Source organism: Brevibacillus laterosporus DSM 25, assembly GCF_002706795.1.
GTDB classification, from domain to species: domain Bacteria; phylum Bacillota; class Bacilli; order Brevibacillales; family Brevibacillaceae; genus Brevibacillus_B; species Brevibacillus_B laterosporus.
Genome location: NZ_CP017705.1, coordinates 1 through 115343, shown reverse-complemented (window position 1 = coordinate 115343; position 115343 = coordinate 1). Strand labels below are relative to the sequence as shown.

Below are 115343 nucleotides of genomic sequence, written 5' to 3'. Positions count from 1 at the left end.
TCATGAAGCACAAAGACAAGCAGGAGTTGAACCGGAGAGCATCAGTTATGTTGAGGCACACGGGACCGGAACTGCACTGGGTGATCCAATCGAATTTGAAGCATTACGACTCGCTTTTCAAACAAATCAAAAAAGATACTGCGCAATCGGTTCAGTAAAAACCAACATTGGTCATCTCGATGCTGCTGCTGGTGTAGCTGGATTTATTAAAACAGTGCTTTCTCTTCAACATGAACTGCTTCCCCCGAGTCTACACTTCCAAGAAGTAAATCCAAAGATCGATTTTGCAAGCAGTCCATTTTTTGTTAATAATCAGCTCATGGCTTGGCCAAGAGGAAAAAAACCGCGACGAGCAGGGGTCAGCTCATTTGGCATGGGAGGAACCAATGCTCATGTAATCCTTGAAGAAGCACCAATGGCTGTCAATTCCCCTGAGAAACGCGAATGGAAGCTGCTAATGCTTTCAGCTAAAACAGAAACCGCCTTGAAAAAAGCGGCAGAAAATTTACAAAGATATCTAACTGCTCAGCCTGAAGTAAACCTCTCGGATGTCGCCTATACGTTACAGGTTGGGAGGAAAACATTTCCCTATCGGAAAGCGATTGTGGCTAAAAATGTGCAAGAGGCAACCGTGTTGCTGGGTCTTCCAGATACGGATAAGGTGATGACCAAACAGATTATCAAACCTAATCGTCCCATTACATTCATGTTTCCTGGACAAGGTTCACAGTACATCAATATGGGCCTTGAATTATATCAAGGGGAAGAATGTTTCCGCACTACCGTGGATACGTGCTCTGAATTACTTACACCTATAATTGGGTACGATGTACGGGAAATCATCTATCCAATAGAGCACAAAAAGGAATGGGCGTCTGAAATGCTGTTGCAGACGGAAGTGACACAGATTGTTCTCTTTACGATAGAGTATGCTTTGGCACAAACCTTAATGGAGTGGGGGATACAGCCACAGGCGATGATCGGTCATAGTGTTGGTGAATATGCTGCAGCTTGCATTGCCGGTGTATTTTCTCTAAAGGATGCAGTAAGACTAGTAGCAATACGAGGCAAACTGATGCAGGCTATGCCAACAGGGGCGATGCTCAGTGTGCGACTCCCCGAATCGGCTCTTCTTTCGCTACTCCCTACAGATGTGTCTTTAGCCGCCGTTAATAGCTCAGCGCTGTGTGTAGTTTCAGGAACTCATGAAGCGATTGAGAAATGTAAGTCTCTGTTAACAGAAAAAGGAGTAGAGCACAGCCAGTTGCATACCTCTCATGCGTTCCATTCAGCGATGATGGAGGGAATATTGACTGAATTCGAATCGGTGGTGCGCACAATAGAACTTCGCGAGCCACAACTTCCCTTTCTATCTAACGTAACAGGCACTTGGATTTCCATAGAAGATGCTACTGACCCTATGTATTGGGTAAAACATGTACGCGGAACGGTTCAGTTTGCTGCTGGAGTCAAGGAACTGCTGAATAGCGAACAATCTGCTTTTATTGAAGTAGGACCAGGTCGCGTGCTCAGTACGTTTGTTCTTCGACACACCGACAAAAGAACGGATCACTTTGTTACTAACTTGCTTCCTCATCCACAGGAACAAACGACGGAAGATTTGTTTTTTTATCGAAAAATCGCTCAGTTATGGCTAGAGGGTGTACAGATAGATTGGCATGCATTCTACGAAAAGGAACAGCGGAGAAGAATTCCGCTTCCATCCTATCCGTTTGAGCGGAAACGCTTTTGGTCGTGGACCCAATCTATTCCAACCCCTAGTAAAGCTCAGAATCTGTTACAAGAAACGGCGAGTGCTAAAAAAACAAATATAGCAGATTGGTTCTATGAACCTTCATGGGAAAGAGATAATTTGTCTAGTGCTCACGAAGACCGTCTTGCAATGCAGTCTGTGCTGATTTTTGCTGACGACACTTTATTAAGCAAATGTTTACTAGAGAAGCTTCAACAGACCAACTCGAATATTGCTGTTGTTTATAAAGGTTCTACGTATCGAAAGGTAAATGATCGTAGCTTTGTAATCCATCCATGTGAGACAAGTCATTATGACGAATTACTTCGTGAGATGAGAGAGCTGGGATTTACACCAACTAAGGTACTACACCTGTGGAGTGTGAATGAGGAAGAGCATTATGGGCTTGATATAAAACGTGTAGAACAAGCGATCGACTCCGGATTTTACAGTCTTGTTTCTTTTGTACAGGCACTTGGAAGACAGATGATTACTGATCCCCTTGATATACTCGTCGTTACAAACAACACGCAAGAGGTAACGGGTGAGGAAGAGTTACAGCCTGAAAAGGCGACAGTGCTTGGATTTGTAAAAATTGCACCTTTAGAGTACACCAATCTGAAATGCCGCAATATTGATATTCTGTCTACCTCCAATCCTCGTAAGCAAGAAAAAATAGTTCAGCAACTGCTAGTGGAGCTTGAGAACATATCTGAGGATAAAGTTGTCGCCTATCGTAACAACTATCGATGGATACAAATCATGAAAAAATCATCTAGGGAAACTCTTACGACAACCCCAAGGCTTAAACAGTATGGCGTTTATCTGATAACGGGTGGCTTGGGTGGCGTAGGTTTTGCTATAGCAAAGGATTTTGCCAAGAGCTATCAGGCAAAGCTAATTCTGATTGGACGTTCGGAGTTTCCGTCACGAATGGCATGGGATGATTGGTTGAACAATCATCCAGAAGATAACAGCATCAGTCAAAAAATTAGAGAAATTCTCCTGTTGGAAAGCTATGGAGCAGAAGTAATGGTTGCCAGAGCGGATGTATCTAATCAGATTCAGATGGCAGAGGTTATTCAGGATGCGAATGAGCGTTTCGGTGGAATAAACGGTGTGATTCATGCTGCTGGAATTGCCGATTACGCAGGGTTAATTCAAAATCGTACGCGTGAAACGGTGGAGACAATTCTTGCTCCAAAGATACACGGAACACTCACGCTTGATTATTTGTTAAGTGAACAAAAGCTCGATTTTTTCGTGCTTTGCTCATCCATAGGCAACGTTTCCTATCACCGTAAAATCGGACAAGTCGCCTATAACGTGGCGAATGAATTTCTTGATGCCTATGCCTTTTATAAAATGGCACGGGATGGCGTTCATACTGTGTCAATCAACTGGCCTGATTGGCAAGAGGTAGGAATGTCTATTGAATCAGCCAAATACTGGGCGAAAGCACTCAATACAAATGTAGAGACTATTCTCCAAGACGGGTTACATCAATCTGAGGGAGTGGAGGTTCTCAAGCGTGCCTTGCACAATTCTTCACCACAGGTGGTGGTTTCGGCTGAGGATTTGATTAAAAAAATCGCTGAGGGATCAGCCCATTTCCAAGCTGTCTTGGAACAGGGTCAGTTTTCACGTGAACGAAGTCAGCGCCCAGAACTTTCTACCAACTATGTTGCTCCAAAGGGTGAAATCGAAGGAAAGCTTGCGAATATTTGGCAAAAAATGTTCGGTATTGAGAGAGTAGGTATACATGATAACTTCTTTGATCTAGGAGCAAGCTCGCTTGACTTGATTCAGGTTAATAGAAAGGTCAAAGAGATGCTCAATCTTGATATTTCGGTTGTGACGATGTATGAATACCCGACAATTGCCTCGCTTGCAGCTTATTTGAGTCAGGAGATGTCAGTGGATAAACAGGAAATGCGGGAGCAAACAAAATCGGATGAGTTGAACAAGTCTAAACAACTCATGAAGAGCACAATCTTGAAAATGGGGCGGTCCACAAAATGACGAAAAAAGAAGAACAAACTCATCGTACTGGCTTGGAAATCGCTGTCATTGGAATCGCAGGTAAATTTCCAGGAGCTGATAACCTAGAACAGTATTGGAAAAATCTGAAAAATAGTGTAGAGACCATTTCTGTTTTTACTGATGAAGAATTGCGCCAGGTGGGAATTGATCCCGTTCTCCTGCAAAAACCAAACTATGTTAAAGCAAAAGGTTACATTGAAGGCATTGAAGAGTTTGATCCTGGTTTCTTTGGCTATTCTCCACGGGAAGCGGAGATTATGGACCCGCAGATTCGTCTCCTTCAGGAATGTAGCTGGCAAGCATTGGAGGATGCTGGCTATGATCCAAAATCCTATGAAGGGTTGATCGGATTATATGTTGGAGCTGCCTCCAACTACGAGTGGGTAGCACAATCTCCGCTTATGAAAAATGATGGCGGAGCCGCATTACATGAAGCAGGGACTCTTTGCTACAAAGATGCGATTAGTACCCTTACTTCTTATAAACTAGGATTAAAAGGACCAAGCTTTACGATGTACACGGCTTGCTCTACCTCTCTGTTGAGCATCCACTTAGCTTGTCGTGCTCTTCTTACTGGGGAATGTACTATTGCTTTAGCAGGGGGAGTACGTGTTTCCTATCCTAACAAAAAAGGCTATCTCTACGAGCCGGGGCTTACTTCGTCGCCAGATGGGCATGTTCGAGCATTCGACGCTGATGCAAAAGGAGCAGTCTTTAGCGATGGAGTTGGGATGGTTGTTCTGAAAAGACTTGAGGATGCAATTGCTGACAATGATAATATAGCGGCTGTAATAAAAGGAACTGCCGCAAACAATGATGGTGCACGTAAAGTAGGATATACGGCGCCAAGTGTAGAGGGACAGGCAGAGGTCATCATGGCTGCTCAGCATCTTGCGGAGGTAGAGTCGGAAAGTATCAGTTATATCGAAACTCACGGTACGGCCACTAATCTGGGGGATACCATTGAATTTGAAGCTCTTAAACGAGCCTTTCCAACCGAACAAAAAAGCTTCTGCGGAATTGGTTCAGTTAAATCCAATATTGGGCATCTGGACACAGCGGCAGGAGTAGCTGGTTTCTTAAAAACAGTCCTAGCTTTAAAGCATAAGCAACTTCCGCCAACGCTTCATTTTAATCGTCCTAATCCTAGGATTAATCTTGTAAACAGTCCTTTCTATGTTGTTAAGGATCTACAGACTTGGGAGCATGAAGGTTATCCACTGCGTGCCGGTGTTAGTGCTTTTGGGTATGGAGGAACCAATGTTCATGTGATTTTGGAAGAAGCACCTACCACCGAAAGCGAACCTAGTCAAAGCAATCAGTATATTTTTCCGCTGTCTGCGCGTTCATTGACTGCATTGGATAACGCTACAAATCAATTGGTGGAGTATCTTTGCAATCAACAAAAAGCAGAGGTAGCTGATGTCGCATACACGTTGCAGATTGGACGCCGAGAATTTCCGTATCGTAGAGCCATTGTGGCAACCAATTGTGAAGAAGCCATTGCACAGCTTTTAGCAAGCAAAGGGAATGCTGCATTGGCTAAGGATCATCAATGTGAAGTGATTTTTTTGTTTCACAGACATGGTTTTTCAGATGGGAACCTTTTGTTGGAGCTGTATTCATCAGAGCCAATGTTCAAAAATGCCTTAGATCGCTGCTTCAATCAGGTACAGTTCATTACAGGCTATGACTTGCGAAACGTATTGTATCCACAATATACGCTTGATGATATTGCACGCGTTTTGAAACAGCCAGAAATTTCAGAGCTGCTTTCATTCGTCTTGCAATACGGACTTGCTTCCTTATTTATCGCTCGGGGAGTGAAGCCTACGGGGATGAGCGGGTTTGGCATAGGAGAATACGTGAGTGCAGTAGTAGGGGAAGTCATGACTCTGGAGGAAGCGTTGTCCCTAGTAATTGCTCGTGGAAAGGTTCTTTATTCTCAAACAGCGACCGTAGAGGACTTCCAGCGATTAACTCAAACGATCTCCCTACAATCTCCAAGGCTACCTTTTATCTCGAGCGTGACAGGTACTTGGATTACCAATCAACAAGCATCTGATTTTGGCTATTGGGTACAGCACCTTTATGAGCAGGTAGAAGAGGCTGTAGGTTTAGAAGAGGTTGCAAAAACTGCCGATGTGTTATTCCTGCAATTGTTCGCTTCGGATGAGCAACGCACTTGCTTGGCAAAATGTATCGATGACAAAGTAGAACGAATCGTCACTGTCATGAATCAGGAGGAAGAGAACAGCGCGGTTTCTCAGTTCTTACAATCGCTTGGTACACTTTGGACACTTGGAAAAACACCGGAGTGGAAGAGTTTTTATGACAAAGAAAAAAGACGCCGTGTATCTCTTCCAACCTATCCCTTTGAAAAACAACGCTACTGGCCTGATTCTCCTACTCCTCAAACTGTCCTGCAAAAAACAGAAAAAATACAAAAAAACAAAAACATTGCGGAGTGGTTTTATCTACCTACATGGGAATCAGCACCTTTTTCTATGCAACAGGAGAAGAAAGAAATGAAAAAGTACCTGATTTTTGTTGACGAGGAGAATGTCGGAAGCAAGCTAGCTAACCGTTTGAGTAAAGCGGGACATCAGGTATCAACAGTTGGTAGTGGGACAGCTTTCAGCAAAAAATCAGAAGGGGAATATGTCATACAAGCGAGTGAGGAAAACGATTATAAACAGTTGTTCCAAGAACTACGCACTAATGACAACCTCCCCGATGAGATCATCCATATGTGGAATGTCAATAAGGATGATATAGGCATTACTTCTATGGAGCTTGGCTATTACTCACTTATTCACCTAGTAAAGGCGATTTCTGAACAAAATATGATCGACCCAATCCAAATCTCTGTTATAACAAATCACATGCAAAAAGTGGGAGATACTGATCGTGTTCAACCTGAAAAGGCGATGTTGCTTGCTCCCGTCAAAGTAATACCTCAGGAGTTTCAAAATATCAGGTGCCGTAGCATTGATATCGCGGGGACGGATGAGCAAAGCTTGAGTGAGGTCATTGAACCATTGTTTATGGAATTGACCAGCAAGGTTGTAGACACAGTTATTGCTTATCGCAATCAAGAGCGATATGTTCGTACCTTTGATCAGGTTCCCGTTGAACAATTAGAAGCCATACTTTCTGTAAGCAATGAGGAAACAGTACCGCAATTACGTAAAAAAGGCGTCTATTTGATTACAGGCGGGCTTGGTGGTATCGGAACCAAGGTGGCAGAATATCTAGCAAAAACAGTTCAAGCTAAACTGATACTCCTAGGACGTTCCCAATTGCCACAGCGTGCAGAGTGGGAAACATGGCTTGCAAACCATGAAGAAAACGACGACATGAGCATAAAAATTAGGCACATTCAACAGATGGAGGAGTATGGGGCGGAAGTACTCATTATCCGTGCTAATGTTGCGGATGAAAATCAGATGCGTGATGTCATTGCTCAAGCGGAGGAGAAATTCGGATCGATTCATGGTGTTATCCATGCAGCAGGAATTTTGCGAGTGAAGTCAGCTCAATGCATGATGGAAAAAATCACTAAAAAGGAATGTGAGGAACAATTCCAGCCGAAATTATATGGAACATTGACGCTGGAAAAAGTTCTACGCGATAAGCCGCTTGATTTCTGCCTGCTTGTGTCATCCTTATCGCCAATCCTTGGGGGACTAGGATTCGTAGCGTATGCGGCAGCGAATCTTTATCTGGATGCTTTTGCCGAAAAGCAAAGTGTCCTAAATCCAAACCGTTGGATCAGTGTGAACTGGGGCGATTGGCAATACACTGGCAAAGAGTACAATAAAACCTTCGTAAGTGAAAGCATCGAAATCCTAGAGATGACTCCTAAAGAAGGCATCAAAACGTTTCAATGCGTGTTAGGCCTGGGAGGAATTCATCAGGTTATTATCTCTTCCGGAAATCTATACAGTCGTATTAACCAATGGATTAAGCTGGAAGCCCTTCAGGAGGAAAGGGCAAGTGAGAGTGTAAAGGATAAAGCCTCCAAACAGCAGAAACGCAGCCAATACATGAAAAATAGAACGAGAATAACTGAGATAGAGCAATTGATTTCTGAAATTTGGATGGATTTCTATCGAGTCGATAGCGTTAATCCAGCAGAAAATTTCTTTCAATTGGGAGCTACCTCATTAGATATCATTCAAATTCACAATAAGATCGTAAAAAGCCTGGAGAAACATATCCCCATAGAAGTCATGTTTGAATTTCCAACCATTCACTTACTGGCGAAGCATTTGAGCGGTGGCGAAGCAGCGGAGGCAGTGGAGGAAATTTTGACAGGCAGTAAAAATAGAACACGAAAAATGAGTGGCGATATCGCTGTAATCGGAATGGCAGGACGTTTCCCGGGCGCAAAGGATATTGATACATTCTGGGGGAATTTGAGAAACGGAGTGGAGTCTGTTGTCTTTTTCACAGATGAAGAGCTTAAAGAAGCCGGAGTAGATCCTGCTCAATACAGCCTGCCGAATTATGTAAAAGCTAAAGGCTATCTGGAAGGAACGGAGTATTTTGATTCCGCCTTCTTCGATTACACGCCAAAAGACGCAATGGTAATGGACCCTCAGCTTCGTGTTTTCCATGAGTGTACGTGGGCAGCACTTGAACACGCGGGCTATAACATTGATTCCTATAAGGGCTTAGTCGGAGTCTTTGCAGGAGCGTCTCCAAATTTGTACTGGCAGGTAATGGCTACGTTGGCAGAAGCGAATGAACCGTCGGGACAATTCCTCGCCTCGCTTTTAAACGATAAAGATTCTTTAAGTACGCAAATCTCCTATAAATTGAATTTAAAAGGACCAAGCTCTAATATATTTACGGGCTGCTCTACCTCGCTTGTATCGATTATTACAGCTTGCCAAGCTCTATTAAACGGACAATGTGATATGGCAATAGCGGGAGGAATTACGCTTACACAACCGGATAAGGCTGGTTACATCTATGAAGAAGGAATGCTGTTCGCAGTAGATGGACATTGCCGAAGCTTTGATGAAAAGGCGAGCGGAATGCTGTTTGGCGATGGGGCAGGCGTTGTTGTTCTTAAATCGCTAGAGGATGCAATCACTGATGGAGATTTCATCCATGCTGTTATCAAAGGATCGGCCATTAACAATGATGGTAATCGTAAGGTTGGATATACGGCACCGAGCGTGGAGGGCCAAGTGGATGTAATCCGGGCCGCCCACTCCAGTGCAAATGTCGATCCTGAAAGCATCACTTATATCGAGACCCACGGAACGGCGACCAAATTAGGTGACACAATTGAGATTAGTGCGTTAAAGCAAGCATTCAACTCAGAAAAACGCCAATATTGCGCGATTGGCTCAGTGAAGTCAAATGTAGGTCACCTCAATGCGGCATCAGGCGTGGCGGGTTTTATCAAAGTTGTCATGGCTATGCAAAATCGTCAAATTCCAGCTAGCCTACATTTTAAAACACCGAATAAACAAATTGATTTCGATAATAGTCCGTTTTTCGTTAACACACAATTGCGAGAATGGAAATCCGAGTCAAATCCACTACGCGCAGGAGTTAGTTCGTTTGGTATCGGTGGCACGAACGCGCATATTGTTCTTGAAGAAGCATCGCCTCGATCTATTTCTAACGATTCCCTACGTGACTGGAAAATGCTTGTTCTTTCCGCTAAAACGGTATCGTCATTAGATCGGATGACCCAGAATCTAGGGAATTATTTACGTAAACATCCTGATGTAAATCTGGCTGATGTCTCCTATACGCTACAGCTTGGTAGAAAATCATTTACGTATAGACGAACTCTCCTCTGCAAAAGTGTTGAAGAAGCAAGTGAACTGCTACTGTCCACAGATACAAATAAAATAGACACCATTAAGGCAAAAGGAGAAAATCGCCCTGTCGTATTCATGTTCTCTGGTCAAGGCTCTCAGTATGTCAACATGGGACGAGATTTGTACGAGCAGGAGCCTCAGTTCCGGGCCGAAGTGGACAAATGCTTTACTATTCTTGAACCAATGCTAGGCTTTGACCTAAGAAATGTTTTATTTCCGGAAGCTGACGACGATGAGGCTGGCACAAAGATTAACAAAAACGAGTTTGGACAACCGATACTCTTTACCTTTGAATATGCGCTTGCCCAGTTACTAATGCAATGGGGAATACAACCTTCCGCTGTCATAGGCTATAGCTTTGGTGAGTATGTGGCGGCAACTATCGCAGGAGTATTTTCCCTACACAACGTCTTAAAACTGATTGTAGAACGCGGACGACTAATGAATAAAGTGTCTGGAGCGATGCTTAGTGTGCCGCTAAGTGCTAGAGAAACAAGTGAAAGAATTGCTACGTTTATAACGAAGCATAGAGATACCGACAGTAGCGCGATATCCTTAGCGATTGATAATGGTCCATCTAGCATTGTGTCAGGATCAGAAAATGCCATCAAGGAATTTGAGCTAGAGTTACGGGCTAACCGATTGTTAAGCATGCGAGTGCCAAGTGAACATGCAGCCCACTCCATCGTTCTCGACCCAATCCTTGAAGAATTTGAGCAGGTTATCCGGACTATTCCACTACAAGAGCCAGACATTCCATTTGTTTCAAATGTAACTGGCACTTGGATCACAGCTGAACAAGTACAAGATCCGATGTATTGGGTCACCCATATGCGTGAAACCGTCCGATTTGCGGATGGAATTGAAACACTCAAACAGGATAAGGATAGCGTTTTTGTCGAGATTGGTCCAAGTAGAGACGTAAGCGTACTGCTCAACCGTTTCTTCGAAGATGAGCCGGAACGAGTACTGCATACAATCAAACATCCTAAACAAAAAATCTCTGATGTTTACTTCTTATTAACGAAGCTTGCTCGCTTGTGGGGATTGGGAGCATACGTAGATTGGACCAACTTCTACGGGGATGAACAACGTCAACGTATCCCTTTACCAACCTATTCCTTTGATCCTATTAGTTACAAGATACAAGCGAATCCATTTGAATTAAGTCAGAGATTGACTAAAAAAACGCCGCAGCTTCATAAAAAGGAAAATATTAGCGAATGGTTCTATACACCGCAGTGGTCTTCTGTCCCACTTCGAAAAGAGAAGAGTAACGAATTGCTAGCAGAGCAAAGGTGGCTCGTTTTTGCTGATGAAGGTGGACTAGGTACGAGGGTGGCAACAGGTCTAGAAGCCGTGGTTAAATCGGTTGTGGTTGCTAAGGCAGGCGAAACCTTCGAGAAATTGGCGGAAAACTGCTATCAGTTAAATGTGAGAGAAAAGAGCCACTATTTGAAGCTTGTAAGCGAACTGAGTAAGGAGGATAAGCTTCCAACGCGCATTGCCCACTTTTTAGGAGTTACATCAATGGAGGAAAATGCTGCATTGAGTTTATCAGATTTTCAAGAGCGTGGTTTCTACAGCTTGTTCCATTTCGTTACATCACTTGTTGGCAAGCAAACAAATGAGCAGATGGATATCAAGATAATAAGCAACAATGTTCATGAAATACTAGGTGATGAGACGTTGATTCCGGAGAAGGCTACCGTACTTGCCACAGCGATAGTTGCTCCACAGGAGTATTCGTATATGAATTGCTCTCATGTTGACATCGTTCTCCCGATCATGGGAAGTAAGCAAGAGGGCAAACTTGTCGAACAACTAATTGCTGAGTGTTGCTCCCCTTCTACCGATAAATTTGTTGCTTATCGAGGGAAGAATCGGTGGGTACAAGGCTATGTATCGCAAACTATCGACAATGTAGATGATAACCCGTCCCCACTTCGCCCAAAAGGGGTTTACTTGATCACGGGAGGTTTAGGCGGTATCGGCTTAATCCTAGCGGAATACCTGGTTAAGACGGTACAAGCGAAAGTAATCCTTACAGGGCGCTCAGGCTTACCTGCTCGTGAAGAGTGGAAAAAGTGGATAGGGTCTCATAGTGAAAAAGACCCGATCAGTCAGAAAATCCGTAAAATGCAAGACCTGGAGCAGATGGGTGGAGAAGTTCTGATATTTGCTTGTGATGTCGCAGATAAAGATCAAATGCAAGCTGTTATTGAACAAGCAGAGCAAATTCATGGTCAAATTAATGGGGTTATTCACGCCGCGGGTGTTTTGGGAGGTAATACGTTCAATCTAATGAAGGAGCTCCTGATAACGGACTGCGAAGAACAATTTAAGTCCAAAATGTACGGAATACGTGTACTTTCGGAAGTTCTTAGAGACAAACAGCTAGATTTCTGCTTATTAATGTCTTCGATTGCTTCTGTGTTGGGGGGGCTTGGTTTCACTGCATATTCCGCCGCTAACTTGTATATGGACTACTTTGTTCAAAAATATAACAGGGACGCGCTTGTACCTTGGATAAGCGTGAATTGGAGCGACTGGAAATACTGGGATGAGACTGAAAAGGATACTACTGTTGGAGGAAGCATCTGGGAACTATCGATGCTACCAGAGGAAGGAGTTCAAGTTTTTCAACGTATTTTGGCCTCTGGAGAAACCTGGATTGCCAACTCACCGGGGGATTTACAGGTTCGAATCAATCAGTGGGTTCATCTACAATCGCTACGTCATGAAGAGGAAGATGACAACGAGGTAGCATTGCATGCCAGACCGGTTTTATTGAGCTCATATGTAGAACCCCGCACGAAATTAGAAAAAGAGCTGGTTGAGATTTGGCAGAAAATTTTCCGTGTAAATCAAATAGGTATAGAAGACGATTTCTTTGAACTTGGTGGTGATTCTCTTAAAGGTATCACCCTCGTTTCTCGAATCCATAAGGAGCTACATGTAGAAATACCTGTGGCACAGCTGTTCGATACACCGACCATTGAGACGCTTTGCTCGTATATTCATAACGCTGAGAGAAGCGGGTACCTCTCGATTGAGGCAGCGGCATCAAAAGAAGCGTATGTCCTATCCTCAGCTCAGAAACGCTTCTATGTTTTACACCGGCTTCATCCAGCTAGCACAGCGTACAACGATACGGCTGCCGTATTGCTGGAAGGTGAGCTTGATGGCAAGAGATTAGAGCAAGCTTTTATGAAATTGATTCAGCGTCATGAAGTGTTCCGTACGTCCATTCAAATGATTGATGATGAGCCAAAACAATGTATCCATGACAAAGTAGATTTTGAATTGACCTATATAGAAGCGGAAGAAACGGAAGCTCCGCAGCTTGTACGCGATTTTATCAGAGCATTTGATTTGGATGTTGCACCATTTCTGCGTATTGGGCTCGTGAAGCTACATGAGGCGAAGCATATTCTGATAGTCGATATTCACCACATCATCACGGACGGTGTTTCTTTTGACATCTTCGTAAGGGATCTAATGAAGCTATACTCTGGTGAAGAACTACCAGAGCTGCGTATCCAATACAAAGACTACGCAGAGTGGCAAAACAGTGAGAGAGAGCAGGAAGTGGTCAAAAAGCAGAAGGAGTACTGGATGAAACGGTTTGAAGATCAAATTCCTCTACTTGACCTACCCACAGACTATTCGAGACCAAAAGTTTCAAATTTTGTGGGAGATACGCTGGCATTTGAGATCAATTCAGAATTGACCGACAAAATAAGGAGGCTTGTGAGCCAAGAAGAGTCCACTCTATACATTGTACTAGTAGCAATCTACAATGCTCTATTATATAAATACACGGGACAGGAAGATATAGTAGTCGGCTCCCCAATTGCTGGTAGGCCGCATGCTGATTTGCAGAACATCATGGGGGTGTTCGTCAACATGCTACCGATGCGCAACCAGCCAAAAGGAGAGAGCACATTTAAAGCATTTTTGGCAGAAGTGAAAGAAAACTCGTTGCAAGCCTTTGAAAATCAGAAGTATCAATATGAAGATTTGGTCCTTAGTCTCGGACTACAAGGTAATATTTCTCGCAATCCATTGTTTGATGTTATGTTTGTCCTACAAAACATGGATACGGAGAAACTTGAGTTTAATGGTCTTCATGTATCTCCGTTCGAATTTGGTCACCAACGAGCCCAAGTAGACCTGCTACTTCGTGCGGTCGAGGCTCTGGATAAGTTGGAGATGACTATCGAATATTCTACTGAGCTATTTAGACGGGAGACTATGGAGAAGTTTGTCCAACGCTATATCGAGCTTCTTGAGCAAGTTACTGCGGATGTTCAAATAAAGCTTCAGGATATCTCAGTTTCACATGATTTCAAGGAACTCGTGTTGCAAATCGATCAAGGTGATTTCAATTTTTAAAATAATCGAGAAAAACAAGGAATATCCAGGACAAGCTTGGGGGATGGTGCTTCTTGCACCATCCGGCTATGTCCGACCAGTGAAGAAGGGAAGCAGGAGGGGAACTGATTATGGAATTTTGTTGGGCATTACCGGTTGTCCCGACGGATCAATATCAGGAACTATATCGGGCGTATACGGATCAAGCCTTACGTGCTGAAAAAAATAATTTTGATGGTGTACTTGTTTCTAGCACTCCAACCTCAGTTGATCCCTTTATTGCATCAACTAAGATTGGATTAGAAACCACCAGCATTCGCATATTGCTTGCCCAAAATACCAATCATTGTTTGCCGACTTACACTGCTAAAGCGTTGAATACTCTCAATCAGATGATTAACCATCGAGCGGATGTTAATGTGATTACAGGTAGTTCCAGCATTGCTCTTTCCCGTGAAGCCCATGCTGATCCACATACGACCAGATATCAACGCACGAAAGAGTTTATGGAGATCATTCAGTTACTTCGAAAAGGAACTTCTAGTTACAAAGGGGAGTTTTTTCACATTAGTAACTGTGATATTTACCCAAAGGAGGATGTAGAGAAAAGGGGACGCTATTTCGTTGCGGGTAGCTCTGAGGAAGCGATGAAAATAGCAGCGCATTATGGAGATGCGTATATTCTGTATGCGTGCGAGTTCGAGTTGCTCAATAAACACTACAATAAAGTTAAACAGATGGCGTTAGAAAAGGGAAGGAGCATTTCTTGCGGCGTTTTGGTCGATATTATCGCAAGACAAACAAGAGAAGAAGCGTGGCATGCGGCAAATGAACTATTAGAAAATACGTCACCAATCACAAAGCGTATGACACGTGCCTTTTTAAAAACATCCGATTCTGTAGGACTTGGACGTTACAAAGACCTGACTTCCGAAAATAACTACATGGTAGGAGAGAATCTTTGGGGGGGGCTTAGCCAAGTAAACCCATCAAATTCAATATCAATTGTAGGTAGTTATGAAGAGGTCATTGAAACACTAAAAAAATATCATGATGCAGGCGCCGAATTTTTCCTCTTGACTAGTTTATTACATGATAATGAAATCGAGCGTATCGGACAGAATATTCTCCCTCAACTAAAGAAAACAAGAGTATCAATAAAATAACAGGATGATAACCAATGAAATACCTGTGTTACACTTTCTTAGGAGGGCAATTGGTTATGTTACAATCATCAACAGATAATCCCTATGTGCTTATAAATATCGAACCAGTAAAAAATATCGAAAATAATTGCATTGAAGATGTAATTGCTTCCCTTGCACGTTGGCTTCAGCGTAATCACGAGTGTATGTTTGCAGAAACGTGGAATTTTTCTTTTGAATCTAGTAGAAAACAAACGGACAGAATAGGAGATCAACTAATCATTCCCTCGAATAACTTTTTAGCTCTTCTCGAACAGTATCATGGTATACGAGGAACAGTCAATCAAACACAGATGGAAGAGGAGGTGTATAAGATCATTCAAACCGAGCTGACTTCAGGTTTTCCTGTTGTGGCTACGATGAATTCTTTTTGGGTTCCTTGGGATAAAAACTATCAGAAGGAACACACTGTCCATTCATTTATGATTGTAGGAATAAACTCTGAAACGCGCGACCTTTATTGCACAGATCCTTATTTTATGAAAAAGGAGATGCAGTTGTCGCACGCAAATTTTATCAAGGGCTATAAACATGTAACGACTTTTTCGCTTGTGCAAGATGAGCAGATCGAACCTAAACAGGTCATCCGAGAGTTGGCTAATAGACTTTCCTCTGAATTGCAGTCTGGAAAGGCGTTTGCAGAGATGCAAAGATTCGCAGACGTTTTGCTGAAAGATTTTGATTTGCAAAAAGAGACAGAAGGATATGACAAAAACTTTGATGACATCCCGCTGATAAACAACTTGGCTGATATCGCAAATGGTCGTCTTAAATATGCGCATCTCTTAGCTTTTATCGCTTCACATGATTATCCAAGTTTAGTGCCCTTTGTGGAAGAGATAAAAAGGATAGGGAATAATTGGAATGTTATTCGAGGTATTGTTATCAAGATGCATCTTACAAAAAGATGTAATGATAGTACGTTGCATAAAATTTCTAAAAAAATCAGAGAGGCATCGCAGGATGAAAGGTGCTTCTCGGTACAATTGCTTGAAGAATGTAATCGTCTCTTGTTAGAAAAGAGAGCATAACCTAGAGAGTATGAATACTAGATGGAAAACCCACAAAAGAAAGGAAACATCAGGCATGATCTATGAGCTTTCTGTACAGGAATACAATAGAATTAAAACTATTTTTCGCGAACAAACCAATCACCCCATCATTTTGGGAATCTTGAATGGAAATAATCAAGGAAAAGTATATGTAGATGATCCAAAACAACCAAAAACAGCATTGATATGGGCAAAATTTGAAATCTTTTTACTTGTTGGAGACAAAGAGAATGATTCTTTTAACAAAAATCTCGAATCTTTCATCCGCGAGAGGATTGCACCAGAGAGTTTGCAGATTGGTGACATCGCTTTTCAGTTGGAGTTCCCTCAGTCGAATACGGATGAAGGAACAGTGATTGATAGGCTGAAAAACTATCTGCCAAAAGCTTACGGACGTTGCGCCTTCACTTTTAATGAAGAGAAGTACCGAGGGCTTTCGCAATGGCATGATCAGATTCCTTTCGGCTACTCTGTCGAAAAAATTACTCCTGAATTAATCGATCGGGATAAAGAGGGAGTTATTCGAGAAGAGCTGGATAATTTTTGGGTCTCCCCTGAAGTTTTTTTCGAGAAAGGTATCGGCTATTGCACGATGCAAGGGGATAAGGCAGTTAGCAGTTGCCTTTCTGTGTATGCAAGTGAAGGCGATATTGAGATCGGCATTAACACCTACGATTTAAAACATCGTAACAAGGGATTAGCTACACTGGCTGCTCGAGCTGTGCTGGACGAGTGCCTTCAGCGAGGGGTTACTCCCCATTGGAAGACAGAACATTTCCGCTATGCGTCGATAAAGCTAGCGAATAAACTAGGCTTTGAAAATCGCCGAGATTATAAGGCGTATTATTTCTTCTATCGAGAACTAGATAATCTTGTAGGCAGTGCTTATTATCATTTAAAAGAGTTTGGGGATGTCCTTACAGCTACAGACTATGTAAAAAGGGCAGAAGAACTTGGTGAACTAGAAGACTGGCATTGCTTTCTCATTGCTTGTGGTTTTGCTGTGATAGGAGAAACTACTATTGCTCTTTCCTACCTAGAACAAGCCGTTGACAAGGGCTGGAGAGATACAAGCGATGTGCGATTTGAAAATGATTTGAAAAATTTGCAAGGGTTAAAAGAATGGGAGATTCTTACTAAAAAGCTGTTTTCGGCTGAAGCGGAATAAATGTTACGTGTGATGTAAAAAAGTGATTTGATTGCATAATGATCAGTATCGATTTGGATAAGAAGAAAGGCCAAAATCGTCAACGCAATCTTCAACTTCATGGACATAACAAATGTGGCATGCTAAGCAGGAGAAGGAGAACTTCTTTTTAGGGGAGATGCAATCAATGGGTAGGATAAACGTTTCAGAAGATCGAATGATCGTTGCGAATCAGAAGGCAAAGGAAAGAGATTATTGGCAGATGAAGCTGTCGGAAGAGGTAACGGAGTGCCACTTTCCCTACGACCAAAAAAATCAAGAGAGCCCTAGTGAACAAAGAGATGATGTAAAAAGTGTTGTCGATGGCCCAGCTTTTAGCCAACTGATGAAGCTGTCCAACGGCTCCGATATACGCTTGCACATGATTCTGACGTCCGTTTTGAACGTGCTTTTATACAAATATACGGGCCATTCTGATATCGTCGTGGTCTCTCCAGTCTTAAAACAGGAGACAGAAGCTAATTTTATCAATACTGTCCTTGTTCTTCGCAACCAATTAAGAGAAGAAATGACATGTAAAGAGTTACTCTTATTGACTAGAGAAATGCTGAATGAAGCGACCGAGAATCAAAATTATCCGCTTTTATCTTTATATGAGCAGATTATGGGTCATTCTAGGTCTGATCATTCATCTCTCTTTCATGTTGGAATTCTACTAGAGAACATTCATGATCATAGCTACCTTGTTTCAAATCAACCTGAAGTCCTTTTCTCATTCCTAAAAAGAGATGACAGCCTAGAGCTGAAGATAACATTTTCGACCGACCGATACCACAGAGCTAGCGTGGAAAGAATAGCTGCCCATTACAAAGGACTACTGCAAAATATCATAGATAATCTTGATACGCCTTTATCGGTAATTGATATGCTATCAACGAAGGAGAAGCTTCAAATCCGTGATTTTAACGATACACAGATTGAATTTCCCGCAGAGAAGAATTTATATGAGCTGTTTGCATTGCAAGCTGAAAAAACGCCAGATGTAATTGCTGTAGCGGATGACAATCGCCAGTTAACCTATGCTGAGCTGAAAGAAAGGGCAACTCAAGCGGCGCACCTGTTAAAGAAAAAAGGTATTCAACCAGAAAAAATCGTAGGTGTTATGTTAAAGCGCAATATAGACGTCGTAGTTTCGATTCTAGCCATTTTGCAAGTGGGTGGTGCCTACTTACCAATCAATCCGTCTCTACCAAAAAATCGCATTCTATCTATGCTAGATGACACGAATAGCCCACTTCTCATCACCAATGAAGAGGTCGTCACTGACAGTTCATTAATGGTAGACCTTCCAGACATGGAAGTGCTGAGTGTGACAGAGCTTCTTTCACATAAAACGAGTGAAACGGAAGAGTTTTGCAGGGCGAATCCGTCTCAACTTGCTTATGTGATCTTTACATCTGGTTCAACAGGTAAGCCGAAAGGTACGATGATCGAGCAACGCAGCGTAGTTAATCTTATTTGGGGGCTTAATCGGGAATTATATACCACTTACCCATCCCCGTTGCGAGTAGCCATGGTGTCACCGCTTGAATTTGATGCATCGATACAAAACATGTTTGGTTCTCTGTTAAATGGTCATAGCCTATTGATCGTACCAGAGGATGCACGAGTTGAGGGAGAGAAATTGGTTGCTTTCTATCGTAAGCACCAAATAGAACTCTCAGATGGTACACCGACTCATCTACGGATTTTGGGGGATTACCTAAACAAAGAAGAAACGGCAGATTTAGCTCTCAAGCACTTACTTATTGCAGGCGAAGCGCTAACGGCAAAGGTCGTAGCGAGTTTTGTACGACATTTCTCACACAAACCAAAAATACTCAATGCCTATGGTCCGACGGAAACTTGCGTAGACTCCACATCCTACCATGTAATCTTGGAAGAGATTGATAGCGTGAGCAATATTTCCATAGGGCGACCACTAGCTAATCAACAGGTATTTATTGTGAATGAGAATAATCAGCTTCAGCCAATTGGAATTCCTGGAGAGCTGTGCATTGCGGGTGAAGGATTAGCAAGAGGTTATTTGAATCGTTCTGAGTTAACTGAAATGAAGTTTACGCAAAATCCGTTTATTGATTTATTTCCTCAATCTAGTCAACGTATGTACAGAACAGGAGATTTGGCCAGATGGCTTCCCAATGGAAATATAGAATACCTAGGTCGCTTTGACGAGCAAGTAAAAATACGCGGTATGCGCATCGAAATGGGCGAAATCGAAAGCAGGCTGCTCACTTTTTCAGGCATGAAAGAAGCAGTTGTGATTGGTTTGGATAGCAAAGCGTCGCAAGAAACCTATTTGTGTGCTTATGTCGTGGCAGATCATCCGGTAGTTGCTAGAGAAGTACGTACGTTTCTTTCGAAAGATATACCTATCTACATGGTACCTACCTACATAATCCAAGTGGATACGCTACCCATTACCTCAAATGGAAAGCTAAATAGGAAAATGCTTCCTCATCCCGAGGATGTATTTGAACAAATGTCAAAGGTACAATATGTCGCTGCGCGTAACGAAACGGAAGCGACACTTGTGGAAATCTGGCAGAATATCCTTTCAACAGACCAGATTGGTGTACACGAGAATTTTTTTGAACTAGGTGGTCATTCGTTAAATACGACTACGCTTGTTTCACGGATTATGAAGACCTTCCATGTGGAGGTTCCGTTACAGGTTATTTTCCAACACCCGACGATTGAGGAACTTGCAATCTATATTGATCAGGGAGATAAAAAGCAGTATGAAGCAATTGATCTTGTAGAAAAACGAGATTACTATCCCGTTTCCTCTGCACAACAGCGACTTTTTGTCATGAATAAATTTGAAGGAGTAGGAACTAGCTACAATATTCCAGGAGCACTTGTCGTTGAAGGTGAGCTTGATCGAAAACGATGCGAACAAGCGATTTGGGGATTGGTACAACGTCATGAAAGCCTGCGAACTTCGTTTGTTTTCCTAGATGGAGAGCCAGTGCAAAAAGTGCAGGATCATGCTACGATTGACGTCTGGTTTCAGGAAACAACGGAAGAGCAAATCGAATCGATCATTGACGAGTTCATTCGCCCCTTTGATTTACGCGAAGCCCCTTTACTTCGGGTCGGGTTAGTAAAGCTCAACGAATACCGCCATTTGCTACTTTTTGATATGCACCATGTTATTTCAGATGGAGTTTCAATGATAATCTTGCAGCAAGATTTTATCAAGCTTTACGCCCAAGAGGAGCTTTCTCCCATGTCCATCCAATATAAGGATTACGCGGCATGGCAACGCAAGCGCATGGAAAGTGATGAGGTGGGGAATCAGGAAGCCTTCTGGTTAAAGACTTTTGAAGGCGAAATTCCGATTCTGCAACTGCCTACTGATTTCCCTAGATTAGCAAAACAAAGCTTCGATGGTAACCGTGTTATTCAACGTATTCCCGATTCACTCGCGAAGCAGTTGAGTGATTTTACCGAATCAACAGGGACTACCTTGTATATCGTTTTACTAGCCGCTTATAATGTTCTCCTTCACAAATATACAAAACAAACAGAGATCATTGTTGGTTCGCCTATTGCTGGACGTGTCCACGCAGATACGGAACAAATGGTTGGAATGTTTGTCAATACATTGGCAATGAAAAACAGCCTACACCAAGATAAACCGTTTAGTCTTTTTCTACAGGAAGTAAAAGAAAATGCCCTGCAAGCATATGAGAATCAAGAGTATCCATTTGAAGAACTAATTAAGAAGCTTCAGTTGGAACGTGATAACAGCCGTAATCCTTTATTTGATACGATGCTAATTATGCAGAATATTCCTTCCTACCATACTCAAGCTAACACACTTACCTTTACACCCTTTGACTATAAACACAAAACATCTAAATTTGACATTACATTTGAGTTTTTTCAAGAAAAGGATGGGCTTTTGTTCCACGTAGAATACGTGACGAAATTGTTTAAGCAGGAGACCATTGAGAGAATGGTTAATCACTTTTTGGCGATCATAGCCCAAATCCTTCGCAATCCAAGTATCAACCTTTCTGAAATAGAGCTCCTAACCCAAGCAGAGAAAGACAAGATTCTTTATCAATTCAACAATACTAGAGAAGATTATCCTAAAGATAAACAGGTGCATCAATTATTCGAAGAACAAGCGAAACGCAATCCGAAGCAGACTGCTCTCATCTTTGAAAATCAAACATACACGTATGAGTTTGTGAACGAACGAGCGAACCAATTAGCAAGAAAATTACGTGGCTTAGGGATTGGAAGAGAAGAAGTGGTTGGTTTACGTTTTGACCGTTCGGTAGAAATGATTCTAGGAATTCTGGCAGTGATGAAAGCAGGTGCTGCTTATGTAGCAATCGATCCTGACTACCCAGCGGAGCATGCACACTATATTCTTGCGGATAGCAAAGCGCAGGTTTTAGTAACGGAAACAAAACATATTGATACCATTGCTTTTATGGGACCTATTCTTGATCTTAACAACGAAGCTCTTTATGAGGGAGACACAGCAAATCTTGAGACGATATCTACAGCGGACAGCCTCGCCTATATCCTTTACACATCTGGTTCTACTGGAAGACCAAAGGGAGTCATGATCGAGCATGGCAGCATCGTTAACTATCTATTTGCCATGCAGAAGGATTATCCAATGGCAGTAGACGATGCTTATCTCTTAAAGACGCCGTATACCTTTGACGTATCAGTGCTCGAACTATTTGGCTGGTTCATTTCTGGAGGTTCACTGGTGATTCTTGAACCGGGTGGACACCGAAATCCTAAGAGTATCCTGCGTGTTCTTGAGTCTCATAATGTAGCACTTGTCAACTTTGTTCCCTCCATGTTTAAAGTATTCCTCAACTCGATTCACGAAGAGTCAATAGCGGCTCTTACTAAGTTGAAATACGTACTGGTAGCCGGTGAGGCAATTTCGCACGACGTCGTAGAGCAATTCTACACCCTTACAAAGAATGTTACGCTTGATAATCTCTATGGCCCTACAGAGGCAACAGTCATCGCTACCCGCTTTCCTCTAAAAAAAGCAGGAGAGTATAGTACATTGCCAATCGGCAAACCGATTCAAAACGTGCAGGTTTATGTGATGAATGAGTCTACTCAATTGGAGCCAATCGGGATCGTGGGAGAATTGTTTATTGCTGGGGCAGGCGTGGCGAGAGGATATTTGAATCAGCCTGAATTGAATGAAGAAAAGTTCGTATCTAACCCGTTTGCAGCTAGTGAGAAGATGTACCGGACAGGGGATTTAGCAAGATGGCTACCTGACGGAAATATCGAATTTTTAGGTCGAATTGATCATCAGGTGAAAATCCGCGGATACCGTATTGAATTGGAAGAAATCGAAACAAGACTTCGCTCCTATGAAGGGATAGCTGACGCTGTCGTACTAGATAAAGATGACTCACTTGGAAATAAACAGCTAGTGGCATATATCATTACCGCAAATCCAATCGATATGAGCGAGATAAAGGAACATCTGAGAAAACAGCTTCCGAGCTTTATGATTCCAGCTCATTTCATGACACTGGATAAGCTTCCCTTAACGACCAGTGGAAAAGTAAATCGACGTGCACTTCAGGATGAAGCTTTACTTTTCACTCCAAGGAACCGAGAAGGAGAAGAACCCAACACCGTATTAGAAATGAAGCTCATGGAAATTTGGAAACGTGTCCTGAAAGTTGAACAAGTAGGCACAAACGAGGATTTCTTTGAGCTTGGGGGAAACTCATTACTTGCTGTTACTCTCGACTTAGAGATGGAGGAAGATGGATTAATCTCCGATGATCTGGTTGTCTATGAACACCGAACGATCCAAGCATTAGCAGCCTTTATAGAACAAAAAGAACCAACTAATAGCGAAGCCAAGACGCCTATGAAAAAATAAAACCTGGGGGCACAAACGATTATTACCTGTTTGTGTCCCTTATCTTTTGTAATATGCTCGCAAGCTAATACGTCTTTCTCTGTTTAGCCGATAACATGGAACCAGCAAGAGTGTTCCAGCTATAATCAACCCAAACTTCTACGTTGTTCATTTAATATTTTTTTAGTTTACTAGTTGACAACGTAAAAAAAATAGGGTATTCTTCATTTATCTTAAATTTAAGATATCAAAAAATGAGACATATTGAAATGTATTTTGTAAAAGGTAAGAAATAAAAAGAAAGGAGAAAACAAAATGCTGAACAAACAGGGAAAGCAAATGGACCTGATAACAGATTCAAATAAAAATCAAGAGCAATCCCTTCATTTGTTCGTTGTGTTATCCCGTGCATTTAACTGGACGTCTGCTCACGTTCAGAAAGATATTCGACAATATGGATTAAACCCTACTGAATTTGGTGTTCTAGAATTGTTATTTCATAAAGGCAGACAGCCTCTTCAGCAAATTGGTGACAAGATTTTAATCTCTAGTGGCAATATTACTTATGTGGTGGATAAGCTGGAAAAAAAAGGTTATTTGCTTCGTAAGCCCTGTCCGAATGATCGACGAGTTATCTATGCGGAATTAACACAAGAAGGGGAGCAATTTCTCCAAGAGATTTTTCCGAAACATCAAGAAAAGCTAGCAGAAGCACTTAGTGGGCTTTCTCCTGAAGAAAAAGAGATTACCATTACTTTGTTGAAAAAGCTGGGGAAGTCAGCCCAAATGAATTTTGCAGATAAGTAGTAGCAAAACAGATGTGATAATAAAAAGAAGCATATTATCCATCTTTCTCATATATCTTTAATTGGAGATACTCAAAATAAAACATATTCCTAAGGAGGAAAAGAAAATGGATGCAGGACTTTTACTTATTCGATTAGTTGTGGGGCTTTTATTTATTGGTCATGGTACACAGAAATTATTTGGATGGTTTGGTGGGCATGGCTTAAAGGGAACAGCAGGGTGGTTAGAATCTATCGGTGTGAAACCCGGCTTGTTGATGGCATTTATGGCAGGCGCCAGTGAGATTGTTGGAGGATTGCTCTTTGCGTCTGGTGTGTTTACTTGGGTAGGGGGAGCACTAATCGCTGTAACTATGCTGATCGCTATTTTTACTGTACATGGAAAAAATGGATTGTGGATTACGCAAAACGGTATGGAATACAATCTAGTATTGCTTGCGGTGGCTATCGGGGTTGCATTGATTGGACCAGGTGCATATGCTTTATTCGCATAAGATATGATCTGTAAAAAGTGAGTAGTATCCAGATTCACTTGCTCTATTGTATGATAATGTTGTACATGAAGACAATGCCAAGAGATATAGGTCAGAATAAGGCCTAATCAGGCAAGAATCAAACAGATTAAAGCAAAATAAAATCAAGTAGGCACAAAAAAGACAGGGGAGCGAGTAAGTGTAGTGAAAACACTGTTCTTTCCTCCCCTGTAACCATTACGATACATACAATGAGAAGAGGAAATTACATGAGCGATTTTACAAACCTAGTGAAAAGTCGGCGTTCCGCAAATAATTTCATTGATGGGGTAGAAATTACCCAATCTGATCTTGAAGAGATCTTTACTTTAGTTAAATATGCTCCTTCTGCTTTTAATCTTCAACATACACACTACCTAGTCGTAACTGATCCCGTCTTGAAAGAAAAGATTTATGAATCTTGCAAGCAGTATAAAGTACATACATCTTCAGCAGTCATTTTGGTGTTGGGGAATCGTTACGCTTATCAAGGAGTGGAAAAAATAAATGAAGGAATGCACCATCTCGGAATTTTGAGTAAACAAGAGCTAGATCGTACAATTGAGACAGTTACAGGGGTATATGAGGGCAATGGCGAGTCATTTATGAAGGAAGATGCAATTCGCAATGCGAGTCTTTCTGCCATGTTGTTCATGCTATCGGCAAAAGATAAAGGATGGGATACGTGCCCGATGATTGGGTTTGATCCAAATGCTATTAAAGAAATTTTAGAAATTCCTGATGGATATGAAACAGTAATGATGATTACTATTGGAAAAGAAAAGATATCAAGTCAACGTCCACGTGGCTATCGTAAGCCGAATGGGGAGTTTGTAAGCTACAACGGTATGTAAGTTATAACATTGCTAAAGCTGTTCAATCGGACATGCTTTGGCAATGTTTTTTTAGGAGCTTAATTTGATATAGCATAAACTTGGAATAACGAATATAATTTGTTCTAGGTAAACTTTTTGTCCTAATTTCAAATTAATGGCATAAAGTGAATATTTCCATAAAAACTACATATGGGATTGGAATGGGTGTATTTGTTTCATAGCAAATACTTAAAAGGGAAGCCGGTGTGAATCCGGCACGGTCCCGCCGCTGTAAGGGGAGTCTTATGCAAAAAAGTCACTGGATCATATCTGGGAAGACGCATGGAGATGATGAACCTAAGTCAGAAGACCTGCCTATTCTAAAAATACTGTTAGACCTACGGGGAAATAGGGAGGTGTTAGAATGCTAGAAGACCAAATTGTTCTTAAACAATAGGCATTTCTGACCTTTTTAATCTGGTTGGCAATGTTTTTTTGTGTTTTAACATTTTTGGAATAATTCAATTTATAGATAAAGGTGAGAAAATATGTTTTTAAAACGATCTACATTTATCCCTACTTTTATTGGACTACTAGCGATTCTAACAATCATGATCGCTGGTTGCGGTAATACAACAAAAGATCAAGTAAATATATCAAATCAAGATCATTCAAAAGCTCTTACGTTTTCCTGGTCCGGAGATATTGGCGATTTAAATCCGCATACGTATTTTCCGAATCAATGGTTCTCACAAGCTATGGTATATGAATCTCTTGTTTACTACGGTGAAGGTGGAGAACTTAAGCCCTGGCTGGCCCAAAGCTGGGATGTATCAAAAGATGGAAAAGAATATGTGTTTCACCTAAGGAAAGATGTTACATTTTCTGATGGCTCACTATTTAATGCTACAATCGTCAAGAAGAATTTTGATACCGTTTTAGCTAATGCCCCACAACATGAATGGATGGAATTAATAAACCAAATTAAAAGCACAGAAGTAGTTGACGAATTTACGTTTAAACTGAATTTGAAAAAACCATATTACCCAACTCTTCAAGAGCTTACGTACATCAGACCTTTACGATTTGTAGGAGAAGCTGCCTTTCCTGACAGTCAAAACACATTTAAAGACGGACTCAAGGCTCCGATTGGCACAGGGCCGTGGGTGCTAAGCGAATATACGAAAAATGAAAAGGCTGTCTTTACAAGAAACGAAAAGTATTGGGGAGCTAAACCGAAAGTCGACAAGGTGATTGTTAAAGTCATTCCTGACGGTGAGTCTAGAGTATTAGCTTTTGAGAAAAAGGAAATCGATCTTATTTTTGGTAACGGGGTCATTAGCCAAGATTCGTTCCGATTTCTGAAGGACTCAGGAAAATATGAAACTAAATTATCAGAACCTACAGCTACAAGGGCACTACTTTTTAATACGAACAGAGAAGCGCTCAAAGACCGCAAATTACGGTTAGCTATCCAGCATGCTTTTAATAAGCAGGCTGTGATCGATCATATCTTTTACGGGACGGAAAGAAAAGCTGACACTTTGTTTGCACCTACCATTCCTTACACAAAAATTGATGTGAAACCGTATGAACACGATGAAGAAAAAGCGAAACAGTTATTGGATGAAGCGGGATGGAAACAAGTAAATGGAAAACCATTTCGGGAGAAGGATGGAGAAACATTACAACTGGAATTGATGTTTATTAGTTCAGACAACATTCAGAAGGCAATAGCGGAATATGTTCAAGGTGAGTTTAGCAAATTGGGGATCGATATTAAGTTGACTAGTAAGGAAGAAGAGAATTTTTGGGCTACAGCGAGTGAAGGCAGTTTTGATTTATTATTTACGGCTAGCTGGGGTGTCCCGTTTGATCCGCATTCCTATTTATCTGCTATAACAACACCTTCCGAAGGTGGAAGTCCGGATTACAAAGCTCTATTAGGGCTACCAGATAAGAAAGAATTAGATGGAAAAATCAAGGGAGTATTAGTAAGTACAGACGAAGCACACAGAATGAAGCTATATAAAGATATTTTAACTACATTGCACGAACAGGCTGCTTACTTACCAATTTCTTATCAGTCTAATATAGCGGTTTATCATAAAAATATGAGCGGTGTTAATTTCTTGCCTCAAGAATACGAGGTGCCTTTCACTACCATTGATTTTAAGTGAAGTGGGGATATGTAAAAACGACTGAAGGAGAACTAAATGGGTTGGTTTATTGTTAAACGTCTCACAAGTTTACTGCCAATATTATTTGGAATTTCTCTGATCACTTTTATTCTGCTCCACTTAACCCCTGGGGACCCAGCCGTAGCTTACTTGAGGGCGTCACATATTCCTCCAACAGATGAGGCAGTGGCATCCATCCGAGCAGAGCTAGGGCTGGACAAGCCCCTGTATATCCAGTATGTAAATTGGTTAGAAAAAGTGGTTCAATTGGATTTAGGGATATCTTATGTGTCGAAGAAATCGATATGGGATGAAATCGTGCTCCATTTCTTCCCAACAATACAACTAGCATTTGCATCATGCATCCTAATTATTGTTATTAGTTTACCTATAGGAATGATTTCTGCTCTTTATAAGGGGAAATTGATTGATCAGGTTAGCAGAATAATGGCCTTTGTTAGTGTCTCGATGCCTGCTTTCTGGCTCGGATTCCTATTCATCTATTTTTTATCGGTTAAGTTAGATTTATTTCCTGTATTAGGGAGGGGAACTTTTGCTCATCTAGTGCTTCCTTCCTTGACACTGGCTTTTCCTTATATCGGTACGTATATGCAATTGCTTCGCGCTAGTACGTTAGAAAACTTGAATGAGCCATTTGTAGTGTATGCGAGAGCGAGAGGGCTGAGCGAAAGAGTAATCATTAGCAGACATGTCTTTAAAAAGTCCTTATTACCCGTGTTAACTGGACTAGGCATGAGCCTTGGAAACATGTTAAGCGGAGCCGTTATTGTTGAAACCGTCTTTGCTTGGCCGGGTATGGGCTCTTTATTTGTTACTTCTATTTTACAGCGTGATTATCCGATGATTCAGAGCTGTTTATTGTTTATGGGTGTGATCTTTGTAGTCTGCAATCTCCTTGTGGATATTGCATATGCTTTCCTGGATCCCCGGATAAAATGGGAAGGAGAGCAATAAGCATGTTGAAAAATCTAAAGCAAAAGCTGCTGTCACAAAAGCTCATGATCATTTGCAGCATCATTATCTTCCTCATGATATTATTGGCTCTTTTTGCCCCTTTTTGGTCTCCTAATGATCCGAATCTGGTTGATATCACTCATAAACTGCAAGGCCCTTCCGCTACATTTCCGTTAGGGACCGATCATTTAGGGAGATGTATATGGTCTCGATTAATCTATGGGACACGAACCTCGCTGGGAACAGCTTTCCTTATCATGGGATTAACCATGACAATTAGTATTCCGATCGGTATTTATGCAGGCTTTAGAGGTGGTTGGGTTGATTATTTGTTCATGCGGATTTGTGATATTCTCATGGCATTTCCAAACTTGCTTCTGTCCTTAGCTTTGATTGGAATCTTGGGACCAGGTCTTGGGAATCTGATTTTAGCGATGGTGCTTGTCCAATGGGTTTTTTATGCTCGCATTATTCGGGGAATGGTACTTAGCGTTAAGGAGCAACACTTCATTTTAGCGGCTAAGGTATGCGGAACACCAAAGCTTGTCATTGTGCTAAAACATATCTTACCTACGATTATATCTCAAATAGTTGTATTAGCTTTTATGGACATCGGAGGAATTGTGTTAGCTATTTCTGGACTTTCATTTCTAGGTCTTGGCATACAGCCGCCAGAGGCAGAGTGGGGAATGATGATCAACGACAGTAAACCATTTTTTAGAAATAACCCATCCTTGATGTTGTACCCAGGTATGATGATCTTACTTGTCGTGATCGCTTTCAACTTGTTCGGAGAAGCCCTGAGGGATGCTTTAGACCTAAGAAGAAAATAGAAAGGAGGATGGAAGATGGGACAGCACCCCATTCTAACTGTTAACAATTTGAATATAGTTGTATCAACACCGCATGGGGTGACTCAGACTGTCAATGAGGTAAGCTTTGAAATAGAGGCAGGGAAAGTGTTTGGGCTTGTCGGAGAGAGCGGATCAGGAAAAACGATGACGTGCATGTCTTTATTAAATCTTTTACCCGATAAGGCAAAGGTGGTAGAAGGGAGCATCACGTTTAGAAATAAGGATATGTTAACTTGTTCAGTAGAAGACATAGGAAAAATACGAGGTAGTGAGATCGCTTTTATTATGCAAAATCCTATGACCGCCTTTAATCCTGTGCGGACAATTGGTCGGCATTTTATTGAAACACTGAGAACTCATTTGCCTATCACGAAGCGAGAAGCGCAGAAAATGGCTGTGGAGCATTTGGAAAAAATGGATTTGCCAAATCCAGAGAGTATATTGAAGCAATATCCATTTCAGCTAAGTGGCGGTATGCTCCAGCGTGTGATGATTGCGATCACGATGTCCTTACATCCATCTATCCTTATTGCGGATGAGCCCACGACAGCCCTCGATACGACTAATCAACTCCAAATTTTGAAACAGTTGGATAGGATAAGAAAAGAATGCGATACCGGTATTTTATTAGTATCACACGATCTAGGGGTAATTGCTCAGTTGGCTGACGAAGTGGCTGTAATGTATGGCGGGTATATAGTTGAGAAGGCACCAGTATGGAAGTTATTCAATCACCCGATGCACCCATATACCCGTGTCTTGTTACAAGCCAGACTGGGATTAACGAGAAGGAGGGTAAAGAGTGCAAAACGTGTTAGCGTTTCTCCTCCCACTCCACCGAATAGAGACAATATATGCCCATTTTTAGATCGATGCGAGGATGCAGATCACATTTGTGCAACTAGCAAGCTTGAATGGAAGGAATATGAAAAAGATCATCTAGTACGATGTGTAAAATTACGATAAAGTTGGGTGAAAGAAGAGTGAGTCTGCTTGAGTTGAAAGACATAAAGAAAACATACTTGCTTGGTAACTCCGTTTGGAGGAAGCGTAAAACGGTTGAAGCTGTAAAAGGTGTTTCTCTAACGCTGGAAGAAGGGGTATGTCTAGGGCTTGTTGGCGAAAGCGGGGCAGGAAAGAGTACTCTTGGCAAAATTATTCTGGGGCTTGAAAAGCCTGATCAGGGAGAGGTCTGGTTTCAGGGAAAGGACCTTTATCGTTTAAAAGAAAAAGAATTAAAGGAGGTACGGAGAAATCTGCAGGTTGTCTTTCAGGATTGTTATAGCGCTGTAAACCCACGATTAACGATAAGAGAGATTATTGCTGAACCGTTACGAAATTATGAAAGGCTTACGGCTACTGAAGAGATACAGAAAGTACAGGGCCTTTTGGAGACAGTTGGATTATCTCCGGAAGATATGTATAAATACCCTCACCAGTTTAGTGGAGGGCAATTACAGAGAATAAATATTGCTAGAGCTATTGCATTAAGACCGAAGCTAATCATACTTGATGAGGCCGTAAGTGCTTTAGACGCTCTTGTACAAGTACAAATCTTACATCTTTTAGCAGAATTAAAAGAAGAGTTTCAACTTTCCTATCTCTTTATCTCTCATGATTTACAGGCTATAAATTACATAGCGGACTGTATAGGGGTGATGTATAAGGGTGAGATTGTTGAATGGTTAGATGATATGGAACAGCCTGAAAGCTTACAACATCCTGTTTCTAAAAAAATAATGTCCTCCGTGTTATATCCTGATCCGGGATTATCTGGGGTGTAAAACATAGGTGTGTGACAGGGAGGGATAGAGTTTTTTGAGCGAGCAAGAAATTTAATCTATCTAAGAGAGTTTCAGGTTAGGTAAAAAATAATATGTATTATATTTATTTTTGACAAGCACCTTTTTGAAAGCGGTTCTCATAATGTAAATATCGTCCTTTTAACAAATAAGGTCGAAACTCTCTTTCATCTACCTTACGTACACCTGTTGAATTTGGATTTTTTCCTTCAAGAATTTTCTTTCGAATTACTTTTTGTTGTTTCTGTAACCATACATTCTTTAACTCTTATTTTGTTATTTTGTACTAAGTTTAGGTAATTATTATTTTTTTGTGGATGATAGTCTAATAGTGAAATGTTCGGTTATACTATCGTGAAAATATTTTCAATATTCTGCCTTATTTTGAATTCAAGATAATTAAGGAAAAGGAACGAGGTCTTTTTGTTCGGCAATATTAAAATGCCACCATTCGAAGCAAATAAAATACTAGCTTTTTTTACTAGTGTTTGGTCACAAAGAGGATTAGGCGAAAAGCTTTTCAAGAACGTAATGTTTCGTTATACTGTCTTAGAGTTTGTAAGAAGGACGTGAACAAGATGAGTCAAGCAGATATACAATACCTTGCTTTAGTGGAAGATATTTTAGAAAACGGATATTATGACAACAATCGCACAGGAATCCCCACAAAGAAACTGTTTGGTCAGCTACTAAGCTATGATTTACAGAAAGAATTTCCAATTTTGACAACCAAATTCGTTGCGTTTAAAACAGCTGTCAAAGAATTGCTATGGATTTACAAGCATCAAAGTAATGATGTGAGGCTGTTGCAAGAGATGGGTGTACGTGTATGGGATGAATGGGCTAAAGAGGACGGAACGATCGGTAAAGCATACGGTTATCAAATTGCTAAGCACAAGCAGATAGACAAGCTAATCGATGGCCTCAAAAACGATCCCCAAGGACGCCGACATATTATTAGTTTATGGGACATGAATGATTTAGAAGAAATGGCCTTGCAGCCATGTGCCTTTCAAACCATGTGGGATGTTACGGACGGTTATTTAAACTGTACTCTTGTACAGCGTAGCGGTGATATGGGCTTAGGAATTCCGTTTAATACTACTCAGTATGCTGTGCTTATTCATATGATTGCGCAAGTCACAGGTCTAAAGCCAGGAAAATTCCAGCATTATATTAATAATGCACATATCTACGAAAATCATTTCGAAGGCTTGCGTACCCAATTAACTAGAGAAGCTTATCCTGCTCCTAGCTTTTGGATTAACCCGGAGATCACCGATTTTTATGATTTTACACCAGATGATGTGAAATTAATCGATTATAAGCATCAGCCAAAAATTGCCATGGAGGTGGCTATTTAGTGCTATCAAGCATTTTTGCTATGGGGCAGAACCGTGTTATTGGTCGAGATAACCAGCTACCATGGCGATTACCAGAGGATCTAAAGTATTTTCGCCGTATCACAACTGGTCATGCTATCATCATGGGGCGAAAAACGTATGAATCTATTGGGAAGCCCCTACCTAATCGACGCAATATCGTGCTGACGACGCAAGCAAACTATGAGGCGGATGGCTGTGAAATCGCTCATTCGATTGAAGAAGTTCTTGCGATGATAGATAGTAAAGAAGAAGCTTTTATTATTGGTGGGGCAAAAATTTATAAGTTGCTTTTGCCCTACACTAGTAAAATGTATATTACTCAGATTCAGCAGGAGTTCAAGGGAGATGCCTTTTTTCCTACGTTTGATGAATCTGAATGGACACTAGTTGAAGTGACACCTGGTGTACAAAACGAAGAGAATCCATTTCAGTATGAGTTCCAAATATATGTTCGGAGTGTAACGGATTGTCAATAGTCTGAGGACGAACCTCTAGTAATGTTAACTGCCAAACATCTTTGCTCCCTGTATTTGACTGGGAACAAGGATGTTTTTTTCTGTGTGTTTCTTTTTTTTTGCTTATGTATAAGAAAAAATGCATATTTTACACTTTTTTTGTTTATGCCTGTGACCTTTTTCGGATATGATGCGTCAATTGGAGTAGAAACAAACAGTGTGGAGGAAGAGGGATGGTAATGGCCGTAAAGCAGGACGGTAAGGAAAATCCGTCTGTTGCGATAGAGACTGATTACTATGAAGCGAGAGATTTCCCAGAGCTATATGATGAATATTTTGATCGAGTTAATCGTTATTTACGATGTCGTGTACATAGTTCGTGGGATGCAGATGACTTGACAACCAGCGTATTTTTAAAAGCTCTGGAGAAATTTGATCAATATAGCCGTAGAAGCCCATTTGCATCTTGGATTTTTCGTATCGCTCATAATACGTTTATTGATTTTGTTCGTAAGATACGTGAATACCCGACGGAAACAGAAGAATTATTGTTTATTGAAGCAGATGATGAGTATCAACCGGAATTGCGTGTTTTATCTAAAGAAGAAATGACTTTATTACGGACAAGGTTAAATATGTTATCACAGGATCAGCGTGATGTTTTGACGCTTCGGTTCTTTGCTGATCTAAAAATTTCACAGGTTGCAGAAGTGTTAGCTAAAAGTGAATCGTCCGTTAAGATGATCTCTCACCGCGGAATAAAAGTCTTGCAGAGTTTGTATGAGGAAGGTGATCGCCATGAAGGATGATCTACGTAGTGCATCAGATCAGACAAATGAACATGAACAGACCGTGGTTGAACTCTTGTCACATTTAAGTGATATGCGTAAGGCGGTTCCTGTTAACTATCGATTAAAAGAAGATTTGAAACGTAAATTAATGGAGCAAATGCAAGGGCAAAAACAACCGCATCTTACGATAGTCCGTCAGGAAGAAATAAAGCACAATGATCAAAAGAGGATCAATCGAAAAAGAGGTTGGTATATGCTAGGGGGGGTAGGAACAGTTGCTTTGGCTGCTTTTTTGTACGTAAACGTGGCTCAGGCAGATGTTGATCTTGCCATTTCGAAGTCACCAATCAGCATTCCTAAGCTGTCTACTGATTCGGCAGTGCTATCCTCAGATTTACAGGTTGCCTATTTGCAAGCCGATAATAAGTTGCACATTATAAGTGGATATGACAGTGAAATAGATACTCCTATTGAACTTCCTCAACAAATTGGTACGTATGACTCCATTGCATGGAATTCTACAAATACGAAACTGGCACTGACAGAAAACAGTCAGGATAAAGGGAAATTGTGGGTTTTACAACTTAATCAGAGTAAAGAAAAGAGTTATGCACCGAGACTTTTATTGGAGCAGGAGAACCGTCCAGTAATTGACCCTGCATTTGATCCTAAAGATGAATTTTTAGCTTATACAGTATATAAGCAAGATAAACCTGAGGTTTGGGTGACCAATCTGCGTACCTTTGGAAAAGAGAAGGTAGCAAACGGTTCAAAGGCGGCTTGGTCTCACAATGGTCGTTATCTCTCTTTTGAACAAAATGGAGAGGTGTGTATTTATGATCGACAGACAGGGGAAATCAAGGAAAAAGTGAGAGGAAGCTCACCGTCATGGTTTTCAGCTAAGCAACTTACGATTCTTTCACCAGACGGCGTTATGTTGATGGGTACGATGGATGAAACTATCAAAAACTGGAAAAAAGTAAAACTCCCAGCTGGTATTCAGAAAGAATCGGTAAAGAGGGCTGAATGGACTAGTGATGGAAAGCATCTCTTAATAGTCAACTCTGATCAACAAGGGTTTATGTTTACGCCGCTTGATTTACAAAAATAGGAGGAAAACATATGTGGAAATGGCTGGTAGCGATTACACTCGCTTTCATGGGATTTCAACTTCCTGTTGCGTATGCGGCGGACAGAATTGAAATGAAAACGAAGATTCCATTTGCTGATATAACGAGTCAGGATAATTTGATTCGCGTCCATGCAGATATTACGAATAACGGTGATGCAGTCACAGGTGAGCTACGGTTTTCGATTGAGGAGCTTAATTCAAAGAAAATGGTACTTCCTTACGTAAAAGAGATTACTGTCCAAAAAGGGGAAACAAAACATGTTTTCTTCGATCTACCAAGTGAAGAGATTATAAATAATAGCCGTACATTACAACTGGAGTTTTATCAAGGCAATCAATTGCTTGCTAAGGTGACACCAAACTATCAAGGTAGAGAAAAGCAGTCGGATCAAGTAACGGTTGTTGTCCTTGATCAACACGAAAATAGTATGCAATTCTTAAACCAAGTAAGACAAGAGGGTGCTGGAGACAGTAATAAAGAAGCTGAGTATGCAAATGGGGCTAACTGGAAGAGTATGCTGGTTAGTAATGTGATTCCGGAAGAGCTGCCCACTGAAGCTCATGTACTAAGTAATATCAATATGTTAGTAATTGGAGATATTTCAGCAAATAGCTTACCTTCGGATCAGATAAACAAAATAAAAGAGTGGGTATATGCTGGAGGGAACCTTTTGGTTTCCGCTGCTACTCCTCCAGAAATATTAGACTCTTTTAAAGAGTGGATGCCAGCTTTGACCAAGCAGCCAGGAACCACAAAAGATCTGTCTACCTTCACCGAAATAAGTAAAAAATCAGCTTTGCCTGTTCAACAAATAACAGTGTATAACAAGTCATTACCATTGTTTTCGACCCAAAAAGTGGGCTTAGGCAAGTTGTTTTTTGCTAACTATGATGTCAATGCACAGCCATTGGCTTCGTGGGATTTCAACCGTCAGCTTTGGAGTAAGCTAGTATCTCAATATGAACTAAATAGCCAAGTGAGTTTTCCTTATCTGAATCGAAATCCTAACTATTATAATTTGGCAAATCACATTCCAGGGATTCATGTACCGTCCGCTTCGGTGTTATTTTTCATTTGGATCGGATATGTACTATTAATTGGGCCTATCCTGTATGTGCTGTTAAAACGTAGGGACCGTCGAGACTGGGCATGGGGAATTATTCCTGTTTCAGCCCTAGTAGTTAGTGTTGGAGCACTTTCTTTTGGAAAAAATTTAATAGCTCCAAGTGATAAGCTGTACACTGTAAACCAAATTATCTCGATAAAACCAGATTTAGCGATAATAAAATCGGATGCAACTGTTTTGAAGCGTTCTGGGGGAGCAGTTACCTTGGATACTAAAGATGGGTTAATTGTTCCGGGAAATCTTTTACAATACACGGAAAAAAACAAAAACAAATATGCCTATACCATTCGACAAAACGATCGTGGGCAATTTCAAACAACGATTAAGCAAATCCCATATATGACTCAAAAGTCAATCAATGGGGGAGGTTTGGTTAAAGATGTTGGCCAAATACAAGCTGATTTGATTTTTGAACAAGATCATATCAAGGGAACGATAACGAACAAGAGTATTTTTGATTACCAGGAGTTGTATCTAACAATGGGGAATCGGAGAATGGAGCTGGGCTCTCTTGCTAAAGGGGAGACTAAGCAGATAAATGAAGAGATTAAACCATTTTATAAACAAGATTTCTCTTTAGAAGACATGGCCTATCCTACTCAAAATGAGCGGCAAAAAGCCATGCTGTACGACAATTCACTGCAAGCAATGGGCAGTGTCAACGGAATGAATTTGGTAGGTGTAAGCAATAGCCCATATCAGGTCTTTACTGCATCTGAACAAGGCTTTGTACAAGATTACCTTACCTTTGTTCAACAACCAATCCTGTTAAAAGATGCTCAAACCAATCACATTACGTATCCATATGGAACATTAGGGGTTCAGATTCTTAGTACGGAAGGTAATGTAAGTCGAGAGGATCATGATGAAGTTACTATGTATAATGGAAAAGTAACGTATGGATTACAAGTACCATCCAATGTGGAATTAACGAACGTGATGGCTCCACTAGATAATTTCGCTTATCAATATTTGAAGAAAGCAGTGTATCATGCAGCTTCTCGTGAGTGGAAAGTCCTTGATAGTAATAGCGCATTACAGTTAAAAGACAACCCAAAAGAATATGTCAATACGGAAGGATTTATATTGATCAGATTCATTTATGAAGGAGATTCACCTGTCTCCATTCCACAACCTGTCTTCCAGTTGGAAGGAAAGGAGAAACAATAATGATACAGACGCAGAATCTCTCCAAACAATATGGGAAGTTTGAAGCCCTAAAGAATGTGAATCTATCCATTCAAAAGGGGAGCGTTTATGGGTTTATTGGGCCAAATGGTGCAGGCAAGAGTACGACGATGATGATTCTTGCTACTCTCCTACCAGCTACCAGTGGAAAGGCTTATGTTGGCGGATATGATGTAGAGAAGGAGCCTAGGGAGGTTAAACAGCTCCTAGGCTACATGCCTGACTTTTTTGGTGTTTATGATAATTTAAAAGCTACAGAATACCTTGATTTTTATGCAAGGGCATATAATATTCCAGCCCGAAACCGTTCCAACTTAGTAGCTGATCTGTTAGATTTGGTTAATCTCAGTAATAAAGCTGATGCTTATGTCGATCATTTGTCACGTGGAATGAAACAGCGTCTTGGTTTAGCGCGTTGTTTAGTTCATAGTCCAGAAATTCTTATTTTGGATGAACCTGCTTCAGGATTGGACCCACGGGCACGCATTGAAATGCGAGAAATCTTAAAGAAATTACAAGGAATGGGCAAAACAATTCTAATTAGCTCTCATATCTTGCCTGAACTAGCAGAGCTCTGCGACGAGATTGGCGTCATCGAAAAAGGTCAGCTCATTGCAAATGGAGCCGTTAACGAAGTGAGCACAGAGACACGCGGTATCTCTATTATGCAAGTAAAAACGTTGGGTAACGTAGAGCTTGCAGAACAAATCCTACATGCCTCTCCTTTTGTGAAACGCTTAGATAACAAAAACAGTCATTTCCGTTTTCACTTTACTGGTACACCAGAAGAGAAGGTTATTTTACTACAGCAGTTAATACAGGCGAACATCCCTGTAACACATTTCGCAGACTCACAAGAAAACCTGGAAGATGTGTTCTTAGCTATTACGGAAGGGGTGGGCAACTAATGGGGAATTTTTTTGGTAATCCGCTTATTTCCAAAGAATTGCGAGAGAGATTTCGCTCTAAAAGGTCAATCTGGATTCTGTTTAGCTATCTAATGGTTTTTGGTGCTGTACTGCTGGGGTATTTAACCATTATGGAGAAAACTAACACGTTTTTTTTAGGAGAGGGAGATGATCTATTTTTGGCAATGTCCGCTCTGCATTATGCCTTGATTTGTTTTATTGCGCCGGCATTAGCAGCGGGAACAATTAGTGGTGAAAGGGAAAGGCAGACCCTTAATATCCTATTAACCACTCAATTATCGCCACGACGGATTATTTTAAGCAAGCTGGTTACATCCCTGTCTTTTATGTTTCTCTTAATTATGGCTTCTCTGCCTCTGTACAGCTTTGTATTCTTGTATGGTGGGGTATCGCCATCTCAAATTTTTAGTATCATTCTCTTTTTTGCTATCAACATCCTGTTTTTTGGCTCGTTAGGGATTTTTTGTTCAACATGGGTTAAACGAACCGGTGTAAGTACGATTATTGCATATGGAATTGCCTTTTTCTTTGTGGTAGGTACAGGGTTTCTCTTATACTTTTTGGTAGCGATTTTGCATTACTGGTATCCTGACAGTAATGGAATAGAAAATTTTTTCCTAATAAAGTGGTTAACCTATATTAATCCATGCATAGTCGGTTCACGTATTCTTGGCATGACGCATTTCTCTTCTGTATCGAGCAGTGAAGATTTTTATTGGGGCTATTTCGCAAGCTTTTATCTAGTGCTAAGTGTCAGCTTATTATGCTGGTCTGCATACTTATTAAAGCCAGTGCGCCGTCCCTGGACACGAAAACAAGAGAGCAACGGTGAAAGCGCTAGAGAATAGCCTAGCTTGGTGGATTCATGCTATACTACCCAAAGAATGGCTGAGAGAATGCAGGGGGTAATAACCATGGGACAACAAAATAATCAACAAGATGTACAAGTGTTAGACTATGAAGAGATGCTGCAATTCGTAGAAAGAAAACTTGCTGAAGGCGGCATGAAAGTAGGACGCCAAGAGATTATTGCAATCTTGGAAGCGGAGGAAGCTTTTCTGATTGAAAAAGGAGTCATTGAAGAGATTCCCTACGAGGCTAATTAGTTTACGTTTGTAACAGAGCAAACAGTGGTAGATAGATGGATGAGGCCGTCTCCCCAGAAGGAGACGGTCTTTTATGTTAAAGAACTTCTCATAGACTTTTCCTAAAAAGCAAGGTATGCTAAGAAAGGTGTCGGGGAATACTGGATGGGACTAGCTAAATGAGCTAGTATCTAGCATGTTATGTTACTCCACACTAAACATATGAGTTGCTGTCTGAATGGACGACGATACATAACCTAAGCGAATAAGAGCAGGAGGCATATACACATGGAAAACGAAAAAGATTTGGCTTTAGGTGATATCATCACACTTGACGATGAAAATGGCGAAGAAATGGGCGATTTTGAAGTAATCGCGATGTTTGAATTAAATAACAAACAATTTGTTGCACTTACGGAAGCAACCGAAGAAGACGAGATTGATGAAGAAGGCGAAATCGACATTTATGTGTTTGGTATTGAAGAGGGAGAACTAGTTCCATTGCTAGAAGAAGAGGAAGAAGCTGCTCATGCGAAATTGCATGAGACAATGGAAGGCATTGAACTAATTGACCGTACTCACGAGTAAAAGAACCATGTAAAAATGTGATAAATCAAAACCCGGAGCTACTCTCTACTCCGGGTTTCTTGCTGGTTTGAACACCCTACTGATTATATAGCGTATTCATTTCAATAATATTATCTTTTAAATCATGCACAGCCAAGATGCAGGTTTTATCCGTTTCTTCCAGTTCTCGAACTAGGGCTGAGGCTTCGTCTTTGGTTAGTCCAATATGTTCGAGCTTAGAACGTAATTCCTTCCCACCATTGTCAAAAAAATTGGCTTTGCCGTCGATATGGCCTTTTGCTTTTTCAAAATGAGTACTATATTTGTAAAAATTGTCGCGTTGATTGGAATGATTTTTATCAGGATTCCATTTCAACACATAAATGTCATCTTTAGCATAACCAGATGAATTGAGTGCCTCAATGTCAGCCACCAGATGCTCGTCGTACTTATGCAGCTTTACAAACGGTTTCGTTGCACTTAGCACAGGTTCATCCTCCTCGCAAATAGGTATGGGTTCACTATCTAGCTTACCCTGTAATTATGTCTTTACCCTTGCCATCTTTGTGGCAATCAGACGAGCTAGCCTTGTACGAATCGTTACTTTTTGCTAGAATAAGTTATTATTTCATACCCAAGCAGACATTTCTGGTGAGGAGAGTTTCACATGCCAAAGTTTAAGTTATTTGCAGGAAAAAAAGGTGCAGCCGATCAAAAGAAAAACAATCAATATGTTAAGTTAGCTCGTCAAATTTATGTAGAAGCTAGAAACGGCGGACCTGACCCCAATGCAAACCTGAAACTAAAAGCAATTATTGCCAATGCACGAGCTATTAATATGCCCAATGACAATATTGAGCGTGCGATTAAAAAAGCTACGGACAGTGGCCAAGGGGATAATTACGAAGAAATCCGTTATGAAGGATATGCTCCAGGCGGCGTAGCTGTTATCGTAGAATGCTTGTCTGATAATCGAAATCGTACAGCCGCTGACGTTCGCTCTATTTTTGGTAAACGCGGTGGTAATATGGGTGAAACAGGCTCTGTAAGCTTCATGTTTGACCGTAAAGGTGCGATTGTTATTGACCGTGAACAATTTGAAGTTGATGAAGATACAATGCTGATGCAAGCCCTAGAAGCTGGTGCAGAGGATTTGATCGTGACAGAGGAAGAATACGAAGTCATTACGCATCCTCACGAAATGGAGCAAGTAAAGCAGGCTTTGGAAGCAGAGGGATACAAATTTGCCAATGCTGAAGTACAGTGGATTCCACAAAACACTGTCAAGGTTGCAGGCGAAGATGCTGAAAAAATCCTGAAGATGATGGAAGCATTTGAAGAAAATGACGACGTGCAAAATGTGTATGCGAATTACGACATCGATAAAGAAGAGCTGGAACGTATTCAAGGCTAAGTCTTTCAGCCATCTTGTCCAAACGGCAGGGTGGCTGTATTTATCTATAAGAAACGAACTAATGTTCCTGTCTTTTAGAAAGTTAGATGTACATAAGAGGCTTATTTTTTGAAAGAGCTGGGTTGCAAAAAAAAATACATATGAAAAAGCAGGAAGAACGTTACCTTTGTTAGAAAGGGATAAAGATGGCTATTTTTCTACAAGAATAGAGAAAATCAAGATAAAAGGTGAAATTTTCCTGTATGCAGGTTTGTTACTGTGGAACAACAAGCAAAATACATGTATAGTAGCAACTATGTAAGAGCTTTCATGTAAAAGAGTTTTTTCTTTTCATGAAATGAGATAAAATAGCGATTAGGTATTCGCTTGAGGAACGTTGATTGCGAGTGTGTAAGAGGGGAGAACAGAATGGCTGATAATCGAGCACTATCATATACCGAAGACGATATTCAGGTCCTGGAAGGCTTGATCGCCGTACGTAAAAGACCTGGTATGTATATAGGCTCCACCGGATCACGCGGTTTGCACCACTTAGTGTGGGAGATCGTGGATAATGCTAAAGATGAAGCTTTGGCTGGCGTGAACGATCGTATTATTGTCACTCTTTATCCGGATGGTAGCGTAAGTGTGGAGGACCACGGTCGCGGTATACCAACAGGTATGCATAAATCTGGACGTCCAGTGCCAGAGGTCATTTTTACCACGCTTCACGCAGGTGGTAAATTTGGCGGTGGCGGGTATAAAAAAAGCGGTGGTTTACATGGAGTTGGCTCCAGCGTCGTTGTTGCTTTATCTCGCTGGCTAGAAGTAGAAATCCACCGAGAAGGGAACATTTATAAACAACGCTTTGAATACTTGGTGGACAAGAATGGACAGGAACTTGTAGGTAAAGCGGTAACGGGCCTTGATATTGTAGGAAAGTCTAAGCGTACAGGGACAACCGTAACGTTCCAACCAGATCCGGAGGTATTTACAACCACTAAATTTGATTACGAAACCTTGCGTGACCGCTTCCGTGAAACAGCTTTTCTGTTGAAAGGCTTACGCATGGTGTTAATTGATAAACGTACGTCAGAGACACGTAAAGAAGAATTCTATTATGAAGAAGGCATTAAATCATACGTAGAGTATTTAAACGAGGGAAAAAACGCTCTCCATTCTGTTGTTTACTTTGATGGAGAGAAGGATAATGTGTACGTAGAGTTAGCCTTCCAATACAATGATGGCTATACTGAGACACTAGCTTCGTATGTAAATTCGATCCCTACAAATGATGGTGGAACGCATGTCACTGGCTTTAAAAATGCCACCACAAGGATTTTTAATGACTTTGCCCGCAAGAAAGGGTATATCAAAGAAAAAGATCCTAATTTGACCGGGAATGATTTACGTGAAGGTTTTCTAGGTGTGTTATCCCTGCAAATGTCTGATGTTCAGTTTGAATCACAAACGAAAGACAAATTGGGTAATGAAGAAGCACGTACCATTGTAGAACAGATTATCTCGGAAAAATTGGGCTTTTTCCTAGAAGAAAATCCGGAAATCGCTAAGCTATTAATTGATAAAGCATTAAAATCGATGCAAATTCGTGAGGAGCTTCGCAAACAAAGAGAAGCGTTGCGCGGGGACAAAAAGGGGAAGGGTACTAAGAAGCGTAAATCCATTTCTGAAAAATTTGCACCACCTCAATATAAAAATCCGAGTATTAATGAGCTTTTCCTAGTTGAGGGTGATTCGGCAGGGGGATCTGCTAAGCAAGCTCGTAACTCCGAATATCAAGCGATTTTTGGTTTGAAAGGAAAGCCGTTGAACACGGAGAAGGCTAAATTATCCGATGTTTTATCTAACGAAGAGTTCAGAACGATTTTAGAAGTGCTGGAGACAGATATCGGTGAAGAATTTTCCATAGAAAATTGTGCGTTTGATAAAATTATTATCATGTCAGACGCAGACGTGGATGGTTCGCATATCCAAGCGCTGTTATTAACCTTCTTCTTCCGATATATGCAGCCGCTTATTGCCTCTAATAAGCTTTATATTGCTCAGCCACCTCTTTATCAAGTAGCTAAAGATGGTGGAAAAGGCAAGAAGGGTGCAGAATCCTATTATTGCTGGGATGATGAAGAACTGGACATCGCTCTGAAAAAGTTAGGTAAAGGGGCAAAAATTACGCGTTATAAAGGCTTAGGTGAGATGAACCCAGATCAATTATGGGAGACGACAATGGACCCTGAGAACCGGAAGTTAATCCAAGTGTCTCTTGCAGATCGGGCTCACTGTGAAAAATTAATTACGGTTTTAATGGGCGATAAAGTCCCTCCTCGCCGTGAATGGATCGAAACCCATGTCACATTTGAAGTAGGAGAGGATGAGTAGCATGTTTTCTAATCGTTTAATTGAACAAAGCTTTGCAGAAATCATGGGAAAACGTTTTGGGGATTATGCCAATTTGGTTATCCTCTCACGCGCCATTCCAGATGCTCGCGATGGCTTAAAGCCGGTACAACGCCGGATTTTATATTCGATGTACGAAGAGAATAACACCTTTGATAAACCATACCGTAAAGCAGCAAAAACAGTTGGTTCCGTGATGGGTACCTACCATCCACATGGGGATGCCTCCATTTATGAGACTATGGTACGAATGGCACAATGGTGGAAGATGCGCCATGTGCTAATTCAAGGTCAAGGTAACTTTGGTAGCCTTGATGCCGATCCTCCAGCTGCGATGCGATATACCGAGGCACGCTTATCTGCACTGGCTAATGAATTATTGCGAGATATTGAAAAGGATACGGTACCTTTTATCCCGAACTATGATAATTCTACGGAGCAGCCTGCTGTTTTACCAGCACGGTTCCCTAATTTGCTGGTGAATGGAGCTTCTGGTATAGCTGTAGGTTTTGCTACGGATATCCCTACACATAATCTCGGAGAAGTAATTGATGCTACGATCGCAATGATGCGTAAACCGTCCATTACGACTGATGAGCTTATGGAATACGTCAAAGGCCCAGACTTCTCTAATAGGGGCATTGTCCAAGGCGTATCCGGTATTAAAAAGGCATTTGAGACCGGTAGAGGTCAGTTTATCATTCGTGGACGCGCTGATGTTGAAGAGGCCAAAGGGAACAAGCATAAGCGTATTGTGATTAGTGAGATCCCATATGACGTTGTTAAGTCGAAGCTAGTGGCTCAAATTGATGAGCTAGTTATGGAACGTAAGATTGAAGGTGCACTAGCTGTTCGAGACGAGACTGGGCGTAAAGAAGCTGAGCTAAAGAAGGTACGTGTCGTAATCGATCTGAAGAAAGAAGCTGACGCCCAAGCGATACTACATTATTTATATAAAAATACCGATTTACAGATTTTTTATAACTACAACATGAATGCTATTTATGAGGGCACCATCAAGCAGATGGGCCTCAAGCACCTACTGGATGCCTATATTTCACATCAAAAAGAGATGGTGACACGTCGATCTCAATTTGATCTAGACCGAAAAGAAAATCGTCAGCATATCGTCGAGGGATTAATTCATGCTAAGTCAATCCTTAGACAAATAGTAGATTCTATTATGGATTCGGAAGATCGTGCGGATGCCAAAAAGAATATTATTGATAAGTTTGGTTTTACTGAACTTCAAGCAGACGCTATTTTAAACATTCAACTAGCTTCTCTGACACGAATTGATATTGTAAAGCTTGAGAAAGAGCTACAGACGCTTGCGAAGGAAATAGAGGAGCTAAAAGCTATTCTAAGTAGTGAGAAAAAGCTAATTTCTGTTCTGGTTGCTGAGTTAAGTGAAATTAAGAAAAAATATAGTGAGCCACGTATGACCGAGATTCAGGGTGAAATTGAGGAAATTAAACTCGATTTATCGATGCAAATCCAGGTAGAGGATTGTATTGTGACAGTAACGCATGAAGGGTATGTTAAACGAGTTAGCCCACGTTCCTTTAAATCAATGGGTGGTTCTATTGAAACCTGCGGGGTAAAGGAAGGGGATAAGGTACGGACCTTCTGTGAAACCAATACTTCTCATACAGCACTATTTTTTACTCAGGATGGTAAATATTTCGCTATTCTGGTAAACGATATTCCTGATGCAAAATGGAAAGATATCGGGACAGCGCTGGTGAATGTGCTTTCTCTGGAGAAGGGGCAAAGAATTGTCGCTGTACATATTGTTGATAGCTTTGACAAGCCATTATATGTTTGCCATTCAACAAAAAGCGGCTTACTTAAAAAGACGGCGCTAAAAGAGTATGGAACCAACCGATCTGGTGCAGTAGTTGCTATTAAATTAAAGAGTAGTGAAGATCAAGTAAATCATGTTCATTTGATTAACGATGAGGGAGCGTTTGTTGGCGTCACGCAGGATGGCATGGTTATCCGCTTTTTACAAACGGAGGTATCGCCAACAGGTCGAGCTTCAAGTGGTGTCAAAGCGATTAACTTAGCAAAAGACGACCAATTAATTGACCTGCTGGTTACTGATATAGAAGATAATCGTGTCTTGCGAGTGTTAACTACAGAAGGAGTAGTGAAACGTACTTCCATTGCTCAAATTCCACTACAGGGTCGAGCTGGTAAAGGCTTACTTCTGATCCGCAGAAGAAAAATGAATCCGCATCAGATCAAGGCGATTTTGTTGGAAGACCCCAATTCCCCTAAGTGGATTCTTGTCACAAAACGTGGAGATTTGATACCTGTAGAAGCAGATCAAGTGCCGATATCGGAACAGGGTGGAATTGGTCGCACAGTTGTTGAAGAGGCTTATGACCACGTTTTGTTAGAAGCCACAATTCCATCACATGATGAAAAAGAGTCGGATGACGAAGGATAAATGGAGTCAGCAATACAAACGATTACTTTTTCATCCAACTAAGATTAGCAGCCAAGAGAAATCCTTATACGGGAACATCATTGAAGGGATGACGGAGAAATGTTAAAACCATTTGAGCGGTTTACAAGTGAATTGAACTGGCAACAGGTATCATTATTGCTTGATACCGTAATGTATTTTGAAGATGCTTTAAAATATCTATCAATTCCGAGTCAGTCAGGGGAATCAATTTCTGTACCTTTGCATCCTGAGACGTTACGATTAATGTTAGAGGAATTTGAGGAAGAGCAAGCGTTCGAGAAGAAACTCGTGACGTTTGATTTTGCCTGGACGAATGAAGAAGAGAGCCAAGGCCTTGTGTACGTTACATTGCCGTCAGGAAAAGAATTAACGCAACGAACCAATATAAAGGATTTTTCAATGGTATAAAAAAGACAGAGCACAAGAGGTAGTAAAGCAAATAAGCCGTTGTCCAAACCGTGGACAGCGGCTTTTGCAATGTACGATAGAAAAATAGCTTATTTCCGGGGGAATGAACTCCTTTCATTAGTTACTCAGAACAAAGGTAAGGGAAGTCGTAATGCTTTTTTCAAAGCTGGACAAACTAAAGCTGAGGTGATTATCGTGGAAAAAAGTATGAACGTAAACGGAAGAGAATTTCATTTTGCAACGACATATGATGGAGATTCTCAATATGATGTACAGGTGCGTAGTGGAGTAAAGATTGTCAGCTCATTTAAAATATATGCTGAATCTGAGCAGGATGTATTCCCAGCAGCATTAGCGCATATGGAGTCTGATATCGAAATGGGAAATTTGCAACTATAATAATGTGATATGCGGCATTTTGAGCACACACAAACAAGCATGAATAGATGAAAGTGATTGCTTTCTACAGAACGGTTATGTATTGTACAACAGAAGCCCGGAGTGAAGGATAAGCCGGGTTTTTGTTGTGGGTAAAAGAGCTGATCAGTTATCCCCTTTCTTTTTAGTTAAAAAAGTGATACAACAAGGAAAGGGAGCAGATAACGGAGGACTATATAACGATGAATATAAGAGAAGAGCAAACATGGATAGATAAAGTGAAAGAATGGCAAAAAACAGATGGAAATTCGTTGCTTGTGACAGAAGTAGAGGCAATTCATACCTTGCAATATATAGAAGAAAAACGAGAACAACTACTACATATTCTCAAACAGGATTCTGACGATGAGAAAGAGCAAAAACAGATGGTAGGAGCAGATCAAATTGAACTGGATCAAGCAGAGGCAACAGTACTTACTATCCTAGCTCAGATACGTTGGAGGAAGACACAGCAAATTTCGTTGGTAGAGGAATGGCTAAAAAAAGCGAGGAAATTGGATCCAGATAACCAACAAGCAGCTTCTTTACAAGCAGAAATATATCTGCATTCTTTATTGCAATCCTTAAAAGAAACAGCTCAATTTCCTACTATTCGCGAGACTGACAATGCAGCTACACGCAAAAAAGTGACGGCTCAATTCGTTATCCAGATTCAAGAACGTCTTGACGATTTGGTTAATTGGGAGGATATGTTACAAGCAGGTACGCAAGCTGCCCAGCTTTCTATGAATACCCTACTTCAGCAAAAATATAAGTCTTTGCGTGAGGGTACATTGGAGCTAGAGGAAGCATTAATCTTGTTGCATAAGGAGGCGCAGAAGTATGCCGACTCCGTACAAGGATTATTTTACTCTTCCGAATTGTTGGCTCGACTTCAGCAAGCCAATAAAAAATTGCAGGAGATTGAGCAATCAATTCGTGAACAACTCACACCTACACAAGCAGAAGTAGACTTACAAGATCATATTCCAGCGATGGAACAAATTGATCAATTAGTGGGTTTAACCGATATGAAAAAGAGGGTAAAGCAACTCGCGCAATTTTTACAGTACCAGCGAATCCGTACAGAAAAGGGCTGGGAGTTGGCCGATCCATTGGAATTACACGCTGTATTAATGGGGAATCCTGGTACGGGGAAAACGACATTGGCACGCCTTTTAGCCACACTTTATCATGAATTAGGCTTATTAGAACGGGCAGAAGTAATAGAAGTTGATCGATCTCAGTTAGTGGGTGCATATGTAGGTCAATCAGAACAAAGAACGATGGAAGTGATTAAAAAAGCGGTAGGCGGTGTTTTGTTTATTGATGAAGCCTACAGCTTAAAACGAGCAGAGTCCAGCGATAGTGATTACGGGCAGGTTGTGATTGATACGCTTGTTTCTGCAATGACAAGCGGTGAGTATAGTGGTAAGTTCGTACTCATATTAGCAGGGTATCCAGAAGAGATGCGAAACTTCCTACGGGCAAACCCTGGTTTACGAAGTCGTTTCCCGGAAAGTAATCACTTTACGTTGCCTGACTTTACGACAGATGAGTTATTACAAGTAGCCGAGCAAGTGGCAGAGCGTAATGATTTCATTCTACGTCCTGATACTAAAATTTCTATTCAGCAGCGCTTAGAGAAAGAGAGGGTTGATGAAACCTTTGGGAATGCTCGTACTGCCAAGAATATCATTTTAGATGCTATCTTTGCCAAAGGGAGTCATGTAGTCGATACAGAAGTAATTAGAATTCCTGATTTTACAATCCTTACACCAGTTGATGTAGAAGCCAATTCATCGTGTAAAGAAGTAAAAATCAATAATCTTTCCGCAAAACAACGATTGGATCAAATGATAGGACTTGTGGAAATGAAAGCTGAATTAACCAAGGTGGCTGCATTTGTGTCTATTCAGCGTTCGCGTCAAGAAAATGGTTTGCCAGCTGTTCCTGTCGAATTGCATGCTGTGTTTACGGGTAATCCAGGAACAGGAAAAACGACGGTAGCACAATTATATGCACAAATATTACAAGAAGTAGGCTACCTCAAGCGAGGGCATCTCGTAACAGTTGGTCGTGCTGATCTTGTGGCAAACTATGTTGGGCAGACAGCAAGTAAGACTAAGCGGAAAATTAAAGAGGCTCTAGGTGGTGTCTTATTTATTGATGAAGCCTATGCATTGATGTCTTCTAGTGAAAATGATTACGGGCAAGAGGCTGTGAATACGCTGGTTGAAGAGATAAGCAAGCACGGTGAAAATTTGGTTGTTGTCCTAGCAGGTTATCCATACGATATGCAAAAATTTATCGATAGCAACCCAGGTCTTTCCTCACGGTTTAAAAAGTATTTCCGATTCCCCGATTATACAGCTTCCGAGCTTTTATCGATTATTACACAATTTATTCAGGACAATAGCTATGAGGTAACGGATGAAACGCAAGAACGCCTAGCAGAGCAATTAGGAACGTGGAGTGAACAGGGAAGAATCAAAGGTAATGGGCGTTTTGCTAAAAATATGGTGCAAGAAGCAATGCAGGAGCAGGCATTACGACTAGCAGCAGAAGAAAAGTCAGATTGGACAAAAGAGGATTTAAGCTTACTGACATGGGAAGATTTTAGTAAAGCTATTGAGCGTATGTTATCGACAAAATGATGGAAAAAGACAGGGACCTGTGAGCGTACCCCTGTCTTTTTTTACTGAATATATGAGAAGCGAAGAGGAAATCGTTCCTTTACTAATCGCGTTGGTACTTATTGTTAGAAGCATCTATATTAATCGGTTTGAGTGGAAGGATTCACGCGATCTTGAGATTTCAATGAACCTACTATATAACCGATAATCGCTCCTAGAATCGCTGGAATAACCCAGCCGATTCCAACTGAATATAAAGGAAGAATTTGCAACCATTCTGTAATCTTACCCAAGGTAAAACCAAAGGCATGCAAGCAATCCACTAGACTAATGATTCCAGCGAGCAGAACACTATATACATATACCTCTTTATATCCTTTTATTTGTTTATGAATCAGAGATAAAAGGATCAGTACGATTGCAATTGGATATAATCCGGCCAAGACAGGTACTGAGTAAGAAATAATTTGATTTAAACCTAAGTTAGCAACTATTAAGCTAAATACACATAAAATGCTAATTGCAACTTTATAGCTCAAGGCAGGAATAAGAGTAGAGAAAAATTGACCGCACGCTGTAATAAGCCCAATCGAAGTTGTTAAGCATGCTAAGGTAATAGCGGTGCCAAGCAACACGACGCCCGATTGTCCAAACAAATAGGCTACAACCGTTGTTAAAATTTGGCCACCATTAGTAGAGACACCTAATATAGAGCTACCAGCTCCCAAATATGCTAAAGCCATATATACAAGGGCTAAGGCAACTCCGGCAATGGAACCTGCTTTAACTGTAGCCATGGTAATGCTCTTTTTATCCGTAATTCCTCGACTTTGTATAGAAGAAATCACGACAATTCCGAAAACTAAGGCACCTAATGTATCCATAGTTAGATAACCTTCGAGGAATCCCTTGAAAAATGCATTGTTCATGTAGGCTTCTGAAGGTACAGGAAAATCACCTAACGGCTTAAAAATACTCCGAACAAACAATATTGCGATAATTAGCAATAGTGTGGGTGTTAAGACTTTTCCGATGCGATCGACCAACTTTGTAGGATTCAGACATAGCCAGAACGTAATTGCCATATAGACGATCGAATATAAAAGCAAAGGTAAGCTGCTTCCCTTTAGAGAGTCCGACAGCAAAGGACTAAGACCAATCTCATAGGCAACGCTAGCTGTTCGCGGAATTCCAAAAAAAGGACCAATAGCAAGATATATTAGAGTAGGAAAAATAATACCGAATAGCGGATGAACCCGACCTGCAATAACCTTTAAATCGCCTGATGTTGTTGCGGTGGCAGCAACTGCTAAGATAGGAAGACCTACTCCAGTTAATACAAATCCGAGAATGGCTATCCAGACGCTTGTCCCAGCCGTTTGTCCTAGTAAAGGAGGAAATATCATATTGCCTGCTCCGAAAAATAGAGCAAACAGCATCAATCCAATTGTGACTGTTTCTTTCTTTGATAATTGCTTTTGTTTCATAAGGTAGGTAGACTCCTTGCAATAGATTTCTTATTCAATTAATTTATCACACATTGAAAAAAGCATACGTGTTAATTTTTTTAATAATGTTACCGTTTTGTGAATAAAATCTGTTTTTATTGATAATTCCCACTCTTTTGTTTGAAGGTTTATACTATTACGAATTGTTTCGAGTTGTTTTTCCTGATGTTACCACTTTATTTACATAAGGGAAAGCCTTTGGGAAAGAATAAAAGGAAAACAACGGAAAGTAGGAGAAATGATGCCGCGAATCGTATCAATCGGCACAGCAAGTCCACACTATATTATTACGAAGCAGGAGAGTAAGGAATTCTCGCGTCGTTTCTTTCAAGAGCATTTTTCTGATATCGATCGTCTATTACATGTATTTGAATCAGCAGAAATTGAAAATAGAAGCTTCGCCACTCCGCTAGAGTGGTTCGAACAGCCGCATGATTGGGCAGAAAAAAATCGGTTATACGTGCAGCAAGCATTAGAATTAAGTGTGCGTGCAATTGAACAGTGTTTAGAGAAAGCTGGAGTTTCAGCTGACACGATAGATCATGTGGTAATGGTCAGCTCAACAGGGATAGCTAGCCCTAGCCTAGACGCACTCTTATTCAATCGATTACCGTTTCGCTCAAATTTGAAGCGAACACCTGTATGGGGACTAGGATGTGCAGGAGGAGCAGCAGGATTAGCCAAAGGATATGCGTTTGCGAAAGCACATCCAACGGAACGTGTACTTGTCTGTTGCGTCGAATTGTGTGGTTTAACCTTTATACATGGAGATCGAAGTAAAAGTAACCTAATAGCCACCAGTTTGTTTGCAGATGGGGCTGCTGCTGCATTGCTGTACGGAGATAAGCAAAAAGTACATGATCATTCACCTGCTATTTTGTCAACACATTCAACTATCTGGCGGGATACAGTTGATGTTATGGGATGGGATGTGAGGGAAGAAGGCTTGCGGGTAGTCTTTTCTAAAGACATTCCGTCACTTGTAAAAGATAAAATCAAGCCGGAGATGGAGAGTTTCCTGAGAAGGGAAGGACGGGCTCATTGTCGTATTGATCACATAATTGCTCACCCAGGGGGAAGTAAGGTTCTACAAGCCTATGAGCAGGCCCTTCAACTGCCACCAGATAGGTTGCGCCATGCAAAAGAGGTACTACGAGATCACGGGAATATGTCTTCTTGTACCGTCCTATTTGTGTTAGAAAGAGAGATGAGAGAAGAACATCAGCGAGGAGAAATAGGATTGCTTTTAGCTCTTGGACCTGGATTTTCTTGTGAGCAGGTGTTGTTGGAATGGTAACTGTTTTTATGCTGGTGCTTGTGATCGTAATTTTCCAACGTTGTATCGAGTTGGTGATAGCAAGAAGAAATGCGCGCTATATGAAGGAAGCAGGAGGATATGAGGTAGCTGCCGGGCATTACAAATGGATTGTGAGTTTACATGTAGGTTTTTTCATTAGCTTGATTGGTGAGGTACTGCTTCGAGTATCTACTGATTCTATTCCATTTTACTTTTGGCCATTTTGCGTATTTTGTCTCGCCCAGATACTAAGAATCTGGAGCATTCGAAGTTTGGGACATTTTTGGAATACAAGGATCTTTGTTTTAGACGGAAAAAACCCGATTGTTCGAGGTCCTTATCGCTACATCCGTCATCCAAACTACTTGGTTGTATTCATAGAAGTAGGAATGCTCCCTCTTACATTTGGTGCTTGGAAAACAGCATTAATCTTTACAGTAGCCAACGCCATGATAGTAAGCGTTCGGATTTCAGCAGAGGAACAAGCTTTGCAAAAAGCATATAAGTATGAAGCATGGATGAAGGAGAAAGGGAGATTTTTTCCAGTGAGAAAACAGAGAGAATGATGGGGCTGTAATGTAAAAACTCGGCTTATCGCATATGTGAGTAGCAATAGCCGAGTTATACTTCATTATGCTTGCTGAGAATGACGTAACAGCGTTAAGATTTCTTCCTTCACAAGCAGAAACTCTGGAGATAACAGCATTTTTTCCCGACGAGGTCGTTCAAATGGTACCGAAATTGTGGCAGCTACTTGGGCTGGCTTTGCTGTGAGTACATAGATTTTATCGGATAAAAAAATGGCTTCGTCAATGCTATGTGTGATTAAAAGCACGGAGCGCTTATGCTTTTCCCAAATGGATAGTAACCAATTTTGCATGTCAGTACGACTAAGTGCGTCTAAGGCTCCAAAGGGCTCATCCAAGCAGATTAGTTCCTGCCTGCTTAACAATGCGCGCAAGAAAGCGACTCGTTGTTGCATTCCACCGGACAGCATGTGAGGATAAGCTTTTTCATATCCGTCTAATCCAACCTTCGGCAACCATTCACGTGCCAGCTTGAGCGTTTCTTTACGTGATACACCTTCTATTTCTAAGGCTAGTCCGACGTTTTCTTCTATTGTACGCCAAGGAAGTAAGCTAGAGGATTGCGGCATATAGCTAATGTGACCTGTTTCACCAGTAACCTGTTTACCTTCAATTGTAATGCTACCGTGTATTGGTGATAAAAGACCTCCAATAATATGAAATAATGTGCTTTTTCCGCTGCCAGATGGTCCGATTAAGGAAACAAACTCACCTTTTTTTACTTCTAAAGAAATCTGTTGAAGCACTTCAATAGTGCATCCCGAATCTGTAAAGGAGTGTGAGACTTGCTTAACGACAAGTGCAGAGTCGGGAGTATATGCAGATTTTAGTGTAGATGTAGACGCTATATTTTGCTCTGGAGTCATGTCCATACTTATAGATGTGTGGATGTCATTACTCACGCTTGTTCACTTCCTTTTTTATTGACCTCAAATTCTCTAGCCTTACTTATTCGATTGCCATCGGAGTGTCCAGCGTTCTAAGAGGCTAATCAAGCCAAATAACAAGCAGCTAACAATTACAATGAGAAACATCGTTACAAATACACGATCAGCACGAAATGATGCTTTTGCCATCAGCATATAGACGCCAATTCCTTTTTGCGATCCTAACCATTCAGAAATGACGGCACCCATAACACTGTAGGTTGCCGATATTTTTAGTCCAGAAAACATGGAAGCAAGCGAGTGAGGTAACTCTAGCTTCCAGAAAATTTGTTGACGAGTTGCTCCAATCATTAGCATATATCGTTTTATTTGAGGGTCGGTTTGCGCAAGTCCAGTCATTGTAGATAAGGTGACGGGAAAAAAGCAGACCAACGTAATCAAAATCATTTTTGGCAATAAACCAAAGCCAAACCAGATCATCAAAAGAGGAGCTAAAATAATGGTCGGTATGTTTTGACTTAGGATGAGTAATGGATATAAGGCAGCCTTAATGGGCGGAGTCACATGTAATAAAAAGGCCAGAATAAGACCAGCTGTGCTCCCAATTGCAAAGCCAAGCAAGGTGATTTGTAAGGTAGCCCACAAATGTTGCGTGAGTTGAGGCGCTTGATTCCAGCCTTCTTGGAAAATAACAAGGGGACTTGGTAAAAACCATGCTTCGGGTTTCCAAATAAACGTCGCAAGCTGCCAGATAAAGAGAAACAGGAAGACCGCAAGAACGGGCGGCCATCCTGTTGTAAATAGACGACGATTTTTATTCATGGACGATATTTCTCCGTCAATACATCCATAGAAGCTAACCCATCAGCACGGTGATAAATTTTGATTTGGGAGATTACGGACGGGCAACCAGCCTCAACCATGACATCATTCATCTTTTTTACGATAGCAAGCAGTTCTTCCAACTCACCCTCCATCGTGGTTTCTAACGGGCTAACTAAATACTTTACCCCTGATTGCGAAATGACTTCAATTGCTTTGTCTACAAAGGGAATGACCCCTTCACCTTGAGGTGTAGTAGGGATAATTTGAATGCTAACTAAGGCGTTTGCCATCTGGAATCGCTCCTCTATGTGATATGCCTCGCTTATGGTTTTGGTAAAAAGTCATTGGTAAATGCTTTGTCTACATCAAGCGGTTTTTCCAATAAGTGATGTTCAACCATCCAGTCGGAGTAGCCTTGCCATACATCGCGTTTTTGTTCTCCCCAACGTGGTGCATCATCTTGATAACGTGGACTTAACCATTTTTGGCTTGCTTGTACCAATTTTTCGTCCAAATCTGGAACGTGCTTAAGGAGGATATTAGCCGCTTCTTCTGGATGTTTACCAGCATATTGATATCCCATGGAGGTTGCTGCCATGAAGGCTTTAACTATCTCTGGCTTCTCTTGAATCATTTTTTCATTAGTAATGAGAACAGGGGTATAATAATCTAGTTTATCCGAATATTTATTAACGTATATCATATTTATTGGTTCATTGCGTAACTCTGCCTCAATGCCCGTCCACGCGTAAAAAATCCAAGAGAAGTCAATATCGCGTTTTACAGCAGTAAAGTAATCCGCTTCGCCTACATTAATAATGTTTAGCTTATTTATATCGGCTTTTTCTAGGCTCATTAGAGATTGTAAAACAGCTTTCTCACTTGGAGCACCATAGCCCCCGTAGGTTTTTCCTTCAAAATCTTTGGGAGACAAAATATTCTTGCCCACAGGTGAAGCAAAACCAGAAGTATTATGCTGAATGACAGCTGCAAGCGACACGATAGGTACGTTTTGAGTTCGTGCTTGCGTGACGCCCTCTTGATAGCTTACTCCAAACGGAATTTCACCGGTGGCCACCATCGTATCAGCCCCGTTCATGCCGGGTTGAACAATTTCTACATCCAGCCCTTGCTCGGCAAAGTAGCCTTTTTCAAGAGCGACATATAATCCGGTGTGATTCGTATTAGGTGTCCAATCAAGGACGACCTTACTTAGAGTTTTGGCAGGGGCTGCTTCAGGTGACTTCTTGTCGCTTGGTGTATCTGGTGTAGCAGATTGTCCACAAGCTGTTAAAGCGAATACGAGCAAACCAGAAAGGAAAGTAGCAGTAAAACGTTTACCATTTCTCATAAATCCCGAAACCTCCATGTTGTTTGGTAGACAACAAAAAAACGCAACCTGTCCTGGAAGCGTTCATGTAAGAAGATATCAGAAGCTTACTTCCCTACGCTGGCATTATCCAGATCAGGTTATGGGTCAGTATTAAAGGTAATACACTCTCAGCCGGCCAATTCCAGCTCCCCGAAGCGTTTTGTAGTTGTTATCATTACTGCCATCATATACTCAATCGGAACGTTTGTCTATAAAGCAATACAATTCAATGATCGATCATATTCGTTTTGTTAGTTATGAAAAAATTCTGTATTTTATGTAGGCTGATGGAATGATTATGAGAAGAACATGCGCTGTATTTCGAGCTACAAAAGCGCTTGTCACAAATACTTTACTATGTTATAACTTTAGTTAGCTAATATACTAAAGCGTAGGTGAACGTCATGCTATTATTAAATGGAGTTATACTTTCGGTAATTGTGATTGTTATATTGTCGCTGTTGCGATTAAATGTCATATTTGGTTTGATCGCCGCTTCCATAACAGCAGGTCTGGTTGCCGGTGTTTCGTTAACTGACACCATCCAGTTGATGGTGCAGGGGATGAGTGGGCAATTAGAAACAGCACTCAGCTATATTTTACTTGGGATGTTTGCAGTTATGATCGCCAAGTCTGATATCACATCCTTATTAGTAAATAAATTATTGGTGGTATTGCGTGGAAAACGTGGTATCTTGCTCATGTCCATTGCTACAGCAGCCTGTTTGTCTCAAAATGTAGTACCAGTGCATATTGCCTTTATTCCCATTCTAATCCCGCCCTTATTGACCTTGTTTACTAAAATGCAAATAGACCGGCGTGCTGTTGCTTGTGCGTTAACATTTGGTTTGCAAGCACCTTATCTCATGCTTCCAGCGGGCTTTGGCTTGATCTATCATCAGATTGTTGTATCTGAAATGGGGAAAGCTGGTATGACGATCGCTGTGACTGAATTTCCAAAAGCGATGCTTATTCCAGGGATCGGGATGATTATTGGGTTATTGGTGGCATTATTCATTAGTTATCGAAAATCCAGAACATACCAAATGATATCTAAGGATATTGAGAATGAGGAGAAGAAGCAAGTATTACGTTTTACGAAGCGGCATGCGTTCACCCTAGTAGCCATTCTCTTAGCCTTGACAGTGCAATTATTGACCAAGTCACTTATTATCGGTTCGCTTTCGGGAATTGTCTGTCTATTTGTTTTCCGCGTGGTACCATGGAATTTGGGGGACGATGTGGTGCAACGAGGTGTTGCTATGATGGGGTTTATCGCCTTTGTTATCCTACTTGCGTCTGGCTATGCTACAGTGTTAAAAGAAACAGGAGCTGTTCAGCAACTAGTAGGATCTGGAGTGGAATATTTTGGTCAAAACCGTTTTTTAGCTAGCGTTATCATGCTATTGATCGGTTTAGTGATTACAATAGGTATTGGTTCTTCATTTGGTACAGTCCCAATTATTGCTGCTATTTTTGTACCGCTTTGTGCTGGACTGGGCTTCTCTGTACTAGCTACGGCCGCGTTAATCGGTACAGCAGGTGCTTTGGGGGATGCGGGATCTCCAGCTTCCGATAGCACCCTAGGACCTACCTCAGGATTGAATGCAGATGGGCAACATCATCATATCTGGGATACGTGTGTCCCTACGTTTCTTCATTATAATATACCCTTGTTTTTATTTGGATTACTAGCTACCTTTCTCCTGTAATTCTCGCAAGGCAGAAGCTAGACCGCATGGAATGTGGAAATACCCATGCCTATAATGACAAGCTCTCGGCTAACTCCTAAATAATGTAGTGAATATACCTAAAATGATAGGTAAGTCTTTTTCGTTGAAAAAGACTTTTTTTGTATCTATCTACCTATACGTAGCGAAAAAAACAGGTCCAATTACTCTAGTATGAAGTTCCTGGTTCTGTAAATCTAAAAAGATAGGGAAAATCTTTGATGTTGTTCCCAAATAATCTTGTCAAGTAAGCACCATGATTCATTTCCAAGGTCACGAGTAATGAAATTTCGTACTGCCTGTTAGAAAGAGTATGAGTAAATCAGAGGGGATAAGAGATGTCGCGAATACTGGTACATCCGCATCTGTTGCAAGAATTGGGGCATGAATACAAACGAGCTGCACAGGAGTGGAGTGAAATAGAAGGACGTTTGCATCATGCAATGGAAAGTCTTACCTGGGAAGTTAGGCAACAATCACAGTTGGAGGATAATTGGCGTGCGGTCCGTGCTCTAATGGAGCAACTACAAGCGCACTCCAACGATTTAGCTAAGCGTCTGGTAGAGTCTGCCGAACGCTTCCAACAGATTGATAGAGAAAGTGCAGAACGATTAACGATTACAATGGAGCATATTCGACATCAATTGAGAGAACAGGGAGCCGTGCTGGCAGTAACAAGCGAATCACGATTTTTTCCGCAGCAGGATATGCAACGACATTTAGCTACATTGGGTACAAATGAACAGTTGCCAATGGCACGCTTTCAGTTTGTACGGGAAAATATACAATTTCTTGATGCTTCTTTACATGATGGATATGGCGTGGATACAAATGAAGAGGATCAGGTTGAGCCTTCTGTATCTGGATTGGTTAAGGTAAGTGAAAAAATTCCACGGTCCTAAATACTACCACTACTACTAAGTCGGAAGCCGATTATTTTGACTCTACACGCAGTAAAGTAAACAAACTGCTTCTGCCCCGTTTTTTTTACAACAGGAGGATAAGGAGAATCGGTTATGAGTTATGATTTACCAGCGACACATCGAACCCCAGCTCTTATCATTTATCTGATTGATGTGAGTGGTTCCATGTGTCTACCAATGGGAGATAAACGCAGGATTGATGTGGTGATGGAGGCATTATCTGCTACCATTCGACAGATGATTTTTCGTTCTACTAAAGGAACTCGTATGTCGCCACGTTATCGTATAGCAATATTAGCATACAGCGATGAAGTATATGATTTGTTGGATGGAATCCGAGGAATAGATGAAGTAGCCCGGTTGGGGAAGTTGCCTGAAATAAGCCCACGTAGATTGACAGACATGGCCAAAGCGTTTAAACAGGTTGAAAAATTATTGCTAGAAGAGCTACCATTTCTGCAAGATTCTCCGGCTCCTCTGATCTGTCATATGACTGATGGTGCAGCAACCGGGGAGGATCCCGAGCCTGTGGTGAAACGAATCATGCAAATGGCAGTTCCCGATGGACATGTGCTTGTTGAAAATATTTTTATATCCGAAGAGGTATGCGATGATGAGATGGCCGATGTGAAGCGTTGGGATGGAATCATGCCAGATACAATCATGAGAGATGAACATGCCAATAGACTACGTTCGATGTCTTCTGTTTTACCGGAGAGCTATCGTGAAATGATGAGTGAGTCCATGTATCAATTAAAAAAGGGTGCGTTGCTAATGTTTCCGGCTACCAGTCCAGAATTGGTGTCTTTAGGGTTTCAAATGTCGGCAGCAACCCCCGTTCGTTAAAGACAGGTGATGCGATGTGAAACAAGCCTATCGTTATGGAAAAATACATCAACATACAGAGCTGTCTGTAACGAGAGAATCGGAACAATTTGTCTGGAGATACGCGTACGCCCGTGCTACGGAAACGCAACATGCCCAAGAGAAGGGGCAAGATTATCTTACGTTTGCTAGAAACGAGCAATCTTTTTTATTTGCATTGTGTGATGGCGTGTCACTTTCTTACTGTGGGGAACTCGCAGCAAAAATGCTAGGGGATGCACTTCTGGATTGGCTTGCTTCCGATGTCATTAATAAAGAGCAGGAGGAAGAGTTTCTTCTCCAACAGTTGGAATTACATTTACAAGCGTTAACCACTGTAACCAATAGAATCGTAGTCAATCATCCATTACCTTCAGATATTAAAGGCTTGCTCAGAGATGTATTAGAAGCGAAGCGATCACATGGTAGTGAAACAATGTATATTTGCGGACGCATTGATTTACCCTCGCATTCCTTTCCAAAAGGAAGAATTCTATTCGCTTGGCAGGGGGATTTGCGGTTACGATTATTTAGTCAAGAACAGGAAATAACAGAATGCTTACAAGCAACCTGTAATACACAGGAGCGTTGGTCAACATTACATGGGCCTGTGGGAGGAAAACCACATTTATTTCAATCCAGTTTGGCTGGACAACATTGTTTTACACGAATGATAGCCTATACAGATGGCTTAGCCACATTAGATAAATGCTATCCGCTCCCGACAGACAACGAGCTACAGTCCATGATTCTTCAAGCTAGTGACAGTCCGCTTAGCGATGATATTGCACTATTGGATGTTAGCTGGAATCAGACAGACTCGTTTACCCCATACGATAAGACGGGACACAAAAGAGAGTGGTTCGCTTGGCTTGCGCGATAAAATCAATAGCATTGTAAGGAGGCTAGTATGAAAAATCCGATTGAATCTATTTCAATCACGGATAAACAGCTATACTTTTTAGCATGCCTAACTGGTGCTGATCAAGTACTGGGTATAGCAGAGCCTTATGCTGGATATCTAACTGAAGACTTGCAAGAGGAATGGGACCTAATAAAGACAGAGCTATTACAAAAGGGGTATATATTTGAGGATGAGACAGGCCTGTACATAAATGAGATCGTGAATTCACTTGTAGCCCCATGTGGACATGCGACAACGTGCTGTTACTTTCGTTACACTGATAAACATAAAGAAGCATATGAGGGGTACTTTCATTTCGACCGAGAAGTTGTAGTTGAGAAGATAGCGGCATTGGGTGGTAAAAATGTATATGAGTTACGAGCTTTAGGTGAACCCATACAAGCCAGTAAAACAATGTGTAATCGAATCAGAAAAAACCCTGAGGAAAAAGTAATGGTTCCATCTATTGAGTTACCAAATGCTATTTTTCAACAAATTAGAGGAACGGTAGAAACAGCTTCTATTAATGAGATTTGTGCCACTATATTAGATTATGAGTGCCATAAAGATGCAGCAGAGGCGTTTGCTCACTCCTTAAAAGCTCAATGGTGCGAGGGGCAATTAATCACAATGTCATGGCATCAAAATGAATGGAGCTTAAATGGAATGACGTTTCTTACTTCTAGTATTGCAAATTGGTTAATCCGTCTATTTGTTAAGGAACGAGAGGACTGGGTATGTATTTCTCCTAGCTCTCATATGGAAATGGATGAGGTTTTACAGGAGATCATTTTAGAAAAGCTAGTCGTTCAGACGATCTAGTAAAAATGGTGGGAAAATGGATAAAATCATTGTGACAATTGTAACAAATGCTGATAAGAGTAAGTGGCCGGATTTTGAATTGCCGACTCATATTCCTTGTCAAATGATTGCTGAAAAGATTTCTCGCATGATAAAAGAGGGAGAGTCTCAAAGAGTGACTGACGTAACCTATATGCTGGAAGTGAAAGTGGGAGAACATGAATGGAAAATTCTTTCATCGGAGGCCACATTGTTCGAGCTAGGTGTCAGGTCTGGAGCATATCTGAGAGTACAGCGTAACTTTTCTACTGGTAACAAAGGCCAAACAATTGAAGGTTGGCGTTCTTTATACCAACAACAAATACCTGAAGATGAACATGTACACACTCGAAATGAGAAAAAAGACAAAAACAAGAGCGAGTCAAAAGGGTATGTGTGGAAGACCTTATAAACTAATACAGGGGAGGGGGAGCAGGAATGGCCTATGACTATTTTCAGCGATCACCACGCTTAAAGCGTACATTACCCAAACAAACAGTAGAAATCCATCGACCACCTCTTGTTCCCCAACCGCCTGCTTTCTCTATCATTTCTATCTTAATTCCCATCATTATAACGGGAATTTCGCTTTTTGCTTATTTATATATCGGATCGAGAATGAATACGGGAAACAAGAATTTTTTCGTATTTCAGATGATTTTTATGAGCGCTATGATTGTTTCATATACGGTTCCGGTCTTTACCTATCTTTATAACAAGAGGAATTATCGTAGACAGGTAGAAACACGAACCAATCAGTACCAAGAAGTGTTGGAGAAACATAGACGGGAGTTAATAGAGTTACAAGAGGAACAGCGAACCATTATGCACGAATTGAACCCGTCTGTACGGAAGTGTATACAGCGAATAGAAGAGAGAAGCAGCTCTTTATGGGAGAGATCCACACGTGACGAGGATTTTTTACGTTTGCGTATGGGAGAAGGAACGCTACCAGCTACCTATCAGATTATAGTGCCAAAACAGGAAGGCTATGAGACAGATCCGTTAGTTGAAGAAGCTCAAAATTTGTCTCGAACCTTTGGAAGGGTTGAGTCGGTTCCTATCCAACTCCCCCTCTTTCAATCTAAAGTCATAGGCGTGGTAGGTGAGCAGGAAGCCGTTCTGAATGCTATCAGGGTTATGGTATTGCAGATGGTTACACACCACTCTCCTGATGAAGTGAAAATCGCTACCTTTTATCCAGAATGGGAAGAGGAGCAATGGAAATGGCTACGCTGGTTACCGCATACTTGGAATGATGAACAGACATTGCGGTTTGTTGCCCAGGAAAAAGGCTACGCTCATCAACTACTAGACTTTTTGTACAGTCAGTTAAACCGACGAAAAATGACGAGGGCTACTGATTTTCGTAAAGCGGTAGAGCTACCTTGTTGGGTGTTTATCCTGTCAGCTCCCCATCTAATTGAGGACGAGCCTATTTTGCCATTACTTTTAAAAGAGGCAGAAGCAATTGGTGCATGTACGATTTTACTGGCGGATAGTAAAGACTCGTTGCCTATGCAGTGTCAGTTAATTGTTGAAGTGCAGGGTGACCGTGGTACCTGTAAGGAAACTGTGACAGGTGATGCTACTGGCATTGGAGATGGAGAGATTGCATTTACAGTAGACGCTCTCCCTTTAGATACAGTGGAGCATGCTGCGCGAATGATGGCAAGTATGAAGGTAAAGCGTTCTACGGCAGCAGAAATTCCTCAGCTATTACCGTTGTTTGACCTTTTGGGTATTGAAAAAATAGAAGATTTGGATGTAGCTGCTCTCTGGCGAGGGAATCGGTTCCCTGAATCATTACCAGTTCCAGTTGGAGTGCGAACGGGTGGGAAAAAAATTCTACTAAATCTACATGACAAAATAGAGCGACGTGGACATGGTCCACATGGATTAATAGCTGGTACAACAGGTTCTGGAAAAAGCGAGGTTATTCAATCCATCGTGGCGTCACTAGCAGTTCACTATCATCCTCATGAGATGGCTTTTTTATTGATTGACTATAAAGGCGGGGGAATGTCTAACACGTTTAGAGATTTACCACATGTAGTTGGCTCTATTACCAATCTGGATGACCGACTCTTAGAAAGAGCAATGGTTTCGTTACGAGCCGAGTTAATTCGTAGGCAAAAAATCTTGAATGAAGCGGGAGATCTTCAGCACATTGATGAGTATTATGAAACAGCATGGCGAACGACTCATCCTCTGCCTCACTTGGTTATTATTATTGACGAGTTTGCTCAACTAAAAAAAGAGCACCCGGAGTTTATGAATGAATTAATATCAATTGCAACCATTGGTAGAACACTAGGAGTCCATTTAATCCTAGCTACTCAGAAACCCGGTGGTGTTGTCGATGATAAGATATGGAGTAATGCCCGTTTTCGTATTTGTCTAAGAGTTCAGGATGATGCAGACAGTCGGGAAATGCTAAAGATACCGGATGCAGCATGGATCACAACGCCTGGGCGTGGCTACTTACAGGTGGGCAGTAATGAGGAATTTGATTTGCTCCAGTTTGCTTGGAGTGGTGCGCCTTATCATGCAGATCAAAAGCGTAACGAAAATGAGCTGGAGATTTATGCGATTTCATTAAGTGGAAAACGTACGAAATGTGAGATAAAAGAAAATGTAAACATACATCGTACCAGAAAACAAAAAAAGCAACTTCAGGCCCTGATGGAATATCTGGCAGGAATAGCAGAGCAAGAAGGGATCAGTCGCTTGCCCGGCCCGTGGCTTCCTCCATTACCTCAACAGCTTTCTTTGGAGGATATTTCTGATTGTACATATGGCTGGAATGGCAGGGAGTGGGTAGCCGGTGTACCAAATCTTTCAGCGATTGTAGGCTTGGTAGACGATTTGGCGAACCAGCGGCAAGAGCCATTGCTGGTATCACTAGAGGATGGGCATTTACCTATCTATGGTATGCCAGGAACAGGGAAGACTACTTTTTTGCAGACCTTCCTATTTTCTTTGACGACTCGTCATTCTCCGGAACACCTTCACTTATATTTGTTGGATTTTGGACGATCGTTGCGAGATTTTTCGTACTTACCTCATGTTGGCTCCGTCATTTTGGACAATGAATCAGATAAAATCAAACGGTTATTTCATTATTTGCTTCAGGAAGTAAGTAGGCGCCGTGAGTTACTTGCAAATAGCGGCGTGAAAACACTCCGAGCGTATCAAATGTCTACGGGGATTACCGTGCCTAGAATTGTCGTGTACATAGATGGTTATTTAAACTTCCGAAATCAGTATGCCTATGAGAATGATCAACTGGAGCAGCTGTTAAGAGAAGGGGGAAGCGTAGGTCTTTCCTTCGTAGTGACGGCTAATCGGATTACTGATATTTTGGAGAAAATACGAAGTAACTTTTCTCTGGGAGTTGCCTTTGAGCTATCTGATCCAAGCGACTATTATTTTGCGGTGGGTCGTCCCACAAAACCACCTGTCCATTTACCAGTAGGAAGAGGGCTAGTGAAAGGGCAATTACCACCACTGGAGTTTCAGACTGCTTTTCCTATAGCTGGCGAAGACGATATGCAACGCTCCGTTCGACTTCGTAACGTAATGGAGCAGATGAGCATTGCTTGGAAAGGGGAGCGTCCAAAAGAAATTGTGTCCCTACCAGAAGTGGTTTTATTGGAGGAGTTATTTGATATAGAACCTGTCACTAGTAATAAATCCTCTATCTCTACGATACCGGATATTACGATATCCTCACCTTCTCGTTCACTCAGAGTACCTGTTGGTATTTATGTAGATGATTTAACTCCCTTTGAAGTAGATTTAAAAGAAGGCCCTTTTTTTGTGGTAGGTAGTCCGATGGAGGGGGGAAAGACCTCCTTTTTGATGACATGGGTATTATCTCTATGCCATCAGGTTTCTCCACAAGACCTGGAAATTTACTTCATTGATTACCGAGCTTCTTCCATGAACTTGATGTCTCTAAATAATTTGCCACACATACAGGGGAGAGCCACTAGAGAGAGCGAGCTTGGAGAGTTGCTTACTACTTTAAGCGCTAAAATAAAAATGCGTCAGCATCATGGTGAGCATCTAAAAAATCAATCTCCTGTGAGAGAACAACAGATTTCTAATCAGATGTGGAAAGATGAATTGCTTAAACAGGTAGAATCATCAAAAACAGTTGAGGCATTACAACTTTCAAACGATAAGGAGCCAGCTCTTTTGCTGGTAATTGATGATGCAGATTTATTTTTTAAAGAGACAACTGATTATCAGATAAAGGATCAATTGGCCCAGTTAATTCGACAAGGCAGAAACCGTGATCTGTATGTAATTATCTCTGGGGTACCAGCTGATTTTCCATTTAGCAGTAACGATTGGTTATCCGAGATTAAAAACATGCAAACAGGTTTTTTATTTGGCAGTATTGATGCAAGTGATCTAGCCTTTTTTAAAATCCCATCGACTGAAGCTAGTCATTACCCACATGCTACCTTCAACAAAATGTTGCCACCGGGTCAAGGTTACTTTGCTAAAAGGCGTTATCATCGGGTCAAAGCTGCTGTGCCCTTTGATGAGGAGCGATCCCTACAAGATTTCATTGTAACGATCAATCAAAAATGGTTACGGGAGGATGTTTGTAGGCCTAGAGATTTATACAATAATATTTATAGTTAAAAACTAAGACGAAAGTCCTTTTTAACTACAAGTGAACATAGGTGTTTCTTTCTAAATCGGCTTACTGAAAAATTGGGAATTGTTTCTAAAAATACTCTAGGCTACAATAGGACAAAAGAGAATGTGAACGACTTGGGGGGAAAAGGAACATGTCACGCATTTTAATTTCGCCTGATCAAGTGGATGAAGTAGCTAATCAATTTCAGCAAAGCAAGGAACAAAGTCAGCAGGTGATTGATCGTCTAAACCAACAAATTCACCAAATGGAAGGCCAGTGGGACGGGATGGCGAAGCAAAAATTCTTCCAAGAATTTCAGGAAGCGAACAGGCAAATGACTGGTTTTGTACTACTGCTTGAAAGTATATCACATGAGTTACATGCTATTGCGACGAAGTTCCGTCAGGCGGATTCTTAATAAAGCAACAGAAGCAAAAAAGGACTAGGTGGGAAAGATAGCCTAGTCCTTTTCTCAGTGAGACAAAACCTAACACTGAAATCAATAGTTCATTTTCCTTTGAACGCGCCGTTGTTGTTTTCTGCGTTCCAAGGTCTATTGTCTACTTTATATTACGATGCAAGAAAGGGAGGAGCCCCTCATGGTATTTCAGCCGAGAGTAGAGGAAGAGCTTCATCTACACAGTACTACATATACAATCGGCGAGCACCCAGTCGCTCCTCATGTTCCCTATGGTCAGGAAGGGCGTCAAGGAATTGTCTATCAATTGATTTCCCAAAAAGAAGCAGCGTCTAGGTGGAAAGCATTAAAGGTGTTTCGTCATCAATATAAAGATCCGAAGCAGGTTTATCTATCTGAACAAATCAGGGATTTTGCTACTTTCCCCGGGCTATCTGTATGTGATCGAGTTATATTAACACCTCAGCAACATGGGGAGATGTTAAGTAAGCATCGCGATCTGATGTATGCTGTGGTCATGCCCTGGATAGAAGGCCCTACTTGGATGGATGTCATATTAGATAAACGGGCATTAAGTCGAGCAGACTGCTTAACTTTAGCACGTTCACTAGCTAAAGTTTTATCGACGATGGAACAACAAGGATTGGCTCATTGTGATTTATCTGGTCCCAACTTAATTTTGCCAGGTCTAATCAAGGATCATATAGAAGATGACTTTTCCTATGTAGAGCTGGTGGACGTAGAGCAATTATTTGGACCGGGGTTGGAGCGGCCTGATGTCTTATTTGCAGCATCTCCTGGCTATTCTCTCCCACAAATCTCTCAGACAGGTTTATGGAGTAAATATGCGGATCGTTTCTCCGGAGCTATTTTGTTAGCGGAGATAGTAGGCTGGTATGATGAAACTGTCAGGGAGGCAGCTTGGGGAGAAAGTTATTTCAATCCGGAAGAAATTCCTCACAGCACAAAAAGATATCCGTTATTGTTAGATTCTATTCGTAATTATTGGGGGGGAGAGATTGCTTCCTTGCTTGATCGCGCTTGGAATAGTAAGGAATTAAACGAATGCCCAACATTTGGGGAATGGTTACTCGCATTAATGGATGTTGAAGAAGAGGGAGAATCAGGGTCCCAAAAACAGAGGATAACTAATAAATCACTGATACAGACGACCATACCGCAAGTGGTGATTCCTCTAACTGACCTTGAAACTGAACGAATGCTTGCTCCAGAAGTCTTGAAAGCAGGAGAGAACGCTCAAGGTGATTTTGCGAATTTACCTGTTATATACAAAAAAATGGAACTAGCTAAGCAATGGGAAGAACAAGGGGAATGGGAACGTGCGATCGAAATCTATCGAACTGTGCAGAAGCAACTAGAACCTCAACATGCTCTAGCTCAAGATTTATGGATGATAATTGCTGAGCTTGAAACAAGAATAAAATCAACACAGCCTCTTAGAGAGGAGAAAGCATCCCAATCTACAGCTGCAAATAGAACGGAATTTCAGAGCAACATTGGTAAAAAACAGCTTGTAATAGGAATGGCTGTTGCCCTTTCCCTCGTAGCAGTAAGTGGGCTTATGTGGGTCCATGAAAGGAATAAGACGCAAGCAGTCATTGCAATGCAGATGGAACAACATGTAGAAAAAGAAAAACAAGACAAGGAAGCTCGGGAGCGTTTGGAAAAAGAGACCTTGGAACAGGGGAAGGTTACTAAAAAACTACAAGAGGTAGCCCTACAGCAAGAGCAGCAAGCGAAAGCTGAGGGTGATACCAAAGCAAAAGCAGAACAAGGGAAGAAAGAACAGACGAATGAGCAACAAACTCAAAAAATAGCAACTATCGTAAAAACAGAAAAGAACAAGAAAGATTTGCAAGTAAAGGAAGAAGCACAGCGAAAAACGAGAGCAGAGAAAGAGACACCTACTAAAATATCGTTACATACACAAGAGAAAGACAAGGTAGGGGTTCAGCCTAAAAGTAGCACTTCAAAACCGAAACAACCTACACTTATCCCAAGAGAGAGAGCAGGGAAATGGGGATTTGTCGAGTTAGATTCAGTTGGAGCTACGAACATCGTGATTGATTATCAGTATGATTATGCATTGGCTTTTTCGGAAGGCTTTGCTGTAGTTAAGCAGAATGGTAAATTTGGCTATGTGAATACTTCAGGTCAGGTAGTCATTCCGTTAAACTACGATTGGGCATCTAGCTTTCAAAATGGGAAAGCTACGGTAAAGAAAGACGGAGAGAATGTAGTAATTAATCCTCAGGGGATAGAATTACATATAGAATAGTCATTCTTATCGGTTTCAAAAGCCCTAATCTAGTTAGCTATCTGGCATAAGAAAATGATCCTATACTCCTTCCTGTAAGTGCTTAGGAGGGGAATTGGTACTGATATTGAATAAGGAAGAGAATAAACAAGCCAGAGGAGGACTTCTGAGCCATGAATTTCGATTCTCTACGGATTTTTGTAAAAGTAGTAGAAAAGCAAAACTTCTCCCGTGCTGCCGAGGAGCTTAATCTGTCGCAACCAGCGGTCAGTCTACATATTCGTCACTTAGAAGAAGAATACGATACCAGCTTTATTATTCGTTCCCCAAAACATGTGAGGGTAACTAGAGCAGGAGAACTATTTTATCAGAAAGCAAAGCAGATTCTATATGCAGTAGATGAAACACGCCTGGAACTACAAGCCCTTAAGCAGGAAGTAAGCGGTCCCCTTTCTCTTGGTGCAAGTTATACGATTGGGGAGTATTTTTTGCCTCAGCAATTGGTTATGTATACAAAGGAGTATCCAAAGGTACAGACGCAGGTAAAAATTAATAATACTCGAGAAATAATTGAGGCATTAATAAATGAGAAAATTGATGTAGGATTAATTGAAGGATCTAGCAATAGCTTAGACGTTGATGTGCAAGTTTTTATGGAAGACCAATTGGTGCTGCTTGTTCCAAATGATCACTCTTTGGCACGAAAAAAAGTTGCGAACCTAGCAGATTTAGAGAATCAAGTGTGGATTTTTCGCGAGTCTGGATCAGGTACACGTGAGCAAAGCGATAGCATTATTCAAGAGCTAGGTATACATGTAAAGCGTTATTATGAGTTTAGTAGTAGCCAAGCAGTTAAGGAAGCAGTAATGGCCGGATTAGGTATTTCAATTGTTTCTGGATTGATTGCGAAACGTGAAGTTTTTTTGAAAGAATGTAAAGCGCTAGCTATCAGTTCAAAGCCACACAAACGTCTTTTTTCGCTTATTACCAAAAAAGATAGGCCCAAAAGCAGGGCGGCTCTCCTTTTCGAAGACATGATATTGCAATCTCCAGAGCTTGAGCAACAGAGTAAGAGATGAGATAATAGAGTGAAAATCATTCTTACTGATAACTGGCACTGGAGGGCATCTACATGAAATTCATTGACAATCAAGGCATCACTGACCCACAAATTAATCTAGCTATTGAGGAATATGCCTTAAAACACCTGCCGGCAGATGACGATTATCTGTTATTTTACATAAATGAACCATCTATTATTATTGGTAAAAACCAAAACACAATTGAGGAAATTAACGCAGACTATGTGGACGAGCATCATATTCACATTGTGCGTCGTTTATCAGGCGGTGGTGCGGTTTATCATGATCTAGGCAACTTAAACTTTAGTTTTATTACCAATGACGACGGAAAGTCATTTCATAACTTTAAAAAATTTACGGAACCAGTCGTAATAGCTCTAAAGGAAATGGGTGTGGAGGCTGAATTAAGTGGGCGTAACGATATTCAAGTAGGTGAACGCAAAATTTCTGGTAATGCACAATACTCCACAAAAGGACGTATGTTTAGCCACGGAACTCTCCTGTTTCACTCTGAAATGGAGAATGTTGTAGCAGCACTGAGGGTGAATGCGGCTAAAATTGAATCAAAGGGCATTAAGTCAATACGTAGTAGAGTTGCCAATATCACAGAATTTTTACAGAAACCAATGACGATTGAAGAGTTTAAACAACAAATTTTACAATCCATATTTGCTCAAGGTGAAGTGAGTGAATATGTGTTGACAAAAGAGGATTGGAAAAACATCCATGAGCTATCTAAGGAACGCTACCAAAATTGGGAGTGGAATTATGGTAAATCACCTAAGAGTAATTTTCAACAAACCAAACGCTTTCCGGTAGGAACGATTGAGCTTCGCCTCGATGTGGAAAAGGGAAAAATCAAACATGCTAAGATTTATGGTGATTTCTTCGGAGTAGGGGAAGTAGCTGATATTGAGCAAAAGCTCGCTGATATTCCGATGGAGAAGAAAGCTATCCGTGAGGTGTTGGAGTCGCTTCATTTACCGACCTATTTTGGGACCATTACTGTCGATGAGCTATTGACGCTGTTTTTTGATCATGAACAGGAATAGCGAACGTGTGAGGGAGTAGAATTGATATAAACCACGGTCTTATGAGAAGGCTTGTATAAAAAACAAGGTGTTGTATTTCACCTTGTTTTTTGCCATGTAAATAAAAAGCAGGTTAGCGACACTAACTTGCTAACCTGCTTGATAGCGAGATTTCTTGTATACGTGGTAAGATAAGGATGATCTTACCTTACTAGCTATGTACCGGCCTTTATTTTTGTTCCTTCCACCATGTATCAAATGGAGTAACTGGAAGATGTCGCTTGTGAGCTGTGCGTAGGAAACGTTGATCAATTTTTTCAGCAATATCACCTGGAACGGATTTCCCCTCCAAGTAATCATCTAATTGGTCATAGGACATACCAAGAGCTGTTTCATCAGGTAAAAGCGGCTTATCATCTTCAAGATCTGCTGTAGGTATCTTGACATAGAGGGCTTCTTCTGCACCAAGAGCCTGTAGTAACTGTTTACCCTGTCGTTTACTTAGGCCTGTGAGCGGTGTTACATCACAACCACCATCTCCAAATTTAGTGAAAAAGCCAGTAACAGCTTCAGCCGCATGATCTGTTCCAATAACTAATAGTTGATAGTGGGCACCTAGATCATATTGAACTTTCATACGTTCGCGTGCTTTAATGTTTCCTTTAAGAAAATGAGATAATTGCTCCCTAGTGGCTTCCTCAAAGGCTTGCACGGAAGCATCTACAGCTGGTTTTATATTAACCGTTACCGTGCGATCAGGCTTAATAAAATCTAGAGCACGCTGGGCGTCATCTTCATCCTGTTGAACTCCATATGGCAAACGAACAGCGATAAAGCTATAATCCTTGCCAGTCTCTTGTCGAATCTCTTCCACAGCTAATTGGGCGAGACGACCTGCTAGCGAAGAATCTTGTCCGCCACTAATACCAAGTACATAGCCTTTGGTGTGTGTCGCAAGTAGATATTCTTTTAAAAATTCTACTCGTGATCGTATCTCTTGTTGCGGATCGATGGTCGGTTGCACATCCAGTTCCGCTTGAATTTGTTTTTGTCGCATGCTTATCCCTCCATTGCTCCGACTCTCTTCTTTTATATTATATGGGTTTGTTTGCAAAGTAAATCTGGCAACAGAAAAACCTCCTTACCCGTCAACTGGGGCAGGAGGTTGTCTAATTCATGTACGCGGATGAATAAGTCGCACATAAAGATCATCGCTTATAAATGCGGAAAGTATTCCTTCCATCGACTACTGACCAATTTGTCAATGTCTGGACGTGTCTCTACTTCCGCTGGGTAGAACGGCTTCATACGAGCATCTACGATTAATGGGCCCTCATAACGGATTTTATTGCGTACAATAGTTGATTTGGCATATAGATCGTTTGCTGGATCGAATCGAGTAAAGACGGTCCAGAGGAAGCTACTTTCCTTGCGGGAAATAGCAGCGTCATCAACGATACAAATCATCGGCCAGTCAGCTAAATGTTCATTCGCATAGGCTATTAACCCTTCACCTATTTGCGGATCTTCTTCAAATTTTGGTCCTGAAATCACGAGACAACCGGGGCAAAAGACTTCCACATGCGGAAAACGCGGGATATCTGGTCCATTGTATGTGTGTAAAAGGTCACGAACAGGATCACCAATACCGAGCATAACCCCTTTGCTACCATGGTTAAATTTTCGTCCCGTATAATCAAGTGTATCGTTGGAGGTATCGTTGACAATCAATAGATCACGTTCGGGTTGGAAACGAGCTAACACGATCTCTAAGAACTTACTGAACTGAGACAGGTCACAATGTACATCCGTTACCATCAAAAACTTAGTTAATGTGAGCTGACCCTCACCTAAAATTCTAAAAGCATGGGCCATTGCTTCTTTATAGTAGCTTTCGCGCACGATTGCACCTGCTAATGCATGAAAGCCAGTTTCCCCATATGTCCAAAGAGCTTTAACTCCAGGCATAACGACAGGGAAAAGTGGTGACAGCAGGCTTTGAAGGTATTCACCAATGAAGAAATCCTCCTGGCGCGGTTTACCAACCACAGTAGCTGGATAGATCGCATCTTCTCTGCGCCACATTTGTTGCACATGGAAGACAGGGAAGTCGTGAGCTAGGGAATAATAGCCAAAATGGTCGCCAAACGGTCCCTCGGGTCGGCGAACATGTGGAGGGACAATACCACCAAACACGAATTCTGCTTCCGAAATAATTTTATGTGGATGATTATCTACTTCGGTCATTCCTAGTTTTTCTCCCATTAAGAGGGAGGAGAAAATAAGTTCCGGTACCATTTCTGGTAATGGAGCGATAGCAGAAACAATCAGAGCAGGTGGTCCTCCTACTGTCAGAGTTACCGGCAAAGCCCGATTACGTTTTTCCGCCTCGTAATAGTGGAAGCCACCACCTTTATGAATCTGCCAATGAATACCGGTTGTATTTTCATCATATAGCTGAATGCGATACATTCCCAGGTTGTGCTCTTTATTGACAGGATGCTCTGTGTAGACAAGTGGCAATGTAACAAATGGTCCCCCATCTTCATGCCAGCTAGTAATAGCAGGTAATTCGTTTAAATTTACATCTGTTGTATGTACCTGAGCGACAGGTGCATTTTTCAGAGATACGTTTTTTGTACCTGTCTTCATGACACTTAGCAAGGGATCACGCAATCCCCAAAGAGCAGAGAGCTTAGGGGGCATTAGTTTGTCCATATTACTTACTAATTGTTGAATAATCTTTTCCGGTTTTGGACCGAATGCCATATCGACCCGCTCACGGGTTCCGAAGAGATTGGTTACAATAGGAAAGCTTTTACCTTTAACATTCGTAAACAAAAGGGCTGGTCCTTGCTCATCAATCACACGACGATGAATTTCTGCCAGTTCCAAATAAGGATCGACAGGAGTGTCAATTTGCACTAGTTGTCCTTCATCGCGCAGTTGTTGGATAAAAGTTCGTAAATTTGTATGCATGAAAAGAGGTCACCTCATAATCTATCATCGCTTGTTGATATCTATTCCTAACTGTACACGAACTGGATGCATTGATCTAGCCTAAGATTGCACAAAATGAGCGAAATAGGGAGGTTTTTCGAAGAAGAATGTACTTTTCCTATGGGCGTTGCAACATAATGGCTAGCTTATCTTTTACTTGAGGCCATTCTGAATCAATAATGGAAAACATAACAGTATCACGGACATAGCTATTGGCCAGACGCATATGCTTGCGTAGCGTTCCCTCATAGGTGGCACCTAGAGTACTGTACATTTGCAGAAGGAGCTTTTTAGCGAAGGATAGTGCACCTTCATGTGTAACTTTCACTCACATCGGGGAAACTAAGCCGATTAATCGGGAGGTGAGTAAAAACGATGTCCAGCAAGAATAACAAGTCGCAAAATAAGGCAAAAAACAGAGGTAAAACGCTAGATACCAACGATCAAAACAGTAACATTCGTGATAATGGAAACACCCATAAAGAATAGAAGGCTTGTAGAACACGAGAAAGTCCCCTTTTTAGCAAAATAGGAGGGGACTTTTATAAATCATCATTACTATCATTTGTTTTTGTAATAATGAGATTATTATAATTTGGAATGGATGTACAGCAATAGCAGGCTAGAACTGGGCAAAATGCCACCTAGAGGAAACATTCATGGTATAATAAAAATAAATCTACGGCAGATAGATGGGAAGAGACGGAGGCATACTTGTGGAAGACTCAATGATGCACCTACATGCAAACGAAGTGGTTCTTAGTACACAAGCATTTTTAATCTTGTGCCGTTTGTATGATAGTTTTTACGATGAATTAAGACAGCATGAACAACTAAATGAGGTGGCTGAAAAGACGGCGGCGGTTTTATTAGATGGCGTTGAAGCTTTAAAAGAACAGACGCAACCGCCTAAACAAGTGGTGATGGCGTTAGACTTCTCCAGTTTATTTTTAGTGAAAAAGCTGGTAGAACAAGCATACCGAGAAGTAAGAGAAGTACCAGAGCAAGCCAAGGCTCTGGGATGGTTAGAAGAGTGTATGCAGGCAATGAATAAGGGAATGATCACACATTAATGTGGCGGTGAATCACTTGGTATGGATAAAGGACGCAGAATTTTTTGTGAAGAAAATCTATCTGTTTACAAATAAGTAGTGACGTGGTACTGTAAGAGCGAATTCAAAACTTAATAACGTTGTACCGAGCGGGGGCCGAGCTGTCGGCTGAGATTGTAACGAGATGCGTTACTGACCGTTGAACCTGATCTGGTTAATACCAGCGGAGGAAGAGGGCGCGAGAACAGAGTGAAGATACCTTTGTTCTTTCAGATGCATACGAAACCATCCGCTACGGGTGGTTTTTCTTTTTGTAAAAACACAACCCGTAGCTGATTTATAGTACATCAGCAAAAGCAGTAAGTTGGAAAACGTAACCAACTTCCTATCAGCCAGTTCAGCTTAGCCTCCGCTATCTATTCGATACCATCCGAAAAAGAAGCAGAGGCTTTTTTTACGTCTTTTCATGCCTGTTCCCAGTTAGGATCGGTATGGAGTATGGAGGTTAGTGTAACAGCACAAGAGACATGCATGTGAAAATATTTTTGCGAAGGGAGTTGAATTTTTGCGAGCACGATCACTTCATCTCATTACCACAGGGTGCCAAACGCTCGGAGAAACGTTGCCTATTATTCAGAAGGCAGAGCAGGCAGGAGTTGATTATCTACACATCAGGGAAAAACAGCGCACAGCACGTGAAATAGAAGAATGGATCAAACTCCTGTCGGATGTATTTCCAAGGGAACGAATCATCGTGAATGATCGTGTCGATTTAGCAATTGCTTATCATTGTGGCGGTGTTCAGCTAGGACAGCATAGCATGAGGGCCAGCTTGGCAAGTCGCATACTGTCCTTAGATCAATTGCTGGGGTGTTCGATTCATAACGAACAAGAATGTTTGTCTGTACAGGCGGATTTACAGCAAACTTCTGACCAGCATGGTTCATCGTCAGGGAATGTCTTCTGCCCAAGACGTACTCCAATCTTTGTTTTAGCAGGTCATGTCTATGTAACAGAATGCAAGCCCGGTGTAGAAGCGCGTGGTCTTGCTTTTGTAACACGAATGAGAAAACTGCTAGCTTCTAACATATCACTGATCGGGATAGGCGGAATAACTCCTCAGCGTGTAAAGGAAGTAATAGAAGCTGGAGCGGATGGCATCGCTGTTATGTCGGGTATCATGCGGTCAACACAACCACAAAACAGGATAAAAGAGTATCGTGAACAGCTTGATGAATCAGCAGGATATTTTATCCGGTAGTTGTTCCTATCCATTCCTTTTTTCAATTCAGTGGACCAAACGATTGAAAAAGGATGAAGAGGAAAAACATTCACGAATTAAAACGAGGTGGATACCCTTGCAAGCTAACACTGTACAGATTCAAGTTAATGGGAAAACAACTAGTATAGAGAAAAATTCAACTGTGGAACAATTGCTTATTCATTATGGATTGGAGCAAAGAATTGTGGTAGTTGAACACAATCAGATCATCCTTGATCGTTCCAGCTATGCCCAAACAACCATTATGGATGACGATCGAATAGAAATCGTTCATTTTGTTGGAGGAGGATAAAACGATGACAGATACAACTTTACGAATTGGACAGTATGAATTTACCTCACGTTTTTTAATTGGTACGGGGAAATTTCGTGATTTGGAAATTCAGCGAGCAGCAGTGACGATCTCTGAAGCACAAATTATTACTTTTGCAGTTCGTCGATTAAATTTGGAGAAAGTAAATGAGCCCACTTTTTTAGAATCCCTTGACCTCTCAGCGTATACACTGCTTCCCAATACGGCAGGAGCAACAACCGCAGAGGAGGCAGTACGCATTGCGCGTTTAGCAAAAGCAAGTGGCTTATGCGACATGATTAAAGTAGAAGTAATTGCAGACCAAAAAACATTATTGCCAGACCCAATAGAAACCCTGCGAGCATCTGCTTTATTGGTGGAAGAAGGTTTCACTGTCTTAACCTACACCAATGATGATCCTATTCTCGCGCGGAAATTACAAGAAGTAGGAGTTCATGCCGTAATGCCAGGTGCATCACCGATTGGCTCTGGCCAAGGTATTCTTAATCCCTTGCATCTTAGCATCATGATGGAAGAGGCGACAGTTCCTATCATTGTAGATGCTGGAATTGGTTCACCATCAGATGCGACCCAAGCGATGGAGCTAGGAGCTGACGGCGTATTATTAAATACAGCAGTAGCGTTAGCAAACGACCCTGTACGAATGGCTGAAGCGATGAAGCTAGGAATTCAGGCTGGCCGCAAAGGTTTTTTAGCAGGTCGCATTCCCCGTAAACGCTATGCTTCTGCCAGCAGTCCGAAAGAAGGCATGTTGACATGAAGCTAGCTCGCCTAGCTACCTTATATCAAAGGTGGAGTATCTATTTGGTAATAGGTAGTCAAGACTGCGGGAACTCCGTTGAAAACATGTTTCGTATTTTGACAGATGCTCTTCAAGCAGGAGTCGGATGTGTTCAGTGGCGAGAAAAGGGAGCTGTTTCCATCACCGATGCTACTCAAAGAGAGAAAATTGCGATCCGTATGAAAGTGCTATGTCATACATACAATGCCATTTTTCTGATTAACGACGATGTGAGCTTGGCCTGCAAGGTTCAGGCTGACGGGGTTCACGTAGGACATGAGGATATGCCGTTTGCTCAAGTTAAACAATTGGTTCCTCCTGAGATGATCATTGGAATATCAGCCGGTAATTTAGAGGAGGCTCGGATCGCTCTTACGCATGGAGCTGACTATTTAGGGGTAGGTCCTATGTATACATCTAAAAGTAAAGTGGACGCTGGGGAGCCAATTGGTCCGAATGGACTTACGTCTATTCGCAAATTTGTGGGTGGGTATCCCATTGTAGCTATAGGCGGAATTAGGCCAGAACATGCTAGCTACTTGCGAAAAAGTGGAGCAGATGCTATCGCGGTCATTTCAGCGATCACGCAGGCACCTAATACGAAAAAAGCCGTGCAGGATTTCATTTATCATTTTCATAAAAATCACCGTTATACACGAGTTCAAAAAGGGGGCTGTAAGCAGATGAGTACGCGAGAAATAGAAGTAGCTTCTTTTACAGAGCTTTTATACACAGAAGCCAAGCCGATTTGGGAAAAGACACATCTTCACCCTTTCATTACTGGCATTGCTAATGGTAATCTACCGGGCTCTGCGTTTATCCACTACATGAAGCAGGATTATCTCTTTTTACAGGAATATGCAAAACTGTTCGCGATCGCGAGCGTGAAGGCCAATCGGATCGACTGGAGCGGTCGATTTGCTCAGCTCATGACATCAACATTACAAGAGGAGATGTCCTTGCATCGCGGATATGCTCAACGACTAGGCATTTCCCACAATGAATTAGAAACGGCAGAACCGTCATTCGTCATGCTTGCCTATACAAGCTATATGCTACAGATAGCTCATCAAGGAAGCTTGGGAGAAGTAGTGAGTGCCTTGCTTCCGTGCATGTGGAGCTACCAAGAAATCGGTAAAAGATTAGCGCAAAAATCGGGAGTAATCGATCATCCGAAATATGGAGAGTGGGTGCGGATGTATAGCTCGGATGAATTTGCTGTCTCGACAGACTGGCTCAAAGGTGTACTTGATGAGATTGCCCGTGACAGTAACGAACAGGAGCTTGCTCGAATGAAACAACATTTTATCGCCACATGCAAAATGGAGTATTTGTTTTGGGATATGGCTTATTTGGAACAGATATGGCCGTAATACAAAGGCAAGGTGGTCAAAAGATCAAAAAAAAGGTCTGGCAAAAGAACTGGAATGTGGGATGGTTTTTCGCTTCCTTATGCACTTTCCTCTTGTTATGGGAAGGCGGGTGTCGCTTACTTGAGCTACCTAGATTCATCTTACCACCACCTTCTGTTATTGCTGTTGCTTTCTGGGAGATACGCAGTCAGCTGTTGACTATACATCTGTGGATTACGTTACAGGAAGCGTTGGTAGGCCTAGTAATCTCGATATTCGTAGGAACGGGAATTGCCATATGTATGCATCTACATGAGGGAGTGAAAAAGGTAGTGTACCCTCATGTTATTATCTCGCAAACCATTCCTATTTTGGCTCTCTCGCCCGTTTTTATGATGTGGTTTGCTATGAGCTACCGGGAAAAGTAGCAATTGTCGTACTGTTCACCTTTTTTCCAATCGTAGTAAGCACGTATGACGGATTGCTTATTACGGATACCGAACAGCGTAACTATTTTCGCATGATTGGAGCAAACCGTTGGCAAATTTTTTGCAAATTAGAGGTGCCTAGTGCGTTGCCTTCCTTGATGGATGCTAAGGGCCAACCTTTTGGGAGCCAGGATACAGCCCAATGGCAACAGGTCATTAATTGGATGGCAGCTAAGAAGCTGATTCCAAAGACTTTCTCAGCCCAGGAGATTCTTCCTGTAGCAAAATGATGTATAATAAGAAGAAATGAAGGAGAAAGCGCCTGTTCATGGCGCTTTTTCTAGTCTGTTCAATATGGATTTTCCAAGGAATATGAGTAATTATGGGGGGTACATCATTTTGAAAAAAAACATCTATCACATCGGCTATGAGCGAGTATCCAGACGCGAATTACTGGAGCGTCTAAACATAGAAGATGGATTCATGTTGCAACATGATCGCCTCCATCCTGTTCATACAGATAAAGAAGAAGTGGCGCCGGAGTGTGAGCAACATCAGATATTGGTTCGATATCAGCATCGACCAAGCGAATGGATAACTTTTAGCGGTACGTATCAAATTCAAACAAGAGAACCAATCCCATGGATTGATGCCCCTATAGAATATCATTTATTTGGTGAGCAATTAATTCCGGGTAATTATCGTCGAGAAAAAGCACCACAAGCTCGAGTACCAGCCCGGACGAAGCTACAAATTACGGCTATTCGTGATGGGATTGTATATGTTATGGTACCAAATCATCCGTCCAGGCGATATGAGATGAAGCTGGAGGATGCCAGATTTGCTCGTAATTTTCCTACAGAGCTAGAGATGCGATTGCAATACTACTCGTTCCCACCCCATCCAGACATTTTGGTGGACTGGCTGTTGCAGGAGGGAAGGAAACGTGGCATGATAACACGTTTAAATGGTGAGCATACAGAGCGAACTGCTTTTGAGGTTTGGGATGATCTGCGTAAGGAATACTCTTTAAGTGTGAGCGCAGCGATCTTAGCTATTAAACAGGCGCTGGTAGTAATGGATAGGGCGGGAGTGGAGGCTGATTTTCCCTACCCGGTTAGAAGTGCGGATATTTCCAGTTACAGTGAAGAGGAACGGGATGCCTTTTTTTCTTATCAGACGGTGCGTGCAGCGCTTGCAGCTGTCTCCGCCTTGCTAACAATCGACCCGATGGATCAATTACAAGATCATTTATTGATGGATGTTATGTTAGAGCAACAACAGAGTCGGCGTTCCTCTAAGGAATAACATGTTGGGAAGAATTCATATAGGAAGCTTAGTGGTCACAACAAAACAGACCCCAATCTTATTTTTGGATTGGGGTCTATTTGTTTCCAACTTTTACGGTCATTTCGTTGGATAGACGTAACATGTTTTTGGAAAAGGAAATATTTCTGGCCTCATTATTTTAACGTCCTCCTAAACTAATTGATCTGTAACATAAAAACTATACCGTTTAGAAATGAAAAAATGTTCCTAAAAATGGATAGTAACATCTTTCATTATATATACGTCGACGCGTTACAGTTACATAGGAATTGGGCTTTTGATAGGCAAACTTTTTTACACCATTTCTTACAAAAAGATGATATAGTAAACCTTAATGATAGCGCTTTCTATTGCCGGAAGTACCGTTATTTTCTAAGGGGAGGTACAGAGTTATGAGTCAAATTGAATCTGATTTTTCATTGGTCAACATACCTATTCATTTAAAGCAATTTGTTGTCGACCAGGATTATGACAAGTATACACCGATAGATCAAGCAGTTTGGCGATACGTTATGCGTCAAAATTATAATTTTCTAGGCAAAAGAGCCCATACCGCGTACTTGGAAGGCTTACAAGCATCTGGTATCAGTATTGAAAAAATACCGAATATTCGGGAAATGAACCGATGCCTATCGGAAATTGGGTGGGGAGCAGTAAGTATTGACGGTTTTATACCAGCGGTAGCCTTCTTTGACTTCCAGGCTCATAATATCCTCCCAATCGCTTGCGACATTCGTACTTACGATCATGTGGCTTATACACCTGCACCTGATATCATTCATGAAGCAGCCGGGCATGCACCGATCATTAAAGATGAAAAATATCGTGAATATCTCAAAATCTTTGGAGCAATTGGTTCCAAAGCCATCTCATCAAGAGCAGATTATGAATTATATGAAGCCATCCGCTATTTATCGATCGTAAAAGAGGATATCAATGCAACTGAGGAACAAGTGCTTGCAGCAGAAGAAGAACTAGTTAAGAAAACAGCGGCGGTCACGGAGGTTTCGGAAGCTACTCAATTATCCCGTCTCTACTGGTGGACAGTCGAATACGGTTTAATTGGAGATGTTAATAATCTGCAAATCTATGGAGCTGGGTTATTGTCCTCTGTTGGGGAAAGCATGAGTTGCTTAACAGATGGAGTTAAAAAAATCCCATTTTCACTCGATGCGTGTATTGAAACTGATTTTGATATCACCAAACCTCAGCCTCAATTGTTTGTTTGTTGTGATTTTGATCAGTTAATTGAAGCCGTACTTGAAATGAAAGAGAGAATGGCGTTGCATCTTGGTGGCACGGAAAGTTTGCATAAGGCGGTTAATAGTGGTCAAACCACCACCAGCGTGTACAGCTCTGGTCTACAAGTAAGCGGCACCCTGCATCATACTATCTCGGATGAACAGGGGGAAGCCATTTATTTAGCAACAGAAGGACCTACTTCCCTTGCGCTCCAGGATATCGAGTTGGTTGGGCATGATAAATCCTATCATAGTCATGGCTTTTCTTCTCCAATTGGTAAAATAAAAGGGATCGAGAAGCCATTAGAAAATTGGACTGATGCAGAGCTTGAGGCCTATGGTTTAGTTGTAGGTAAAAAAACGGTGGTCTGTTTTGCTTCTGGAGTTGAAGTTGTAGGGCGTGTTTCCTATATTGATCGAAAGCAGGATAAAGTGGTGTTAATTGGGTTCGATGAATGTACCGTACGCTATCAAGAGCGTGTATTGTTCCAAGCTGAATGGGGTATCTATGATATGGCAGTGGGAGCTGAGATCATCTCTGTCTATGCAGGAGTCGCTGATCGTGAAAAATTTCAATCAGGTACACATCAACCCTCAGAGACACAAACCCGTCGTCCCATCTACACAAAGGAGCAAAAAAGACAGCAACAATTATATCAAATTGTTCGTAATTTGCGGACAGAAGAAGGGGCTGAAGAGGAACTACCAGAGAGTTTGCAAGCGATTAGGCAAGAACTAGATGCCTCTTATCCGAACGATTGGCTACTGAGATTAGAAATTCTGGAAATGATGTTGCGTCATCATTTTCCAGAGGCGGACTGCCAGCGACTGAACTCCGAAATAAAGACAATTGGTGACACTGATCATGAATTAGCTATTTTAATTGCGAACGGACTATCATTACTGGAAAATAGGTAACAAAAACAAGACCGCCGGGGCTTTGCTTTATCAGGCGGTCTTTGTTATGAAATGCCAAGAGCTGATTGTAAGGTTGCTTGTACCTTGTATGGAGAGAAATTATCTGGCTTCATATCAACAATCCGTTCTGATGGTGGAAGCCTACCTTTTCCTGAAATAATGAGGGGTATCAAATATCCCGTTTTGATAAGAAAAGAAAGTGCTGGAGCTCTCTTCATTGTGAGAAATTTATCAATTATAAAATCCTTAGCAGTCCTTGGTATTTTGCCAGCTATTTAATAGAATAGAGTAGGAACGACTCACAATCCTGTTGTGAGCTTTGTCACACTTCGTTCACCTAATACGCAGAATGGAGCATGAATGAATCTTTGTGAACTAGAATACATAACAGAAAGAGACGTTTAGGAAATGGGGGCAAAGTATGGATACGCAAATTACAGTATGGCTGGCATTAGCAGCAGGATTCCTCTCGTTTATTTCACCTTGTTGTTTGCCGTTATACCCATCCTTTTTATCTTATATTACTGGGGTTTCGGTTTCAGAGATGAAGCAAGGAAAAACTGTATTTCAGCGTCAGGCATTGTTACACACATTGTTTTTTATTCTAGGATTCTCTCTTGTATTTATCGCGCTAGGATTGTCAACATCATGGATTGGAAGCTTGTTTGCATCCAAAAAGGACTTAATTAGGCAACTGGGTGCTATTTTATTAATTTTTATGGGATTAGTAATTACAGGGGTATTTAAGCTTGATTTTATGATGAAAACATGGAAGAAGGACATAAATAATAGACCGCTTGGGTATACTGGTTCTATCTTGGTGGGAATTACCTATGCTGCTGGCTGGACTCCCTGTGTAGGGCCAATTATGTCAGGGATCATTACGCTTGGGATGGTGAATCCAGAGAGTGCCCTTACTTATACACTTGCTTATACGTTAGGGTTTGCCCTGCCATTCTTCGTGATGACGTTCTTCATTAGTAAGATAGGATGGATCATGAAATACTCGGATAAATTGATGAAAATTGGCGGAGGAATCATGGTTCTGTTCGGGATTTTGTTGTATTTTGATAAGCTTACAGATATCTCCATCTACTTAATTAAAATTTTTGGACAGCCTAGTTTATAAAGGAGCTGGAAAAGAATGCGGCAGGTGTTTATCATTCTCAGTTTACTTGTTATGGGTGGAGGAGCGATTTACCAAAGCGAGGTTAAGAGTAATTTGCAGCATGCTCCTCAACCAACGATTGAACAGTCTATAAAAACTGAGCAAAAGGGAATGAATCAGGACAAAGAGAAGTTAAAAAAACCAGCAGCACAAGAGGTTTCTGGTCAGATAGAGCAAAAAGTAAACCCAACGATTGCGTTGGGAGCCAAAGCTCCTGCCTTTGAACTACCTAGCATGGGGGGAACTACTTACAAGTTTTCGGGACAAAGACAGAAGCCACTGATTCTAAACTTTTGGGCAAGCTGGTGTGGTCCATGTAAGATGGAGGCTGCAGATTTACAAAAGATATATGAGAAAAATAAAGACAACGTAGATTTATATGCTATTAATCTGACGAAAACTGATGATTTAGATTCCGTCAAAGCTTTTGTAGATACTTATAAGCTAACGATGCCTATTCTATACGATCAAGATGAGACAGTAGCAAAACTGTACCAAATCCTCGCTATCCCAACGACATTTATTATTGATCAAAATGGGGTCGTTACATATAAGGTGATGGGACCAATTGAGCAGGGCGTGTTTCAGTCTGAAATAGATAAGGTAATCAAAGCTAAAAAGTAACGAAGTCTGTCAGTCTGCTATCGGGACGATTGCCTTACAAGAAATAGCGGTAATCATATCTATTAAAAAGTATCAAGCTGTCCTTTTAAAAAATGATTTCGATCTTTAATAAAACGACAGATATAATCAGGCTCGGCGTCAAAGACGTTGAGCTTTTCTTTTTTGTACGGATCAATTTGAAGGTAGGGTCGTAGCAGGCGATGGAGATAATCTATTCGTGGGCTCATATAATCGGGTGTAAACCAGGAGTTTAGTGTTTCTGCCATCCTATCTTTATAGAGACGTTTGTATGTAGAAGTGTCTAGTAGGCGAGCGCTCAAGGTATTGTATCCGTCTATATCAACAAAGTCATAGGCCATTTCTTTTCCATTACAATCTCTTCCCCAAGTGGCATCATAATCCCATGGAATAATCTCAAATAAACCTGTCTTCGTATTCCGGTATAAAGCGTAATTATGAATAAAACCGTCAAAATTTTGGGTACATACAACCCCTACTAGCCAACTTAAATATTGGTTGACATTGAGATATCGTCCGATAATCTCTTCAAAATCAGCTCTTGGTGTTGTATTTATGATATAAATCAATTCACGTAGGAGCTTCATATCTTCTTCTTGGCCATATTTACACCGATATCCTGCATCCAGTCTTGGTTTTACCTCCTCGGTTTTAGGACTTAACAAGGAAAAATTAGCGTTTCCACTGACTGCGTAGTAAATCGGGCCTAGTGGTAGCTGACGTTTTTGTAAAAATAATTCATCAACGGATTCTAATTGGAGATAGAGACCTTCACAAACTCCATTTCGGCACAGCACTACATAGGAAGTCGTTGGTACTAAGACATCGAGAAGTTCAAAAAAGGCAAATGACAGGGCATTTCGCATCAAAGAGGGGTCCAGCATTTCTGCATTAAGATGAATTTCTCGCTGTCCATGAAATCGATTGTCGTCAGGGAAGTAGAGCGTATAAGACTTTTTTGCCAATTCGCGTGTATGGGCACCTCGATAGGAAACCTGAACGGGGTACGCTTTCTGGTGAATGGAGAGGAAAGCATCTATGCGAACATCCGATCTTATGTGTTGATCCAAGTAAGCAATACCTTCGTCCGTGACCGTTACATAATAGACTTGTGGTAAATCGTGCGACGAAATATCCATAGAACCCTTCCTTTCTGCTTCATCTTATGAGGAATACAGCTATTTGCGCTATTTTTTATTGAGAATAGATAACTGAAATAGTTCACCTTTTTGTTTGCGGGAATATACATACAAAAGTGAGCAAAATTAGCGACATGAGGTGACAACATGATCACAATTAGTTTATGCATGATCGTGAAAAATGAGGAAGATAGTTTATCGAGATGCTTGGATTCTGTAAAGGATTTGGTAGATGAAATTAATATTATCGATACAGGATCGACGGATGGGACTGTAGAGCTCGCGAAGAAGTACACGGATCGGATCTTTCATTTTGAATGGATTGATGATTTCTCAGCCGCTCGTAACTTTGCCTTTACGAAAGCAACACAAGAATATATCTTGCATCTTGATGCAGATGATTTTCTTTTGGAGATCGACCGTGAACGTTTGCGAACTTTGAAGGAAACATTAGATCCTGCTGTTGACTCTGTTACGATGAAATACCACACAGCATTTGATGAGTACGATAATCCTATTATGTCCTTCCGCCGGAACCGTATGGTGAAGCGAAGTAATAATTTCCAATGGTATGGTGCTGTCCACGAGTATTTGTCTGTCTGGGGGAAAATTATCGATAGTGATGTGGCAGTTACTCATAAAAAGATTCATCAAAACGAAGGTTATTCAACACGCAATCTATGCATCTATGAAAAAAAGCTGGAGCGCGGTGAAGAATTTACCATAAGAGATTTGTATTATTACGCAAATGAGTTGCGCGATCATTCTTTTCATGAGAAAGCGATTGAATATTACATCAAAATGCTCGATTCTAAACAGGGCTGGATCGAAGATGAGATCAATGCGTGCTACAAAATCGCAGAGTGTTATCTTGCCTTAGGTAATAAAGAGAAGGAATTGGAATATGCAATCAAAGCCTTTACGTACGACACTCCGCGGGCCGAGGCTTGCTGCCGAATTGGTCATATCTTTTTCACCAGAAAGGAATATCTAAAAGCAATTTTTTGGTATGACCTAGCTACCAAGGTGAAAAAACCAGATACATGGGGATTCTTTACAGAAGCATGCTGGACGTGGCTTCCGCATATACAGTTATGTGTCTGCTACAATCGGATTGGGCAAAATGAAAAAGCCTATGAGCATAACGAAGAAGTAGGGAAGTACCGACCAAAAGATCCGAAATACCTGTTCAACAAAGAGCTACTGGAAGGCTTGATGAATAAAGAGGATTCAGGTAACTAACTTCTTTCACAAGAAAAGTGACCTTCTTTCCATCCGCTTCATACAATGTGAGAGTTAAGATTATTTGTAAGTTTTTGGATGGAAAGAAGGGATGTGGAGTGAAGGTAGGAGTAATTGGGACCGGTGTAATGGGTAAACATCATGTACGTGTCTACTCCTCGCTCAACGACCATTGCCAATTGGTAGGCGTTTATGATGCAGATCAAAAGCGAGCACAAGAGGTCGCACAGGAATATGATATACTTTCGTTTCCTACGCTAGACGAATTATTGGCACAAGTAGACGCAGTAAGTATTGCTGTTCCCATATCTGCTCATTTTGAGGTAGGGATGGCTTGCATTCGTCATGGGGTTCATATGCTAATGGAAAAACCGATCACCGCTACGATAGCGGAAGCCGATGAGTTGATTGATCGAGCCAAAGAAGCTAAGCTTCATTTGCAGGTGGGGCATATCGAATTGTTTAATCCAGCTATTGCCGTATTACGCTCTATTTTGGAGGATGAAGAGATTGTCGCCATCGATATGCACCGCATGAGTCCAATGGAACCACGTATTCAAGGGATTGATGTGGTATTGGATGCTATGCTTCATGACATATATATTTTGCAACATTTACAACCGGGTTCATTAGACAGAATGCATGCAGTAGGTAAATATTACCAAGGAGCAATCAAGCATGCTGTAGCATTGTTTCAATTTGATTCAGGAGTTATCGCACAAATCACAGCTAGTCATTTAACAGAAGAAAAAGTGCGCACCTTACGAGTAGTAACCAGACAGGCATTTGTTCAAGTAGATCTTCTTGATAGAAAAGTGGTCATTTCCCGTTCTACTAATTTCTATTTAGAGAAACAAAGTGATGGATATAGCCAGCAGAACATTTTGGAGAAAGTGGTTGTACCAGGAATTGAGCCGTTACGCGCAGAATTATTAGATTTTTTACAAAGCATTACCACGAAAAAACCAGCTTTGGTCACAGCTGAGTCAGGTCTGCAAGCATTGCGATTGGCAACAGAAATAACTCAACAAATCAAACGAAATGTATCCGCAAATTGATGAAAATAAGGAAACCTGTGGCAGTAGTACACAGGTTTTTTGATGTTATACGCGATCACGTAAAACACTTACATAAGCGATCATAAAAAGGAGATGATCACATCCTAGCGAATTGAAACAGAAGATAATCAATGCATAAGGAGGAGCTATCATGACGATAAATTTGCATTCAAAAATAGGAACAGGAATTACCATGCAGCAATTCATGGAAACAATGGAGAAGAATAAAGAGGAATTTTACGATTGGTATCAACGATTTGCGTGGGAAACAGATGAGGAGCGTTCACAAATTGAAGCGACTGTTCAGCGAGGAGGATTGCAAGCCTTCTTATTGTGTGCGCAATGGTGTGGAGATGTGGTTCGAAATGTGCCGGTATTGTTTCGTGTAGCAGAAGCAGTTACATTACCCGTGGAAGTATTGGTGATGGAGGATCATCTGGATGTGATGGATCAATTTCTGACAATGGGGGGGCGAGCTATTCCGGTTTTGATCATTTGCAACGAAGCAGGAGATGTGCTTGGCACATGGGGACCACGCCCAGCACATGTTCAGAAGATTATGATTCAGTTTAAACAAGAGAACCCTGACCGGGGGGCACACGATTATAAAGATAAAATCATGGTCGCTCGTCAAGAGATGCTTACCCAATATGGAGAGGATACAGGCTATCAGCAGGTCATTGTGCGAGAATTATCCGACTTATTCCGCCAGATACACTCATAAGTAGCTAGCATGGTATAATGTGAAAAATGGATAAGGACAGCAAGAGGTGAAAAAATGAGACCGTTACAGATTTCAGCGGAAACAGCCGTTAAGTTGGCTGAACAGCTTGGGGTACCCTTGGAAAGATTAATGCACATGCCCCAACATATTTTGATGCAAAAGCTTATGGAGATTTCTAAGCAGGAAGCGACAGAACAGACAGCACCGGATGGCAGGGATAAGGAATAAAGCTGCCACCTTTTGAGGAGCAATAATAATCGTATACACTTGCAAAGGGTGCCTATGAGGGCACCTTTTTTATATGATCGAAAATTGTAAGATGGGCATATATAGGATAGTTTTAGAATAGGATATTATGGTGAAAAATATAGGTTCAGGTTGGGAAAGGGGGGGGTCTCTTATGTTACAAGAACTTGAGACACTTGCTGATCTAATAAATCAAAACCCTTCTGCCATTGAGGGATGGCTGGCCGTTTATCAATTTGATGTGAGTGGAGAACGGGGAGGTACTTTTCAGGTTCAATTTTGTAACAATCATGTTCAAGTGACGGAAGGAAAGCCAAATCAGGCACAATGTACGCTCCAGCTATCCGATACTAATTTTACAAAACTCTTACAAAAACAATTAAATCCTGCTACTGCTTTCATTCTGGGAAAAATAAAGATAAAGGGAGATATATCACTAGCTCTACAATTACAAAGCTTATTTGCATAATGAGAGAATGCATGAAGTACAACGCTTTTGAAGGCATAATAATCAGATAGCTACAATTGATTTCTGTTTATTACTTGTGGCTATCAAATTTTTTGTAAAAAAGTCTTGCTTTTTATTTTGATAGTATGCTATATTAAAAAAGTCGAAACTGTACTGAGAAAAACAACCCGCTTGAGAGCGAGTTATTGACCGTTTAGTTCACATGCGGGTGTGGCGGAATTGGCAGACGCACCAGATTTAGGTTCTGGCGGGCGACCGTGGGGGTTCAAGTCCCTCCACCCGCACCATTTTACATACATAAGAGTAAGACAAGCTTTCTATATGAAAATGCCGGTGTAGCTCAATTGGTAGAGCACCTGACTTGTAATCAGGGGGTTGTGGGTTCAAGTCCTATCGCCGGCACCATTTTTATGGGGAGATAGTGAAGTGGCTAAACACGGCAGACTGTAAATCTGCTCCCTCCGGGTTCGGCGGTTCGAATCCGTCTCTCCCCACCACTTTTGGGGTATAGCCAAGCGGTAAGGCAACGGACTTTGACTCCGTCACTCCTAGGTTCAAATCCTGGTACCCCAGCCAACTTTATATTTGCCGGTATGGCGGAATTGGCAGACGCGCGCGACTCAAAATCGTGAGGGAAACCGTGGGGGTTCAAGTCCCTCTACCGGCACTACAATAAAAAAGCGGAATTTACGTTAGATGCGTAAATTCCGCTTTTTTCATTATTTATTATGATTTTTCTTAGCATGTACCAAAAGAGATGTTTATAAAAGGTAAAAAACAGAAAATGAAATGTAAAATTATGAAAATAGAAAGTAATCATTTTTCTCACAAAATGCCTGTTTTTTATGGGATGATTTTTAAATAAATAGAATTTTGTCAAAACCTTGACAATGACTAAAAGCGAATAGCTCTAAAGGGCTAAAAGTGATAAATCTCACACCCTTTACAATTGTGAGAATGGTTTAATCAAATCGTAAACAATGCAAATTCCTTTTTACGGAAAAATTGGATGACAAGGAAGAAAAAGAGAGGAGGTCATCGGATGAACGGTTCCCATACTCAACCTAATCAAAAGGAAGAGAACGAGCAGCATCAGGAAGGTGAACTAAATTTAAAAGGGACTTTGGCTTCGGTCTTTCTAGTAGGTATGTTTATCGCAGTGACTTGGTTTGCTGTATTTGGAGTTTTTCTAAGTAGAGGGTAGTTGGTATAGAGAGGGAATGAACGGGAGGGTATTTTATGCATTTACACCGCTTTGAAAAGATTTGGCTGATGGTTGGGGGCGCGACGCTGGTACTTTTTTTGATCGTCTTATCTGTCAATGCCTATGCAATGGGCATGATGCCACCAAGCCATATGAAAATGATAGACCCAAAAAAGGTTGATGAAACGGCTCCATTTGATAATCTAGGACTTCATAAAACAGGCGATAACGAATACGATCTTGTCATGACATCATTTATTTTTACTTTCCAACCCAATCAGATTGAAGTTCCAGTCGGTGCCAAAGTTAAATTTGTTGTAACGAGTAAAGACGTGGTACACGGCTTCGAGATACCAAAAACAAATGTAAATATCATGGTGTTACCTGGTCACATCAGCGAAGTCACTCACACATTTGACAAGCCAGGAACGTACTTAATTCTCTGTAATGAATATTGTGGTGCTGGTCACCAGTTAATGGCAGCTACAATTGTTGTGAAGTGATTCGGAAAGGTAGTGACGATAAAGTATGGTAGCGGAATTAAAGGAATATAATAATACGCAACCGGTGGTAAAGGTAAACGCCGCCGCTGCAAAGCTTTCATTGGCACATATTTATGTAGCGTATATTGGCTTTGCTATCGCCATATTGTGTGGCTTACTTCAAGGGCTGGTACGCGGTGGAGTTATAACCTTGCCATCTTGGTTAGGGTATTATCAGGTGTTAACAGCGCACGGGGTATTGCTGGGTCTAGTTTTTACAACATTCTTTATTATAGGATTTTTCATATCAGGCTGTGCTCGTACATCAGAGGGAAAGCTGACGCCTTTAGCTTTGAAGCTCGGATGGATTGGCTGGCTCCTCATGACGGTCGGTACAGCAATGGCAACAGTAGCCATTCTAACGAATGAGGCATCCGTTCTGTATACGTTCTATGCACCGATGAAAGCATCTCCACTGTTCTATATTGGGGCAGCTTTGCTAGTCGTAGGTAGCTGGATGGGTGGATATTCGATTTTTGCTAATTATATTCATTGGAGAAAAACAAATAAAGGAAAAACATCTCCCTTATTTCAATTCATGGCTGTTTCTACGATGATTTTGTGGCAGATTGCAACGCTAGGGGTAGCAGCAGAAGTTTTGCTACAGCTCATTCCATGGTCTCTTGGCTGGGTACCAGAAGTTAATGTATTGCTAAGTCGTACGCTATTTTGGTACTTCGGTCACCCACTTGTCTATTTCTGGTTAATGCCTGCTTATGTGTGCTGGTATGTTAATATTCCAAAAATAATCGGTGGTAAAGTATTTAGTGATTCGCTTGCACGTTTATCATTTATCCTACTTATTCTTTTCTCCATTCCGGTAGGGTTTCATCACCAGTTAATGGAGCCAGGTATTTCAGATAAATGGAAAATGCTACATGTTATCTTGACTTTAACCGTAGTATTCCCATCGCTTATGACGGCATTTTCGCTATTTGCCGTATTTGAAACATCTGGACGTAAAAAGGGTGCAAAAGGTTTGTTTGGCTGGTTTTGGAAATTGCCTTGGAAGGATGCTCGCTTCTTTGCTCCAATGCTGGGTATGCTAGCTTTTATTCCAGCAGGTGCAGGTGGAATTATTAATGCGAGTAACCAGATGAACGCAGTTGTGCATAATACAATCTGGGTTACGGGGCACTTCCATTTAACGGTCGGAACTAGTATAGCGCTTACATTCTTTGGAATTACGTATTGGTTATTGCCAAATTTAACAGGCCGGAAAATGACCCCTGCCCTACATCGAGTGGGAATTTTGCAAGCTGTCATGTGGTCGGTTGGTATGTTACTGATGTCAGGAGCAATGCATTATCTTGGTTTGCAAGGTGTGCCACGTCGTACCGATTACACCACTTACTTTAACAATGCGGAGGCTCTAAGCTGGATACCTCCACAACAGCTAATGGGTTTTGGTGGTGCGATTCTATTCTTTGCAGGGATACTTATGGTAGGGATTTTATTCTATCTCATCTTTAAGGCACCAAAAGGCGAGGAAGATTATCCTATTGCTGAATCCCAAGAAGCAGTTGAGCGTACTCCAAAAATTTTAGAGCGCTGGTCTTTATGGCTCGGTGTTGCCGTATTCCTGATTATCGTGGCCTATGCATATCCGATCTATCAATTGATTGACCATGCACCTCCTGGCTCAAAACCGTTTATAACCTGGTAAAAAATCAAAAAATCATCTGCGGTATTTCCTTCTAAAAAGGAGTATGTCTGTGGATGGTTTTTTATTATGAGAAAGTAAAAAAAACTGTGTTCTACTTGAGTACTATTGGTCGCTTACATGAATTTTTAATTAAAAAAAGGAAGGATTCACATGCTAAAATTTGCTGTGTTAGGTGTTAATAAATAGAAGGGGTTAATTTTTAGATGTAAATGTAGTAAAATATACGTTTGAAGAAGAAAATGTATATTAAAGGATGAGATTGAATGATAAGTACAAATGGTGTTACCCTGCGATATGGGAAACGCGCTTTGTTTGAAGACGTAAATATCAAGTTCACACCTGGTAACTGCTATGGATTAATTGGGGCAAATGGAGCTGGTAAGTCTACATTCCTGAAGATTTTATCTGGCGAAATTGAACCAAACAGTGGAGAAGTTATTTTAACTCCTGGGGAACGTCTTGCCGTACTAAAACAAGATCATTATGAGTTCGATGAATGCGAAGTCTTGAAAACGGTAATGATGGGTCATAGAAGATTATTTGACATCATGGAAGAGAAAAATGCTCTGTACATGAAAGAAGATTTCTCTGAAGCAGACGGCATTCGTGCGTCTGAATTGGAAGGAGAATTCGAAGACTTGAATGGTTGGCAAGCAGAATCTGATGCTGCCGCTTTATTGATTGGTCTGGGAATTTCTGCTGAATTCCATGATAAGAAAATGCTAGAGCTAGACGGAAGCTTAAAAGTACGTGTATTGCTGGCACAAGCTTTATTTGGAAACCCAGACATCCTGCTACTCGATGAGCCTACCAACCACTTGGACATCGAATCTATTCGTTGGCTAGAAAACTTCTTAGCTAACTATGAAAATACTGTTATTGTCGTATCCCATGACCGTCACTTCCTGAACCAAGTATGTACGCACATTGCTGACATCGACTTTGGTAAGATTCAAATGTATGTGGGGAACTACGATTTCTGGTATGAATCAAGTCAGCTGGCTCTTAAGTTAATGAGAGAGCAAAACAAGAAAAAAGAAGAGAAAATTAAAGAATTGGAAAGCTTTATTGCACGTTTTAGCGCCAATGCTTCTAAATCAAAACAAGCAACTTCTCGTAAGAAGATGTTGGATAAAATTTCGTTGGATGATATTAAGCCTTCCAGCCGTCGTTATCCATTTATTAACTTCAAGCCTGAGCGAGAAGCGGGTAAAAACATTTTGGAAATTGAAGGCTTATCCAAGACCCTTGAAGGTGAAAAACTTTTCGACAATCTTCACCTCATTATTAATAAGGGTGATAAGATTGCGCTTGTTGGGCCAAATGGCCACGTAAAATCAGCCCTGTTCCAAATTTTAATGGGCGAAATGGAAGCGGATAGCGGCACATTTTCTTGGGGTGTTACAACTTCTCAAGCATACTTCCCTAAAGATAACTCTGAGTACTTTGATGGATGCGATTTATCGTTGGTTGACTGGTTGCGTCAATACTCAAAAAATCAAGACGAAACATTCTTGCGCGGCTTCTTAGGCAGAATGCTGTTCTCTGGCGAGGAAGCATTGAAAAAAGCCAATGTTTTGTCTGGTGGTGAGAAAGTACGTTGCATGTTGTCCAAAATGATGATGGTGGGCGCAAATGTTATCATGTTAGATGAGCCTACTAACCACTTGGATCTGGAATCTATTACAGCATTAAATAATGGTTTAATTGAATATGATGGTACAATGGTATTTGTTTCACATGACCATCAGTTTGTTCAAACCATTGCCAACCGGATAATTGAGATTACACCAAATGGTATCATTGATAAAATGATGACATACGATGAATATCTGGAAAGCGAAGAGATCAAACAACTTCGCGAAAAATTGTACAGCGAGTAATGAAAAAGAAAAGAGGGTTAACCGGTTAAGGCTAACCCTTTTACTAAAAGCTGGAGGGCATCAATGACGACGTTGCACGGTATCTGGTTACCAGATGCTTTTTTTCTTTTCTGTTTGCGCGGCGGCGAGATTGTACCCGTCAGTAATTGGATGGAACAATTGTCGACCGAACAACAGATGAAATTGATGAAGTCTGGAAAAGTGGGCATCCGTACTTTTCAAGTTCCATATTGGTTTGATCAAGGTGAGTATTACCCGTCCAATAAACCAAAATTGATGGTACAACAGATTAATGGACTAAGTATTACCATGAAGGAAGCTTTACCATTCCTGTGGCAGACGGATGAAGCAATGTTACAGCATAGCGGTTTTATTCAAGGTGATAGCCTGCGCTACTACCAAAAAGTAGCTCAATTTGTCCTACATATGCTATGGCATGCAAATATTCGACCAGGTGTACAGGTACGTAAAGGAAAACGGTACGGCTATGCAGTGGCAGACGCCAGTTGGGATATAGACCTGACCAAGGAAGAAGTGCGCACATTTTCGCATACTTTGGCGCTTACTATGCCTGCCATCTGTCGAGCGTATGACCCACAAAAGACAGGTGGAAGCGACATCATGACAGATCCGCACCACATACAATCGGATTTTTTACAAAATGCAATACAAACTACCGTACTTGACTGGCTGGATTTGGAAAGCGAAGAGTTACGTCAACAGCTCAGCAAAGGTAAGGGAGATTTCTCTTTACAGTGGCTACGAGGATTACTCACTCGGGCTATGGAACCCATTGAGGGAACAACGAAAGAGCTGCAAAGCTTTAAGCAGCAAGTAGATATGTGGACAAAAGGAGAAGGACGGAATAAACGGGATTGTGTGGGGCAGTATGCAATGCGTCTGTACTTACGTCTGGAACCTCCTCAACAGCTCGAATTAGAAGTAGGAGAGTCTATTTTTACATTGCATGTGTATCTACAACCTGTGACAGAACCTTCTCGTCTTATTTCAGTTAAGGATATTTGGTTGGGATCTGGTGAGGCTGTAGCCTTTTTTGGAAAGTGGTTAGGTAGAGCCCAAGAATTTTTGTTGGAACAATTGGGATGTGCGTCTTTACACATGCCAGCGTTAGCAGCAGTGCTGCGCCAAGGATTGGTGGAACAAATACAGTTGCCTGTACACGAGGCTTTTCATTTTCTACAAGAGATAGCCCCACGCCTGCAAGCAGAAGGAGTTGGTGTTCAATTACCTTCTTGGTGGTTAAAGCGTGGACGCAAACGGTTAGGCTTAAAGCTTAGAGTCATGCAGGATCACTCCCTTTACGCAGCGGATTCATCAGCTGTAATTCATCGTTTAGGTTTACATGAAATCATCCGTTTTGATGCTAAAGCAGCTTTGGGGGACCAAGAAATAAGCTTGGCCGAGTTAGAAAAAATTGCAGATTCTAAACTCCCTTTTATCCAATTAAGAGGGGAATGGACAGAAGTAAATCAAGAATCAGTTAAGCGGATGTTGCAATATTTAAAACGAGCAGAGCAAGATGAAATCACGCTTCACGATATGCTCTATTTGATGGCCGAGATGGAAGCAAGTGATGAATGGCAAGATATTCCCGTTGTTGATTTCGAACTTCCTATAGCGCTTGATGATTTATTACATGGACGACTAGAACAGAATTTAGACCATATTGACACCCCACAGGGTCTGCAAGGAGTGTTGCGCCCCTATCAAAAACGTGGGTATGCATGGCTACAGCTCATGTCAAAATTAGGCTTTGGCGTCTGTTTGGCAGATGATATGGGGCTGGGAAAAACGATACAGATGATTACAGTTTTAATGGCAGAGAAGCTATCAGCACCGGCTATAATCGTGTGCCCGACCTCATTGATGAATAATTGGAGTAAAGAAATTGAAAGATTTGCCCCAACACTACGGGTGTATACGCACCATGGACCAGAACGCTTGCATCAAAAAGACCTGCAAGCAAAAGTAGCTGAACATGATGTTGTGATTACTTCTTATTCCTTAGTCAATCGTGATTTAGATGATTTAATGGAAATCAAATGGTCCTATTTGGTGTTAGATGAGGCTCAGAATATCAAAAACAGTAAAAGTAAACAGGCGAGAAGCGCCATGAAAATACATGCTCAACATCGAATTGCGATGACAGGTACACCAATTGAAAATCGGCTAAGTGAGCTTTGGTCGATCTTCCATTTTTTAAACCCGGGTTACTTAGGAACTTTAACGCAATTTCGCACTCAATTCACGTTACCTATTGAAAGATATCGTGAGCAGGAACGTATGGAATCTCTACGGAAATTGGTAAAACCGTTTATCTTGCGGCGTTTAAAAACAGATCCTAGCATTATTGTGGATTTACCAGAAAAAATCGAAAGTAAAACATATTGCACACTGTCAGAGGAACAGGCTACCTTATATCAAGCAGCCGTTAATCATATGATGCAAAAAATCAATTCGGTAGAAGGAATGCAACGTCGTGGGTATGTCCTTGCTACTTTAACTCATCTTAAACAAATTTGTGACCATCCAGCCCTTTATTTACACCAGTCTGCCGATCATTTAGATCGTCGTTCTGGTAAAGTACGGCGTGTGACTGAACTTGTTCACGATATAATGGAGCAACAAGAGGCTGTGTTACTATTTACGCAATATGTAGACATGGGAAACATGCTTGCCAAGCATTTTCGTGAGGTTTTACAAGAGGAAGTTCTCTTCTTGCATGGAGGGGTCAGTAAACAAGAGCGTGATGATATGATAGATCGCTTCCAGTCTGGTATGGGACCGCGTATCTTTATTTTGTCACTAAAAGCTGGCGGTGTCGGTCTGAACTTAACCAGAGCAAATCACGTTATTCATTTTGATCGTTGGTGGAACCCTGCCGTCGAAAATCAGGCGACCGATCGGGCATATCGCATCGGTCAAAAGAAAAATGTGCATGTGCACAGGTTAATTTGTCAGGGAACGCTAGAGGAGCGCATTGATCAGCTGATGGAATCGAAACGGGAATTGGCAGAACAGGTCATTCATTCTGGGGAACAGTGGATTACCGAGTTATCTGCAAATGAGTTACACTCCTTATTTGAGCTACGTGAGGATTTGATCTGCCAAGAGGAGGATGATTTGTTGTGAAACCGCAAAAATCGAGCGTACAGATTGAGTGGGTCGCCCGCTTAAAAGAATTGATTCGAAAGGCGGGTGGGGCACAGCGGAATCAGCGTGGACGTACAAAAGCAAAAGAAGGCGGAGTACTAGAATGGGAAGCCTTTGATGCTGGCATAAAAGCAAAGGTAACAGGGGCGAATCAGGCACATTACACGGTCTCACTTAGCCCCAAAAAATCGATGCATGTAAGCCGCGATAAAGCTTTATATATGATTAGACAATCTCCTCTTTTTACAGCTCAGTTATTAGGCGGGACATTTTCCGAAGAACTCGCTACTACTCTAGTTGATCAAGGATTAGAAGTTCTTCCAGATTCGCTAGAGGAATGGAATGCTCATTGTAGTTGCCCCGATATGGTTGGTTATTGCAAACATGTATACGCGTTGTATTATCAACTGCTAGCGGAAGCGGAAGATGACCCATTTGTCTTTTTAGCATTTCTTGGGCTACAGCGTTCTGATATTATAGGTGGTTTTCGGGAGCAGTGGTTGCCAGAAAGCGTACCCTTTGCGGGAGAAGGCGTGGTACACCAAGAAAAATCGAGCCTACTAGAGCAATCCCCTTTACCTGAACTATTGGATACAGGTATCGATGAGGAAGTGGGGGCAGTGTTTTTGCGTAGAGCGGTTGACCACGGCTCCTTTTTTCAGACAGCCCCTCATTTTTCAGCGATGACTATTTCTTTTGCGCAAGAGAATATTCTACCTGAGCAACTGCTTTTAATCTGGGGACCACCTGCATTTGCTGTCCGAAAAGAAGCTGCGATGATTGGAGTCCTACAAGAAGTGTATCGGATTGTAAGTAAGAAAGCTGGAGAGGAGATAGCTACATTGCCATGAAAGTGTTTGCGATAAAAGTACCCGATACGTATACAGAAGAGTTGTATCGGGAGTTGCTTTCTCTGCTTCCGTTTGACCGTCAAGAAAAAGTGAATCGCTATCTTAAAACGGAGGATAAATGGCGTTCCTTGCTTGGGGAGGTACTGGTGCGCGTGCAATTGGCTCAACGGATGCGTCTTTTGCCGAAAGAGATTCGATATGAGACAAATGCATATGGCAAGCCATTTGTTACGGGGGAGGGTGCGTGCGAATTTAATGTATCGCATTCTGCTAGCTGGGTAGTGACTGCTTTAAGTGCTTACCCAATTGGTATTGATGTCCAACAAATCAAACCAATTAACTTACAAATTGCTGACCGATTTTTTTCTGAACAAGAGCGCCAAGACTTATTCTTGTTACCTGAAGCTGATCAACTAGAATGTTTTTTTAGATATTGGGCGTATAAAGAGAGCTATATTAAAGCAGTGGGGAAGGGACTTTCTTTACCGCTTGATTCTTTTACGATTCAGTATAAGTCCCCAAATAGAGCTACGGTATACGCTGATCAAATGCCTACTGGTTATCATTGTCGGGCTTTTCATGTGGACGAGATGTATAAAATAGCCGTGTGTACAAAAAAGGATCAGTTTTGTGAGCAGATTACAATTGTAGAAATGGAAGAGTTGGCAAGCAAGCTCTTACAAACATAGGTGGAAAGACGAAACGAAAGGGTTATCACATGTTTATGGGATAGCCCTTTTTTGTCGAATAAAGTCTCAAACTCTCTGTTTTTGTTTACAAAGTTCTGAAAATTACGATACTATTTATAGAGAATGAGCATAAGGTAAAACTATCAACCCTATTTGTAGGATGTGAAGGAGGTTTTCCCATGATTTATGCAAATCCGAATCAATCAGGAGCCAAGGTAACGTTTAAAACTAGATACGACAATTATATTGGTGGTAAATGGGTAGCACCTATTCATGGAGAATATTTTGATAATGTTACTCCGATTACTGGAAAAACATTTTGTGAAATAGCCAGATCAAGTGCCGAGGATGTTGAACTGGCACTTGATGCAGCTCATGAAGCCAAAGATGCGTGGGGCAGGACTTCCCCAGCGGAACGCGCAACGATCCTAAATAGAATTGCCGATCGAATTGAAGCTAACCTAGAGATGCTTGCGGTGGCTGAGACATGGGAAAATGGAAAACCTGTGAGAGAAACCCTAGCAGCGGATATTCCACTTGCGGTTGATCACTTCCGTTATTTCGCAGGTTGTTTACGCTCGCAGGAAAGTTCAATTAGTCAAATTGATCAGGATACAGTTGCCTATCATTTTCATGAGCCACTTGGCGTCGTTGGGCAAATTATACCGTGGAACTTCCCGTTGTTAATGGCTACGTGGAAGCTAGCACCAGCGCTTGCAGCCGGTAATTGCGTGGTGCTGAAGCCAGCAGAACAAACACCGGTTTCAATCCTAGTGCTCATGGAACTAATCGGTGATTTATTACCTCCAGGGGTAGTTAATGTGGTCAATGGTTTTGGGTTAGAAGCAGGTAAACCGCTTGCATCGAGTAATCGTATTGCTAAAATTGCTTTTACAGGTGAAACGACTACAGGAAGACTTATCATGCAATATGCATCGCAAAATATTATTCCTGTGACATTGGAGCTAGGTGGTAAATCGCCAAATATATTCTTTGAAAATGTATGTGCGAAAGATGATGCCTTTTTAAACAAGGCGATTGAAGGATTTGTCTTGTTTGCACTCAACCAAGGAGAGGTATGCACATGCCCATCCCGTGCGCTTATTCAGGAATCCATCTATGATCAATTTATGGAGAAGGCACTGGCACGGGTTGCCTCCATCAAACAAGGGAATCCTCTGGACACAGAAACCATGATTGGTGCTCAGGCTTCATCCGAACAAATTGAAAAAATCCTGTCCTATTTAGAAATTGGAAAAGCTGAAGGGGCAGAGTGCTTGATTGGTGGAGAACGAAATCAGCTGGGAGGTGAATTGGAAGGAGGATATTACGTCAAGCCGACTGTGTTTAAAGGACACAATCGAATGAGAATCTTCCAAGAAGAAATATTTGGCCCAGTAGTGAGCGTGACGACGTTCTCTGATCCAGAAGAAGCCTTGTCTATCGCAAACGACACGCTATATGGACTAGGGGCAGGTGTATGGACAAGGGATATCAATCAAGCCTACCGCTTTGGACGTTCTATTGAAGCAGGACGTGTATGGACTAACTGCTATCATGCTTATCCAGCACATGCCGCCTTTGGTGGTTATAAAGTATCTGGAATTGGGCGAGAAAACCATAAAATGATGCTGTCACATTATCAGCAAACAAAAAATCTTCTGGTAAGCTATAGTGATCAAGCATTAGGATTCTTTTAAACAGGCAGTAGCCAAACAACATGGGATGAGGGGATAACATGGGGGTACAGCCAAAGGTGTTGGCAACAGATGCAGCGCTCGCTTTAATTGAAAAGCTTACAGCCAAATATGGTCCCCTCCTGTTTCATCAATCTGGGGGCTGTTGTGATGGTAGTTCTCCGATGTGTTATCCTGCGGGAGAATTGTTAATTGGCGATCATGATGTACTGCTTGGAGAGATCGGCAATACTCCTTTTTATATGAGTGAAGCTCAGTATGAATATTGGAAGCATACCCAACTGATTATTGATGTGGTTCCAGGACGCGGAGGAATGTTTTCGCTGGAGGGACCAGAGGGTGTTCGATTCTTAACACGCTCGAGATTGTTTACAGAAGAGTAAACTTGTGAGTGAAATTGATAGATGTTAGGTGATTGATAATCAGAATATAGATAGTAAAAGGCTTGGTCGTTTTGAACGATCGAGTCTTTTTTTTGCCGAGACATGATATCAATTATTCATTTTGTACAAAAAAATCCTTCAGTTTGTCCATTGTCATGAATGATGGCAGTGATCTATAATCATTAAAGTGAAAATGAGAATCACTTTCATTAAATGGTGAGATCAGGAGGGATTTTTTTTCACATGATCACGTGGAAGAGACCATTTGATCATGAAGTTGTCTAAACACCAGAACAACTTACATATTACATTGATGAAAAGGTGGCACGAATGAGTCAAAAGGCCAATGTAAGTAAAGTAGCAGTTACAGACATCCATAACATCAATGTGAGTTCTCGTCCGTGGGCAGTGACATTGATAGTAATCGGTGGTCTTAGCTTGCTAGTACTAGCTATTATTTTATCCGTTTCCTTTGGGGCAGCCGATATTCATTTCCTTGTTGTCTGGGAAGCTATTTTCTCATTTAATCCAGATAGTACTCAACACCAAATTATACAAGAGCTTCGCTTACCACGTGTTCTTGGAGGAGCTATGGTTGGGGCTTGTTTTGCTGTTGCAGGAGCAATTATGCAAGGAATGACCCGAAATCCGTTAGCAGATTCCGGCTTGCTAGGAATAAATGCCGGAGCTGGTTTTGCTCTGGCACTTTGTTTTGCCTTTTTTCCAGGACTGCCATTTATGTATTTGATCTTGTGGTCGTTTCTTGGTGCAGGTGTAGGAGCAGGAATGGTATACGGAATTGGCTCGCTGGCTAAAGGCGGATTAACACCAGTTCGTCTCGTGTTAGCCGGTGCAGCACTGAGTGCTTTATTATCAGCACTAAGCGAAGGAATAGCCCTTTATTTTCGCATCGGTCAGGATTTAGCATTTTGGTATGCTGGGGGCGTGGCAGGGACGAAGTGGATTCAGCTTCAGATCATGTTTCCTTGGATTGCTGTTTCGATCATAGGAGCGATTGCTTTATCTCGTTCGATTACCATGCTTAGTCTTGGTGAGGACATCGCAAGAGGACTTGGTCAGAAAACCTTATTGGTAAAGCTGGTTGGGACTCTTCTTGTTTTAATTTTAGCCGGTGCAGCGGTTTCGGTAGTTGGTGCAGTAGGCTTTGTGGGGCTTATTATCCCCCATTTAACCCGTTATGTAGTGGGGGTCGATTATCGGTACATCATTCCCTGCTCAGCTATACTTGGAAGTTTACTGGTGGTTTTCGCTGATTTAGCTGCCAGAATGATTAACCCTCCCTTTGAGACACCGATTGGGGCATTAATAGCACTCATAGGTGTTCCGTTCTTTCTATATCTGGCACGTAAGGAAAGGAGGGAGCTGTAGGTTATGGAAAGTGTAACGACTACGAAAACAGAACGGCTTAGATTAAAACGTGGCTTCACGGTGATATTTATATTTAGCATTCTGATTATCATTGCTTTTATTTTAAGTATGAATACGGGATTTATTCGATTGTCTCCACTGGAATTGTTACAAACGCTGTTTGGAGCAGGTACAGACAAGCAGAATTTAATCTTGTTTGAATTTCGCCTTCCACGCATCGTGATCTCAATCTTGATTGGTGCTGGCTTAGCCGTATCAGGTTGTGTGATGCAGGGAATTTCCCGGAACGCATTAGCTGATCCTGGTATTCTCGGTATAAATGCAGGTGCTGGTTTAATGGTAATGCTATTCATTTCTTTTTATCCAACAACAGCAGCTGCACCGATCTTTTTATTGCCTGTTTTAGCTTTGATTGGTGCAGGCTTGACTGCAGCTCTTATCTACTCACTTGCCTACAAACGATACGAGGGACTTTCACCAACGAGACTTTTACTTAGCGGGATTGCTGTTGCAGCAGGGATAAGTGCTGCCATGATCGTTTTGACACTTAAAATCAGCCCGGAGAAATACCAATTTGTAGCAACATGGTTAGCTGGGAGTATATGGGGAACCAATTGGAATTTTGTTTTGTCATTACTTCCATGGATCTTGATCTTACTACCATACGTGTACTATAAGGCACGAATCATGAACGTACTAAATCTTGGAGAGCAGGCTGCCATCGGACTTGGCGTGTCTGTATCAAGAGAACAACTGGCTTTGATAGCAGCAGCAGTTGGACTTGCTGGCGCTTGTGTCGCAGTTAGTGGGGGAATTGGCTTTGTAGGACTAATTGGACCGCATCTAGCACGGCGATTGGTTGGACCACGACATCAAATATTGATCCCAACGGCAGCTCTAGCTGGGGCATTGCTTGTCATCACGGCAGATACGATTGGTCGATGGATGTTACAGCCATCAGAAATTCCGACTGGAATAGTGGTAGCTGTTATTGGTGCTCCCTATTTCCTCTATCTGTTGGCACGATCGAAAGCATAGCATGACTGTCTATATACATTGGTTGGAAATACAAAAAAGGGGGCTTTATTGAAAAACATGATAAAACGTTTCTTTGCCTATTATGTTCCTTACAAGAGATTGTTTATGCTGGATTTTGGCTGCGCAGTCTTTGCAGGTCTATTGGAGCTTTGTTTCCCACTTGCTGTTAATTATTTTGTTGACGATCTGTTGCCAGGCGGGAAATGGGATATCATTTTATGGGCATCGCTTGGCTTACTATTTATTTATGCCCTGAATACATTTTTACTTTATATTGTCAACTATTGGGGACATATGCTGGGAATAAACATTGAGACTGATATGCGCAAGAAACTATTCGATCATATACAGAAGCTGTCATTCCGCTTTTTTGATAACAACAAAACAGGTCATCTGATGTCGAGATTAACAAACGACATGAATCAAATTGGTGAGATGGCTCATCATGGACCAGAAGATTTATTCATAGCGCTGATGACTTTGACAGGTTCCTTTACACTGATGTTGTTCATTCATTGGAAACTTGCGGTATTTACCTTTGTGGTCATTCCTGTGATTATTTGGTTTGTTGTCTACTTTAATAAAAAAATGACCGAAGCCATTCACCAATTATTTACTGATATTGGAGATTTCAATGCGCGAGTGGAGGATAATGTTGGTGGCATTCGTGTTGTGAAGGCTTTTTCAAATGAGGAGCATGAGAAAACGAAGTTCGCAGTAAATAATAGTAGATTTCGTTTAACGAAGCTGGTTTCCTATAAGCTTATTGCCAAAAATGGGTCAATTAGTTATATGATGATGCGTTTTGTAACGGTTTTTGTGATGGTGTGCGGCACGTGGTACGTCATTAATAATGAGCTTACATACGGTGAGTTTATCGGCTTCTTGCTATTAACAAATGTCTTTTTCCGACCTATTGAGAAAATTAACTCTATCATAGAGAGCTACCCGCAAGGATTTGCCGGGTTCAAACGGTATGTGGAATTACTAGATACAGAACCAGACATTGCGGATGCACCTCATGCAGTTGAAATGGGGGTATTTACAAAGGCAATTCGTTTTGAAAATGTTTCATTTGGATATGAGAATGAAACGAAGGTACTAAATAACGTTCAGTTAACGATTAACAAGGGAGAAACAGTGGCCTTTGTGGGTCCATCTGGGGCGGGTAAAACGACTTTGTGCAGCCTGCTTCCGCGTTTTTATGAAGTACAAGCTGGAAAAATTATGATTGATAATGTGGACATTCGTGAGTTGAAACAGGAATCCTTGCGAAGACAGATCGGGATTGTACAGCAGGACGTATTCCTGTTTTCGGGGACAATCCGCGAAAATATTCTTTACGGGAAGCTACATGCTACAGAGAATGAGATATGGGAGGCAGTCAAAAGAGCAAGACTGGATGAATTTATTCTTGCTCAACCAGATGGATTGGATACGGTTATTGGTGAGAGGGGCGTTAAGCTGTCAGGGGGACAGAAGCAAAGGCTCTCTATTGCCCGAATTTTTATAAAAAATCCACCAATTCTTATTCTTGACGAAGCCACTTCAGCACTGGATACGGAGACAGAGGTCGCTATTCAGCAGGCGTTGACCGAGCTGTCAGAAGGAAGAACTACGCTTGTGATTGCCCATCGCTTAGCAACCATTAAAAATGCGGATCGAATCGTTGTAGTAGCAGACCAAGGAATTATAGAACAGGGAAGTCATCAACAGCTACTATCTGTAGGAGGCATATACAGTAGATTGCATGAAGCACAATTTGGTACCTAATTCTATTAATTGATGCTACATGCTTGTTTCTCTACTTGTGTGTATTACGAAAATGATTAGAAAGTTGGAGATAGGAATATGACTGAACAGCTAGAGCTATTTGATGTGACGATTATAGGGGGTGGCCCGGCTGGCATGTATACCGCTTTTTACAGTGGTATGCGTGATCTAAAAACGAAATTGATCGAGGCAAAGCCGGAGCTTGGGGGACGGATGCTCATTTATCCAGAGAAAATGATCTGGGATGTTGGTGGTGTGACCCCGATTCTATGTGAAAAATTAATCGGACAATTGGAACAGCAGGCTAGAACATTCGATCCAACAATCGTACTAGGCCAACAAATCACAGGACTTTCTCGACAAGAAGATGGAACATTTATTCTTACTGCGGCAACTGGTGAGAAGCACCATACGCGAACCATTATTTTAGCAATTGGGTACGGAATATTGACCATGCAAAAGCTAGGGATTGAGGGTGCTGATCGTTACGAAGTCACAAACCTACATTATACCGTTCAAGAGCTGGAGGTGTTCCGAGGCAAACGAGTGCTTATTTCAGGTGGTGGTAACTCTGCGGTTGACTGGGCTAATGAATTAGAACCAATTGCTGAAAAAGTAACGATTGTCCACAGACGAGATCAATTTGGCGGACATGAGAAAAACGTCTCAATGATGAGAGAATCTTCTGTAGATATACGGACACCTTATGCTGTAACACAGCTCCATAGTAATGGACAGAGTATAGAACAGGTAACGATCACCCATATGGAAACAGACGAAACTGAGCTCATCGAGGTGGATGCTGTGATTGTTAATCATGGACTAAAATGTGATTATGGTCCACTCGTCGAATGGGGGCTAGAAATGAAAGATGAGCTAGCCGTTGTGAATGGAAAGCTGGAAACGAATATACCTGGTATTTTTGCTGCGGGTGATTTTGTCGATTATGATAGTAAGGTTCGATTAATTGCTGGAGCGTTTACGGACGGGGCACTTGCTTTGAACAGTGCGAAGCTATATCTAGACCCTGAGGCGCCAAAAGTAGCATACGTTTCTTCGCACAATATTCGCTTTAAAGAAAAGAACAAGCAACTGGGATTGGATGATGATGATTACCGCAACGTATGATAAGAGGATTTTCAGCCATGCTCGTATGGTAATTATGCAGTAAACATCGTGATCATCTTTCAAAAAGAAAGCAGATAGACACAAGTCCAAATAGGGAGTGTCTGTCTGCTTTTTCATGTCTTGATAGAAAAATATTTGCTTAGCTAGCAGGACCAATTCGTTTTTTTGTAATACGGCTGAAAGGGCGCTAGGCTAACTAGACGATGAGCTGGGGGAGAGATTCAAGTAACCACTCTCTGGTCATTGCATCCGCATAATTCCATATCTCTGCTTCTATCAGATATACGTATCCATCGCGAACGGCTGGAAGGTTTTTCCACGAGGGGGTGTCCATTAGTTTATCGGTCGCTTGTTTAGATTCCACATTAGCTGATAAAAGCATGAAAATCCGATCACCAGCATATAGTGGCAAAGCTTCCTCCGAGATTTCAATAAAACCTGAACCTGAATCCAGGATTTCTTGTATTTTGGGTACAGGTTGAAAACCCAGCGGATGATAAAGTGCCGATGATAGACCTGTAGTACCCATGACATACAAATGCTTGCCATGTTCATAGATAAAGACGGAGGCGGTTTCTCCGGGTTTTATTTTGGAACGTAGCTGCTGCCACATGCTAGTAGCTTTTGTATCATACCCGTCTAACCATTTTTTTGCCTCTTTTCTCTTATCTAGTATTCTGCCAAGTGTTTGAATACGTTCAGCAAGAGGTGCAAATGAATTAAATGTAACCGTAGGGGCAATCCTTGAAATCTTTTTATATTCATTTTCGTCAGCATTAGCGAAAATAATCAAATCTGGTTTGAGAGCCATCGTTTTTTCCGGATTAATAGGTAAGCCGATATCTTGTACTTCAATTCCCCGATCTTTATAGATAGGGTGATCCATCAAAGCATATCCGCCACCGACGGCCTTCACACCTAAAGCCAGCAAATCCCCATATGTTTCTCCATGATAAATGATGCGTTTGGGATGCGAGGGAATTTTAACCTCATGACCTGTCCAGTCCTTAACTGCCTTTCCACGACGCATCAAAAGTGCATACTGCTTAGGAGCAATCCCTGTCATTTGACGAAAGCGGCGGTTGAAATAATATTCATCTGAAAATCCGACTTGGCAAGCAATTTCCCGCAGGGGACTGTTCGAATGGATTAATAATTCCTTCGAATGGTTAATGCGTAGCTCGGTCAAAAAGTCCAGCGGTTTTTTCCCCGTTAATTCTTGAAAGATCGTTGTGTATTTCCAGGGAGCTACATTAGCTAGGTGTGCAAGCTGTTTAACTGTAATGTTGTACATATAGTTTTTTTTCATATAATGAATCGTGTTTTCTACTGAGAGAGTTGAATGAAACGACTGATTGTAATGAAGATTATGTTCAAACAGAAAGCCTAGTAAGTCCTGAAAATGAAGATGCTGTTTAAACCATTCAAGCTCTGAATTATAGTTGTTTCCCGCATATAATGCTTCGGTAAGACGATTTAACCGTGAGAACGGGTATACCGCTATTTCCTGCTTGTCAGGCAAGATGTTTCCAGAATATGAGGTATGCTGGGATTCACCTATTTGGATTACGGTAAACGTAATCTGATAGAATTGAATTTCACTATCGTATCCATTTTCAATCTGAAGCGTACTTCCCGGGGGAAGTGAATAGCATTTTTCAGGCAATAATTGAAAGACGTCCGTGTCGATATGTATAGTGCCCTTTCCCTTATTAAAAATGAACAGGGTATGGTATTGAGAAGTTTCAATTTCGGACTTCCATCCTACTGGCTTAATGATCATTTCAATAGTTGATAGATGAAAAAGCAAGGAACGGAGTGGAACACAAGTAGATTTTAGCTGAGTCAATCTGTTCTCCTCCTCATTGGTGAGAATTATTATCAGTTCTGTTCATTGTATAAAAAGAAAAGAAGCTTTTCAATAATCTTTGAAAAGCTTCTTTTGTATTCTATTCACATATTTTGTAAGGGATAACCAGCTTATTTTTTAAGTAGCTTAGGTAATTCCTCTATCAGCCATTCTCTTGTTAAAGCATCACTACCAGATTTAACGATATCAAGGGAATAGACATGTCCCTGTTTTACGCCAGGTAGCTCCTTCCAAATTGCTGTTTTTAGTAAATCATCTGTAGATCTCTTCGCTTCATCAGCGATAGGAACGAGGATAAAAATCCGATCACCGGCATATTTTGGCAGAAGCTCCATGGATATTTCTTTAAATCCTGTATTATTGTTCAATATTTCTTGAATAGGTGCGGTTGGTTTAAAGCCATTTGGCTGGTATAGCACTTGTGAAAGCCCTGTGCTTGCCATGACAAATAACCGATTTCCAGGATAATAGGTGAACACAGAAGCAGTCTCGTCATTTCCTATCCCTGCTGCATGTAACTCATCCCACATCTTGTTATCCTTGGCATGGTAACCAGCCAGCCACTCCTTTGCTTGTTGCTCTTTCCCAACAATGCTACCTAATAAAGTGATACGTTCGTCCATCGGTGCAAAGGTATCGAACATAATCGTAGGTGCAATTTTAGAAAGCTGTTCGTATTCCTTTTCATCTGTACTTCCAATAATAATTAAGTCTGGTTCAAGACCCAACGCTTTTTCAAGGTTGATTGGAAAGCCGACATCTACAGTGTGTTGTTTGACTTTATCTTCATAAACTGTGTCTGTAATCCAATTGGAGGACGTACCGACAGCATTTATCTGTAGGGCTACTAAATCACTAAATGTTTCGCCAGCAAAAATGATGCGTTGTGGTGCAACAGGAATCACTACAGAATGCCCTTTATAATCTGTATATTTTTGTGTAGAAACAGTTGTATCCTTCATATCTGGTTTTGCGTTCTCAGAAGGGGTAGGTGTATTTTTGGGAATGGTTTGTATCGAAATTTTTTCTGTGCTGCTTTTCTGCTCTTCTGAAGGGCTACCACAGCCCACTGACACTGCTCCAATCATTGCAATCATACAAAAATTAACGATATATTTTCGGATTTGAATCATTGTACACGTTCCTCCAGCATGCTCATGTTATTTTAAAGTAATGATTATCATTATCAGCAACTAAATGAATAATAAAGGATGATTTTCAGTAACTCAATGGACAAACGCAATCCATCCATTTTATTTTGTACAAAAGGGAGAAGGGAAGTAGGGAGGGGGATGTAGGGAAGAAGAGATAGGCTGGATTGACATCATCTTCAAACAGTTTTAGGGACCAAAACATGTAGAAAAAATATTATTGTGATGATAAAATCTTATTATCTTTTTTATCGCTAACAATGATGGAAAACGGAGAAATACAGCATGCAGAATAAAACAGTATTACAGATGTATGTTCCACTCGTCTCCTTTATCGCCTCCATTCTCGGCAAGCACTCAGAGGTTGTATTACACGACTTATCACAGCAGGAAACCTCTATTATCGCGATTGAGAATGGACATATTAGTGGGAGAAAAATAGGGGATGCACCGACGAATCTGGTCTTACAGGTGCTACAGGATAAGACCTATTTAAAAAAGGAATTTATTGCAAACTATAAGGCATACGGTAAAAATGGGAAGGTTTTTCGTTCATGGAGCTATTTCATTAAAAATCCAGCAAATGAACTAATCGGTGTGCTTTGTGTCAATTCGGATGTGGAACATTTTGAAAAAGCAAAAGAGTGGATCGATAGCTTTTTACACATCGGGGAGCAACAGCAGGAGGTAGATCAAACAGGACGTAGAGATACAGAACACCTGCCGGAGCACCTGCATGGTCAGGCGGAGGATGTACTTGCTAGCATGATCCATCAAACGATGATGGATATACCAACTCCACCGGAACGGATGACGGTGCAAGAGAAAATGGAGATTGTGAAAAAATTGTACCATCAGGGTGCTTTTCAGTTAAAAGGCGGGGTACATGCGATCTCTAAGCAATTAAAATCCTCAGAACCTACTATTTATCGGTATTTACACAAAATCAAAGAAGAAGAGAAGGACTTATTTTAACGAAAAGGAAGACGGCTATGAGAGATATGAGCAAAAAGATTGTACAGCTATTAGAAAAAGAATTGGTTGTTGCTCTTGGGTGCACGGAGCCTGTAGCGATTGCTTGGGCAGCCTCTGTCGCCAAAAGTTATCTGGAAGCCGCCATTACCTCTATTGATGTAACAATTAGTGCTAATGTGATGAAAAATGCTATGGCAGTTGGAATACCCGGTATGCAACAAACCGGCATAGATTTTGTGTCTGCATTAGGTGCTTTTGGCAGGCGATCATGAGCGAAAGCTGGAAGTATTGAAGAATGTCGTACCTGAAGCTGAACAACAGGCGCTCGAATTCGTTGAAGCTGGTAATGTCACGATCCAATTAGCGGACACTCCCAAAAAACTATACATTGAAGTAACTGTCCACACAGCCTCTGATTACGCCAAAGTGATCATAGAAGATATGCATACAGAGATCAGACGGATTGAAGTGAGTGGAGCCACTGTATTTGAAAAGGAATGCGATTACTATCATGAGCAGGGCGGAAAAGAAAAAGACATATGTGAAACCCTGACACTAGATAGTATCTATCAATTTGTTATGGAAATACCTCTTGATGATCTGACTCTGGTCAAACAAAGTATTGAGCTAAATAGAGCAATTTGCAACGAGGGTCTGAAAAACAACTACGGTTTACAAGTCGGTAAAATCCTCAAGGATAATGTTGCCAAGGGATTATTGTCTGATGACTTAATTACTCATGCCATGTCATTAACTGCCGCAGGTTCAGATGCACGGATGGCAGGAATCATGCTACCGGTTATGTCAAATTCGGGTAGCGGGAATCAGGGAATCTCTGTAACCATGCCGGTGGTAGCTGTTGCAGACAAATTGGGATCATCCGATGAACAGATGATTCGAGCCGTTACCTTTAGTCATTTAGTAGCCATTTGGATTAAATCAAAATTCGGTAGATTATCTGCATTGTGTGGGGTGACTGTTGCGGGAGCTAGCGCGGCTGCGGCGATTACGTATCTACTCGGCGGTAATCTCAATCAAATCTCTTTTGCCATTCAAAATACGATTGGAAATGTAACAGGTATGCTTTGTGATGGGGCAAAAGCAGGCTGTGCTATGAAGGTGTCTACCTGTACAGGAGCAGCCGTACAATCAGCTCTGCTGGCGTCACAGGGGATGGGGGTACCGGGAACAAATGGGATTATTGATGAAGGATTAGAAAAAACCATTGATAACTTCTGCCGACTAGGGAATGAAGGCTCTGGCAAAATGGATGAGCTGATGCTTGAGATGATGGTTAAGAAGCAAAAGAAATAAACAAGGACTATCATGTAATCTATAAGTGGGTCAATTGTGGCAATTTATGGATTACATGATAGGTAAGATCATGTAAAAAATTTTCGGTATAAATGAAATTTAAAGGATTGTTGAGTTGATTTTTAACATTCGATAAAGCTCATCAAGCTTTTGTATTTGATAGGTTGGCACAATATCAGTGTCATTAGGTTTCAATTCGGGATTGAACCAACAGGTGTCTAGACCGGCTAGCTGTCCGCCTTTTATATCCGCGCTTAGGGAATCTCCGATCAGTAAGCCTTTTTCTACGGAGAAATTAGGAATTCGGGCAAAGACGTAATCAAAATATTCCTTCATTGGCTTCTGAAACCCAGTATCCTCCGAAACAAAAATATCCTTACATAACGGATATAATCCTGAATCACGTAAGCGTTTATACTGAGTCTTGGAAACACCATTCGTAACAATATATATATCATAATGACTGTGAAGGCTTGTTATTAATTCAAAGGCCCCAGTAACCAGCTGATGTCCCTCTTCTAGGTAGCTACGATAGTTTTTCTCCAATAAGGCTCCATCAACCTCTTGATCATATTCCTTAAGTAGAATGGAAAAGCGTGTATTTATTACCTCATCTCGATCTATTTTTCCTTCCTCAAAGTCTCTCCATAGACCTTGGTTTATGCTTTTATAACGTGCTTCAATTTCAGGGGTTAAGAGAATGTTTTGATCCTTGAAAAGGAAGTGTAACGCTAAGTTTTCTGCTGCACCAAAATCTAAAAGTGTATCATCTACATCAAATAATAAGGTTTGATAATTTTTCAAAGCTCTCCCTCATTTTCTTACTTGTTGTTTTGTTTTTTAGTATAGCATTTTTTATTTTGTTATTTTTAAAAAATGGAATTATGAATCAAAAAATGAAATATTCTGCAAAACTCGATAACAATAGAAATAACATGGATGCACTCGTCCTGCGGTGGCAATGCTAGCTGTTAGAATCCCTTTGATTGGGGTAAATAGCATATTATAGCATACAAAAGGAGAGCAGCGGATGAAAATTATTATTATTGGTGGCGTTGCAGCCGGTATGAGTGCGGCAGCTAAAGCAAAGCGAATGCATAAAGACGCCAGAGATTATTGTCTATGAAATGACGGAAGAGGTATCGTTTGGTGCATGTGGGTTGCCTTATTTCGTGGGAAATTTCTTTGAGAACCCTAACCAAATGATAGCCCGTACAAAAGAGCAATTTGCAGATTCGGGGATTTTGGTCCATACGAAGCATCAAGTGACTTCGCTTCATCCACAGACGAAAACCATTCGAGTAAATCGTTAAAAACCGATCAAGAGTTTGATGATCAATATGACAAGGTTATGATTGCTACGGGAGCGTCTGCGGTTGTACCTCCGTTTGATAACAAAGACCTTGTGAACATTTTCACGCTAAAGAGTATGCAGGATGGTGTAGCCTTAAAAGAAATAGCAATGAAGCCTGATTATAAACGAGTAGTGGTCATCGGTGGGGGTTATATCGGGATGGAAGTCGTGGAAGCTATGCAAAATCTAGGGAAAGAGGTACGATTGATCCAAGCAGATAGCCGTGTGCTTCCTGAAACATTCGATGAAGAAATCACCGAGATCATGTCCGAAGGAATTCTTCGTAAAGGTGTACTTTTACATACGGAAGAGCGTGTGCAGGGTTTTGTCGGAGAAATGAGAGTAGAGCGTGAATAACGGATCAGGGTCAATATCCAGCTGATATCGTAGTGATAGCTACCGGTGTGCGTCCGAACACGCAATTTCTTAAAGAGACAGGGATTACTATGCTGGAAATGGAGCGCTTGTAATTAATGGGCATGGAGAGATCTCTTCCAGATGTCTATGCCGCTGGGGATTGTGCCACGGTCTATCATTTGGTAAAAAAAGCAATCAGTCTACATCCCGTTAGCCACCACAGCCAATAAACTAGGGCGCATTGTAGGAGAAAATCTTGTGGGTCATAACAGCCATTTTCCCGGAACATTAGGCTCTGCCTGCATAAGGTACTAGATTTGGAAGCAGGTCGTACAGGACTTTCAGAAAGGAAGCAAAGGAGCTGGGGCTTTCCTATAACACAATCATATTCTGACAAAATCAGACAATTATTATCCGGGTCAGGTAGACATTCATGTGAAACTGATTATGATGCAAAGACAAAGGTCATTCTTGGTGGACAAATCATTGGGAAACAAGGGGCTGTCTTACGGGTTGATGTGCTCGCAGCTGCATTCACAACAAGATGACAACTGAAGATTTAGGAATGCTTGATCTATGCTACTCTCCACCATTTTCCCGAACATGGGATGTGCTTAATATAGCGGGGAATGTAGCAAAATGATCGAAGAGTAAAGAATCTAGGGGAGGATCAATAATGAACAGACAGGTTATTCATACCGAAAAAGCACCTCAAGCTATTGGACCATACTCACAAGCTATTGTAGTAAATGGCATGGCTTATACTTCAGGTCAATTAGGGTTTAAGCCAGGTACCGCAGACCTATTTGAAACAGTAGAAGAACAGACTCATCAAGCGATGAAGAATTTGCAGGCTATCTTAGAAGAAGCGGGTACAAGCTTGAAGAATGTAGTGAAAACGACTGTATTTGTTCAGGATTTGAACGACTTTGCCAAAGTAAATGAAGCCTATCATACATATTTTCAACAAGCTGCTCCTGCACGTAGTTGCGTACAAGTTGCTGCCTTGCCTAAAGGTGCGCTAGTAGAGATTGAAGCGATTGCAGTCGTTGAGTAAGAGCAGAGTAGTAGGTTAGGTTTTTAGGAAAAGCACCTTTGCTTATCATGAAGCATAGGTGCTTTTTTAGTATTAATTCTTGCTTACCGGTTTAACATTCGATATGATAACAAAAGAACGTTTTCGTAAGGAGGAAAAGTAAAGATGTGGGGTAATCAAGATTTGTACATCGATTATCATGGGAATGGGGCGTACCAGTCTACGATGATCGGTTACTCTTTGAATATATAAAATGGAAGGTCTCAAGCAGGACTTAGTTGGTACACCATCTTAAAAAAAAGAGAGAACTATCGTCTAGCTTTCGATCAATTCGAGCCATCCAAAATTATTGCCTACGATGACAAGAAAATAGCAGAGCTGATGAATAATGAAGGAATTGTGAGAAACAAGCTTAAAATACAAGCCGTTATTACCAACGCGAAGGCGTATTTTGCTATTGTAGATGAATTTGGATCGTTTAGCACATACATATGGTCATTTGTAGATGGAAATCTATCCAAAATCATCCGTCTAGTTTACAAGACGTTCCGGTAACCACAGAAATTAGTGATAGGTTAA

At 41.3% G+C, this 115343-nt stretch carries 89 protein-coding genes, 5 tRNA genes, 3 pseudogenes and 3 riboswitches (1 of these 100 running past the window's edge); of the genes and pseudogenes, 84 read left to right on the top strand and 13 right to left on the bottom strand.

What is annotated here, in order from left to right; genetic code table 11:
• From BrL25_RS00480 to BrL25_RS00370, 23 genes are all read left to right on the top strand, one after another.
• Positions 1-3775, top strand: the final stretch of a protein-coding gene (locus tag BrL25_RS00480; RefSeq protein ID WP_018670478.1) for a non-ribosomal peptide synthetase/type I polyketide synthase. 4100 nt of this gene lie to the left of the window's left edge; 3775 of the gene's 7875 nt are visible here — the last part of the coding sequence; the start codon falls outside the window, past its left edge; it ends in the stop codon at positions 3773-3775.
• A complete protein-coding gene (locus BrL25_RS00475; protein ID WP_018670479.1) occupies positions 3772-14040 on the top strand; it encodes a type I polyketide synthase in 10269 nt (3422 codons plus the stop codon). The genes BrL25_RS00480 and BrL25_RS00475 overlap by 4 nt, the downstream gene beginning before the upstream one ends.
• A gap of 110 nt (positions 14041-14150) precedes the next feature.
• A complete protein-coding gene (locus BrL25_RS00470; protein ID WP_018670480.1) occupies positions 14151-15185 on the top strand; it encodes an LLM class flavin-dependent oxidoreductase in 1035 nt (344 codons plus the stop codon).
• A gap of 56 nt (positions 15186-15241) precedes the next feature.
• The gene (locus BrL25_RS00465; RefSeq protein ID WP_018670481.1) at positions 15242-16255 is read left to right on the top strand and encodes a C39 family peptidase; all 1014 of its coding nucleotides are present in this window, start codon (positions 15242-15244) and stop codon (positions 16253-16255) included.
• Between the two features lie 55 nt (positions 16256-16310).
• Positions 16311-17444, top strand: coding sequence for a GNAT family N-acetyltransferase (locus BrL25_RS00460; protein WP_018670482.1), 1134 nt, complete (start codon positions 16311-16313; stop codon positions 17442-17444).
• Positions 17445-17610: 166 nt separating this feature from the next.
• Positions 17611-23376: a non-ribosomal peptide synthetase gene (locus tag BrL25_RS00455; protein WP_018670483.1), complete on the top strand. Its 5766-nt coding sequence runs from the start codon at positions 17611-17613 to the stop codon at positions 23374-23376.
• 294 nt (positions 23377-23670) lie between these two features.
• Positions 23671-24162 carry a MarR family winged helix-turn-helix transcriptional regulator gene (locus BrL25_RS00450; protein ID WP_018670484.1) on the top strand — a complete coding sequence of 164 codons (492 nt, stop codon included), beginning with the start codon at positions 23671-23673 and terminating at the stop codon, positions 24160-24162.
• A gap of 106 nt (positions 24163-24268) precedes the next feature.
• A complete protein-coding gene (locus tag BrL25_RS00445; protein WP_018670485.1) occupies positions 24269-24655 on the top strand; it encodes a DoxX family protein in 387 nt (128 codons plus the stop codon).
• Between the two features lie 248 nt (positions 24656-24903).
• Positions 24904-25527: a nitroreductase family protein gene (locus BrL25_RS00440; protein WP_018670486.1), complete on the top strand. Its 624-nt coding sequence runs from the start codon at positions 24904-24906 to the stop codon at positions 25525-25527.
• A gap of 167 nt (positions 25528-25694) precedes the next feature.
• A riboswitch (cobalamin riboswitch) is annotated at positions 25695-25881 on the top strand.
• A gap of 155 nt (positions 25882-26036) precedes the next feature.
• Positions 26037-27668, top strand: a complete 1632-nt coding sequence (gene nikA, locus BrL25_RS00435) for a nickel ABC transporter substrate-binding protein (RefSeq protein WP_018670488.1) — start codon at positions 26037-26039, stop codon at positions 27666-27668.
• Positions 27669-27704: 36 nt separating this feature from the next.
• A complete protein-coding gene (gene nikB, locus BrL25_RS00430; protein WP_018670489.1) occupies positions 27705-28643 on the top strand; it encodes a nickel ABC transporter permease in 939 nt (312 codons plus the stop codon).
• A gap of 2 nt (positions 28644-28645) precedes the next feature.
• A complete protein-coding gene (gene nikC, locus BrL25_RS00425; RefSeq protein ID WP_018670490.1) occupies positions 28646-29476 on the top strand; it encodes a nickel ABC transporter permease subunit NikC in 831 nt (276 codons plus the stop codon).
• A 15-nt stretch (positions 29477-29491) separates the two neighbouring features.
• On the top strand, positions 29492-30463 hold the full coding sequence (locus tag BrL25_RS00420; RefSeq protein WP_018670491.1) for an ABC transporter ATP-binding protein: 972 nt from the start codon (positions 29492-29494) through the stop codon (positions 30461-30463).
• A 17-nt stretch (positions 30464-30480) separates the two neighbouring features.
• Positions 30481-31281 carry a nickel import ATP-binding protein NikE gene (gene nikE, locus BrL25_RS00415; RefSeq protein WP_026315053.1) on the top strand — a complete coding sequence of 267 codons (801 nt, stop codon included), beginning with the start codon at positions 30481-30483 and terminating at the stop codon, positions 31279-31281.
• A 596-nt stretch (positions 31282-31877) separates the two neighbouring features.
• Positions 31878-32663 carry a thymidylate synthase gene (locus BrL25_RS00410; protein WP_018670493.1) on the top strand — a complete coding sequence of 262 codons (786 nt, stop codon included), beginning with the start codon at positions 31878-31880 and terminating at the stop codon, positions 32661-32663.
• A 20-nt stretch (positions 32664-32683) separates the two neighbouring features.
• On the top strand, positions 32684-33160 hold the full coding sequence (locus BrL25_RS00405) for a dihydrofolate reductase (protein WP_206765453.1): 477 nt from the start codon (positions 32684-32686) through the stop codon (positions 33158-33160).
• A 212-nt stretch (positions 33161-33372) separates the two neighbouring features.
• Positions 33373-33948, top strand: a complete 576-nt coding sequence (locus BrL25_RS00400; RefSeq protein WP_018670495.1) for an RNA polymerase sigma factor — start codon at positions 33373-33375, stop codon at positions 33946-33948.
• Positions 33938-35041 (top strand): TolB family protein, encoded by a 1104-nt coding sequence (locus BrL25_RS00395; RefSeq protein ID WP_018670496.1) that lies wholly within the window; start codon positions 33938-33940, stop codon positions 35039-35041. Before BrL25_RS00400 ends, BrL25_RS00395 begins: the two co-directional genes overlap by 11 nt.
• A gap of 11 nt (positions 35042-35052) precedes the next feature.
• Positions 35053-37359 (top strand): DUF8725 domain-containing protein, encoded by a 2307-nt coding sequence (locus BrL25_RS00390; protein ID WP_018670497.1) that lies wholly within the window; start codon positions 35053-35055, stop codon positions 37357-37359.
• Positions 37359-38285: an ABC transporter ATP-binding protein gene (locus tag BrL25_RS00385; protein WP_018670498.1), complete on the top strand. Its 927-nt coding sequence runs from the start codon at positions 37359-37361 to the stop codon at positions 38283-38285. The genes BrL25_RS00390 and BrL25_RS00385 overlap by 1 nt, the downstream gene beginning before the upstream one ends.
• On the top strand, positions 38285-39154 hold the full coding sequence (locus BrL25_RS00380; RefSeq protein WP_018670499.1) for an ABC transporter permease: 870 nt from the start codon (positions 38285-38287) through the stop codon (positions 39152-39154). Before BrL25_RS00385 ends, BrL25_RS00380 begins: the two co-directional genes overlap by 1 nt.
• A 66-nt stretch (positions 39155-39220) precedes the next feature.
• Complete coding sequence (locus BrL25_RS00375) at positions 39221-39412, top strand: hypothetical protein (protein ID WP_018670500.1); 192 nt, start codon at positions 39221-39223, stop codon at positions 39410-39412.
• A 267-nt stretch (positions 39413-39679) separates the two neighbouring features.
• Complete coding sequence (locus tag BrL25_RS00370) at positions 39680-39979, top strand: DUF1292 domain-containing protein (RefSeq protein ID WP_018670501.1); 300 nt, start codon at positions 39680-39682, stop codon at positions 39977-39979.
• 76 nt (positions 39980-40055) lie between these two features.
• Here BrL25_RS00370 and BrL25_RS00365 read toward each other — a convergent pair whose 3' ends face one another.
• A complete protein-coding gene (locus BrL25_RS00365; protein ID WP_018670502.1) occupies positions 40056-40445 on the bottom strand; it encodes a YflT domain-containing protein in 390 nt (129 codons plus the stop codon).
• A 180-nt stretch (positions 40446-40625) separates the two neighbouring features.
• On the opposite strand from BrL25_RS00365, the gene BrL25_RS00360 reads away from it, so the two are divergent.
• From BrL25_RS00360 to BrL25_RS00335, 6 genes are all read left to right on the top strand, one after another.
• On the top strand, positions 40626-41372 hold the full coding sequence (locus tag BrL25_RS00360) for a YebC/PmpR family DNA-binding transcriptional regulator (protein WP_018670503.1): 747 nt from the start codon (positions 40626-40628) through the stop codon (positions 41370-41372).
• Between the two features lie 408 nt (positions 41373-41780).
• Positions 41781-43748, top strand: coding sequence for a DNA gyrase/topoisomerase IV subunit B (locus BrL25_RS00355; protein WP_018670505.1), 1968 nt, complete (start codon positions 41781-41783; stop codon positions 43746-43748).
• Between the two features lies 1 nt (position 43749).
• Entirely contained in the window at positions 43750-46221 is a 2472-nt protein-coding gene (gene parC, locus BrL25_RS00350) for a DNA topoisomerase IV subunit A (RefSeq protein ID WP_018670506.1), read from the top strand.
• 99 nt (positions 46222-46320) lie between these two features.
• Positions 46321-46650: a hypothetical protein gene (locus BrL25_RS00345; RefSeq protein ID WP_018670507.1), complete on the top strand. Its 330-nt coding sequence runs from the start codon at positions 46321-46323 to the stop codon at positions 46648-46650.
• A 69-nt stretch (positions 46651-46719) separates the two neighbouring features.
• A complete protein-coding gene (locus BrL25_RS26340) occupies positions 46720-47049 on the top strand; it encodes a hypothetical protein (RefSeq protein ID WP_335638033.1) in 330 nt (109 codons plus the stop codon).
• Positions 47050-47270: 221 nt separating this feature from the next.
• Positions 47271-49724 (top strand): AAA family ATPase, encoded by a 2454-nt coding sequence (locus BrL25_RS00335; protein ID WP_018670509.1) that lies wholly within the window; start codon positions 47271-47273, stop codon positions 49722-49724.
• A 119-nt stretch (positions 49725-49843) separates the two neighbouring features.
• Here the strand turns inward: BrL25_RS00335 and brnQ are convergent, their stop codons facing one another.
• A complete protein-coding gene (brnQ, locus tag BrL25_RS00330; RefSeq protein WP_018670510.1) occupies positions 49844-51190 on the bottom strand; it encodes a branched-chain amino acid transport system II carrier protein in 1347 nt (448 codons plus the stop codon).
• A 262-nt stretch (positions 51191-51452) separates the two neighbouring features.
• Here brnQ and BrL25_RS00325 point away from each other — a divergent pair, with 262 nt between their 5' ends.
• Both BrL25_RS00325 and BrL25_RS00320 read left to right on the top strand, forming a co-directional pair.
• Positions 51453-52508: a type III polyketide synthase gene (locus tag BrL25_RS00325; protein WP_018670511.1), complete on the top strand. Its 1056-nt coding sequence runs from the start codon at positions 51453-51455 to the stop codon at positions 52506-52508.
• Positions 52502-53074 (top strand): isoprenylcysteine carboxyl methyltransferase family protein, encoded by a 573-nt coding sequence (locus BrL25_RS00320; RefSeq protein WP_018670512.1) that lies wholly within the window; start codon positions 52502-52504, stop codon positions 53072-53074. The genes BrL25_RS00325 and BrL25_RS00320 overlap by 7 nt, the downstream gene beginning before the upstream one ends.
• A 65-nt stretch (positions 53075-53139) precedes the next feature.
• On the opposite strand, the gene BrL25_RS00315 is transcribed toward BrL25_RS00320, so the two are convergent.
• From BrL25_RS00315 to BrL25_RS00300, 4 genes are read right to left on the bottom strand one after another with little or no spacing between them, the layout of a single operon-like run.
• Entirely contained in the window at positions 53140-53997 is an 858-nt protein-coding gene (locus BrL25_RS00315; RefSeq protein ID WP_018670513.1) for an ABC transporter ATP-binding protein, read from the bottom strand.
• A gap of 42 nt (positions 53998-54039) precedes the next feature.
• The gene (locus tag BrL25_RS00310; protein WP_018670514.1) at positions 54040-54804 is read right to left on the bottom strand and encodes an ABC transporter permease; all 765 of its coding nucleotides are present in this window, start codon (positions 54802-54804) and stop codon (positions 54040-54042) included.
• Complete coding sequence (locus BrL25_RS00305) at positions 54801-55097, bottom strand: MTH1187 family thiamine-binding protein (RefSeq protein WP_018670515.1); 297 nt, start codon at positions 55095-55097, stop codon at positions 54801-54803. The genes BrL25_RS00310 and BrL25_RS00305 overlap by 4 nt, the downstream gene beginning before the upstream one ends.
• Positions 55098-55129: 32 nt before the next feature.
• Entirely contained in the window at positions 55130-56158 is a 1029-nt protein-coding gene (locus BrL25_RS00300) for an ABC transporter substrate-binding protein (protein WP_018670516.1), read from the bottom strand.
• 72 nt (positions 56159-56230) lie between these two features.
• Positions 56231-56341, bottom strand: a riboswitch (TPP riboswitch).
• Between the two features lie 242 nt (positions 56342-56583).
• On the opposite strand from BrL25_RS00300, the gene BrL25_RS00295 reads away from it, so the two are divergent.
• From BrL25_RS00295 to BrL25_RS00245, 11 genes are all read left to right on the top strand, one after another.
• The gene (locus tag BrL25_RS00295) at positions 56584-57891 is read left to right on the top strand and encodes a Na+/H+ antiporter family protein (protein ID WP_018670517.1); all 1308 of its coding nucleotides are present in this window, start codon (positions 56584-56586) and stop codon (positions 57889-57891) included.
• Between the two features lie 356 nt (positions 57892-58247).
• A complete protein-coding gene (locus BrL25_RS00290) occupies positions 58248-58811 on the top strand; it encodes a type VII secretion target (protein ID WP_018670518.1) in 564 nt (187 codons plus the stop codon).
• 114 nt (positions 58812-58925) lie between these two features.
• Entirely contained in the window at positions 58926-59678 is a 753-nt protein-coding gene (locus tag BrL25_RS00285; protein WP_018670519.1) for a vWA domain-containing protein, read from the top strand.
• A gap of 16 nt (positions 59679-59694) precedes the next feature.
• Positions 59695-60579 (top strand): hypothetical protein, encoded by an 885-nt coding sequence (locus BrL25_RS00280; RefSeq protein WP_018670520.1) that lies wholly within the window; start codon positions 59695-59697, stop codon positions 60577-60579.
• Between the two features lie 27 nt (positions 60580-60606).
• On the top strand, positions 60607-61422 hold the full coding sequence (locus BrL25_RS00275; RefSeq protein ID WP_018670521.1) for a hypothetical protein: 816 nt from the start codon (positions 60607-60609) through the stop codon (positions 61420-61422).
• 16 nt (positions 61423-61438) lie between these two features.
• Positions 61439-61852, top strand: a complete 414-nt coding sequence (locus BrL25_RS00270) for a ubiquitin family protein (protein ID WP_018670522.1) — start codon at positions 61439-61441, stop codon at positions 61850-61852.
• A 26-nt stretch (positions 61853-61878) separates the two neighbouring features.
• Positions 61879-66099 (top strand): type VII secretion protein EssC, encoded by a 4221-nt coding sequence (essC, locus tag BrL25_RS00265; protein ID WP_018670523.1) that lies wholly within the window; start codon positions 61879-61881, stop codon positions 66097-66099.
• 149 nt (positions 66100-66248) lie between these two features.
• Positions 66249-66515 carry a WXG100 family type VII secretion target gene (locus tag BrL25_RS00260; protein ID WP_018670524.1) on the top strand — a complete coding sequence of 89 codons (267 nt, stop codon included), beginning with the start codon at positions 66249-66251 and terminating at the stop codon, positions 66513-66515.
• A gap of 181 nt (positions 66516-66696) precedes the next feature.
• Positions 66697-68814 (top strand): WG repeat-containing protein, encoded by a 2118-nt coding sequence (locus BrL25_RS00255; RefSeq protein WP_018670525.1) that lies wholly within the window; start codon positions 66697-66699, stop codon positions 68812-68814.
• 152 nt (positions 68815-68966) lie between these two features.
• Positions 68967-69872 (top strand): LysR family transcriptional regulator, encoded by a 906-nt coding sequence (locus BrL25_RS00250; protein WP_018670526.1) that lies wholly within the window; start codon positions 68967-68969, stop codon positions 69870-69872.
• 53 nt (positions 69873-69925) lie between these two features.
• Positions 69926-70927 (top strand): lipoate--protein ligase, encoded by a 1002-nt coding sequence (locus BrL25_RS00245; RefSeq protein ID WP_018670527.1) that lies wholly within the window; start codon positions 69926-69928, stop codon positions 70925-70927.
• Positions 70928-71135: 208 nt separating this feature from the next.
• On the opposite strand, the gene nadE is transcribed toward BrL25_RS00245, so the two are convergent.
• The 3 genes from nadE to BrL25_RS00230 all read right to left on the bottom strand — a co-directional run bounded on the left by nadE (position 71136) and on the right by BrL25_RS00230 (position 74234).
• Positions 71136-71963 (bottom strand): NAD(+) synthase, encoded by an 828-nt coding sequence (gene nadE, locus BrL25_RS00240; RefSeq protein ID WP_018670528.1) that lies wholly within the window; start codon positions 71961-71963, stop codon positions 71136-71138.
• A gap of 158 nt (positions 71964-72121) precedes the next feature.
• Positions 72122-73885, bottom strand: coding sequence for a UbiD family decarboxylase (locus tag BrL25_RS00235; RefSeq protein ID WP_018670529.1), 1764 nt, complete (start codon positions 73883-73885; stop codon positions 72122-72124).
• A 139-nt stretch (positions 73886-74024) separates the two neighbouring features.
• Positions 74025-74234, bottom strand: coding sequence for a GNAT family protein (locus tag BrL25_RS00230; RefSeq protein ID WP_081621590.1), 210 nt, complete (start codon positions 74232-74234; stop codon positions 74025-74027).
• A gap of 388 nt (positions 74235-74622) precedes the next feature.
• Between BrL25_RS00230 and BrL25_RS00225 the strand changes: the two genes are divergently transcribed.
• From BrL25_RS00225 to BrL25_RS00165, 13 genes and pseudogenes are all read left to right on the top strand, one after another.
• Positions 74623-74979, top strand: coding sequence for a hypothetical protein (locus tag BrL25_RS00225; RefSeq protein WP_018670532.1), 357 nt, complete (start codon positions 74623-74625; stop codon positions 74977-74979).
• A 118-nt stretch (positions 74980-75097) separates the two neighbouring features.
• Positions 75098-75207, top strand: a riboswitch (TPP riboswitch).
• Between the two features lie 316 nt (positions 75208-75523).
• The gene (locus BrL25_RS00220) at positions 75524-76219 is read left to right on the top strand and encodes a thiamine phosphate synthase (protein ID WP_018670533.1); all 696 of its coding nucleotides are present in this window, start codon (positions 75524-75526) and stop codon (positions 76217-76219) included.
• On the top strand, positions 76179-76532 hold the full coding sequence (thiS, locus tag BrL25_RS00215; RefSeq protein ID WP_236847616.1) for a sulfur carrier protein ThiS: 354 nt from the start codon (positions 76179-76181) through the stop codon (positions 76530-76532). The genes BrL25_RS00220 and thiS overlap by 41 nt, the downstream gene beginning before the upstream one ends.
• 4 nt (positions 76533-76536) lie before the next feature.
• Entirely contained in the window at positions 76537-77313 is a 777-nt protein-coding gene (locus BrL25_RS00210; RefSeq protein ID WP_018670535.1) for a thiazole synthase, read from the top strand.
• Positions 77310-77942 (top strand): annotated as a pseudogene (thiE, locus tag BrL25_RS00205) (thiamine phosphate synthase); the annotation flags it as partial. The gene BrL25_RS00210 and the pseudogene thiE, both read left to right, overlap by 4 nt.
• Before the next feature lie 75 nt (positions 77943-78017).
• Positions 78018-78707 carry a thiaminase II gene (gene tenA, locus BrL25_RS00200; protein WP_026315068.1) on the top strand — a complete coding sequence of 230 codons (690 nt, stop codon included), beginning with the start codon at positions 78018-78020 and terminating at the stop codon, positions 78705-78707.
• Positions 78671-79114, top strand: a complete 444-nt coding sequence (locus tag BrL25_RS00195; protein ID WP_018670537.1) for an ABC transporter permease — start codon at positions 78671-78673, stop codon at positions 79112-79114. Before tenA ends, BrL25_RS00195 begins: the two co-directional genes overlap by 37 nt.
• The gene (locus tag BrL25_RS00190; RefSeq protein WP_081621591.1) at positions 79084-79404 is read left to right on the top strand and encodes an ABC transporter permease; all 321 of its coding nucleotides are present in this window, start codon (positions 79084-79086) and stop codon (positions 79402-79404) included. The genes BrL25_RS00195 and BrL25_RS00190 overlap by 31 nt, the downstream gene beginning before the upstream one ends.
• 109 nt (positions 79405-79513) lie before the next feature.
• Entirely contained in the window at positions 79514-80422 is a 909-nt protein-coding gene (locus tag BrL25_RS00185; protein ID WP_018670539.1) for a hypothetical protein, read from the top strand.
• Positions 80423-80835: 413 nt separating this feature from the next.
• Positions 80836-82602, top strand: a complete 1767-nt coding sequence (locus tag BrL25_RS00180; protein ID WP_018670540.1) for an aromatic amino acid hydroxylase — start codon at positions 80836-80838, stop codon at positions 82600-82602.
• 51 nt (positions 82603-82653) lie between these two features.
• Positions 82654-82881: a hypothetical protein gene (locus BrL25_RS00175; protein WP_018670541.1), complete on the top strand. Its 228-nt coding sequence runs from the start codon at positions 82654-82656 to the stop codon at positions 82879-82881.
• A gap of 142 nt (positions 82882-83023) precedes the next feature.
• Complete coding sequence (locus BrL25_RS00170) at positions 83024-83731, top strand: cytochrome c biogenesis CcdA family protein (protein ID WP_018670542.1); 708 nt, start codon at positions 83024-83026, stop codon at positions 83729-83731.
• 15 nt (positions 83732-83746) lie between these two features.
• Complete coding sequence (locus BrL25_RS00165; RefSeq protein ID WP_018670543.1) at positions 83747-84394, top strand: peroxiredoxin family protein; 648 nt, start codon at positions 83747-83749, stop codon at positions 84392-84394.
• Positions 84395-84456: 62 nt separating this feature from the next.
• On the opposite strand, the gene BrL25_RS00160 is transcribed toward BrL25_RS00165, so the two are convergent.
• Positions 84457-85551 carry a CotH kinase family protein gene (locus BrL25_RS00160; RefSeq protein WP_018670544.1) on the bottom strand — a complete coding sequence of 365 codons (1095 nt, stop codon included), beginning with the start codon at positions 85549-85551 and terminating at the stop codon, positions 84457-84459.
• 147 nt (positions 85552-85698) lie between these two features.
• Between BrL25_RS00160 and BrL25_RS00155 the strand changes: the two genes are divergently transcribed.
• The 23 genes from BrL25_RS00155 to BrL25_RS00045 all read left to right on the top strand — a co-directional run bounded on the left by BrL25_RS00155 (position 85699) and on the right by BrL25_RS00045 (position 106707).
• Positions 85699-86793 (top strand): tetratricopeptide repeat-containing glycosyltransferase family 2 protein, encoded by a 1095-nt coding sequence (locus tag BrL25_RS00155; protein WP_018670545.1) that lies wholly within the window; start codon positions 85699-85701, stop codon positions 86791-86793.
• A gap of 17 nt (positions 86794-86810) precedes the next feature.
• Positions 86811-87851: a Gfo/Idh/MocA family oxidoreductase gene (locus BrL25_RS00150; protein WP_308470829.1), complete on the top strand. Its 1041-nt coding sequence runs from the start codon at positions 86811-86813 to the stop codon at positions 87849-87851.
• Between the two features lie 151 nt (positions 87852-88002).
• Complete coding sequence (locus tag BrL25_RS00145) at positions 88003-88575, top strand: thioredoxin family protein (protein WP_018670547.1); 573 nt, start codon at positions 88003-88005, stop codon at positions 88573-88575.
• Between the two features lie 54 nt (positions 88576-88629).
• Positions 88630-88803, top strand: a complete 174-nt coding sequence (locus BrL25_RS00140; protein WP_018670548.1) for a YycC family protein — start codon at positions 88630-88632, stop codon at positions 88801-88803.
• Between the two features lie 172 nt (positions 88804-88975).
• Positions 88976-89290 carry an SCP2 sterol-binding domain-containing protein gene (locus BrL25_RS00135; protein ID WP_018670549.1) on the top strand — a complete coding sequence of 105 codons (315 nt, stop codon included), beginning with the start codon at positions 88976-88978 and terminating at the stop codon, positions 89288-89290.
• Positions 89291-89494: 204 nt separating this feature from the next.
• A tRNA-Leu gene (locus BrL25_RS00130) sits at positions 89495-89577 on the top strand.
• 42 nt (positions 89578-89619) lie between these two features.
• Positions 89620-89695, top strand: a tRNA-Thr gene (locus tag BrL25_RS00125).
• Positions 89696-89702: 7 nt separating this feature from the next.
• Positions 89703-89787 (top strand) — tRNA-Tyr (locus BrL25_RS00120).
• Positions 89788-89791: 4 nt separating this feature from the next.
• Positions 89792-89866 (top strand) — tRNA-Gln (locus BrL25_RS00115).
• Between the two features lie 11 nt (positions 89867-89877).
• Positions 89878-89957 (top strand) — tRNA-Leu (locus BrL25_RS00110).
• Between the two features lie 375 nt (positions 89958-90332).
• On the top strand, positions 90333-90494 hold the full coding sequence (locus BrL25_RS00105; RefSeq protein ID WP_018670550.1) for a cytochrome c oxidase subunit 2A: 162 nt from the start codon (positions 90333-90335) through the stop codon (positions 90492-90494).
• A gap of 35 nt (positions 90495-90529) precedes the next feature.
• Entirely contained in the window at positions 90530-90997 is a 468-nt protein-coding gene (locus tag BrL25_RS00100; RefSeq protein WP_003336039.1) for a cytochrome c oxidase subunit II, read from the top strand.
• 25 nt (positions 90998-91022) lie between these two features.
• A complete protein-coding gene (locus BrL25_RS00095) occupies positions 91023-92702 on the top strand; it encodes a b(o/a)3-type cytochrome-c oxidase subunit 1 (RefSeq protein ID WP_018670551.1) in 1680 nt (559 codons plus the stop codon).
• A gap of 263 nt (positions 92703-92965) precedes the next feature.
• Positions 92966-94585 (top strand): ABC-F family ATP-binding cassette domain-containing protein, encoded by a 1620-nt coding sequence (locus BrL25_RS00090; RefSeq protein ID WP_018670552.1) that lies wholly within the window; start codon positions 92966-92968, stop codon positions 94583-94585.
• A gap of 63 nt (positions 94586-94648) precedes the next feature.
• Complete coding sequence (locus BrL25_RS00085; protein ID WP_018670553.1) at positions 94649-97738, top strand: DEAD/DEAH box helicase; 3090 nt, start codon at positions 94649-94651, stop codon at positions 97736-97738.
• Positions 97735-98610, top strand: a complete 876-nt coding sequence (locus BrL25_RS00080) for an SWIM zinc finger family protein (RefSeq protein ID WP_018670554.1) — start codon at positions 97735-97737, stop codon at positions 98608-98610. Before BrL25_RS00085 ends, BrL25_RS00080 begins: the two co-directional genes overlap by 4 nt.
• On the top strand, positions 98607-99299 hold the full coding sequence (locus BrL25_RS00075) for a 4'-phosphopantetheinyl transferase family protein (RefSeq protein WP_018670555.1): 693 nt from the start codon (positions 98607-98609) through the stop codon (positions 99297-99299). The genes BrL25_RS00080 and BrL25_RS00075 overlap by 4 nt, the downstream gene beginning before the upstream one ends.
• Positions 99300-99478: 179 nt before the next feature.
• Complete coding sequence (gene adh / locus BrL25_RS00070; protein WP_018670556.1) at positions 99479-100999, top strand: aldehyde dehydrogenase; 1521 nt, start codon at positions 99479-99481, stop codon at positions 100997-100999.
• A gap of 38 nt (positions 101000-101037) precedes the next feature.
• Positions 101038-101379 carry a DUF779 domain-containing protein gene (locus BrL25_RS00065; RefSeq protein WP_018670557.1) on the top strand — a complete coding sequence of 114 codons (342 nt, stop codon included), beginning with the start codon at positions 101038-101040 and terminating at the stop codon, positions 101377-101379.
• A gap of 330 nt (positions 101380-101709) precedes the next feature.
• Positions 101710-102768 (top strand): FecCD family ABC transporter permease, encoded by a 1059-nt coding sequence (locus BrL25_RS00060; RefSeq protein ID WP_018670558.1) that lies wholly within the window; start codon positions 101710-101712, stop codon positions 102766-102768.
• Positions 102769-102771: 3 nt separating this feature from the next.
• Positions 102772-103806, top strand: coding sequence for a FecCD family ABC transporter permease (locus BrL25_RS00055; RefSeq protein ID WP_018670559.1), 1035 nt, complete (start codon positions 102772-102774; stop codon positions 103804-103806).
• Positions 103807-103863: 57 nt separating this feature from the next.
• Entirely contained in the window at positions 103864-105579 is a 1716-nt protein-coding gene (locus BrL25_RS00050) for an ABC transporter ATP-binding protein (RefSeq protein WP_026315059.1), read from the top strand.
• Positions 105580-105657: 78 nt separating this feature from the next.
• A complete protein-coding gene (locus BrL25_RS00045) occupies positions 105658-106707 on the top strand; it encodes an NAD(P)/FAD-dependent oxidoreductase (RefSeq protein ID WP_018670561.1) in 1050 nt (349 codons plus the stop codon).
• A gap of 196 nt (positions 106708-106903) precedes the next feature.
• On the opposite strand, the gene BrL25_RS00040 is transcribed toward BrL25_RS00045, so the two are convergent.
• Together BrL25_RS00040 and BrL25_RS00035 are read right to left on the bottom strand one after the other, a co-directional pair.
• The gene (locus tag BrL25_RS00040) at positions 106904-108556 is read right to left on the bottom strand and encodes an ABC transporter substrate-binding protein (protein WP_018670562.1); all 1653 of its coding nucleotides are present in this window, start codon (positions 108554-108556) and stop codon (positions 106904-106906) included.
• A 131-nt stretch (positions 108557-108687) separates the two neighbouring features.
• Entirely contained in the window at positions 108688-109710 is a 1023-nt protein-coding gene (locus BrL25_RS00035; protein WP_018670563.1) for an ABC transporter substrate-binding protein, read from the bottom strand.
• A 303-nt stretch (positions 109711-110013) separates the two neighbouring features.
• Between BrL25_RS00035 and BrL25_RS00030 the strand changes: the two genes are divergently transcribed.
• Both BrL25_RS00030 and BrL25_RS00025 read left to right on the top strand, forming a co-directional pair.
• A complete protein-coding gene (locus BrL25_RS00030; protein ID WP_018670564.1) occupies positions 110014-110703 on the top strand; it encodes a helix-turn-helix transcriptional regulator in 690 nt (229 codons plus the stop codon).
• 17 nt (positions 110704-110720) lie between these two features.
• Positions 110721-112017: pseudogene (locus tag BrL25_RS00025) on the top strand (L-cysteine desulfidase family protein).
• Positions 112018-112116: 99 nt separating this feature from the next.
• Here BrL25_RS00025 and BrL25_RS00020 read toward each other — a convergent pair.
• Positions 112117-112821, bottom strand: a complete 705-nt coding sequence (locus BrL25_RS00020) for a YjjG family noncanonical pyrimidine nucleotidase (protein WP_018670566.1) — start codon at positions 112819-112821, stop codon at positions 112117-112119.
• A gap of 266 nt (positions 112822-113087) precedes the next feature.
• On the opposite strand from BrL25_RS00020, the gene BrL25_RS25360 reads away from it, so the two are divergent.
• From BrL25_RS25360 to BrL25_RS00005, 4 genes and pseudogenes are all read left to right on the top strand, one after another.
• On the top strand, positions 113088-113330 hold the full coding sequence (locus tag BrL25_RS25360) for a hypothetical protein (protein ID WP_236848084.1): 243 nt from the start codon (positions 113088-113090) through the stop codon (positions 113328-113330).
• Positions 113331-113368: 38 nt separating this feature from the next.
• On the top strand, positions 113369-113728 hold the full coding sequence (locus BrL25_RS25355) for an FAD-dependent oxidoreductase (RefSeq protein ID WP_236848083.1): 360 nt from the start codon (positions 113369-113371) through the stop codon (positions 113726-113728).
• Positions 113729-114404: 676 nt separating this feature from the next.
• On the top strand, positions 114405-114785 hold the full coding sequence (locus BrL25_RS00010) for a RidA family protein (protein ID WP_018670568.1): 381 nt from the start codon (positions 114405-114407) through the stop codon (positions 114783-114785).
• A gap of 144 nt (positions 114786-114929) precedes the next feature.
• Positions 114930-115342 (top strand): annotated as a pseudogene (locus BrL25_RS00005) (DNA-3-methyladenine glycosylase I); the annotation flags it as partial.
• Position 115343 lies beyond the last annotated feature (1 nt).

Excerpts from the sequence above, each read along its gene's own strand:
- BrL25_RS00475 (WP_018670479.1), top strand. The coding sequence starts at position 3,772 with ATGACGAAAAAAGAAGAACAAACTCATCGTACTGGCTTGGAAATCGCT.
- BrL25_RS00470 (WP_018670480.1), top strand. The coding sequence starts at position 14,151 with ATGGAATTTTGTTGGGCATTACCGGTTGTCCCGACGGATCAATATCAG.
- BrL25_RS00465 (WP_018670481.1), top strand. The coding sequence starts at position 15,242 with ATGTTACAATCATCAACAGATAATCCCTATGTGCTTATAAATATCGAA.
- BrL25_RS00460 (WP_018670482.1), top strand. The coding sequence starts at position 16,311 with ATGATCTATGAGCTTTCTGTACAGGAATACAATAGAATTAAAACTATT.
- BrL25_RS00455 (WP_018670483.1), top strand. The coding sequence starts at position 17,611 with ATGGGTAGGATAAACGTTTCAGAAGATCGAATGATCGTTGCGAATCAG.
- BrL25_RS00450 (WP_018670484.1), top strand. The coding sequence starts at position 23,671 with ATGCTGAACAAACAGGGAAAGCAAATGGACCTGATAACAGATTCAAAT.
- BrL25_RS00445 (WP_018670485.1), top strand. The coding sequence starts at position 24,269 with ATGGATGCAGGACTTTTACTTATTCGATTAGTTGTGGGGCTTTTATTT.
- BrL25_RS00440 (WP_018670486.1), top strand. The coding sequence starts at position 24,904 with ATGAGCGATTTTACAAACCTAGTGAAAAGTCGGCGTTCCGCAAATAAT.
- nikA (WP_018670488.1), top strand. The coding sequence starts at position 26,037 with ATGTTTTTAAAACGATCTACATTTATCCCTACTTTTATTGGACTACTA.
- nikB (WP_018670489.1), top strand. The coding sequence starts at position 27,705 with ATGGGTTGGTTTATTGTTAAACGTCTCACAAGTTTACTGCCAATATTA.
- nikC (WP_018670490.1), top strand. The coding sequence starts at position 28,646 with ATGTTGAAAAATCTAAAGCAAAAGCTGCTGTCACAAAAGCTCATGATC.
- BrL25_RS00420 (WP_018670491.1), top strand. The coding sequence starts at position 29,492 with ATGGGACAGCACCCCATTCTAACTGTTAACAATTTGAATATAGTTGTA.
- BrL25_RS00410 (WP_018670493.1), top strand. The coding sequence starts at position 31,878 with ATGAGTCAAGCAGATATACAATACCTTGCTTTAGTGGAAGATATTTTA.
- BrL25_RS00405 (WP_206765453.1), top strand. The coding sequence starts at position 32,684 with ATGGGGCAGAACCGTGTTATTGGTCGAGATAACCAGCTACCATGGCGA.
- BrL25_RS00400 (WP_018670495.1), top strand. The coding sequence starts at position 33,373 with ATGGTAATGGCCGTAAAGCAGGACGGTAAGGAAAATCCGTCTGTTGCG.
- BrL25_RS00395 (WP_018670496.1), top strand. The coding sequence starts at position 33,938 with ATGAAGGATGATCTACGTAGTGCATCAGATCAGACAAATGAACATGAA.
- BrL25_RS00390 (WP_018670497.1), top strand. The coding sequence starts at position 35,053 with ATGTGGAAATGGCTGGTAGCGATTACACTCGCTTTCATGGGATTTCAA.
- BrL25_RS00385 (WP_018670498.1), top strand. The coding sequence starts at position 37,359 with ATGATACAGACGCAGAATCTCTCCAAACAATATGGGAAGTTTGAAGCC.
- BrL25_RS00380 (WP_018670499.1), top strand. The coding sequence starts at position 38,285 with ATGGGGAATTTTTTTGGTAATCCGCTTATTTCCAAAGAATTGCGAGAG.
- BrL25_RS00375 (WP_018670500.1), top strand. The coding sequence starts at position 39,221 with ATGGGACAACAAAATAATCAACAAGATGTACAAGTGTTAGACTATGAA.
- BrL25_RS00370 (WP_018670501.1), top strand. The coding sequence starts at position 39,680 with ATGGAAAACGAAAAAGATTTGGCTTTAGGTGATATCATCACACTTGAC.
- BrL25_RS00360 (WP_018670503.1), top strand. The coding sequence starts at position 40,626 with ATGCCAAAGTTTAAGTTATTTGCAGGAAAAAAAGGTGCAGCCGATCAA.
- BrL25_RS00355 (WP_018670505.1), top strand. The coding sequence starts at position 41,781 with ATGGCTGATAATCGAGCACTATCATATACCGAAGACGATATTCAGGTC.
- parC (WP_018670506.1), top strand. The coding sequence starts at position 43,750 with ATGTTTTCTAATCGTTTAATTGAACAAAGCTTTGCAGAAATCATGGGA.
- BrL25_RS00345 (WP_018670507.1), top strand. The coding sequence starts at position 46,321 with ATGTTAAAACCATTTGAGCGGTTTACAAGTGAATTGAACTGGCAACAG.
- BrL25_RS26340 (WP_335638033.1), top strand. The coding sequence starts at position 46,720 with ATGTACGATAGAAAAATAGCTTATTTCCGGGGGAATGAACTCCTTTCA.
- BrL25_RS00335 (WP_018670509.1), top strand. The coding sequence starts at position 47,271 with ATGAATATAAGAGAAGAGCAAACATGGATAGATAAAGTGAAAGAATGG.
- brnQ (WP_018670510.1), bottom strand. The coding sequence starts at position 51,190 with ATGAAACAAAAGCAATTATCAAAGAAAGAAACAGTCACAATTGGATTG.
- BrL25_RS00325 (WP_018670511.1), top strand. The coding sequence starts at position 51,453 with ATGCCGCGAATCGTATCAATCGGCACAGCAAGTCCACACTATATTATT.
- BrL25_RS00320 (WP_018670512.1), top strand. The coding sequence starts at position 52,502 with ATGGTAACTGTTTTTATGCTGGTGCTTGTGATCGTAATTTTCCAACGT.
- BrL25_RS00310 (WP_018670514.1), bottom strand. The coding sequence starts at position 54,804 with ATGAATAAAAATCGTCGTCTATTTACAACAGGATGGCCGCCCGTTCTT.
- BrL25_RS00305 (WP_018670515.1), bottom strand. The coding sequence starts at position 55,097 with ATGGCAAACGCCTTAGTTAGCATTCAAATTATCCCTACTACACCTCAA.
- BrL25_RS00300 (WP_018670516.1), bottom strand. The coding sequence starts at position 56,158 with ATGAGAAATGGTAAACGTTTTACTGCTACTTTCCTTTCTGGTTTGCTC.
- BrL25_RS00295 (WP_018670517.1), top strand. The coding sequence starts at position 56,584 with ATGCTATTATTAAATGGAGTTATACTTTCGGTAATTGTGATTGTTATA.
- BrL25_RS00290 (WP_018670518.1), top strand. The coding sequence starts at position 58,248 with ATGTCGCGAATACTGGTACATCCGCATCTGTTGCAAGAATTGGGGCAT.
- BrL25_RS00285 (WP_018670519.1), top strand. The coding sequence starts at position 58,926 with ATGAGTTATGATTTACCAGCGACACATCGAACCCCAGCTCTTATCATT.
- BrL25_RS00275 (WP_018670521.1), top strand. The coding sequence starts at position 60,607 with ATGAAAAATCCGATTGAATCTATTTCAATCACGGATAAACAGCTATAC.
- BrL25_RS00270 (WP_018670522.1), top strand. The coding sequence starts at position 61,439 with ATGGATAAAATCATTGTGACAATTGTAACAAATGCTGATAAGAGTAAG.
- essC (WP_018670523.1), top strand. The coding sequence starts at position 61,879 with ATGGCCTATGACTATTTTCAGCGATCACCACGCTTAAAGCGTACATTA.
- BrL25_RS00260 (WP_018670524.1), top strand. The coding sequence starts at position 66,249 with ATGTCACGCATTTTAATTTCGCCTGATCAAGTGGATGAAGTAGCTAAT.
- BrL25_RS00255 (WP_018670525.1), top strand. The coding sequence starts at position 66,697 with ATGGTATTTCAGCCGAGAGTAGAGGAAGAGCTTCATCTACACAGTACT.
- BrL25_RS00250 (WP_018670526.1), top strand. The coding sequence starts at position 68,967 with ATGAATTTCGATTCTCTACGGATTTTTGTAAAAGTAGTAGAAAAGCAA.
- BrL25_RS00245 (WP_018670527.1), top strand. The coding sequence starts at position 69,926 with ATGAAATTCATTGACAATCAAGGCATCACTGACCCACAAATTAATCTA.
- nadE (WP_018670528.1), bottom strand. The coding sequence starts at position 71,963 with ATGCGACAAAAACAAATTCAAGCGGAACTGGATGTGCAACCGACCATC.
- BrL25_RS00235 (WP_018670529.1), bottom strand. The coding sequence starts at position 73,885 with ATGCATACAAATTTACGAACTTTTATCCAACAACTGCGCGATGAAGGA.
- BrL25_RS00210 (WP_018670535.1), top strand. The coding sequence starts at position 76,537 with ATGACAGATACAACTTTACGAATTGGACAGTATGAATTTACCTCACGT.
- tenA (WP_026315068.1), top strand. The coding sequence starts at position 78,018 with ATGAGTACGCGAGAAATAGAAGTAGCTTCTTTTACAGAGCTTTTATAC.
- BrL25_RS00180 (WP_018670540.1), top strand. The coding sequence starts at position 80,836 with ATGAGTCAAATTGAATCTGATTTTTCATTGGTCAACATACCTATTCAT.
- BrL25_RS00175 (WP_018670541.1), top strand. The coding sequence starts at position 82,654 with ATGCCAAGAGCTGATTGTAAGGTTGCTTGTACCTTGTATGGAGAGAAA.
- BrL25_RS00170 (WP_018670542.1), top strand. The coding sequence starts at position 83,024 with ATGGATACGCAAATTACAGTATGGCTGGCATTAGCAGCAGGATTCCTC.
- BrL25_RS00165 (WP_018670543.1), top strand. The coding sequence starts at position 83,747 with ATGCGGCAGGTGTTTATCATTCTCAGTTTACTTGTTATGGGTGGAGGA.
- BrL25_RS00160 (WP_018670544.1), bottom strand. The coding sequence starts at position 85,551 with ATGGATATTTCGTCGCACGATTTACCACAAGTCTATTATGTAACGGTC.
- BrL25_RS00155 (WP_018670545.1), top strand. The coding sequence starts at position 85,699 with ATGATCACAATTAGTTTATGCATGATCGTGAAAAATGAGGAAGATAGT.
- BrL25_RS00145 (WP_018670547.1), top strand. The coding sequence starts at position 88,003 with ATGACGATAAATTTGCATTCAAAAATAGGAACAGGAATTACCATGCAG.
- BrL25_RS00140 (WP_018670548.1), top strand. The coding sequence starts at position 88,630 with ATGAGACCGTTACAGATTTCAGCGGAAACAGCCGTTAAGTTGGCTGAA.
- BrL25_RS00135 (WP_018670549.1), top strand. The coding sequence starts at position 88,976 with ATGTTACAAGAACTTGAGACACTTGCTGATCTAATAAATCAAAACCCT.
- BrL25_RS00105 (WP_018670550.1), top strand. The coding sequence starts at position 90,333 with ATGAACGGTTCCCATACTCAACCTAATCAAAAGGAAGAGAACGAGCAG.
- BrL25_RS00100 (WP_003336039.1), top strand. The coding sequence starts at position 90,530 with ATGCATTTACACCGCTTTGAAAAGATTTGGCTGATGGTTGGGGGCGCG.
- BrL25_RS00095 (WP_018670551.1), top strand. The coding sequence starts at position 91,023 with ATGGTAGCGGAATTAAAGGAATATAATAATACGCAACCGGTGGTAAAG.
- BrL25_RS00090 (WP_018670552.1), top strand. The coding sequence starts at position 92,966 with ATGATAAGTACAAATGGTGTTACCCTGCGATATGGGAAACGCGCTTTG.
- BrL25_RS00085 (WP_018670553.1), top strand. The coding sequence starts at position 94,649 with ATGACGACGTTGCACGGTATCTGGTTACCAGATGCTTTTTTTCTTTTC.
- BrL25_RS00075 (WP_018670555.1), top strand. The coding sequence starts at position 98,607 with ATGAAAGTGTTTGCGATAAAAGTACCCGATACGTATACAGAAGAGTTG.
- adh (WP_018670556.1), top strand. The coding sequence starts at position 99,479 with ATGATTTATGCAAATCCGAATCAATCAGGAGCCAAGGTAACGTTTAAA.
- BrL25_RS00065 (WP_018670557.1), top strand. The coding sequence starts at position 101,038 with ATGGGGGTACAGCCAAAGGTGTTGGCAACAGATGCAGCGCTCGCTTTA.
- BrL25_RS00060 (WP_018670558.1), top strand. The coding sequence starts at position 101,710 with ATGAGTCAAAAGGCCAATGTAAGTAAAGTAGCAGTTACAGACATCCAT.
- BrL25_RS00055 (WP_018670559.1), top strand. The coding sequence starts at position 102,772 with ATGGAAAGTGTAACGACTACGAAAACAGAACGGCTTAGATTAAAACGT.
- BrL25_RS00050 (WP_026315059.1), top strand. The coding sequence starts at position 103,864 with ATGATAAAACGTTTCTTTGCCTATTATGTTCCTTACAAGAGATTGTTT.
- BrL25_RS00045 (WP_018670561.1), top strand. The coding sequence starts at position 105,658 with ATGACTGAACAGCTAGAGCTATTTGATGTGACGATTATAGGGGGTGGC.
- BrL25_RS00035 (WP_018670563.1), bottom strand. The coding sequence starts at position 109,710 with ATGATTCAAATCCGAAAATATATCGTTAATTTTTGTATGATTGCAATG.
- BrL25_RS00030 (WP_018670564.1), top strand. The coding sequence starts at position 110,014 with ATGCAGAATAAAACAGTATTACAGATGTATGTTCCACTCGTCTCCTTT.
- BrL25_RS25355 (WP_236848083.1), top strand. The coding sequence starts at position 113,369 with ATGATTGCTACGGGAGCGTCTGCGGTTGTACCTCCGTTTGATAACAAA.
- BrL25_RS00010 (WP_018670568.1), top strand. The coding sequence starts at position 114,405 with ATGAACAGACAGGTTATTCATACCGAAAAAGCACCTCAAGCTATTGGA.